Raw genomic sequence first — 109,638 nt, 5'->3', positions numbered from 1 at the left:
AGATATCGGAGCGCCGGGCCGCGAGTGAAGGGCTTGAAGTGATCCTTGCGCGGATCGATGGCGGAAGTGTTGCCCGGATGGGCGGGGGGAGGTGAAAAAAACAGGACGGGCCCGCCTGGCCTGACCTCGTCCGCGGGGGGCTGCGGAAGGGGTCGGCCGGGCGGGCCCGGGAAGCGATCCCCGCCCTTGGGCGGGGGGCCTGCGCCTGGTTCAGGCCGCGAGCGGCTTGCCGAACTTCTCGACGGCCAGCGTCATGCGGGCGGTCAGCGGGGCATAGGCGGTCTCGGCGAGGCGGAAGGTCGCCTCCTGGAGCTTCGCCGTCTCGCTCATCGTCCGCTCGAAGGAGGCCTTCGCGAAGGCGGCCTGGATGTCGGCGGCCTCCTTCAGGCTCTTCACCGCCGCCAGCGCCTTCGCGCTCTCGAGCGCGTGGTCCATCAGCGCCTGGGACACGGCGAAATACTGCTTGCCGAGGTCCTGCATGCCGACCGTCAGGGTCTGCGCCGCCTTGGTCACCGCCTCGAGGTTGCCGCGGCCGAACTCAGCGGCCTCCTCGGACGCCTTGAAGAAGCCCTCGGCCGTCTTCGTCGCCTGCTCCATGCCCTTCTCCATCGCCACGCGCGCCTGGGTGGCGCCGTCCTCCACGAACTTCTTCGCCTGCGCGGCACCCGCCGCGCCCTGCGTCGCACCCTGCATCAGGCTCGCCGCCGCATTCTCGACCAGCGCGATGCCCTTGGCCTTCTGCTCACCCGCCATGGTAGTCTCCTCACCTGAATCACGGCCCCGCCCGGCCTCATCCACCCGACGGTCCAGCGAGGCCTGAGATCCGGCCCCAAGGATTTTGCTGCACCGCAGCACAAGCCCCAATTAGGCCGACCGCGGTGACGACGCAAGCATTTTTTGCGGTGCAGCATCCGGTGATCGGAACCCGCGCGCCGGGCGGGAAGCCCTGGTTTCCGGCGGCTGAGGCGCATCGCAAGCAAGGCGGTTAACATCTTGCAGTTACAGGATGTTCTGCATTCGCCCCGATGGACAAGCGCCCATTGCCTTCCGTAGGTTGCATGCCGTGGACGGCGCACGGGGGGTGCGCTGCCCCGGGGGGTTTTCGAGTGATGTTCCTTCGGCTCGCCTCGCGCGCCGGGCTCGCGGCGCTCGCAGCGCTCGCGCTCGCCGCCACGCCTGCCCGCGCGCAGATCGGCAGCGACCGCTATTCCGCCATCCTGCTGGACCACCGCACCGGCAGCGTCCTCGTCTCCGCCAGCCCGGACGAGACGCGCCACCCCGCCTCGCTCACCAAGATGATGACGCTCTACATGGTGTTCGAGGCGCTGCGCGACGGCCGGCTGACGCTTGCCTCGGCCGTGCCGATGTCTGAGGAGGCGGCCTCCCGCCCGCCGTCGAAGCTCGGCGTGCCGCCGGGCTTCTCCATCTCGGTCGAGCAGGCGATCCTCGCGCTCGTCACCCGCTCCGCCAATGACGTCGCCGCCGCGGTGGGCGAGCGGATCGGCGGGTCCGAGGCGCGCTTCGCCCAGATGATGACGATGCGCGCCCGCGCGCTCGGCATGACGCGGACCACCTTCCGCAACGCCTCCGGCCTGCCCGACCCGGACCAGGTGACGACGGCGCGGGACATGGCGACCCTCGGCCGCCGCCTGATGCAGGACTTCCCGGACCGCTACCACTATTTCGGCGTGACCAACGCCGTGGTGCGCGGGTCCAACCTGCGGAACCACAACGGCATGCTCCGCACCTATGACGGCGTGGACGGCATCAAGACCGGCTACATCCGCGACAGCGGCTTCAACATCGTCACCAGCGCCAGCCGCGGCGGGCAACGCCTGGTGGGCGCGGTCTTCGGCGGGTCCTCCTGGGCGGAGCGCGACGCGCACATGGCCTCCCTGCTCGACCAGGGCTTCCAGACGCTCGGCGTCGCCGTCGCATCGGGCGACCGCCCGGGCCTCGGCCTGGTGCGCAGCGCCGAGGCGGCGCCGGTCCGCACCGTCCGGGCGGAGGCGCCGGTCCGCGCCGCGCGGGCCGAAGCGCCCACGCGCACCACCCGCGCCGGCACCACCACCCGCAGCACCACCACCCGCTCCGTCGCCAGCAACCGCAGCGCGGCCGCGCCGGTGCGGCCGGTGTCCACCACCGCGGCGCGGGGCATGGCGCCGCGCCAGGCGGCGGCCCGGACCCGCGCCGCCGCCGCGCCGCCCACCATGGCGGCACGGCCCGCCGTCCGGACGCCGAGCGCGCTGCCCAACCCGCTGGTGCCACCGACCGCCCCGCAGCGCTTCCGCACCGCCGAGATCCGCTGACAAGCCGCCCAAGATAACGTCTTCGTCTGAATATTTGGTTATTGCCTCCGCGTCCGATCTGTCGCAAAAATAGCGATAGATCGGCGCAAAACCCCTTCCGCGCACAGCCAACCCCGTCGCGGCGCGCATCCCACATCCGGGATCGCCGCATCTGGAGGCGCCCATGCGCGGCACCCTTCCCCCCCTCGGCCCCGCGATGCGGCATCCCGGATGGGCCGGCGCGCCCCTGCCCGAGGATCACCGCCGCGACATCCCGGTCCCCGACGGATGCGAGGCGGACCCGCCGCCGGAACAGGCGCCCTTCCCCCCAATCGGCTTCGGCCCTGCGACGGTGGACGGGACTGGCCATCACGCCGGGAGCTGGCCCATGCCCCCGCCCGTCGCGGCATGGCCGGCCCCCGCAGCCGGCGCCATGCCCTCCCCCGGCCTTCCTGCCGCGCCGCCCATCACCCCATGGCCCGCGGCCGGCACGGGCGAGGCACCGCCCCATCCGACGCGCGACCTCGATGCTGGCGGCACCGGCGCGATGGAGCCGTATGCCCGCCTGCCGGAGGGCGGGCCCCTGCCGCCCGGCACCATGCCGGCCGATAGCGGGCGGGCGGGCGCCGCGCCGCCGCCGGCGCAGTCCTGGCCCGGTTTCGGCGATGCGGAGCGGCCCGACCTCGGCGCCTTCCTGCCCGCCACGTGCGGTGCCGTGGCGGGCACGACGGGGAGCGACCTGCGGGCGGATGCGGGCAGTCCCGTCGGACTGCTCCAGGCCGGCGACGCCCATTCGCCTGTGGGGCAGGACGGCCCCGCCGGGCTGCCCGCCCGGGGCGGCCCTGCCCCGGAGCCGGAGGGGTCTCGTCCGGAGGCGCCCCCCGGCTTCGCGTCCGAGGCGGCCGGCGGCGCCATTCCCTGGCCATGGGGCGGGGGCGGGCGGGTGGACCTGCCGCCCGAGGCACTGGGCGGCTTCCCCTTCGCGCGGCCTGCCACCGGCGGGGCGCACGGGTCCCCCGGGCAAATCCGCGACCATGCCGGGGATGGCCCCTGGCAGGAGGCGGCCGGCAATCAGGCGCCGGTGATCCAGGGCGGCGCGGCCCGAGCCATCGCCGTCCCGGAGAATGCCGCCGGCCCGTTCCACCTGCCGCATGCGACGGAGCCCGAGGGCGCGCCGCTGGCCTGGCGCATCGCGGGCGGGCCCGACGCCGCGCGCTTCGCGATCGACGCCGCGACCGGCGCCCTGTCCTTCCGCACCGCGCCGGACCACGAGGCCCCGCGCGATGCCGGGCGCGACAATGTCTATGACCTGCTGGTCGAGGCCGCCGACCCCGGCGGCGCCGCGGCGCTGCAGGCCATCGCGGTGACCGTGCTCGACCAGGCGGTGGAAGGGGTGCGGGACCTATCCGATCCGGGCGGCTGGGACCTGCTGTTCCGCATGTAGGTCGCGGCGCGGGGCAGTGCCGGGCCAGCCCGTGTTCACATCGGGGACAGGGATGGCGGCGAGGGTACAGGTCCCGCCGGAATGGGCCCCGCGCCGTGCCCGGCCGCCCCGCCGCCTTCCCGAAGGTCGAACGCCATGCCGCCCGCCCCGCTGCCCCCGAACGAGGCCGAGCGCCTCGCCGCGCTTCGTTCCTACGACATCCTCGACACCGTCTGCGAGGACACCTTCGACGACATCGCCCGGCTCGCCGCGCAGCTGACGGACTGCCCCATCGCCGTGGTGTCGCTGGTGGATGCCGAACGGCAGTGGTTCAAGGCGCATGTCGGGCTCGACGCGCGGGAGACGCCGCGCGACATGGCCTTCTGCGCGCACGCCATCCTCGACCCCGGCCAGCCTCTCGCGGTGACGGACGCGACGCGCGACCCGCGCTTCGCGGACAACCCGCTGGTGACCGGCGCGCCGGACATCCGCGCCTATCTCGGCGTGCCGCTGGTGAATGCGGAAGGCCAGGCGCTCGGCACGCTCTGCGTCATCGACACCGCGCCGCACGACTTCGACATGTGCAAGACCGGCGTGGTCCGCAGCCTGGCGCGCACGGTGGTCACCACGCTGGAACTGCGCCGCGCGATGATCCAGGTCCGCAGCATGGCGCTGACCGATGCGCTGACGGGGCTGCCCAACCGCCCCGCCTTCCGCGAGGCGCTGTCGCGCGCCATCGCCCGCCACCGGCGCGACCAGCAGCCCTTCTCGCTGCTCTACATGGACCTCGACGGCTTCAAGCGCGTGAACGACGTGCGCGGCCATGCCGAGGGCGACCGCGTGCTGGCCGGCGTGGCGGAGGTGCTGCGCGCCAGCCTCCGGCAGGAGGACGTGCCCGCGCGCATCGGCGGCGACGAATTCGCCGCCGTGCTGGTGGGCGGCGACGGGCGGGAGATCCCCGGCGCGGCGGAACGCGTGCGCCGCGCCGTGCGGGAACGCATGGACGCGCATGGCTGGCCGGTCAGCGCGTCGATCGGGGCCGTGCTGTTCCGCTCCCCCCCTGACGACGAGGAGGAGGCGATCGCCGCGGCGGACGAGCTGATGTACGGCGCCAAGGCCGCCGGCCGCGACCGTGTGGCGCACGGCGTCTTCCACCGACCGCGCCCCCGGCTCGCCGCCGAATAGCGGGGCGGGCGGCATTGGCTGCCGCAAGCGGCCCACGGGGTGGGCCGAGCGGCCGAATGGCCGCCGCGCCAAGTGGCGCGAAGCACAGCGGCCGGAGGCCGCGCCCGGCGCCTGAGGGCACGAAAAAACCTACGGCCGGTCATCGAACATGACCGGTCGCGTCAGGCCATCCCGCCGCGCGCCGCCACCGGCCAGAGGCATTCCACCCGGCCCTTGCGCACGCCGACATACCAGTCGTGGCGGTCCACCGTCGGGTCGCAATGGCCGGGGACCAGCCGGACCTTCTCGCCGAGCCGGGGCAGCGCGGCCGGGTCCTCCGCCGCCAGTGTCCCGTGCTCGTCCGATGCGCCGGTGTAGCGCACGCCGGCGAGGCCATGGACCAGGGGCAGGCCGGAATCGACCGCCACCGCCTTGTGCCCCGCATCCAGCACCGCGCCGCCCGGGCGCGGCGCGCTCATCACCTGCGACAGCACGAACAGCGCGTGGCGGAAGGGCGGCGGTTCGCCGTTGCGGGCGTAGTCGGCATCCATGAAGGCGTAGCTGCCGGCCTGGATCTCGTTCCAGATGCCGGTCGCGGCTTCGAGCTGGAAGGTGCCGGTGCCGGCGCCGCCGACGATGGCGCAGGCCAGGCCGCGCTGGCGAAGCTGTTCCACCGTGCGGCGCGTGCCTTCTGCCGCGAAGGCGATGGCGGCGTGCCGCTCCTCCAGGTTGCGCCGGTGCTGCGCGCTGCCGTGGTAGGATTGCAGCCCGCCGAAGATGAGATGCGGGCTCGCCGCGATGCGCTCGGCCAGCGCCACCGCGGGGGGGCCGGGATCGACGCCGCATCGCCCGGCACCGCAGTCGATCTCGACCAGCACGGTCATGCGGATGCCGGCATCCTCGGCCGCGGCCTCGATGGCGCGCACCCCGGCCTCGTCATCGGCGCAGACCGCCACCTTCGCGATGCGCGACAGCGCCGCCAGCCGGGCCAGCTTGCGGGGCGCGATCACCTCGTTGCTGACCAGGATGTCGGGCACCCCGCCCCAGGCCAGCGCCTCGGCTTCCGCCACCTTCTGCACGCATTGGCCGACCGCGCCGCGGCGCATCTGCGCCAGGGCCACGACGGGCGACTTGTGGGTCTTGGCATGGGCGCGCAGCCGGGTGCCGGTGGGCGCCAGCAGCGCCGCCATGGTGTCGAGGTTGTGTTCGAAGGCGTCGAGGTCGAGCACCAGCGCGGGGGTGTCGACCTCCTCCTCGCGCATGCCGGGCTCGGCGGGCGGGTGCTGCAGCATGGCGTGGTCCGGTTCCGGGCGATGGGGGGCCAGCTTCGCCCCGTTGCGGCGGGCCCGCAACCGTGCCCGGGCCGCCGCCCCGCCCGCGCCGGGCGTCTTGCCGCTGCGGCGCGGAACGCGCAGGCTGCGGCGCCCATGGACTTCTCCCCGACCGACACGCAGGCATCCCTGCTCGATGCCATCGGGCGTCTCTGCGCCCGCTTCGACGATGCCTACTGGCTCGCGCATGACCGCGACCACCGCTTCCCGCATGACTTCCACCAGGCGATGGCGGCGGAAGGCTGGCTTGGCATCTGCATGCCGGAGGAGGTGGGCGGCGCGGGGCTCGGCGTCGCCGAGGCGGCGGTGATGATGCAGGCCGTCGCGCAGTCCGGCGCGGGCATGTCGGGCGCATCCGCCATCCACATGAACATCTTCGGCCCGATGCCGGTGGTGGTGTTCGGCACGCGCGACCAGCAGCGCCGCATGCTGCCGCCGCTGATCAGCGGGGCGGAACGCGCCTGCTTCGCGGTGACGGAGCCGAACACCGGGCTCGACACCACGAAGCTGCGGACCTTCGCCGAACGCCGCGGCGACCGCTACGTGGTGAACGGCCAGAAGGTGTGGATCAGCACCGCCCAGGTGGCCGACCGCGTGCTGCTGCTTGCCCGCACCACGCCGATCGAGCAGGTGCGGAAGAAGACCGAGGGGCTGTCCCTGTTCTACACCGCGCTCGACCGCCGCCGCGTCGAGGTGCGGGAGATCCCGAAGATGGGCCGCCACGCGGTGGATTCGAACCAGCTTTTCATCGATGGGCTGGAGGTGCCGCTGGAGGATCGCATCGGCGAGGAGGGGCGCGGCTTCGACTGCATCCTGCACGGGATGAACCCCGAACGCGTGCTGGTGGCGGCGGAAGCGGTGGGGATCGGCCATGCCGCCATCGCGCGCGCCGCGTCCTATGCGAAGGAACGGATCGTCTTCGGGCGCGAGATCGGGCGCAACCAGGGCATCCAGCACCCGCTGGCCGCCTGCTGGATGCGGCTGGAGGCGGCGCGGCTGATGACCATGCAGGCCGCCTGGCGCTACGACCGCGGGATGGATTGCGGCGCCGAGGCGAACGCCGCCAAGTGGCTGGCCGGCGAGGCCGGGTTCGAGGCCGCGCAGACGGCGGTGATGACGCTCGGCGGCTACGGCTACGCGCAGGAGTACCATGTCGAGCGCCTGCTGCGGGAAAGCCTGATCCCCCGCATCGCGCCGGTCAGCCCGCACCTCATCCTGAACCACATCGCCGAGCGCGTGCTTGGTCTTCCCCGGAGCTACTGATGGGCCTCCTCGACGACCTGCAAGGCGCGGCACGCCGGCACGAGACGCCCTGCGGCGAGGGCAGCATGGTCTGGCACGCCTGGAACGAGGGCGCGGGCCCGCCGGTGGTGCTGCTGCATGGCGGCAACGGGTCCTGGCGGCACTGGGTCCGCAACATCCCGCACCTCGCGCGGGGCCGGCACGTCCTGGCGGCGGACCTGCCCGGCCTCGGCGAAAGCTTCCTGCCGCCGGGCGTGGACGAGCCGCATGGCGTCGCGGCGCTGACGGCGGCGGGGCTGCGGCGGCTGGTGCCGGACACCTCGGGCGTCGACCTGGTCGGCTTCTCCTTCGGCGCAATGGTGGGCGGGGTGGTGGCGGCGGAGCTCGGCGCCGCGCTGCGCAGCTTCACTGCGCTCGGCGGCGGCGCGCTCGGCGTGCCGCGGATGCCGACGGTGCTGGAGAAGATCCGCAACAAGGAAGGCGAGGAGCGCGTGGCGGCGCACCGGCGCAACCTGCTGTCGCTGATGATCCACGACCCGGCCAGGGTCGACGACCTCGCGCTCGAGACGCAGGAATGGCACACGGTGCGCGCGCGCTACCGCAGCCGCGGCTATGCGCACACGCCCCTGCTGAAGGACGCGCTGGCGCGCACGGTCTGCCGGCTGGGCGCGGCCTGGGGCGAGTTCGACCAGGTGGGCTACCCGCATCTGGACCAGCGCATCGCGGCGGTGCGCGAGGTGCGGCCCGATGCGCGCACCGAGATCATCCCCGGCGCCGGCCACTGGGTCGCCTACGAGGCGCCGGAGGCGGTGAACGCCCTGCTCGATCGCTGGATGGCCGGCGGGTGACCGGGCCGCCCCACCACCGCCGCCATGCGCGACACATCCGCACGTCACGCATGAAACCCTCCCCGACATCGCGGTGAAACCCGGCGGGCCTATTGCCCCGCCCCGAGGCGGCCGGGGCGCATCCCCGGCCGGCAAACCGGAGAGAGGAGACGCCCATGCCCTTCGACGCCCCCCGCCTGCCCCGCAAGACGCGGGAGATGCGGAATCATCACTTCGACAGCACGATCTGGAACGAATTCGCCTTCCGCGACGACGACATCATCATCTCCACCTATGCGAAGTCGGGCACGACCTGGGTGCAGCAGATCGTGGGGCAGCTGCTCTCCGGCGGCGATCCGGCCTTCCCGGTCGCCGATGTCTCCCCCTGGCTCGACCTGCGCGTCCCGCCGAAGGAGGTGAAGCTGCCGATGGTGGAGGCCCAGGCGCATCGCCGCTTCCTCAAGACCCACCTGCCGGTCGATGCGCTGGTCTATTCGCCGCGCGCGAAATACATCTACATCGGCCGCGACGGGCGCGACGTGGCCTGGAGCCTGCACAACCACCACGCCAACGCCAACGCCCTGTGGTATCAGGCGCTGAACGAGACGCCGGGCCTGGTCGGCCCGCCCATCGGCCCCGCCGATCCCGACATCCGTCGCTACTTCCTGGACTGGCTGGACCGCGACGGCCATCCCTTCTGGTCCTTCTGGGAGAATGTCGCGAGCTGGTGGGAGATCCGCCACCTGCCCAACTGCATGTTCCTGCACTTCGCGGAGCTGAAGGCCGACATGCCGGCCGCGATCCGCCGCATCGCCGCCTTCCTCGGCATCGAGGTCCATCCCGGCGCCTGGTCCGCCATCCTCGAGCATTGCTCCTTCGACTGGATGAAGGCGCATGGGGAACGCGCGGTGCCGCTCGGCGGGGCGGTGTGGGAAGGCGGCGCCCGGACCTTCGTCCACAAGGGCACCAATGGCCGCTGGCGCGACGTGCTGACGGCGGAGGATTGCCGCCGCTACGAGGCGACCGCCCGCGCGCGGCTCGGCGAGGACTGCGCGCGCTGGCTCGCGACGGGCGATGCGGCGGCGCTGGCGCGGGCGGAGAGATACGCGGCGTAGCGCGGAAGGCCGCGCCGCTCAGCCGCCCATGCGTTCGGCATGGCGCCCGCGCCAGCCCTCGCCCCGCACGAAGGCGAGCAGGCTGTCGCGGTCGGCGGGCTGGCGGGTCACGGCACGGATGACCCGCCAGGCCAGCGCATGCATGCAGGAGGTGACCGGCGCCTGCCCGACGAAGGGCTGCCCGAGGATGGGGCCGAGCGTCGGCATCCCGGTGCCGAGCATGGCGACCGCCTCGCACCGCCCCTCCGGCAGCGCGGCCAGGGCGGCGGCGGCGGCGGCGGCCGACATGGCGTAGATCGGGTGGAAGGACCCGTCCGCCATGGCGCCGCGCGACAGCGCCGCGACCTCGAAGCCCCGTTCCCGCCAGTAGCGCAGCGCGGCCTCCGTCAGGTCGTCGGGATAGGGGGAGACGAGGCCGATGCGCGTGGCGCCGAGCGCATGGAAGGCGTCCCGCACCGCGGTGGCCGCGGTGACCACGGGGATGCCGAGCCGGTCCTCCATCCCCGCCACCAGCGCATCCTCCTCCGCCACGCCGGCGAAGTAGCTCGCGCCCGTGCAGGCGAAGGCCAGCGCGCCGACCGGCGCGTTGGCGAATTGCCGCGCCGCCGCCGGCAGGTCCCGCAGGTAGTCCAGCAGGCGGGCGACGATGGTCGGCCCGTCGCTGGTCAGCCGCGCCGCGACCATCCCGATCCCCGGCGGAAGCAGGATGCCGAATTCCGGCTCCACCGTCGTGTTGGCCTGCGGCGTCAGCACGCCGACCAGGCCGCGCCGCGCATATTCGACGCCCATCCCATCCTCCGTCCCGGAGCCGGCATGATGCTATAGGTGGGGCAACCGTCCAGCACCCGGGAAGACGCCGATGCCCACCCGCCGACAGATGCTGCCGCTGCTCTCCGCCGCCGCGGGCCTCCCCTGCCTCCCCGCCCGCGCGCAGGCCTGGCCGGCGCGGCCGGTCCGCGTGGTGGTCCCCTTCCCGCCCGGCGGCACGACGGATTTCATCGCGCGCCTGGTCGGCCAGCGCCTCGGCGCCGTGCTCGGCCAGCCCTTCGTGATCGAGAACCGCGCCGGGGCGGGCGGCACCACCGGGTCCGACCTGGTGGCGAAAAGCCCGCCCGACGGGCATGTCCTCGTGGTCTCCAACGTCGCGAGCCACGGCGTCGGGCCCGCCGTCTACCGCGCCATGCCCTATGACAGCGTGCGGGACTTCACCCATGTGGCGCTGATGGCGGAGATCCCGTCCGTGCTGGCGGTGAACGTCGCGAGCCCGGTGCGCACGCTCGCGGATTTCATCGCGGCGGCGAAGGCGCGGCCGGGCGCGGTCACCGTCGCCTCGCCCGGCAACGGCACGTCGAGCCACGCCAAGCAGGAGATCCTGAAGCGGTCGGCCGGGATCGACACGGTGCATGTCCCCTATCGCGGCAGCGGGCCGATGATGAACGACGTCGCCGCGGGCGCGGTGGACGCCATGATCACGACGCTGGTGGAGGCCGGGCGGGGCGAGCGGTTCCGGCTGCTCGCCGTCACCGCCGCGCGGCGGGTTGAGGGCTGGCCGGAGGTGCCGACCTTCGCCGAGCTCGGCCACCCCGACCTCGTCGCCTCCACCTGGTTCGGCCTGTCCGGCCCCGCGGGCCTGCCACCGGCGGTGGCGGAGCGGCTGAACGCCGAGGTGCTGGCCGCGCTGGCGCATCCCGAGATCGCGCCGCGCCTGGTGGAGACGGGCGCGACGCCGCGGCGGATGGGCGCGGCGGAGTATTCGGCCTTCGTCGCGGCGGAGGTGCGGCGCTGGGCGGCGGTGGTGCAGGCCGCCGGCATCCGGGCGGAGTGAGCGCGGCAGCGCCCCGGGGGACTTGACCGGCAGCCGCCGCCGGCCTTTCTCCGCCGCCATGGCCGAGGACGAGCAGGACCCCCCCGCCCCCCGCCGCAAGGCGGCGACGCTGGCCGCCCAGGCCGAGCGCGAGGCGCGGCTGGCCGCGGCGCTGCGCGCCAACCTGCGCCGCCGCAAGGCCCAGGCCCGCGCGCGGGAGGACGCGGCCAAGGTCGGGCCGGAGGCCGAGCCCGAGGGCTGATGGACGCCCCCGCCCGCATGGGCTAACCCGCCCCCGGAAATCCGAGGTCCCCTACCCCATGCCCATCATGCCCGACAGCTGGATCCGCCGCATGGCGACGGAACACGGCATGATCGAGCCCTTCGTCGAGAGTCAGCGGCGGGAGGGCGTGATCTCCTACGGCCTGTCCTCCTACGGCTACGACGCGCGCTTGGCGGACGAGTTCAAGATCTTCACCAACGTGGACAATGCGGTGGTGGACCCGAAGGTGTTCAGCGACCAGGGCTTCGTCACCCGCAAGGGCGAGACCTGCATCATCCCGCCCAATTCCTTCCTGCTGTGCCACACGGTCGAGTATTTCCGCATCCCGCGCGACGTCCTGGTGATCTGCCTCGGCAAGTCCACCTATGCCCGCTGCGGGCTGATCGTGAACGTCACGCCGCTGGAGCCGGAATGGGAAGGCCAGGTGACGATCGAGATCAGCAACACCACCCCCCTGCCCGCGCGCATCTACGCCAACGAGGGCATCTGCCAGTTCCTGTTCCTCCAGGGCGCGGGCGCGCCGGAGGTCAGCTACGCCGACCGCAAGGGCAAGTACATGGGCCAGCGCGGCGTCGCGCTGCCGAAGCTGTAGGACGGTGGCGATGGACCGCATCCGCATCCGCGGCGGCAGGCCGCTGCATGGCGACATCCCGATCGGCGGCGCCAAGAACGCGACGCTGCCGCTGATGGCCGCCGGCCTGCTCTCCGACGGGCCGCTCACGCTGGAGAACGCGCCCGACCTCGCCGACATCGCCACGATGCGGAACCTGCTGGCGCAGCACGGGCTGGCGGTGGAGCACGACAGGGCGGCGCGCCGCATCACGCTGTCCGGCGCGGCCGGCAACCTCGAAGCGCCCTACGACCTGGTGCGCAAGATGCGCGCGAGCGTGCTGGTGATGGGCCCCCTCGTCGCCCGCTTCGGCGAGGCCCGCGTCAGCCTGCCCGGCGGCTGCGCCATCGGCACGCGGCCGGTGGACCTGCACATCAAGGGGCTGGAGCAGATGGGCGCCGTCTTCGACCTCGAAGGCGGCTACATGCATGCGAAGGCGCCGCAGGGCCTGCGGGGTGCGCGCATCATCTTCCCGCAGGTCAGCGTCGGCGCGACCGAGAACCTGCTGATGGCCGCCACCCTGGCCGATGGCGTGACGGAACTGGTGAATGCCGCGCGGGAGCCGGAGATCGGCGACCTTGCGATGTGCCTGATGCGCATGGGTGCGCGGATCGAGGGCATCGGCACCGACCGGCTGGTGGTGGAAGGCGTGAAGCGCCTCGGCGCCGCCACGCATCCGGTGATCCCCGACCGGATCGAGGCCGGGACCTATGCCTGCGCGGCCGCCATCACCGGCGGGTCGGTGATGCTGGAAGGCGCGCGGATGGTCGATCTCGGCGCCGTGGTGCGGGTGCTGCGGGAAGCCGGGGTCGATGTCGCGGAGGAACATGGCGGCCTGCGCGTGACGCGGCTGAACGGGCTGCGCGGCGCCGACGTGATGACCGAGCCCTTCCCCGGCTTCGCCACCGACATGCAGGCGCAGTTCATGGCGCTGATGTGCGTGGCCGAGGGCGCCAGCATGATCACGGAGACGATCTTCGAGAACCGCTTCATGCATGTGCCCGAGCTGACGCGCATGGGCGCGCGCATCAAGTACCACGGGCAGAGCGCGATCGTCCGCGGCGTGCCGCAGCTGTCGGGCGCGCCGGTGATGGCGACCGACCTCCGCGCCAGCGTCTCGCTCGTGCTCGCCGGGCTCGCGGCGAAGGGGGAGACGATCGTCAACCGCGTGTACCACCTCGACCGCGGCTACGAATCCATCGAACGCAAGCTCGGCGCGGTAGGCGCCGAGGTGGAGCGGATCTAGCGCCCGCCCTGGCCACGCCGCGGCCCGCCTTCAGGGGCAGGGTGCGGCATCCGCCGGCAGGCGTTCCAGCACGCCGTCGGCCAGCAGCTGCGCGGCGGTCGCATCGGTCATCACCTGCGTCGCACCTCCCGGTTCGCCGAACCAGGGCAGGGCGGCGCCGATGCGGACCGGCAGCGGCGCCAGCACGCGATAGGCGGCATAGGGCAGGTCGCGGCAGACCGAAGGCAGGGCCCGCGCCCGGAAGGCCGCGCCCTTCGGGCTGAAGAAGCGCCCGCCCTCCCCGCCGAAGCGGTCGAGCAGCACGCCCGGCGGCAGCACCAGGAAGGCCGCCGGCGCGTCGAAGCCGTGGCCGGGCGGCCAGCGATAGCCCCCCGCCTCCACCCATTCCCGGCCGAGGTCGGGCCGCGCGCCCGCCGGCGGGGCGGCCGGCGCTGCGCAGGCCGCAAGCCCCAGCCCGAACAGCAGAACCAGCCGCCGCACGGCGCTATCCGCGGAACATGCCAGCCCCGTCCACGTCCACCACGGTGCCGTTGATGTAGGCGCCGCGCGGCGAGGCGAGGAACACCGCGAGGTCGGCGATCTCGCTCGCCTCGATCGGGCGGCCATAGGGCAGGCCGGTCAGCGTCTCCGCCCACCGCTCCTCGTCGCCAAGCTTCGCCTTCGCGGTGATCCGCGCCTGGCTGACCATCCGGTCCGTCTTGGTGGCGGCGGGGTTGATGCCCACCACCCGCGCCCCGCTTTCCTGCGCAGCGGCGCCGAGGGCGGCGGTGAAGGCGATCAGCGCCGCGTTGCCGGTGCCGCCGCAGATGTAGCCCGGCCGCGGCGCGCGGCCCGCCATGCCGATGATGTTGACGATGACGCCCGCGCGCCGTGCCTCCATCGCCGGCAGGAACAGCTGGCAGAGATGGATGTAGCCGAACACCTTCAGGTCCCAGGCCTGCTGCCAGCGCGCGATCGGGATGTCCTGGATGCGGCCGGCGGGGATGGCGCCGGCATTGTTCACCAGGATGTCCACCTCGCCGGCCGCGGCGTGCAGCCTCTCCCGCTCCTCGGGCCTGGAGAGGTCGGCGGGGACGGCCTCGACCCGCACCTGGTGCGCGCCGCGCAGCTGGTCCACCGCCCCGGCCAGCGCCCCGGCATCGCGGGAGGCGAGCACCAGGTCGCAGCCCTCGGCCGCGAAGGCGTGGGCGCAGGCGAGGCCGATGCCCTTCGATCCGCCGGTGACCAGCACGCGCCGGCCGTGCAGCTTCATGTCCATGATGGCGTGTTCCCCCCGGGGTTGGGTTCCGGTCATGCCCCCACCCCACCCTTCCCCGCAAGCGGGGGAGGGTCGGGCGGGGCGTCAGGCGGGGGCGGTCAGATCTCCAGCTCGATCAGGAACGGCCCGTCCTGCGCGAAGCTCTGGCGCATCAGGTCGGCGCAGCCTTCGAGGGTGGCGGTCTTCGCCGCCTCCACCCCCATGCCGTTGGCCAGCTTCACCCAGTCGAGGTCGGGATTGCCGAGGTCGAGCATGTCCATCGCCGTGCGGCCAGGATTGGCGCCGACGCCGCGGTACTCGCCCAGCAGGATCGCGTATTGCCGGTTCGACAGCACGACGGTCGTGACCGGCAGCTTCTCCCGCGCCTGGGTCCACAGGCCCTGGAGCGTGTACATCCCGGACCCGTCGGCCTGCAGGTTCACCACCCGCCGCCCGCCCGCCCCCACCGCGGCGCCGGTCGCGAGCGGGATGCCGCAGCCGATCGCGCCGCCGGTGATCTGCAGCCAGTCATGCGGGGGCGCCGCATGCGTTTCCTTGAAGAAGCCGCGGCCGAAGCTGACGGATTCGTCCGCCACCACCGCATGGTCCGGCATCAGCGCGGCGAGGGTGCGGGCCAGCCCTTCCGGCGTCGGCGCCCCGCGCGCGATCTCCGGCCGCGGGCCGGGATCGGGGATGGCGGCCTCCGGCGCGCCGAGTTCGGCGGCGAGCGCCGCCAGCGCCTGCACCGGGTCGGCCTCGTAGCGCGTCAGCGGCAGGATGTCCGCATCCTCCCGGTGGTGGCGCGACGGCTTGCCGGGATAGGCGAAGAAGCCGACCGGCGCCTTGGCGTTCACCAGGATGATGGTGGTGTAGGGCTTCAGCGCCTCCACCGCGAGGTCGACCGGATAGGGCACGCGTTCGAGCGCGAGCCGCCCGCGGCCGCGTTCCACCCGGCCGTTCGACATCTCGGCCATCACCTTCGCGCCCGTCGCCTGCGCGATGCGCCAGGCCAGCGCCTGCGGCTCCGCCCGCAGCGCGAGGCCGCCGAGCAGGATCAGCACATCCGACCTCTCCCGCAGCGCGCGTGCGGCGTTGCGGATGGCCAGCGGGTCCGCCTCGGGCGCGGGGGGCACGGGCAGCGCCGGGGCGGGGCCGTCCGGCGCCTCGTCCCAGCAGGTGTCGGACGGCAGGATCAACGTCGCGATCCCGCCGGGCGAGGTCCGCGCCGCCTGCACCGCGACAGCGGCGTCCCGCGCCACGTCCGCCGCCCGCGCACTGGTGCGCACCCAGGCGGAGACACCGTGCGCCCAGCCTTCCGTGTCCGCGGTCAGCTGCGCGTCGAGCGGGCGGTGATAGGTCGCCTGGTCGCCCACGCAGTTCACCATCCCGCTGCGCGCCCGGCGGGCATTGTGCAGGTTGGCCAGCCCGTTCGCGAGGCCCGGGCCGCAATGCAGCAGCGTGGCGGCCGGCTTGCCCGACATGCGGAAATAGCCGTCGGCCATCCCGGTGACGACGTTCTCCTGCAGGCCGAGCACGCAGCGCATCCCGGGGATGCGGTCCAGCGCGGCGACGAAATGCATCTCGCTGGTTCCGGGATTGGCGAAGCAGACCTCCACCCCCGCCCCGAGAAGCGTGTGCACCAGACTTTCCGCACCGTTCACGCCGCAGTCTCCCTCCGCATCAGGACGCCCAAACTGCGCGGCGGCGCGCCGGCCCGCAAGCCGCCCCCACATTCGGAAGGGGCGGGCCGGCGCAGGGCGGGATGCCAAAATGGCGACGCGGCATCTTTACTGCGTCGTCACCCTGCCGCAATCCTGACGCCAATCGGGGGCATGGGGGCTGCCGGGACCCGCATGGCGGGGCGGTGGGGAGACGAGGCATGCCGAGGCTGGCGGTCGCATTCTTCTGCTCGGGCTTCGGCGCGCTGCTGTGCCAGGTCGTCTGGCAGCGGATGCTCGGGATCTTCGCGGGGTCGGACACCGTTTCGGCCGCGCTGGTCGTGGGCGCCTTCCTGGCCGGGCTCGGGCTCGGCTCCATCATCGGGGCGAAGGTCGCGGACCGGCTGTCGCCCTACCAGGCGCTGATCGGCTTCGCCCTGGCCGAGGCCGGGGTCGCGGCCTTCGCGCTGCTGTCCAAGGCGTTCCTCTACGACGTGCTGGCGACCGACCTTGCCGGGGTGGTGGACGACCCCTTCGTCATCTTCGCGCTCTGCTTCGCGGGGCTGGTGCTGCCGACCACGCTGATGGGCGCGTCCCTGCCGCTGCTGGCGCGCGCGGTGGCCACCAGCCTCGACACCGTGGCGGAGCGGATCGGCACGCTCTACGGGCTGAACACGCTCGGCGCCGGGCTCGGCGCGCTGCTCGGCGGGTGGCTGCTGGTCGGCAATCTCGGCTATGTCGGCGCGCTGGTGCTGGCGGCGGGGCTCGACCTGGTGGCGGCGCTGCTGGCGCTGACGCTGCTGCCCGGGCTGCGCTCGGCGCCGGTGGCGGCGGCCGTCGGCGCGCAGGTCACCACGATGCGCCAGGGCGAGCCCTTCGGCAGCCTGCGGATGTGGTGCCTGCTGGTCTTCCTGTCGGGCTACGTCATCGTCGCGCTGGAGATCGTGTGGGTGCGGCTGATGGGGGTGGTCGGGCAGTACCACGCCTACCTGTTCCCCACCGTGCTCGGCACCTTCCTGCTGGCGGACGGGCTCGGCATGGCGGTGGCCGCGCGGATGGTCCGGAGGCTGGAGGACCCGCGCCCCGCCTTCTTCGTCACCCAGGCGGCGGGCTTCGTGCTGGCGGCGGTGCTGATCCTCGCGCTCTACTGGGCGCTGCCGCTCTGGCCCCTGAACACGCTGGTCTCGGTCGATTCCTGGCGGCTCTGGCATGGCGGTCTGGCGACGAGCGTGATCCTCTCGGTCATCGTCGTCGGCCCGCCCTCCTTCCTGATCGGCATGACCTTCCCCTTCGTGCAGCGCGCGGTGCAGCAGGACCTGGCGAGCGTCGGCGCGCGGGTCGGCTGGGTGCAGCTGGCCAACATCCTCGGCAATGCCGCGGGGTCGATCGGCACGGGGCTGGTCACCTTCCACCTGTTCGGCACGGCGGGCACGCTGCAGTTCCTGGCGGTGCTGTCGCTGCTGCTGATGCTGGGCTGGCTGTGGAGGGAAGGCCGCGGCCGCCGGCCGGAACTCGGCCTCGCCGCCGCCTGCGCGGCGCTGCTGCTGGTGCTTCCTTCCAATGCGCGCTTCTGGTCGCGCATCCATGCCGAGCAGCCGAACCACGGCACCGCCTGGGCCGAGGACCGGTCCGGCATCGCCTTCTACCGCTACGAGGCGTCGGGCACGGCGGAGCCGAGCGGCCCCTTCTTCATCCAGGGCTTCTCGCAGGGGCGGATCCCCTTCTTCGGGATGCACATGTTCCTCGGCGCCGTGGGCCCGCTGGTGCACCCCGACCCGAAGCGCGTCCTGCTGATCGGCATCGGCTCGGGCGGGACGCCCTGGGCGGCGGGCGTCGTGCCCGCCACCGAGCGCATCCGCGCGATCGAGCTGATCGGCCCGGTGCTGACGGCCCTTCGCGACCTGGCAGGGCGCTTCCCCGACGGCCCGGTCGCGGCGATGCTGCGCGACCCGCGCTGGCAGATGGAATACGGCGACGCGCGCCGCGCCCTGTCACGCGGGACGGAGCAGTACGACATCATCCAGGCGGATGCGATCATGCCGGAGACGTCGCATTCCGGCCTGCTCTACTCGGAGGAGTTCCTGCAGCAGGTGCGCCGTCGCCTCGCGCCCGGCGGCATTTACGTGCAGTGGGGCCCGTCGCAGCGGGTGGTGGAGACCTTCTCCGCCGTCTTCCCGCATGTCGTGATGCTGATGCCGGCCTCCGTGCTGATCGGCTCCGACCGGCCGATCCCCTATGACCCGGCGGAGCTCGCCCGGCGCTTCGCGGACCCGGCGGTGGCCGCCCACCTGGCGCGCGGCAGCCGCGAGGTGCGGGATTTCCGTCCCTTCTTCGAACGCCCCGCGCTGGTGTGGGACCCGGCGACGCCGCGCGCCGCGCCGTCGATCACCGATGTCTTCCCGCGCGACGAGTTCTACATGAACAACCCCGTGCTCGGCACGCAGCCGCTCCGCACGCCGGCCGATGTGGTGGCGCGCGCCGGGCAGCGGTAGCGGCGCGCGCAGGGCAGGCCCCGGTCCCGCGCGCGTTCGCAGGCAGGGGCCGCCTGCGCTACCCTGCGCGGCATGCGAGGGGATCGGGGCGCGAGATGAAGAAGGTGCTGCTGCTGGGCTTCCTGTGCGGGGCGCTGGCCGTGTTCGTGTTCCACCAGGGGACGCTCTACGTCCTGCATCACCAGTTCCCGCTCATCAAGGCGCTGACGGGCGCGGCGGACGCCTTCCGGCCGGCGACGTCGGGGTTCAGCTTCCGCTCCGTCCCGCCGCTCGGCGTGCCGCAGGTGCTGAGCCTCGCCTTCTGGGGTGGGGTCTGGGGCATCGTGCTCGCGGCGCTGATCCGCTACGCCCACATGCCGGACCTGCTGACCGGCTTCCTGCTGGGCGCGGTCGCCTGCACCATCTTCGGCTTCACCGTGGTCGCCCAGCTTCGCGGCGCGCCGATGTGGGGCGGCGGCAACTCCATCATCTGGTGGCGGGCGATGCTGCTGAACGGCGCCTGGGGCTGGGGCGCGGCCTTCCTGATGCGGCCCTTCGGCGTGGGCGGCCGCGGCGACTGAACCGGCGTTGCCCTGACCGTCATCAAGCCAATGCCGGTTCGGGGCGGCCGCGGCGGGCGGCCACCCTATCGCGGCAGGCGGGCGAACAGCGCCGCGAGGTCGGCCTGGCGTCGGCAGCCGGTCTTGCGGCGGATGGCGGCCAGGTGGCTGCGCGCCGTCTCGTGCGAGATGCCGCGCGCCGCCGCGTGGTCCTGCACGGTGCGCCCCGCCGCGATGGCGGCGGCCAGCGCCGCCTGGGCGGGCGTGAGGCCGTAGAGCCGCGCGAGCAGCGCGGCATTCGGCGAAGCCCGGCGCGTCCCGTCGGTGACCAGCAGCATGACGCCGCGGAAGCCGCTTGGCGCATCGGGCAGGTCGGTGCGCATGACCGGCACGGCGCGGATCATCCAGGGCGCGCCGCCCGAGGGGCGCGGCGCCGCGAGGCTGCCGGCGAAGGGCAGCAGCCCCACCTGGCCGTCGAGCGCCGCGAGCGCCGCGGTGACCGCGCGGCCCACCGCATGGCGGGTCTTCGGATCGGGGGTGTCGAGCCCGCCTTCGGGGGCGAGCGAGAGGCCGTCGCGCGCCGCGACCATCCGCCGCAGGGCGATGTTGGCGAAGGCAAGCCGCCGGCCGGCATCGAGCAGCGCGACGCCCTCGGGCAGCGCGTCGAGCCCCGCCCGAAGCGCCGGGCCCGCCGCGTCGCGCGCCTGGGCCAGCATCGCCTCGGCCGAGAAGACGCGGCGCAGATGCGGGAACAGCGCCTCCGCCAGGGCGAGGTCGGCTTCCTCGAAGGGCTGCTGGTCAGCGCGGCGGTGGAAGTAGAGCCCGCCGGACAGCGCCTCCTCCTTCTGCAGCACGACACCGAGGGCGTGGAAGGCCGCGCCGTTCGGGCGCCCCCATTCGGTCCAGATCCGGCTGCGCGCCAGCGTCTCGGGGGGCACATGGCGGGCCATGTCATGCACGCCGACGGGCAGGTCGGCCGCGGCGCGGGCCCAGGGGTCGTGCTTCACCCAGAAGCGGGCGTAGTCCTGCATGGCCTCCGCGTCGACGCCGCCCTGCGCTGCCGAGAGGCTGCCGGCGGGGCGGCCGTTCCGGAACCGGATCTGGTGAATCGCATGGCTGCTCGCCCCGATGCGGTCGGCGAGGCCCTGCACCGCGGCCAGCAGGCCACGGCCGTCGAGCAGGGTCTCGTAGAGCGACAGGGCAAGGCTGCTCGCGACCGTGTTCAGCATGCGCGCCGCTTCCCGAAGGGGCCGGACTGGGGGATCGGTTTGGAACTCGCCGGGGGAATTCAGTACATCGTCATATCAATCTGGCGACGATGTGCAACCATCCTATACACCCGTGCCGGGGAAAAGAACAGGCGTTCTCACCCTGGAGGTGGAATCCGCAGCCAGGTGTTGCACCGGAGCGCGCCGGCTTTCAGGCGGGATCGCGCCGGGCCGGCTTGCGGGCCGCCACGCCGCTCCCCACCCTGCTGCGCATGCAGAATCCCGCCCTCCGCGTCCAGCCCGACCCGTCCGATCCGCGCCTGACGCGCCGCGTGACCGGCATCGACCACACCGGCGCACGGATCGAGACCGCGGTGACGGTCGAGCGGCCGCTGACGCTCTACCTCAACGGCCAGGAGATCGTCACGATGATGACGATCCTCGACCGGCCCGAGGACCTGGCCATCGGCTACCTGCTGAACCAGGGGATGCTGCGGCGCGACGACCGCGTGACCGCCATCGACTACGACGACGACCTGCAGGTGGCGGTGGTGCGGACCGAGCGCGGCACGGATTTCGAGCAGAAGCTGAAGAAGAAGACCCTGACCTCGGGCTGCGCGCAGGGCACCGCCTTCGGCGACCTGATGGAGGACTTCGCGGGCGTGCGGCTGCCGGAAGCCGCGCGGCTGCGCACCTCGGACCTCTATCGCCTGCTCCACCGCATCAACACGCTGCCGAGCCTCTATCTCGAGGCGGGGGCGATCCATGGCTGCGCGCTCTGCCGCGGCGACGAGCCGGTGGTCTACATGGAGGATGTCGGCCGCCACAACGCGGTGGACAAGATCGCGGGCTGGATGTTCCGCAACGGCGAGGCGCCGGAGGACAAGCTGTTCTACACCACCGGCCGCCTCACCTCGGAAATGGTCATCAAGACGGTGCGGATGGGCATCCCCATCCTCGTCAGCCGTTCCGGCTTCACCGCCTGGGGGGTGGAGCTGGCGCGGGAGGCGAACCTGACCCTCATCGGCCGCTGCAAGGGCAAGCGCTTCGTCGCGCTGGCGGGGGAGCAGCGCATCGTGTTCGACGCCGACCTCGCCTATGTGGCGGAGGAGAGCGCGAAGCACTGGCGCAAGAACAGCGCCGAGGCGATGGCGGGGTCCGACGATGCGTGATGACACGCTGGGCGTCGTCCTGGCCGGCGGACTCGCGCGGCGGATGGGCGGCGGCGACAAGCCGCTCCGGATGCTCGGCGGGCGGCCGCTGCTGGACCACCTTCTCGGGCGGCTCTCGCCGCAGGTGGCGGCGGTGATCATCAACGCAAACGGAGACCCGGGACGCTTCGCAGCCTATGGGCTGGCGGTGGTGGCGGATGGGCTGCCGGACCATCCCGGGCCGCTGGCCGGCATCCTCGCCGCGCTGGACTGGGCGGCGGCGCGGCGGCCGGACCTGCCCTGGGTGGTCTCGGCCCCCGGCGATTCCCCCTTCGTCCCGGGGGACCTGGTTGCGCGGCTGCATGCGGCGCGCGCGGCGGCGGGCGCAGCGCTGGCCTGCGCGGCTTCCGGCGGGTGGACGCATCCGCCGGTCGGGCTGTGGCCGGTGGCGCTGCGCGACGACCTGCGCGCCGCGCTGGCCGGTGGCGAGCGCAAGATCGACCGCTGGACGGCACGCCATGGCTGCGCCACGGCGGAATGGCCCGCAACGCCCGTGGACCCCTTCTTCAACGCCAACGCCCCCGAGGACCTGGCGGCGGCGGAGCATCTGCTTGCGCAGGGCGACGCCGCCCCCTTGCAACGCGGCCCGGCTGCAACGATACAGGAATGAGGATCGGCTTTTCCGGGGAGACGCCGCCATGAAGTCCATTCTCGTCGGCGCGGTCGCCGCCATCGTCATCGCCTTCGGCGCCTATGCCGTGCTGGACCTGAACTTCCAGCAGAGCGCCGAGCAGCGCTTCACGACCGAAGGCGTGCGCCTGTAGCGCCGCCGGCGCTCAGAACACCGCACGGAAGGGCAGCACCGTCACGCTGTCGCCCGGGGCCACCTGCGTCACCTCCTCCGGCAGTTCGGCGAAGGCGTCGGACTGGGTCAGGGACGTGAGCAGCCCCGCCCCTTCCCGTGGATACTTGCGCGCCACGGGGAGCGCCGCGCCGGGCAGCAGGCTGACGCGGACATATTCGCGCCGTCCGGCCTTCTTCCGATAGGCGAAGTCCGCTTCCGCCCGGAAGCGCGGCAGGGTTTCGGCTGCCGCGCCGGCCAGGCGCAGGATCAGCGGCCGCGCCAGGTGCAGGAAGGTGACCACCGCCGCCACGGGGTTGCCGGGCAGCCCCACCACCGGCGTCCCGGCGATGAGGCCCATCGCCGCGGGCCGACCTGGCTTGATGGCCAGGCGCCAGAACACCAAGCGCCCACCGCCCTCGATGGCGGCCTTCACATGGTCCGCCTCCCCGGTCGAGACGCCGCCCGAGGTCAGCAGCAGGTCATGCGTCGCCGCCGCCCCGGCCAGCGCCGCCGCGGTCGCCACCGCGTCGTCCGGCAGGATGCCGAGGTCGTCCACCGCGACGGGCAGCGAGGCGAGCAGCGCCATCAGCGTGAAGCGGTTCGAGTCGTAGGTCTTCGCGGGGCCGAGCGCGGCGCCGGGCTCGGCCAGTTCGTCGCCGGTGGAGAAGACGCCGACGCGCAGCAGGGGGCGCACCGGCAGCGCCGCCATGCCGAGCGCGGCGGCCAGGCCGAGATCGGGCGCCGTCAGGCGCCGCCCCTCCTCCAGCGCGACCTCGCCCAGCGCCACATCCTCGCCCGCGGGCCGGCAATTGGCCCCGCGCGCAAGCCCGGCGGCGAGCAGCACCGCGCCGCCCTCCTCCCGCGCATCCTCCTGCATCATCACCGTGTCGGCGCCGGGCGGCATCGGCGCGCCGGTGAAGATGCGGACCGCCGTGCCGGGGGCCACCGGTGCGGCGCGTTGCCCCGCCTGCAGCCGCGCCGCCACGGGCAACCGCGTCTCCCCCGCCGCCGCAAGGTCTTCATGGCGGAAGGCGTAGCCGTCGACCGCGGAGTTGAAGAAGGGCGGCAGCGCGACCGGCGCGCGCAGGTCCTCCGCCAGCACGCGGCCGAGGGCGGCGCGCAGGGGCACCCCTTCGCTTCCCGGCAGGGCGGGGATGCGGGTCGCGATCAGCGCCTGCGCCTCCTCCACCGAGAGGAGCTTGCCGCCGAAGGCGAAGCAGTCGTCGCTCAACTGGGCCATGGCTGCCCCGATGCCACGTCAGCCGCGCGCGAGGAAGCCTTCGATCGGCGCCGCATGCGCCAGCACCAGGTCTGCGATCGCCCCGATCCCGTCCAGATGCGCCCGCGGCAGGCGGCCGGATGGCGGGGCGACATCCGACGCGATGGCGGCGATGGCGGGGTCGTCCGGGTGCAGCCAGGGCTTGCCGTTGGCGGCGCGGTGGACCTCCAGCTTCGGGTGGCCGTCGCGCTTGAAGCCTTCCACGATCACCAGGTCGACCGGGGAGAGCTGGCGCAGCAGTTCCGCCAATGGCGGCTCCGGCGCGTCGCGCAATTCGGTCATCAGCGCCCAACGCTTCGCCGAGGCGACCAGCACCTGCCGCGCGCCGGCGCTGCGGTGCTCGTAGCTGTCCTTGCCGGGACGGTCGATGTCGAAGGCGTGATGCGCGTGCTTGAGCGTCGAGACGGAGACGCCGCGCCCGGCGAGTTCCGGGATCAGGCGCGTCATCAGCGTGGTCTTGCCGGCGCCGCTCCAGCCGGCCAGTCCGATCAGGCGCAAGGGCGGGGTTCCCGAAAAAGGAAAGCCCTCCCCCGAGGGCGGGGGAGGGCGAGGCAGCGATCGAGGGTCGCGCGGGTCAGTCCGCGCCGGCGACCTTCGCGCCGGGCGGGGCGACGGTCTGGCGGGCCTTCGACATCTCCTCCTCGACCCAGAGGCTGTGGTGTTCCTTGGCCCAGTTCAGGTCCACCTGGCCGGAGCCCATCGCATCGAACGCGCCCTCCATCCCGACGGAGCCGATGTAGATGTGGCCGATCATCGCCGCGATCATCAGCACCGACACGACGCCGTGGACGATGTGCGCCAGCTGCTGCCCGGCGATGTCGGTGGCCCAGAAGGGGAAGATCAGGACATAGCCGGAGACGGCGACCAGCGTGCCGCCGATGACGGTGATCCAGAACACCATCTTCTGGCCGCCGTTGAAGCGGCCCGCCGCCGGATGCCCCTTGCCCAGCAGCCCGCCGCCGCTGGCGAACCAGGCGATGTCCACCTTGTTCGGGATGTTGTCCTTCACCCAGATCAGCAGCAGCAGCACGATGCCGAGCGTGAAGGGGAAGGCCAGGTAGTTGTGCGAGATCTTCCCCCAGGCCGCCAGCGTCGCGAAGGCTTCCGGCCCGATCAGCGGCAGCAGCAGGTAGCGGCCGAAGGTCAGGTTCAGGCCGGTGAGCGCGAGCACGATGAAGGTCGTCGCCGTCATCCAGTGGGCCGCGCGCTCGAACAGGTTGAAGCGCTGGATGGTCCGGCCGGACCGCCCGCCATCGATGCCGATGCGGCCCTTGCTGAAGTAGAAGACCGCGATGATGGCGACCATGCCGAGCACGGCGATGCCGCCGACCCAGGTCAGGGTGCGGTTGTGGAAGTCGCGCCAGTCGCGCCCGGCGGGCTGGATCAGGCTGGCCGCCTGCGTGTCCGGGATGGTGCCGCGTCCGGCGATGCGGCCGCCGGTCAGCGCCTTCTGCAGTTCGAGTTCGTCGGCCGTGGCGTTGGGCGCGACCGGGTTGGTCGGCGTGCCGACCACCGGGCCGCCCACCGGCTGCGCGACGGCGGCCGGCGTGGCGAGGCCGAGTGTGACGGCCAGCGCCAGCGCGGCGAGGATGCGTGCGATCATCTGTGTTCCCCCAGGAAGACCGGGGGTGCGTCGCCGCACCCCCTGCCCCGTATCCTCAGACGCTGAGCGTTTCCTTGTAGGCGGTGCGCCAGCCCCAGGCGCCGGCGCCATAGCCGCGGCGCTGGACGCGTTCGCGGTAGATGCTGGCGATCATGTCGCCGTCACCGGCGAGCAGCGCCTTGGTCGAGCACATCTCGGCGCAGATCGGGAGCTTGCCTTCCGCCAGGCGGTTCGCGCCGTACTGCACGTATTCCACGCTGGCATTGTCCGCCTGCGGGCCGCCCGCGCAGTAGGTGCACTTGTCCATCTTGCCGCGGCTGCCGAAGTTGCCGACGCGCGGATACTGCGGCGCGCCGAAGGGGCAGGCGTAGAAGCAATAGCCGCAGCCGATGCAGGTGTCCTTGTCGTGCAGCACGATCGCATCCGCGGTCGTGTAGAAGCACGAGGTCGGGCACACCGCCGCGCAGGGCGCGTCGGTGCAGTGCATGCAGGCCATCGAGATCGAGCGTTCGCCGGGCTTGCCGTCATTGATGGTGACGACGCGGCGCCGGTTGATGCCCCAGGGCACCTCGTGCTCGTTCTTGCAGGCGGTGACGCAGGCGTTGCACTCGATGCAACGGTCGCTGTCGCAGAGGAACTTCATGCGGGCCATGGTTCGTGCTCCCCCTCAAGCCGCACGGATCTGGCAGAGCGTGACCTTCGTTTCCTGCATGAAGGTCACCGGGTCGTAGCCGTAGGTGGTCAGGACGTTCACCGATTCGCCGAGCACGATCGGGTCCGCGCCGCGCGGGTAGCGCGCGCGCCGGTCCTCGCCCTGGAACCAGCCGCCGAAATGGAAGGGCATGAAGGCGACGCCGCGCCCCACGCGTTCCGTCACCAGCGCCTTCACCCGCGCGCGGGCATTGTTCTCGGGCCCTGAGACCCACACCCACTGGCCGTCGCGGATGTTGCGTTCGGCCGCGTCGCGCGGGTTGATCTCGACGAACATGTCCTGCTGCAGCTCGGCGAGCCACTTGTTCGACCGCGTCTCCTCGCCGCCGCCCTCGTATTCGACCAGGCGGCCGGAGGTCAGCACGATCGGGAAGTCCCGCGCCACCTCGCGCGAGCGGTTCTGCACGGACTGGCCGAGATGCGGCAGGCGGAAGCCGCGGCGGTCCGGCAGGGTCGGATACTGCGCGAGCAGGTCGGTGCGCGGCGTGTAGATCGGCTCGCGGTGGACGGGCACCGGGTCGGGCAGGTTCCACGCCACCGCGCGGGCCTTGCCGTTCCCGAAGGGCGAGCAGCCGTGTTCCAGCGCAACCCGGATGATGCCGGCCGACATATCCGTCATCCAGGACACCCGGTCCTCGCCGCCGAGGCCGGTGCCGACTTCCGCGATGGAGGCCTTCTCCGCCGCCGTCAGCTCGTCGTACCAGCCAAGCCGCTTCAGCACCGCCACGGTGAATTCCGGATAGCCGTCCTGGATGTCGGAGCCCTTGGACCAGGACCCCTCCGCCAGCAGCGTCGTGCCGTTGCGCTCCACGCCGAAGCGCGGGCGGAAGCTGCCGCCGCCCTCCTTCACGTGCAGGTTCGTGTTGTAGAGGATGTGGCTGCCGGGGTGGCGCATCTCCGGCGTGCCCCAGCAGGGCCAGGGCAGGCCGTAGTAGTCGCCGCGGATCTCGGCCGGCGCGTCGGCGCGGGCGCGCAGCGTCACCAGGTCGAACTTGTCCTGGTGCTGCTGGTGCAGCTTCAGCCGTTCCGGGCTGATACCGGAATAGCCGCTGCCCCAGGCGCCGCGGTTGATCTCGCGCAGGATGCTCTCGGCCGTCGGCGCGTTGTCGCGGATCTCGAAGGCCTTGAACATGTCGGCCTGGAAGCGGACCGGCTGCCCCTGCCGCGCCGCCGCCGCGTCGAGCGCGCCGGCGAGGCGGTACATCACCTCGTAGTCCGTGCGGCTCTCGAAGATCGGGTTGACGACCTTCGATCCCCACTGGACCGACCGGTTGGAGGAGGTGCGGCTGCCGTCGCATTCGAACTGCGTGCAGATCGGCAGGAGGTAGGTGTCGTTGCGCCGGCCGGACTGCATCGCGAAGGTGGTGGGGTGCGGGTCGGCGACCACCAGCAGTTCCAGCGCCTCCAGCGCGCGCGCGGCCTCGGGCATGCGGGTCACGGTGTTGCCGCCGTGGCCGAAGACGATCATGCCCTTGGTGTTGTCCTTCTGCTGCACCTGGTCGCGGGGCAGCAGCACCGCGTCCAGGTAGCGGGTGGACGGGATGCCGGGCGTGTTCATCATCTGCGGCGTGTCGAAGCGCGCGCGCATGTCCTCGAAGGACATGCCCCAGACGCGCGACCAGTGGCGCCACGCCGTCTCGTCCAGGCCGTAATAGGCCGGCAGCGTGCCGACATCGAGCCCGAAGTCGGACGCGCCCTGCACGTTGCAATGGCCGCGGAAGATGTTGGCGCCCGTGCCCTCGGCGCCGACATTGCCGGTGGCCAGCAGCAGGATGGAATAGGCGCGGACATTGGCGGTGCCGACCGTCTTCTGCGTCGCGCCCATGCACCAGATCAGCGTCGCGGGCTTCTGGGTGGCGAACATCTGCGCCACCTTCCGCAGCTGGTCACCCGGCACGCCGGTGACGCGCTCGACCTCCTGCGGGGTCCACTTGGCGACCTCGGCGCGGACCTCGTCCATGCCGAAGACCCGCTGGCGGATGAACTCCTTGTCCTCCCAGCCATTCTGGAAGATGTGCCACAGCATGCCCCAGATCACCGGGATGTCGGTGCCCGGGCGGATGCGGACATACTCGTTCGCATGCGCGGCGGTGCGCGTGTAGCGCGGATCGATGACGATGAGGTTGGCCCGGTTCCGCTCCTTGCCCGACAGGACGTGCTGGAGGCTCACCGGATGCGCTTCCGCCGGATTCCCGCCCATGATGATCATGGTCCTGGAATTGCGGATGTCGTTGTAGCTGTTGGTCTGCGCGCCGTAGCCCCAGGTGTTGGCCACGCCCGCCACCGTGGTGGAGTGGCAGATGCGCGCCTGGTGGTCGACCGAGTTGGTGCCCCAGAAGGCCGCGAACTTGCGGAACAGGTAGGCGCCCTCGTTCGAGAACTTGGCGCTGCCCAGCCAGAAGACCGAATCGGCGCCGGACCGGGCGCGGATCTGCACCATCTTCTCCGCGATCTCGCGCAGCGCCACGTCCCAGGTGGTGCGCGTCCACTCGCCGTTGACGAGCTTCATCGGGAACTTCAGGCGGCGGTCGCCATGCACCAGCTCGCGCACCGACGCGCCCTTGGCGCAATGCGTGCCGCGGTTGATCGGCGATTCCCAGGCGGGCTCCTGCCCGACCCAGACGCCGTTCTGCACTTCCGCGACGACGGTGCAGCCGACCGAGCAGTGGGTGCAGATGTTGCGGATGCGCTGCACCGGCTGGGCGTGGTTGATCACCCCCGTCGCGGCGCCGGCCGCCTGCGCGCGGCGGGGCGCGAGCGCGCCGAGCGCGGCAAGGCCCGCCGCGCCGAAGCCGGCATGGCGCAGGAAGGAGCGGCGGTCGAGCCCGCCGGAGGACAGCCCCTGATAGGCGGCGGACAGCCGCTGCCGCGCGGCGCGGCCTTCGGAGCGCTTGATGAGCATCGGCGCTTTCTCCCGGTCGTTATTCGTAGCGGTTGGTGCGGTAGAAGGCCTGCACGCCAGCCGAATTCGGCTGGTAGCGGGCCGCGACGCGCTGCTGCTCGCCCTCCTTCCGGGCGTCGCGCGCGGGCACGCTGTCGGCGCGCTGCGCCAGCGCCGGCGCGGCCGCCGCGGCGGCCGCCGTGCCAAGGCCGAGCGCCTTCAGGAATCCGCGGCGCACCGCCTTCTCCTCCCCAGCTCCGCTCATCGTCCCAGCCTCCTCCATTCGGAATGAGTGTTGTCGTCGCCGCTCAGACCGGCAGGTCCGCAGCGGCAGCTTCCAGTTCCACCGCGAGCCGGCCGAGCCGCCCCACGGCGCGGTAGAATCGCGCCGCCTCCGCACCTTCGAGGTCGGTGCAGAAGCGCGCCGCCCAGGGCCGGATGTGGCGCGCGAAAAAGGGTGCCGCCTCCTCGGGCCCGGCCGCGAAGGCGTTGGCGATCAGGCCGGCGAAGGTCTCGCACAGGAAGGCGATGTGGTCCTCGGGCTCCGGCACGCCCTCGGCGCGTTCGATGCCGAGCCGGGCGAGGTCGCCGCGCAGGTCGGCCAGCGGACGCTCATGCAGGAAGCCCGTGAGGTAGTAGGAGGCGTAGGGCAGCAGCTCGCCCCTCCCGACTCCGATGAACAGGTTGAAATACTCGCGCTCGACCGCCTCGGCCGAGATCTCCGCGGCGCGTGCCAGCTCGGCATAGGCGTCGCCCAGCTCGCCCGCGCCGCCGCGCAGCAGGCGCAGCCGGGCAAGGAGCCCCGCATCCGGTGCGGCACCCAGCAAGCGGCCAAGCAGCGCGAACAATCGCGCACGCTCGGCATCCACCGCGTCCGGAGGAGTCGTTTCCTGCCCTGTCATCCCAACTTCACGAATGCGAAACTTCGCGGCCTCTAGCGGAACCCTTGGCGGCGCGAAAGCCCGCCTCCCATCCCCCTATCCAACCGCAATGGTCGGACATTGGCAAGATGATCCGGCACCAGCAACGAAACTTGCTTGAATCAGGCCGGCAGGGCCGACCCGTGGCGTCGGCGGGGGGTGGAGGGTTCCGGCTGCGGCTCCTCGACCGGCGCCGCCGCTTCGGCCGACGGCTCGGGCGCGGGTGGCGGCTCGGCGGGCGCCGGGGCCTCGGCACTCGCCTCCGCCGCAGCGGCGTCGGGCGCGGGCGCCTCGGCCGCGCGGTGCGGCGCCCCATCCTCGCCAAGGCCGATCGCCTGCGCCAGCAGCTTCGCCGCGTCGCCGCCCAGTTCCGCGGCGAATCCGAAGGGCAGGCCGCCCGGCGTGTTGAAGTCCCACTGGTAGTCGACGCAGCCGATGAAGTCGCGGATCGCCGGATCGACGCTCCACATCCGCCGCAGCGCCGCGGAGCGCAGCGCCGCCGGCACGCCGGGGCGGAGGAAGGGGCCGAGGTCGCTGGCCGCGGTCAGGTCCTCGATCCTTGGAAGGCTGGCGGCGTCGATCTCCGCCACCCCCGGCACCGGGCAGGCGGCCGGGGGCGATCCCGCGGGCGGGGCCTCGGCGGGCAGTTCGACCGGCATCGGCTCCGCGGCGGGCGGCGTTTCGGGCGCCACCGGCGGCTCCGCCGGGGCCGGGGCCGCTGCCTCCTCGATCTCCTCCGCCGCGCCGCGCTTGCGGCGGGACCAGCGGGCGAGGAAGCCCTCGCCGCTCATTCCTCCTCCTCCCGCGGGCGGCGGGCCAGCGCCTCGGGGTCGGCCTGGTCTCGCTTGCGCTTCCAGAATCCGCGTTCCTTGTGGTGGCGCGCGACGAACCCGGCGGTGACGGCGCGCAGCCCCGGCGGCATGGGCAGCGACTCCAGCAGGTCCGCGCCGACATCGGCATGCACATGCGCCTCGCCCGGATCGACCGTCACGGTCTGCAGGCGCCAGCCCGAGGGCGTCTCCGCCGCCGGGCGCAGGATCACCCAGACAAGCGGCGTCGCCGCTTCCAGGTTGTGCTTGTAGTTGGACGTGTCGGTGGGGTGCAGCTCCACCTCGGCCAGGCCCGCGAAGAACAGCGTGCGGCCGGCCTCCTCGCGCAGCACCGTCCAGGGCGGCACCTCGGGCGCGTCCTCCAGCACCTCCACCGCGCGCCAGACATGGTCCGCCCAGCGGCTGACCGCGGGGCGGCGTTCCACCAGCACGCCGACCGGCAGGAACAGCGCGTCGGGGCTGACACCGGGGCGTGCGCCACCGCTCACGCCGCGGCCTCCCGCGCCACCAGCGGCAGGCCCGCGACCAGGTTCTGCGGCTTCATCCGCAGCTTCTGCGCGGCGTCCATGGCGAGCGCCAGGTAGACCGGCTTCCCGGCCACCTTCGGCAGCACCCGGGCCGTGTCGCCGAATTCGAGGATGCCGAGCCAGAGGATGCGCGCCAGCCTCTCCTGCCTCACCTTCTTTCCGTGCCAGAGGTCGTTGGCGATCGCCGTCGCCTCGGCATCCAGGCCGACATGCCAGGTCCAGTTCCGGTCCTCGATCACCGGCACCGGGCGGATGGTCACCGCTTCCCCGATCACATGGCCGATGAAGCGTTCCAGCGCGCGCGCCAGCCCGTGCTGGCCCGGCCGGTCCTCGGCGATGTCGAGGGCGAAGTCGTGCGCGTCCGAGCGGCCGCGGTAGAGATGCCCGTTCTCCTCCGTCAGCACGTCGAGCTCCACCTCCCGCGGCGGCGCCCCGGCCTGCACCAGCAGGTTGCCGAGGGGGCCGAGGTCGGCGGAGGCGGCGCGCATGTCCACCACCTCCTCGTCGGCCAGCAGCGTCGCACCCTGGTGGATGCCGGCGCGCTGCGGGCGGAACAGCAGTTCGGCCGCGCGGAGCGTGAAGGGATCGCCCACCCCCTCCAGCGCCGCGCGCGCCACCAGATGCGTCAGCATCTGGAGGAAGATGGGCGGGATGCCCTGCACCCCTTCGCGGAACAGCGCCAGCCAGGCGGCCTCGAGGCTCGGATGCGCCTGCACGCGGTCGCGGAAGCCGAGGAAGACGCGCAGGTTCTCCCGCGCATCCGCATCCGCCAGGGCCGCGATCTCGGCCGGGGTCACGACGCGCAGCGGGTCGTCCAGCAGCGCGGCGTGCAGCGCGCGTTCCGCCCCGCAGGCCTCCTCGGGCGGCATCAGCTCGGGCCGGGCGCAGAAGGCGCGCCAGAGATCGGCGGTGGCGACGATCCGCCCCTCCTCGTCGCGGTCGCAGAGGTGATGGCCCGAGGCGACCCAGAAATCCCCGGGCGCCAGGCCGGCGGGGGCATGGGCGTGATGGTGGTGATGCGCGTGGTCGCTCACGCCGTCCTCCGCAACGTCATTCCGCGCGCCGCCGGGCGGCGAACTTCGTCAGGTCCGGGTGCTCCACCGGCTCCTCCGCGTCGTCGACCTGCACGATCCCGAAGACCGGCAGGGTGTCGAAGCGGCTGTGCGGCGTGTCGCGCAGGTGCAGCGTGCGGAAGCGTTCGCGCTGCTCCCCCGCCTCCTCGCTGCGGGTGAGGGCCAGCACGGTGCCGGGCGGATGGTCGCAGATGCTCTCGGCGAAGCCGATCTCCTCCTCCGCCGCGGCGCGGGCGGCGGCGTCGTCGGGCGCGCCGTGCCGGCGGCGGATATGCCCGGCCAGCGCATCCAGCGCGGCGGCGCGCTGCGCGCCCGTGGCCTCGGCCACCTCCACCAAGGTGGACCACCCGAAGGAGCCGAGGCCGAGGAAGCCGCCGCGGAAGGCCTGCCGGCGCTTGCCGGCCATGGCGGCGGGGTCCTCGTCCCAGAACTCGAAGCCGCCCGGCACGGCCCATTCGCCCGGCTCCGCCGCGCGGTCGAAGATCAGCGTGTCGGAGGGATCGAGCCGGAGCGTGCGCGGCAGCTTCGTGCTCATGCGCCCTCCGCCGGCCGGAGCGCGTCCCGCAGGGACCAGACATGGCGCGCGCCGTCGCGTTCGACCACCAGGTCGCCCGTTGCGGGGTCGATGCCGCGGCGGCCGTCCGCGGCGCGCTCGTCGCGTTCAAGCCGGGCGAGGAAGCGTTCGGCAAGGCGCTTCACCCCTCCATGGGGGGCCGGGCGCTGCCATTCGGCGATGTTCGCCATCAGGTGCCGGGCCCAGGCGGCGGTGAGTTCCTGGCAGGTGGCGTCGTCCTCCCAGCCTTCCTCGGCCAGCGCCGTCTGGTGCAGGCCGTGGCCGGGGTCCCAGCCGCGCGGGAAGCTGAGCCGCGCCTCCATCGCCACCACCAGCCAGGCCGGCACCTGGCCGTCCTCCGCCCCCGCGGGCCAAGCCATGCGGACGCGGCCGACCTCGGCGCCGTTCACCTTCAGCGTGGCCGGCCAGGCGAAGGTCAGCGGCACCTCCGGCGGGCCGAAGGCGGCCAGCGCGTCGGCCAGCGCCGAGGCGGCGGCGAACAGCGCCGGCCGCGCGGCCGACAGGATCAGTTCCGGCTCCAGCACCACCGCCGCCTCGATCCGCGCGGCGGAGCGGACCCAGACGAGGGTGCCCGCGCCCTTGTCCGGCGCCAGCCGGATGGCGCGCGACAGCGCGTCCCCCCCCTCGCGCATGGCGATGACGGGGGTGAAGACGCTCGGCAGTTCGGGCAGGCCGGCGATGGGCGCCCTGGCGGAGGCGGTGGGCACGGTCGGAACGCTTCTCCCCTCTCCCTCGCAACCGCGGGGCGGCGGGGATATATGCGCGCAGAAGGCCAGGGCCTAGACCCTGTGCCGAGATGGGGACGCCGGGCCGGACATGACCACCACCAGCGGCGCGAGCGGGCGCATCACCTTCGTCTGCTCCTGCGAGGACACGATGCCGATCGACGGCCGGGCGGTCGCGCGCGGCTGCGCCCGGGCCGGCGACGGGGAGATGCGGGGGGCGGAGCAGCTCTGCGGCGCGCAGCTCGACCGCTTCCTCGCGGCGCTGGGGGAGGCTCGGCCGGTGACGGTCGCCTGCACCGCCCAGGCGCCGCTCTTCGCCCAGGAGGCGGAGGAAGCCGGCTTCGCCCGCGACCTGTCCTTCGTGAACATCCGCGAGACGGCGGGCTGGTCGGCCGAGGCGAAGGCGGCCGGGCCGAAGATGGCCGCGCTGATCGCCGCCGCCGCGGTGCCGATGCCCCCCACCGCGCTGGTGCCGCTGCGGAGCGAGGGGGTCGCCCTCGTGCTCGGCCGCGACGAGGCGGCGCTGGCGGCGGCCGAGCGGCTGTCCGCGACGCTCGACGTGACGGTGCTGCTGACCGGGCAGGCGCCGGTCGCGCCGCTGCGCGCGGCGGATTTCCCGGTGGCGCGCGGCCGCGCCGCGGGCGCGACCGGGTGGCTCGGCAATTTCGAGGTGGTGGTGGATGGCTACGCCATGCCCCGCCCCTCCTCCCGCGCGGCCTATGCCTGGGGGCCGGGGCGGGATGGCGCGCGCAGCCGCTGCGACGTGATCCTGGACCTGTCGGGCGGCGCGCCGCTGTTCCCGACGCATGAGGTGCGGCAGGGCTACCTGCGCGCCGACCCGGCCGATGCCGCGGCGGTGGAGCGTGCGGTGGCGCGCGCGGCGGAGATGGTGGGCGAATTCGACAAGCCGCGCTTCGTGACCTTCGATGCCGCGCTCTGCGCCCATTCGCGCAACCGCCGCACCGGCTGCACGCGCTGCCTCGACCTCTGCCCCACCGGCGCGATCACGCCGGGGAAGGACAGCGTCGCCATCTCCGCCGAGATCTGCGCGGGCTGCGGCGCCTGCGCCGCCGTCTGCCCGACGGGCGCCGCCGGCTACGCCCTGCCGCCATCGGGCGCGCTGCTGCAGCGCCTGCGGACGCTGCTGCTGACCTATCGCGAGGCCTGTTCCGATTCGCCGCTGCGCGCGGGGGGCGGGGAAGCGCCGCTGCTGCTGGTGCATGACGCGCATGGCGATGCGCTGATCGATGCGCTGGCCCGCCATGGCGAGGGGCTGCCGGCGCGCGTGCTGCCGCTGCGGGTGAACGAGGTGTCGCAGCTCGACCTCGCCTTCGTCCTGTCGGCCTTCGCCTGGGGCGCGGCGCAGCTGCGGGTGCTGTCCCGGGCGCGGCGCCCGCACGGGATCGATGGGGTGCTGCGGAACCTCGACCTCGGCGGGCAGGTGCTGGCCGGGCTCGGCGTGCCGGACCACGGCGCGCCGCGCGCGGGCACCATCGAGACGGACGACCCCTTCACCCTGGGCGAGGCGCTGGCCGCCCTGCCGCGGCGCGGCCTGCCCTTCCCGCCCGCGACCTTCATCGCCCTGGGCGCCCCGCGCGAGGTGCTGCGCCAGGCCGGCCGCGCGCTGGCCGAAGGCGCACAGCGCCGCGACGCGGTCCTGCCCATGCCCGCCCTCGCCCCCTTCGGCGAGGCGCGGGTGGATGTCGCGGGCTGCACGCTCTGCGTCGCCTGCACGAGCGTCTGCCCGACCGGCGCGCTGAGCGCCAACCCGGAGATGCCGCAGCTCCGCTTCCTGGAGGATGCCTGCGTGCAGTGCGGGCTCTGCGCCGCGACCTGCCCGGAAGGCGTGATCACGCTGGTCCCGCGCCTGAACCTGGCGCCCGAAAGCGCGCGGATCAGGGTGGTGAAGGAGGAGGAGCCCTTCCCCTGCGAGGGCTGTGGCAAGCCCTTCGGCGTGAAGTCGCAGATCGACCGGGTGACGCGGAAGCTGACCGAGGGCGGGCACTGGATGTTCCGCGACCCGAAGCGGCTGGCCGTGCTGCGGATGTGCGAGAATTGCCGCGTCTTCGCCGCCACCGATGGCGGCGTCGACCCCTATGCCGGCCCCGCGCGCCCCGTCACCCGCACCAGCGAGGACTACCTGCGGGAAGCTGAACGCGAGGCGGAGAGCTGACCGGCCCCCGCCTCACCCCGCGTTCCGCGCCAGCCACTCCAGCAGCAGCCGGTTGAAGGCCTCCGGCTTCTCCACATTCGGCAGGTGCCGCGCGCCGGGGATGGCGTGGAAGCGCCCGTCGGGCACCAGTGCCGCGATGCGCCGCCCCTCCTCGGGCGGGACAGCGTGGTCGTCCTCGCCGCAGAGGACCAGCGCGGGCACGGCGAGACCGGGCAGGCGGGCGACGAAGCTGAAGTCGCTGATCGCCTCGGCGCAGCCGGCATAGCCCTCGGCGCTCGTCGCCGCGATGGTGCGCAGGATCTGGTCCCAGCGGGCAGGGTGCGCGGCGCGGTAGGCAGGCGTCAGCCAGCGCTCCATCGTCGCTTCCGCCAGCGGCGCGCAGGACCCCGCCGCGCGCACCGCGCGGATGCGCGGGCCCCAGACCTCGGCCGCGTTGCGGAGCGATTCCGGCAGCGCGTCGCAGATGGTGACGGAACGCAGCATCGCCGGCCGGTCCAGCGCCAGCGCCTGCCCCGCCATGCCGCCGAGCGACAGGCCGACGTAATGCACAGGACCGGTGCCGAGCGCATCCAGCACGAAGCCGACATCCTCGCCCAGCGCGCCCATCGCATAGGGGCCCGGCGGGGCATCGCTGCCGCCATGGCCGCGCAGGTCCACCCGCAGCACCGCATGGCCGGCGGCCAGCAGCGCGGGCACCTGTTCCGCCCACATCGTCATGTCGGCGGCGAGCGAGTGGACGAGGCAGACGACCTGCCGGGCCGGATCGCCCGGCAGGTCGCCCAGCAGGTCGCAATGGATGCGGCGGCCTTCGCGGGTCAGCAGCATGGCGGCGGGCTCAGTCGATCTGCACGTTGATCATGCGTACGATGTCGCGCCAGTTGCGGACCTCGTTCGCGACATAGGCGTTCACCTGCTCCACCGTGCCGCCGATGGGGTCGAAGCCGGCGGCGGCGAGCCGCTGCTGGAAGCCGGGCATCGCCATCACGCGCGCCACGTCGGCATTCACCTTCTGCAGCACCGCGGCTGGCACCGCGGCGGGGAACAGCACCGCCACCCAGGCCAGGTCCACCAGCGGCTCGAACCCCGCTTCCGCCACCGTCGGCACGTCCGGCATGGCGACGTTCCGCCTGTCGCTGGTGACGGCGAGGCCCCGCGCCTGCCCCGCCTGCACCTGCGGCACGGCGGAGGGGAGCGAGGTGGCGACCATGTCGATGGTGCCGGCCAGCAGCGCCAGCATGGCCGGGCCCGCGCCGGTGTAGGGGATGTGCTGCGCATCGACGCCGCCGACGCGCTTGAAGAACAGCTCCGCCGACAGATGCGCGGCGACGCCAACGCCGGCCGTGCCGTAATTGACCGGGCGGCGCCGGCCGAGCTCCACCAGGTCGGCCATGCTCCGCACCGGGCTGTCGGCGCGCACCACGAACAGGTTCGGCGTGCCGGCCACCACCGCGGCCGCCGCGAATTCCTCCGGCCGGTAGCCGGGGTTGCGCGACAGCGTCGGGTTGATGGCGAAGGCGCCGGTGGTGACGAGCGCGGTGTAGCCATCGGGCGCCGCGCGCGCGATCTGCTGCGCGGCGACGTTGCCGCCGGCGCCGCCGCGGTTCTCCACCACCACGGTCTGGCGCCAGATGGGGCCGAGCTGTTCGGCCAGCATCCGGCCGATCTGGTCGGCGAAGCCGCCCGGTGCGAAGGCGACGACGAAGCGCACCGGGCGGTCCGGCCAGGCCGGCTGCGCCGCGGCGCCGTGCAGCGCCGGCGCGGCCAGCGCGGCCCCGAGAAGGATGCGTCGTGTCGTCATGCGTGCCGTTTCCCCTGAAGGTCGCGTGCGCGCCCCCTGCCCGCGGTTTACGCAGCCTGCCCCGCCCCGGCAATAATGCCGCCGAAGGAGCGCCCCCATGCCCGACACCAATCCCCGGATCCTGCTCGCCCGCCGCCCAAGGGGCGCGCCGGTGCCCGACGACTTCCGGCTGGAGGAGGCGCCGCTGCCGGAACCCGCGGAAGGCGAGGTCCTGGTGCGGCACCGCTTCCTTTCGCTCGATCCCTACCAGCGCGGGCGGATGGACGATGCGAAGTCCTATGCGAAGCCGGTGCCGATCGGCGGCGTCATGGAATGCCAGGCGGTGGGTCAGGTGGCGGCCAGCCGCCATGCCGAGTTCCGCGAGGGCGACTGGGTGCTGGGCGGCTTCGGCTGGCAGGGCTTCTCGGCACGGCCGGGCAAGGCGCTGATCCGGCTCGACCCGGCCGAGGCGCCGCCCTCCACCGCGCTGGGCGTGCTCGGCATGCCGGGGCTGACGGCCTGGGTCGGGCTGCGCGACATCGGCGAGCCGAAGGAGGGGGAGACGGTGGTCGTCTCCGCCGCCTCGGGCGCGGTGGGCCAGGTGGCGGGGCAGCTCGCGCGCATCGCGGGGGCGCGCGCGGTCGGCATCGCGGGCGGCGCGGCCAAGTGCGACTTCATCCTGCGCGAGCTTGCCTTCGACGCCGCGGTGGACCATCGCGGGGACCTCGACGCGCAGCTCGACGCCGCCTGCCCGGGCGGCATCGACGTGTACTGGGAGAATGTCGGCGGCGCGGTGCAGGCGGCGGTCTTCCCGCGGCTGAACGATTTCGGGCGGATGGTGATGTGCGGGATGATCGCGCAGTACAACACCGCCCCCGGCGCGGCCGCCGCGGGCGCGCCGCCCGGCCCCAATCTCGGCCCCGTTGTCCGCAAGCGCCTGCGCATCCAGGGCTTCATCGTCGGCGACACCGGCTGGCGCCGCTACCGCGAGTTCCGCGCGGAGATGCTGGGCCATATCGGCGCGGGCCGCCTGCGCTGGAAGGAGGACGTGGTGCGCGGACTGGCCGGCGCGCCGGCGGCCTTCATCGGCCTGCTGGAGGGGCGGAACTTCGGCAAGCTCGTCGTCGCGCTCGACTGAATGCAGGACGCCGCCGACGCCGCGATCGCCCGCGCGCTGGACGGGACGCGGGTGCTGGTCTGCTACGGGCTGCTGGGCGAGGTGATGGCGGGGCTGCGCCCGCTCGGCATGGACTACATGGCGACGCAGATGGCCTGGCTGCGCGGGCTGGGCGTGGCGGCGGAAGTGGTGCGGCTGCCGACCGTGGCGCCGGTCGGCGTCAATGCCGCGCGCATCGCCGCGGCGATCGAGGCCGATGCGACGCCGGTGCTGCTGGTCGGCCATTCGAAGGGCGGGCTGGAGGCGCTGGCGGCGCTGCTGCTTCCCGGCGTCGCGCCGCGCTGCCGCGGCTTCCTGGCCTTGCAATGCCCCTTCCGCGGGTCGCCGCTGGCGGACCTGGTGCTGGGGCTGCGCGGCGCGCGGCTGGCGGCCCACCATGCGGCGCGGCTGCTGCGGCTCGGCACCGGACGGGGGGTGAAGGACCTGACCACGGCCGTGCGGGGCCGCTGGATGGAGGAGAAGGCGGGGGCGGTCGCGGCGCTGGTCGCGCAGGTGCCGGTGACGACGCTGGCCACCGCGATCGGCCCCCGCCCGGCCCCCGCCGACCGCGTCCATGCGCCGCTGGCGCGCTGGATGGAACGCATGGGCGCGGGGCCGAATGACGGGCTGGTGCCGGTTGCCTCCGCGCTGATCGAGGGGGCGCGGTGCCGGGTGGAGGAAGGCGGGCACCGTGCCCTGGTCGCCCCCGGCGCGGGGCGCGACCCGGTGGGGCTGCTGCGGCGGGAGATCGGCATCCTCCTCGCCGCGCGGCCGGCCGGGGGCTGAGGGTGGCTATTCGGCCGCGACCTCCACCATCACCAGTTCCGCATCCTCGGTCGCGGTGATGGCGATCGTCTCCTCCTCCACGATGCCCGCGCCGTCGCGCGCGCCGAGTGCCACGCCGTTCACCGTGACCGCGCCGCGCGCCGGCACAAGATAGGCGGCGCGGCCGGGGGCGAGCGCCTGGGTCAGCGTCTGGCCCTTCGCCAGCGTCGCCGCCATTACCGCGCCGTCGACGTTGAGCGGCAGCGCGCCCTTCCCGTCATCGCCCGGCCGGCCGGAGGCCAGCACCTCGAACCCGGCCTCCCGCGCGGCCTTGGGGAAGGACCTGGCGCCCCAGTTCGGCTTCGCGCCGCGGCGGTCGGGCAGGATCCAGATCTGGAAGATGCGCGTCGTGGCGGGTTCCAGGTTGTACTCGGCATGCACCACGCCGGTGCCGGCGGACATGATCTGCACGTCCCCCGCCTCGGTCCGGCCCTCGTTGCCGAGGTTGTCGCGATGCGTGATCGCGCCCTCGCGGACATAGGTGATGATCTCCATGTCGCGATGCGGATGCGCGTCGAAGCCGGTGCCGGGCGCGATCTCGTCGTCGTTCCAGACGCGCAGGCGGCCCCAGTTCATGCGCTTCGGGTCGTGGTAGTTCGCGAAGGAGAAGTGGTGGCGGGCCTTGAGCCAGCCATGGTCGGCGCCGCCGAGGCTGCCGAAGGGTCGCACATCGATCATTGCTGCATCTCCCGATCCGCGCGGCCGGGGTGCCCGGCCGCGCGTCGGGGTGGCAGATGGGGCGGCCGTGCCGGGTCCGCACCGGGCCCGGATGGATGGGCGCCATTCACCGCCGTGATGGCGCGCCGCCCCCTCACCGGCACATCAGGACCGGGATGTCCGCATTCTCCAGCACATGGCGCGTGACGCCGCCGAGGATGAGCTGGCGCAGCCGCGAATGGCTGTAGGCGCCCTGGCACATCAGGTCCGCGCCGAAGTCCCGCGCGGCGCCCAGCAGCCCGGCGCCCACTTCCCGGGTGGCGGGCTTGAAGGGCACCGCCTCCGCCTCGATCCCGTGCCAGCGCAGATAGGCGCGGATGCCGTCCGCGCCGGGGCCGCGGCGCTGGTAGTCCTCGGAATGGAGGATGCGCACGGCCTGCGCGCGGTGCAGCCAGGGCAGCGCCGCGGCGACGGCCGCCGCGCTTTCCGCGCTGCCGTTCCAGGCGATGCAGACCCGGGTGCCGATCACGGCGGGCGCCACGCGCGGGGCGATCAGCACGGGGCGGCCGCTGTCGAACAGCACGGCGTGCAGCGCGTCAGAGCTGCTGACATCCTCGTCCGCCTCGGGGTGCGGCACCACCGCCATGTCGTAGAGCCGCGACTGCTGCGCGACGATGTCCTCCTCCCGCCCCGCGATCGCCTCGAAGCTGAGCGTGACGCCCGGCGTCTTCAGCGCGGTGTTGGGATCGGAGGCGAGGGTGACGTCGCCATGGGTGGCGGTGAACTGCTCGAACAGCGTGCGCACGCGGCCCGCGCGCTCGCCCGATTCGCGCTCCGTCGCGGCCATCATCTCCTCGATCATCGCGCCCGACAGGCCTTCCCCGGCCAGCGGCGCGACGTCGCGCGCATCGACGCGCACATGCAGGCAGTGCAGATGCGCGTCCCAGATCCGCGCCACCATCAGCGCGGTGGCCATGGCGGCCTCCCCGGCCGCGGTCCCGGTGAGCGGCAGCAGCAGGCGGCGATAAGCCATCGCGCCCTCCCCCTTCCTCGATGAAGCCCCGTTGCCGCGTAACTTTATGCCTCAGGCGGCTCCGGACAAGGCCATGGCCTTGCAGGCGGCATCGAAAGCGTCCCGCGTGGCATCCAGGCGACGCCAGGTGATCTCCCCCGCATCCGCCCGCGCCGCGTTCATCAGCACCGCCTCGTCGGCATCCGACGCATCGCGGGCGGCCGGCGCGCGCAGCCCCGCCTCGCGCCGCGCCGCGACCCGCGCGCGCAGCAGCTCGACCGGCGCCTCCAGCCAGAACCCGTCGAAACGCACGCCGCAGGCGGCCGCCACCCCGGCCGCGGTCGCGCGGTGCGCGGGGTTCAGGAACACCGCGTCGAGCACCACCGAATGCCCGGCGGCCAGCGCGCGGCGGGCGGCGTCGAACATCTCGGCATGGACGGCGATGCTCTCCGCCTCGGCATAGGCGGCGGGGGGCAGGGGCCGTTCGGGCGCGATCCCCGCGCGGCGCTTGCGGATCTCGTCCGTCCGCAGGTGCAGCGCCCCGGGCGCCACGCCGATGAGCGGCGCGAGGCGCCGCGCGAGATGCGTCTTGCCCGTGCCCTGCAGGCCGCCCACCGCCACCAGCCGCGGCGGCACCGCCACCAGGTAGCGCGCGGCGGCGGCGAGGTAGCGCGCCCCCTCCCCGCCCGGCGCCGCGCCGGATCGCCTCGCCGCGACATGCGCGCGCACCATCGCCCGCAGCGCCAGCCAGGCGGGCAGCGGCGCCAGCAGGCCGATGTCGAAGCCACGCGCCAGGACGCGGTTCATCACCCGGTTGGCCGCCGCGCGGTCCAGCCGGACATCGAGGTCCATCAGCAGGAAGGCCAGGTCGTAGCCGACATCGACCGTGGCCAGCGCCTCGTCGAATTCCAGCGCATCGAAGGGGGTGGGCCGCCCCTCCCAAAGGCACAGGTTGCCGAGATGCAGGTCCCCGTGGCAGCGCCGCACCCGCCCCGCGGCCGCGCGCGCCGCCATGGCCGGGGCCAGACGCCCCAGCGCATCGCGAAGGCCGTCGGCCAGCGCCCCGACCGCCGCAGGGTCGAGCCCGGCCGCGAGGCAGCTGCGCCGGTTGCCCTCCAGCACGGCGGCCATCCGCCCCGGCGCATCGACGCCCGAAACCACCGGCGCCGCGTCGTGCAGCGCCAGCACGGCTTCGGCCACCGCATCCAGCATCGCGCCGCCGAGCCCGCCACGGGCCGCCACCGCATCCAGGAAGTCGCCCGCCGGCACCGGCGCCATCCGCAGCACCCAGTCCAGCACGGGCCCCGCCCCGCCGAGCCGCGGCGCGCCGTCCGCTCCGCGCGTCACGGGCAGCACCTCGCGGTAGATGCCGGGGGCAAGCGGGCGGTTCAGCTCCAGCTCCCGCCGGGCGAAGCGTTCCCGCGCGGCGGGGGTGGTGAAGTCGACGAAGCCGAGATCGACCGCCTTCTTCAGCTTGAAGGCGTCGTCGCGGCCGACGAAGACGGCGGAGATGTGGGTCTCCACCGGCTCCGCCCCGGTCAGGCGGCGCAGCAGCGCCGCCGCCTCCGCCTGGCCTGGCGGGATGGTCACGGGTAGAGCTGCTCGACCTCCCAGCCGGCCGCGTCGTCCAGCCGGTGGAAGACGCGCCGTTCATGCAGGCGGAAGGGCATGTCGCGCCACAGCTCGATGCGGGCCGGCAGCAGGCGGAAGCCGGACCAGAAGGGCGGGCGTGGGATCTCGCCGAGGCCGAACCGCAGCGTCTGCTCCGCCACCGCCTTCTCCAGCGCGAAGCGGCCTTCCAGCGGGCGGGACTGGCGGGACGCCCAGGCGCCGATGCGGCTGCCCCGCGCGCGCGACGCGTAGTAGGCATCCGCCTCCGCCTCGCTCACCCGCTCCACCCGCCCCTCGACGCGCACGCTGCGGGCGAGCGTCTTCCAGTGGAAGCACATCGCGGCATGGGGGTTGGCGGCGAGTTCGCCACCCTTGCGGCTTTCGAGGTTGGTGTAGAAGACGAAGCCCCGGGCATCGACGCCCTTCAGCAGCACCATCCGCGCCGAGGGCCGGCCATCGGGCGTGCTGGTGGCGAGGCAGACGGCGTTCGGGTCGTTCGGCTCGGACCGCGCGGCTTCCGCCATCCAGGCCTCGAAGGTCGCGATGGGATCGTCCGAGGCGGCGGTGCGGGTCGGGGCGGCGGCGTCCACGCGGGTGCTCCTGTCGGCCGGAGGGACGGGGCCCGCCCCTTGCCGGGGGAATGGGCATGTGCCACCACCCCCCGACCTCCGCAACCACTCCCGGTCCCCGCATCCATGTCGCAGCCCGAGACGTCCGACCCTGCCGCCGCGCCCCTGCCGAGGGGCACGCTGATGGCCGGCAAGCGCGGCGTGGTGATGGGGGTGGCCAATGACCGCTCCATCGCCTGGGGCATTGCGCAGGCGGTGGCCGCGCAAGGCGCCGAGATGTGCTTCACCTACCAGGGCGAGGCGCTGGAGAAGCGGGTGCGGCCGCTGGCGGAGGGCATCGGGTCCCGCCTGGTGCTGCCCTGCGACGTGGCGGACGATGCCAGCGTGGACGCGGTGTTCGAACGGGTGGGGGCCGAATGGGGCGGGATCGACTTCCTGGTCCACGCCATCGGCTTCGCCGACAAGCAGTTCCTCCGCGGCCGCTACATGGACACGCCGCGCGGCGCCTTCCTGCAGGCGATGGACATCTCGGTCTATTCCTTCGTCTCCGTCGCGCAGCGCGCGGTGCCGCTGATGAAGCCCGGCGGGTCGCTGCTGACGATGAGCTACCTGGGCGCCGAGCGCGTGACGCCGCACTACAACGTGATGGGCGTGGCGAAGGCCGCGCTCGAAGCCTCCGTCCGCTACATGGCCGCCGATCTCGGCCGCGCCGGCATCCGGGTGAACGCGATCAGCGCGGGGCCCATCAAGACGCTGGCGGCGAGCGGCATCGGCGATTTCCGCTACATCCTGAAGTGGAACCAGTACAACGCCCCGCTCGAGCGCAACGTGACGATCGAGGATGTGGGCGGCGCGGGGCTCTACCTGCTGTCCGGCCTGTCCTCGGGCGTGACGGGCGAGGTCCACCACGTCGATTGCGGCTACCACGTCGTCGGCATGAAGAACCCCGACGCCCCCGACATCGCGACGGTCTGATCGGCAGACGCCCCTCCCCCGCCGCGGGGGAGGACCAGGGTGGGGGCCCCGCCAGCGCCGCCACGAGACGCAGCGCCCGGATACCGCCATGTCCCACAACAGCTTCGGCCACCTCTTCCGCGTCACCACCTGGGGCGAATCCCACGGCCCCGCCATCGGCTGCGTGGTGGATGGCTGCCCGCCGCGCATCGCGCTGACGGAAGCCGACATCCAGCCCCATCTCGACCGCCGCCGCCCCGGCCAGTCCAAATTCGTGACCCAGCGGCAGGAGGCGGACCAGGTCCGCATCCTGTCCGGCACCTTCGAGGGCGCGACCACCGGCACCCCCATCGCGCTGCACATCGACAACACCGACCAGCGCAGCAAGGACTACGGCGAGATCAAGGACCGCTTCCGCCCCGGCCATGCCGACCTGACCTACGAACTGAAATACGGCATCCGGGATTACCGCGGCGGCGGCCGTTCCTCGGCGCGGGAGACGGCGATGCGGGTGGCCGCGGGCGCGGTCGCGCGCAAGGTGCTGGAGGGCGTGACCATCCGCGGCGCGCTGGTCTGCATGGGCGGGGACTGGGTGGACGGGGCCGCGCGGGACTGGGCGGAGGTGGACCGCAACCCCTTCTTCTGCCCCGACCCGAAGGCCGCCGCCCGCTGGGAGGACGCGCTGACGGCCGCGCGCAAGTCCGGCTCCTCGCTCGGCGCCATCGTCGAGGTGGTGGCGGAAGGTGTGCCCCCCGGCCTCGGTGCGCCGGTCTACGGCAAGCTCGATGCCGAGATCGCGGCGGCGCTGATGTCCATCAACGCCGTCAAGGGCGTGGAGATCGGCGCCGGCTTCGCGGCGGCGGCGCTGGACGGGGAACGCAACGCGGACGAGATGCGGATGGGCCCGCACGGCGAGGTGCTGTTCGGAAGCAACCAGGCCGGCGGCATCCTCGGCGGCATCTCCACGGGGCAGCCCGTGGTGGCGCGCTTCGCGGTCAAGCCGACCAGCTCCATCCTGACCCCGCGCCGGTCGGTCGACCGCTTCGGGGAGGAGGTGGAGGTGCTGACGAAGGGCCGCCACGACCCCTGCGTCGGCATCCGCGCCGTGCCGGTGGGGGAAGCGATGCTCGCGCTGGTGCTGGCAGACCACCTGCTGCGCCACCGCGCCCAGAACCCGGACGCCCCGGCGCGCGCGCGGCTGCCGCGGAACTGACGTTCAGCGCGGGGCCGCGGCGGCCGGCGCTTCCGGCGGCGCATCCCCGCGCCGGAGCGCGGCCATCACCTGTTCCACCGTCTCCCGCACCGCCACGTCGAAGCCGTAGCGCAGGCCGACCATGACGATGGCGGCCCGCGCGCCGGCGGCGTGGCGTTCGCCGGAATCGCGCACCAGGACGATCCTGTCCGGCACCAGGTAGACCCGCCCGCCGCTCGGGTCGGTCAGCGGCAGCAGGCGCAGGCCGGCGGCGGCCATCCGGCGCGCCACCGTCTCCAGCGCCTCGGCGCTGCGCTGCTGCACGAAGGAGGTGGTGTCGATCACCGTCGCCCCCTCGGCCCGCCCGATCCGCACCACCTGCGCCGTCGCGACATGCACGGCCGCGCGGCCCTCGGTCGGGACGATCTCGACGAAGGCGCCGGGCGCGGGCTGCGCCGGGGCGGGGGCCGGGAGCATGGTGGCGAGGAGGAGGGCGGCGAGGCATCGGCTGGGGCGCACGGGGGCTTCCGTTCCGGCAGGGCACGGCATGAACGCGCGCGGCGCGGCGCGGTCCCCCGCGGGCGGCCCTGACACCGCCTCCGTCACTCCCCATATGGGCAGGGCGGCCCGGGGCGGACGGCGCCATCCATGCCCCGAGGGCTTCCCCCGCGGGCGGTCACGCCGCACAATCGCCCCCTCGGGAGCAATTCATGCCAGACACGCATCTGCCCGCCCGCATGACCGGCAATGGCGAGGTGATCGACACCTCGAAGCCGATCGGGGACGAGGTGAAGACCACCACCTGCTACATGTGCGCCTGCCGCTGCGGCATCAAGGTTCACCTGAAGGACGGCCGCATCCGCTACATCGAGGGCAACCCCGACCACCCGGTGAACCGCGGCGTGCTCTGCGGCAAGGGCAGCGCGGGGATCATGACGCAGTATGCCCCCTCGCGGCTGCGCGCGCCGCTGAAGCGGGTCGGGCCGCGCGGAAGCGGCGAGTTCGAGGAGATCTCCTGGGCCGAGGCGATGGAGACCGCGACAGGCTGGCTCCGCCATGTGCGGGAGACCGACCCGAAGCGCCTAGCCTTCTTCACCGGCCGCGACCAGTCGCAGAGCCTGACGGGGTTCTGGGCGGCGCAGTTCGGCACGCCCAACTTCGCCGCGCATGGCGGCTTCTGCTCGGTCAACATGGCCGCCGCCGGGCTCTACACCATCGGCGGCAGCTTCTGGGAATTCGGCGAGCCGGACTGGGACCGCACGAAATACCTCGTGATGTTCGGCGTGGCCGAGGACCATGACAGCAACCCGATCAAGATCGGGCTCGGCAAGCTGAAGGAACGCGGCGCGAAGTTCGTCAGCGTCAACCCCGTCCGCACCGGCTATTCCGCGATCGCCGACGAATGGGTCGGCATCCGTCCGGGCACGGACGGGCTGCTCATCATGGCGCTGATGCATGAGCTGCTGCGGACGGACCGCGTCGACCTCGGATTCCTGGTCCGCTACACGAACGCGCACTGGCTGGTGGTGCGCAACCCCGGCGGCGCCGATGACGGGCTGTTCGCGCGTGACGCGGAAGGCCGGCCGCTCGCCTGGGACCGGGTCGCGGCCGAGGCGCGGGACGCCGCGACGGCGGAGATGCAGCCGGCCATCGTCGGCGAATTCACCCTTGCCGATGGCCGGACGGCGGTGCCCGCCTTCCAGCTGATGGCCGAACGCTACCTCGGCGCCGAATACGCGCCCGACGCGGTGGCCGAACGCTGCGGCCTGGCGGCGGACCGCATCCGGCGGCTGGCGGACGAGATCGCGGAGGTCGCCTTCAACCAGACCATCACGCTCGACGTGCCCTGGACCGATGCGCTCGGCCGGCGGCACGCGACGATGGTGGGCCGCCCGGTCGCCTTCCATGCGATGCGCGGCATCTCGGCCCATTCCAACGGCTTCCACACCTGCCGCGCGCTGCACCTGCTGCAGATGCTGCTGGGCGCGGTCGATACGCCCGGCTCCTGGCGCTACAAGTCGCCCTTCCCGCGGCCGATCCCGCCGGGGCCGGGGCCGGCCGGGCGGGGCGCGAAGCCGAACACGCCGCTCGCGGGCAACATCCTCGCCTTCCCGCACGGGCCGGAGGACCTGCTCGTCCACGACGACGGCTCGCCCATCCGCATCGACAAGGCGTTCAGCTGGGACGCCCCGCTGGCGCTGCACGGCATGATGCACACGGTGATCGGCAATGCCGGCGCCGGCGACCCGTACGAGATCGACACGCTGTTCATGTTCATGGCCAACATGGCCTGGAACAGCGCGATGAACCCCGGCGAGATCATCCGCATCCTGACCGAGACGAAGGAGGACGGCAGCTACCGCATCCCCCACGTCATCTACGCCGACGCCTTCTTCAGCGAGACGGTGCCCTATGCCGACCTGATCCTGCCCGACACCACCTACCTGGAACGCTGGGACTGCATCAGCCTGCTCGACCGCCCGATCGGCAGCGCGCACGGGCCCGGCGACGCGATCCGCCAGCCGGTCCTGACGCCCGACCGCGACGTGCGCCCCTTCCAGGAAGTGCTGATCGAGCTCGGCGCCCGGCTCGGCCTGCCCGCCTTCGTGAAGGAGGACGGCAGCCCGAAGTTCAAGGACTATCCGGACTACATCACCAACCACCAGCGCATGCCGGGCGTCGGGCCGCTCGCCGGCTTCCGCGGCGAGGACGGGACGAAGAAGGGGGTGGGCGAGCCCAACCCGGACCAGCTGCAGCGCTACATCGAGAATGGCTGTTTCTGGCGCCACCACCTGACGCCGGAACAGGGCTACTTCAAGCAGGCCAACCGCGCCTACCTGGACGAGGCGAAGGCGATGGGGCTGATCGGCAAGGCCGACCAGATCGTCATGCAGGTCTATTCCGAGGTGCTGCAGAAGTTCCGCCTGGCCGCGCAGGGCCACGGGCCGAAGCAGCCGCCCGCGCATCTGCGCGACCGCATCGCGACCTATTGCGACCCGCTGCCCTTCTGGTACGCCCCGCTGGAACAGCAGGGCCACGACACCGCGCCCTTCCCCTTCTCCGCCATCACGCAGCGGGCGATGGAGCACTACCATTCCTGGGGCAGCCAGAACGCCTGGCTGCGCCAGATCCGCAGCGCCAACCGGCTCTACATGAACCGCACGGCGGCGACGCGGCTCGGCCTCGCGCAGGATGACTGGGTGTGGGTCGAAAGCCGCAACGGCCGCGTGAAGGGGCAGCTGACCCTGATGGAGGGCACCAACCCCGACACCGTCTGGACCTGGAACGCGGTGGGCAAGCGCGCCGGCGCCTGGCGGCTGAGCGAGGACAGCCCCGAGGCGGTGCGCGGCTTCCTGCTGAACCACGTCATCAGCGAATGGCTGCCGCAGGGGGCCGCGGCGCACCGCCTGGCCAATGCCGACCCGGTGACGGGCCAGGCGGCCTGGTACGACCTGCGCGTGCAGGTCGTGAAATGCGCGGCGGACGAGATCCCCCGCACCGATCCCTTCAACACCCCGCTGAAGGCGCCCCCCAACATGCCGCCCGTGCCGGACATCCTGCGCGGCCCCGTGCCCGCCACCACCCGCGGGGACAGCCGATGACCGAGTTGCCGCCGCCCTCCGCGAAGAAGCTCGGGCTCGTCATCGACCTCGACACCTGCGTGGGCTGCCATGCCTGCGCGACCAACTGCAAGGAATGGAACGCGGGCGGGCACCTCGCGCCCCTGCCGGACTTCAAGCCCTATTCCGCAGGGGCGGAGGGCGTGTGGTTCAACCGCGTCCATTCCTACGAGGCCGGCGAGGGGGAGGCCGGGCGCACCGTCCATTTCCCGCGCTCCTGCCTGCATTGCGAACAGCCGGCCTGCGTCACCGTCTGCCCGACCGGCGCGTCCTACAAGCGGGCCGAGGACGGCATCGTGCTGGTCAACACCGAGACCTGCATCGGCTGCGGCCTCTGCGCCTGGGCCTGCCCCTATGGCGCGCGGGAGATGGACGAGGACGAGGGGGTGATGAAGAAATGCACCCTCTGCATCGACCGCATCTACAACGAGACCATCCCGGAGCCGCAGCGCCAGCCCGCCTGCGTCATCACCTGCCCCGCCGGCGCGCGGCATTTCGGCGATCTCGGCGACCCGGACAGCAAGGTCTCGCGCCTGGTGGCGGACCGGGGCGGCTTCGGGCTGATGCCGGAACTCGGCTACCAGCCCGTCAACCGCTACCTGCCGCCGCGCATGCGCCCCGCGCCGAACCCGAACCCGCCGGCGGAGGCCGAGCCAACCGCGCTCGACATCAAGAACCCGCTGCTGCGCTGGCTCGACCGCGCGCTGGCGCGGTGAGTGCCATCCCGCCCGCCGCGTGCCGCGCGGCGGCGTCCGCCATCCTGACCTGACAACGGGCTCCATGAACCCCGCACCTTCCATCGTCTTCTTCACCACCGCTTCGGGCGCCGGCTACGGGCTGCTGTTCTGGCTCGGCCTGCTGCGGCCCTTCGGGCTGACGCCGCCCTCCCCCGGCTTCGCGCTGGCGACCCTCGCCCTCGCCCTCCTGCTGGTCACCGCGGGGCTGCTGTCCTCCACCGCCCATCTCGGGCGGCCGGAACGCGCCTGGCGGGCGCTGTCGCAATGGCGTTCCTCCTGGCTGTCGCGGGAAGGGGTGGCTGCGGTCGCGACCTATGTCCCGGCCGTGCTGTTCGGCGTGGCGACCTGGGCGGGGATGCCGGTGCTGGCGGCGGTCGCGGGGCTGCTGGCCGCGGCCGGCGCGGCCGTGACGGTGTGGTGCACGGGCATGATCTACGCCTCGCTCAAGCCCGTGCGGCAGTGGTGCCACCCGCTGGTGCCCTGGGGCTACATGCTGTTCGCCGGCTTCTCCGGCGCGGCGCTGCTGGCGGCTGCGGCGGCCTTCGCCGGCGGCGCCGCCCTGCCCGCGCTGCTCGCGGCCGCCCTCGGCGCCGGGGCGCTGCTGCTGAAGCGGCGCTACTGGTCCTCTATCGACGCGCCGCGCCCGGCCACGGCGCCGAGCATCGAGACGGCCACGGGCCTCGGCCGCATCGGCACCACGCGCCCGCTGGACGCGCCGCACACCGAACAGAACTGGCTGCTGCGGGAGATGGGCTTCCGCGTCGCCCGCAAGCACCGGCTGAAGCTGCGGATGCTGGTGCAGGCGGGCTTCGCCGCGGCCGCGCTGTTGGCGTTGCTGGGCCTGCTGGCCGGGGGCGGCGCGGCGGCGCTGCTGCTGAGCCTCGGCGCCGTCGCGGCGCTGGCGGGGCTGGCGGCGGAACGCTGGCTGATCTTCGCCGAGGCGACCCATACGGTGACGCTTTATTACACCGCCGAAAGTTGAGCGATTTCGTCGGAAATGGCCCCGCGTGGCGCTTGACGTCCCCCCCCATCGCCACGTTAGGGATCGCTCAACACCAAGAACGAGCCGCCGCATGCCCTTCGCCGACCATCGGCCGGATCCGGCCGACCTTGACCGCTTCCGCAGCCTCTGCGGGGCGAAACGCTGGTCGTCGCGGCTGTCCGAAATCGGACAACGGGCAGCGGGCAGTTCGCTGTCCGGGCGGGCGACGCAGCAGCGCCACGCGCTGGAACTGATCCTCGCGCGGCTGTCGGACCCGTCGGCGCTGGCCCGCGCCACCCCCGCCGAACGCCGGATCACCGCCTTCGCGAAGGAAGCGGTGAAGCTGGCCGCCACCCTGCCCGCCCCGTCCCGCGCGCGGCTGCGCGCCCGGATCGAGGCCGGGCTGACCGGCGAGGCGACGCTGGTCCCGCTGTTCCACCTCCTCCGCAGCGCCGCGCTGCACCGCGCCCGCGGATTCGAGGTGGCCTTCACCGGCTTGGCCGAGGAGACGCCCTGGGACCTCGTGATCCGCCGCGACGGCGCCGAGGCCGAGGTCAGCTGCGACACGGTGTCGGCCGAGGAAGGCCGGCAGGTGCATCGCGGGGACTGGTACCAGCTGGTGGACCGCGTGAACCCGGACCTGCAGACCTGGCTGGCCGCGCATCCCGGCCGCTACCTGCTGAAGATGACCCTGCCGGAGGGCATGGCAGATGCCACCCGCGTCGCCGGGCTGCACCGCCGCATCACGGAGATGCTGCAGGCGGAACGCCGGCAGGATTCAAGCGCGGATGCCGTCCTGAAGCTCGACCCCCTGGTGCTGGCCGGGGCGCAGGCGGCCGGACAGGGCCTGCCTGCCCAGCTGCGCGCCCAGTTCGGCGAGGAGGCGCACCTGGCCGTCACCGCCGCGCCGAAGGGCGCGCCGGGCGGCGGTTCGGTCTTCGTCATGGCCGCCCGCGCGGGGCGGGAGAACGCGATCGCCGAAGCCGCGGCCAGGCGCATGGAGCTGGCCGCCGCCGCGCGCCTTTCGGGCCGGCGCCCCGGCATCCTGTCGATCTTCCTCGACGACCTCGACCGCGGCGAATGGCGCAGCCTGCGGGAGAGGATGGAGCTGGAAGGCGCCGCCCGCCGCTGGATGACCGGCCCCGCCGCGCGCCCGGTCGCCGCCGTCGCGTGCAGCAGCCGGATGGAGCTGTTCGGCATGGCCCCGCCCGATGCGGCGGAGGGCGGGGAGCTGCGCTTCCGCAACCCGGGCCACCCCGCGGCGAAGTCGCCCGCCCTCGCGCCCGCCATCGTCTCGACGAATTGAGGGCGGGCGCGTCGCCCCTGGTCACCAGGGGCGCGCCGCGCCCGCCATCCTTCCCTCGCCAGCAACTCGGCAACCGCCTTGCCGGTGCCACGTTGTTGCGGTGCACTCCCCCCCGGTGACCGCCTTAAGACTGGTCGCGCCTGGGTTCCCCGCATGGCAGGAAGCCCCATGACCGAGCGTGAAATCGAGACGAAGCTGGCGGAAGTCGACCGACTGCTGAACGATCCGGAGACACGCATGGACCCGCACCGGGTGTGGTCCCTGCTGGCGGAGCTTGCCTCGGCCTCCGCCCCGCAACCTGCCCCCGTTCCCGCGCGGAGTTGACGCGGGACGGGGAGGTCACGCCGCCGGCACGGCCGCGCCGGTTTCCGCCGCGGCCGCCAGGCCCGCCAGCCGGCCCAGCGCGATCGCCGTCAGCAGGCCATTGCCCGACGCATAGCCCAGCGCGCCCGCGCGCCCGCTGATCCCGATGGCGGCGCCGCCACCGGCGAACAGGCCCGGAATCGGGCTGCCATCGGGGTGCAGCACGCGCGCATCGGCATCCACGCGCAGCCCGCCCTGGGTATGGAACAGCCCGGGCACCACGCGCGCCACGTAGAAAGGTGCCCGCAGCGGCGCCAGGCCGGTGTCGCGCCTGCCGTGCCGGTCGGCCGCCGCGCCCGTGGCAGCCGCGTTGTAGGCGGCCACTTCCTCGGCCACCGCCGCGGCGGGCAGGCCGTACAGCACGGCCGCTTCCTCCACCGTCGCCGCGCGCCGCGCGCCGCCATGCGCCGCAAGCTCGGCGAATTCCTCCTCCTGCGCGGCGATGTCGAAGATCCGCTGGTCGAACAGCGCATAGGCTTCGCCGCCCTGCTCCAGCACCAGCCGCGCATAGCCGGAATAGCCGAGGCTCTCGTCCCCGAAGCGCCGGCCCTGCGGGTCCAGCAGGATTCCGCCCTTCTCGATGGTGGTCCAGGACAGCAGGCTGCCCTGCGGATAGGCCACCGCCGCATAGCCCTGGTAGGCGGCCATGTTGCCGAAGGCGGCGCCGAGTTCCTCGCCCCAGCGGATCGCCTCCCCGGTCGAGCCGAGCGCGCCGAAATACTGCGCGCCCGCGATCTCCGGGCAGAAGCGCCGCACCAGCGCGGGATCGCCCGCGAAGCCGTTCACGGCAAGCAGCGTGTGCCGCGCGCGGATCTCCGCCCCGTCCACCACCGCACCGCGCACCGCGCCGCCTTCCACGATCAGCCGCGTCACGGGATTGCCGAGGGCGAGCGGGATGTCGCGCCGCGCCGCCGCGGCCAGCAGGTCATCCACCAGATCCTGCCCGCGGCGCGAGACGGGCGCGTGCAGGCGCGGCACGCTGTGGCCGATGTGCCGGTATGCGGTGACGAGGGCGAGCCGCGCGCCCACCGTATCCACCAGCCATTCGACGGTGGCGGCCGAAACCTCCGCCAGGCGGCGCAGCAGCGCGGGGTCGTCCGTCTCTCCCGCGATGCGGGTCAGGTCGCGCACCATCCGCTCCGGGTCGTCCTCGATGCCGGCCTCGCGCTGGAAGCGCGACCCCGCCGCGGGCACCGAGCCGGTGGAGAGCGAGGAATTGCCGCCCGGCCGCGCCAGCTTCTCGACGATGGCGGCGGACAGCCCCGCGTCATGCGCCGCGATGGCGCCCGCAAGCCCGCAGGCGCCGGCGCCGATCGCCAGGAAGTCGAGTTCGTCGGTCGAGGTCATCGGGTTATCGTGTTCCGGGATGGATCTGGCCGCGCGGTCGCGCGGATGCGCCCGCGGATCGTGGCAAAGCGGCGCGCACGCGGCAACTCCACGCGGCGCGCAGGAGTGCTTCCGCAAGGCGCGCAAGGGCGCCTAAGCTGCGCGGAACCCGAGGGAGAGGAAGCATGACGTCCCGCCGCACGCTGACCGTCGCCGCCGCGCAGACCGGCCCGGTGCTCGACCCCGACGACATGCGCCCGGGCGTGGAGGCGGCCTGCGCGATGGTGGAGCGTGCGGCGACGCAGGGCGTCGAGGTGATCTGCTTCTCCGAGCTGTTCCTGACGCCGTTCTTCCCGAACCGGCTGGAAGCGCGCTTCGACCACTGGTTCCTCACCCTGCCCGACCCGCGCGTGCAGCCGCTGCTGGATGCCGCGAAGCGCCACCGGATGGCGATGATCTTTCCCTTCGGCGAACGCGACGGGCGGCAGTACTTCAACAGCGCCGCGGTGATCGGGCGTGACGGCCGCATCCTCGGCACCTACCGCAAGACGCATATCCCGGCGATCTTCCCCTCCAACCTCCAGGGCGGCACGGGATCCTACGAGAAGTTCTACTTCACCCCCGGCAGCAGCCTGCCGGTGTTCGAGATCGACGGCGTCAAGGTCGGCGTGCAGATCTGCTACGACCGCAAGTTCCCCGAGGGCTCCCGCGCGCTGGCGATCGGTGGGGCGGAGGTGCTGTTCATGCCGATCTGCGCCGCGACCTACGGCGAGATGAAGCTGCGCGACCACACCTGGGACCTGCCGCTGCGCGCCCGCGCCTATGAGAACGGCACCTTCGTCGTCGCGGTGAACCGCGCGGGGGACGAGGCGGGGCGGCGGCACATCGGGCGCAGCATGATCATCTCCCCCATCGGCGCCGAGATCATGGCCGAGGCGGGGGAGGACGAGCCGGAGCTGCTGGTGGCGACGCTCGACCTCGACGAGGTGGGCGTGGCGCAGAAGAGCCTGCCCTGGTGGCGCGACCGCCGGCCGGAGCTGTACGGGGCGTTGCAGGGGAGCTGAGACCGCCTTGCGTTTCCGTTGGCACGGAAACGCCTTCAGACGCCAGCGGGCCGCATTCGCGCCCTCGTCCGGCGCGAAGTGCGCCGGCCGCCATCGGATCACCAGAGGGGCTCGACGGTATGAGGCGCGCTCCCGGCCCACCTCACCCCCGCGCCAGCCGTCCCGCCACGGCGCGCCCGCCCTTCACCACCAGCGCGATGCGCGCCAGGTCCTGCAGCGATTCGATGTCGGCCAGCGGATCGCCGTCGAACAGCAGCAGGTCCGCGGCCTTCCCCGCCTCCACCGTGCCGATCCGGTCGGCGCGGCGCAGCGCCCGCGCGGCGACCGCGGTGGCCGCGCGCAGCGCCTCCATCGGCGTCATGCCGCAGCGCACCAGCAGCGCGATCTCCCGCGCATTGGCGCCGTGCGGATAGCGGTTGCCGAGATCGGCGCCGGACGCGATCGGAATGCCCGCCGCGCGCGCCCGGCGGAAGCTGTCGAGCCAGAGCGGCTCGTTCACCGCCATCTCCTCCCGCTGCTTCGGCAGCAGGTTCAGCTTGGCGCCGAGTTCCAGCACGCTGAACAGGGTGGACAGCGTCGGCACCAGCACCGTGTCGGACCGCGCGAACAACGCGATCGCCTCGTCGTCCATACGCGTTCCGTGCTCGATCGTGTCGACGCCGGCGCGCAGCGCGAACTTCACGGAATCATAGGACTGCGCGTGGATCGCGACCGTGCGGCCCCAGCGATGCGCCTCCTCCACCGCGACCCGGATCTCCTCCTCGGAGAAGGTGGTCATCCAGGTCCAGGCATAGGGCCCGACCTCGACGCCCGACGCCGCGAGCTTGATGTTGTCCACACCGAGCCGGATCTGGCGCCGCACCTCCGCGCGGATCGCCTCGGCGCCGTTCACCAGCACGCCGAGGCCGTGCGCGCGCGTCCAGTGCGGCGGCACCGTGTCGCCCAGCCCGCCCGTCGCGCAGATGATGGGGCCGGAGGCGACGACGCGCGGGCCCCGGACCTTCCCGGCCTCCACCGCGTCGCGCACGGTCGCCGCGACGTTGCCGATGGTGCCGACGTCGCGGATGGTGGTGTAGCCGGCGTCGAGCACCTTCGCCGCGTTCAGCACGCCGTTGATGGTGGCGGATTCGACCGATTGCCGGTCCACCTCGTCCAGGCTGCGGAAGCCGGAATAGATCAGGTGGGCATGGGCGTCGATCAGGCCGGGCAGCAGCGTCAGCCCGCCGCAGTCCAGCGCCGCGTCGCCGGCCAGGCCCTCGCCCACCGCCAGGATCGCGCCGTCCTTCACCGCCACCTCCGCCACGCGGGGCGGCGCGCCGGTGCCGTCGATCAGCCGCGCATGGCGAAGGATGGTGGTGCGGCCGGCCTCGGCCAGCGCGTCCAGGCTCGTGCGGTCCATCGGCGTCCTTCCCTTCCTGCCCGGCCGCGTCAGGCGGCGCCGAGCGCCCCGAAATCCATCGCCATCCAGGCGGCGATGTCGAACGGCACGCCGATGCGGCCGCGCCCCGCCGGCAGCGCGACCTCGGTGCCGCCCTTGAACATCATCGCGATGCGGGCCTTGTCGCGGAGGATGCCGATATCCTCGGCCGGGTTGCCGTCCACCACCAGCAGGTCGGCCGCGAGCCCGGGGCGGAGCGTGCCGAGCGACTCCGCGCGGCCGATGGCGGCCGCCGCCTCCGCCGTCGCGGCGCCGATCGCCTCGAGCGGCGTAAAGCCGAGTGCCACGAGATACTCCATCTCGATCACGCCGTCCGGCACATGCGGGAAGCGGTGCGCCGCGTCGGTGCCGAGCGCGAGCCGCGCGCCGATGGCGCGTGCTTCCGGGATCATCCGTCGCGCGGCGTCGAAGGCGCGCCAGGCCTGGTCGCGAAATTCCGGGTCGCGCGGCGCGCCGAAGGCGGGGATGCAGCGCACATGCAGCCAGGCGATGGTCGGGCTGAAGCGAACGCCCCTGTCGCGCATCGCCTCCATCGAGGCCTGGTCGGCGAATTCGCCGGAATGGAGCGAGATGGCGCCCGCTTCCAGTGCCGCGCGGATGCCGCCGGTGGAATGCGCATGCGCGTGGACGGGCCGGCGGTATTTCGCCGCCTCCTCCACCGCCGCGCGGATCTCCTCGTAGCCGAGGTCGTCATGCTCCGCGCTCGACCAGCGGGAGCCGGCGACGCCGCTCGCCGCCACCTTGATCCAGTCCACCCCGCCCTTCACCTGGCGGCGGACGGCGCTGCGGACCTGTTCGACGCCCGCCACCTGCATCCCGAGGCTGGTCGGGTTCCGCGTCTCCGCCCAGGGCGGGACGTTGTCGAGCAGCCCGGCCTCGCCGCAGATGATGGCGCCGGCCGAGACGATGCGCGGCCCCTCGATCAGGCCCGCTTCCACCGCGTCGCGGATGGCGGGGCCGATGAAGCCGCGGCAGCCGCCGTCGCCGATGGTGGTGAAGCCGCAATGGAGGATGGCGCGCGCATTGGCGGCGGCGCGGAGCGTGTTCAGCTCCAGCGATTCCGCCAGTTCCTGCGTCCAGACATTCGGCTGGGCGCTGTGGTAGGTGAGGTGGGTATGCGCGTCGATCAGGCCGGGCATCACCGTCCGCCCGTCGAGGTCCACGACGCGATCGCCGGGCGCGGGCCGGACGGCGTCCACCGGCCCGACCGCGGTGATGCGCCCGCCTTCGAAGGCGAGCGCCGCATGGGGCTGCGGCGGGCCGCCCAAGCCGTCGATCAGCAGCGCATCGCGCAGGATCGTGGCCATGGTCAGGCTCCCCCCACACCCTCCCGCCGCGGCTTCCAGGCCAGCAGCCGGTTCTCCAGCCGGCGCAGCCCGGCGAACAGGGCGAAGCCGATCACGCCGATCAGCGCGGCGCCGAAGAACATCCGGTCCACGCGGAACTGCCAGCGCGCTTCCTGGATGCGGAAGCCCATTCCGGCATCCGCCGCGATCAGCTCGGCCGCCACCAGCACGAAGAACGCCATCCCCATGCCGAGCCGGAGCCCGGTGAAGATCTCGGGCAGCGCGGCCGGCAGGCTGATGGAGAAGAAGGCCTGCCGCCGTCCCGCACCGAGCGACAGCGCGGCCCGCATCAGCAGCGGATCGGCGTAGCGCACGCCCTGGTAGGTGTTGACGTAGATGATGAAGAAGGCCGCGAAGGCGATCATCAGCACCTTCGACATCTCCCCGAGGCCGAACCAGATGATGAAGATCGGCAGGAAGGCGAGCGGCGGGATCGGCCGCAGCACCTCCAGGATGGGGTCGATCACGTTCTCGGCCAGCCGCGACGATCCGGACAGGCAGCCGAGCAGCACGCCTAGCACGGCGGCGATGACGAAGCCCTGCACCGCGCGCAGCAGGCTGATCGCGATGTCGGTCGGCACGAAGTCCCGGATCTCCCAGCCGGCGAGGATGATCTCGTCCGGCGTGGGGATCATGGTCGGCGGCACCCAGCGCATGCCCTGGTTGGCGAGCGCGAACCCCCACCAGAGCAGCAGCGCGCCGAGCAGGGCGAGGCTGCGGATCGCGAAGCTGCTCATGGCGATGGCTTCTCCTTCTGCCGTGCCTCAGTTCACCGTCACGCAGGCGGCGCAGACGGCGCGCAGCGGGGCGGGGTCGAAGACGTCGCGATGCGTGACCGGGTTGCGGATCTCGCGCAGCGCATGGAGCTGGGTGGCAACGCGGTCGAATTCCTGCGCCCATTCCGCCGTCATGGTCAGGCGGTTGTCGATCTTGGACATGGTGCCGCGCACGACGTCCACGGGGATGTTGATCTCGCGGCCCACCATCTCCGCAGCCGCGTCGGGGTTGGCGCGCGACCAGTCCGCCGCCTGCTGCAGCGCGCGCAGCACCGCCTGGGTGGTGCGGGGGTTGCGGGTGGTGAAGTCGGTGCGCGCGAAGACGGCGGCATAGACGCCGTCCACACGTCGCTCGCCCTCCATCCCGGGGATGAAGGACCGCGTGGCGGAGAACAGCACGCGCCCGCCGCGCTGCTCGGTGTAGATGGCCCAGGGTTCCCAGCTCAGCACGCCGTCGACGTTGCCGCGCTCATAGGCCAGCACCAGGTCCTGCGGCTGCATGTTGACCAGCGTGATCCTGCTCATGTCGCAGCCATAGGCGGCGCAGGCGCGCTCCAGCAGCGACATGATCAGCGGGATGCGCGTGGTGCCGATGCGCTTGCCTTCCAGGTCGCGGGCGGTGCGGATGTTGGCTTCCGGCCGCACCACCATCTGGAGGATGCCGGAGATGTCGGTCGTCTGCGCCAGCACCCGCACGCCGAGCCCGTTGGCGACCATCGACAGCGGGTTGGTCCAGGCGGCGACCGCGATGGGGATGGTGCCGCCCGCCATGCCGGCCGGGATCTCGGAGCCGGAGGAGACGAAGCGGACCTCCACGTTCAGGCCGTTCTCCCGGAAGAAGCCCTGCCGCGCGGCGATGACGGGCAGCGATCCCTGCTGCACGTCGCGCGTGGTCCAGAGCTGGAGGTTCGCCGTCTCCGGCGCGCCCTGCGCGAGGGCCGCGCCGGGCGCGCCGAAGGCCGCGGCCCCGGCCAGCACCAGGGCCATCGCCGCGCGGCGGGCCCATCCAGTCTGTCTGCTCATCGCCTTCTCCTTCGCGTCCCTCAATGCGCGGCTTCCTGTTCGGACAGGCTCCGCTCGACCTCGTTGTGCAGGGCGGCCGCGACGCGGCGGCGCATGGCGACGAAATCCTCGGTGTTCTCGTCGCGCGGGCGCGGCAGCGACACCTCGATCGTCTCCTTGATGCGGCCGGGCCGCGCGGTCATCACCGCGATGCGGTCGGACAGCAGCACGGCTTCGTCGATGCTGTGGGTGATGAACAGCACCGTGGTGCCGGTGCGCGCCCAGATGCGCAGCAGCTCGTCCTGGAGGAAGCGGCGCGTCTGCGCGTCGAGCGCGGCGAAGGGCTCGTCCATCAGCAGCATCTTCGGCCGGTTGGCCAGCGCGCGGGCGATGGCGACGCGCTGCTTCATCCCGCCCGACAGCTGCTTCGGCCAGGACTTCGCGAAGCGGGTGAGGCCGATCAGCTCCAGCAGTTCCGACACGCGGCGGTCGATCTCGGCCCTGGGCAGCCCGTTGGTGCGCGGGCCGTAGCCGATGTTGCGCTCCACCGTCATCCAGGGGAACAGCGCGTGTTCCTGGAACACCACGCCGCGGTCGGCGCCCGGCGCGCGGATCGGCGCGCCGTCCAGCAGCAGCGTGCCGCGGCTGGGCTGGAGGAAGCCCGCCACGAGGTTGAGGAAGGACGATTTCCCGCAGCCGGACGGACCGACGATGCTGACGAACTCGCCTTCCCGCACCGTCAGGTCGATGTCCTCCAGCGCGACGGTGCCGCCCCGGCCACCGTATTCCAGCCAGAGGCCGCGCGCGGCGAGTTCCGTGGACATCGGCGCCTAGGCCCGGTTCAGCGGGGCCGGACGGGGGCCGGCGACGCAGCCGCGCACCATCCCTTCGCCGCCCGCCAGGGGGTGATCCGCGCGCATCATCGGGCGATCCCAGCTCCCGCCATTGCCGTCGGTGCGCAGGATGCAGAAGCGGCGCGCGGACCACAAGTGGCATCCCAGCGGTGCGCCACCCTTCGTCCGCCATGGCATGCGGCGCGACGCGACGCGGCAGGACGGCCGGCGATGGGTTGTGTCCGCCCTGACGCCCCTCGCGGCCGCCCTGCTTCGGCCGGGCGGCCACGGATGACACGGAAGGCGGGTAGGACCGGAGATGGGAAAGGGTGGTAGCGGCGAGCGGACTTGAACCGCTGACCCCGGCATTATGAGTGCCGTGCTCTAACCAGCTGAGCTACGCCGCCATACCATGCGAGGCGCGGGGATTAAGCCGCGGCACCGGCGCTGTCAACGGCCAGGGCGGGCGGGCGGATGAAGCCGCCCGCCAGGACGCGGTCGCCGTCATAGACCACGCAAGCCTGGCCGGGCGCGGCGATGTTCGGCTCGTCCAGCGCGACATGCGCCAGCCCCGCCGCGGCGTCCCAGGTCAGCGTCGCCGGCCGCGGCGCCTCCCGCCCGCGGAGCTTCACCTGCACGCGGATCGGGGCATCGGGGGCGGGGCGGAGCCAGTTCACCTCGCCCGCCACCACCTCGGCGCGCGGCAGGGCGGCGCGGGGGCCGACGACCACGCGGCGCCGCGCCGCGTCGATCCCCGCGACGAAGCGCCGTTCCCCCGGCCCGCCGAGGCCGAGGCCCCTGCCCTGCCCCACCGTGAAGCGCCCGATGCCGCGATGCGTGCCGACCACGCGGCCCGAAAGGTCCACGATCTCGCCCGGCTCCGCCGTCTCCGGCCGCAGCTTCGCCACCACCTCGTCATAGCCGCCCTGCGGCACGAAGCAGATGTCCTGGCTGTCCGGCTTGCGCGCGACCGCCAGGCCGAGCCGCTCCGCAACCGCCCGCACCGCCGCCTTGTCGGGGAAGCCGCCGAGGGGAAACCGCGCGAGGGCGAGCTGCGCCGGGGTGGTCATCGCCAGGAAATAGGACTGGTCGCGCGCCGGGTCGGCGGCGCGGTGCAGCTCCGGCCCGTCCGGCCCGTCGATGCGCCGTGCGTAGTGCCCGGTCGCCAGCGCCTCGCAGCCGAGGTCGCGGGCCAGTTCCGCCAGGTCCTGGAACTTCACGGTCTGGTTGCAGCGGATACAGGGGATCGGCGTCTCGCCGCGCGCATAGGCGGCGGCGAAGTCCTCGATCACCGCGCTGCGGAAGCGCTGCTCGCGGTCCAGCACGTAATGCGGGATGCCGAGCCGGTCGGCCACGCGGCGGGCATCGTGGATGTCCTGCCCCGCGCAGCAGGCGCCCTTCTTCTGCACCGCCGCACCGTGATCGTAGAGCTGCAGGGTCGCGCCGACGACCTCGTGCCCCTGTTCGGCCAGCAGGCCAGCGACGACGGAGGAATCGACCCCGCCGGACATGGCGACCAGCACCCTCATGCGGCGTCGAGCCCCATCTGCCAGAAGGCCGCCTCCAGCCGTGCCGCCTTGGCGAAGTCCGCCGCGAGCGCGGCGAAACGGGCCGCCCCGCCATGGCTTTCGCCCAGCGCATCGAGCCGCTCCGCCGAAGCGCGGGCCAGCGCCTGGTATTCCGCGCCCGCATACATCGCGATCCAGGGCTCGTACGGGTTGCCGCCGCGCCGGCGCGCCGGGCTCGCCTCGATCAGCAGGGCGATCTCGCCATATCCCACCGTGCAGGGGGCGAGGGCCACCTCCAGGTCCAGGATGTCTCCCGCGATGCCGCGGTCCAGCACCCAGCGGGTGTAGGCGACGGTCTCTGCCGCCTCGGGCTCGGCCAGGACCGCGGCCTCGGCCAGGCCCCACTCGGCGCAGTAGGCGAGATGCATCGTCGTCTCGTGCAGCAGCGCGCCGGTCGCCTCGATCTTGGCGCGGAAGGCCGCGGGGCTCTCGGCCTTGTAGGCGGCGAGCGCGAAGGCGCGGGCGAACTGCACGAGGAACAGGTAGTCCTGCACCAGGTAGCGCCGGAAGCAGGACGGCGGCAGCGTGCCATCCGCAAGGCCCCGCACGAAGGGGTGCCAGGCATAGGCCTGCCAGTCCGCGGCGCAGGCGGCCCGCAGGCGGCGCCAGAGCCCGCCTTCGGCGCCATAGGGGCTGGGGTCGGTCATTGCGTGTCGGTCCTGGCGACGACCCCCGCCCCGTCCCCCTCCCGCCGTGGCGGGAGGAGTGAAGGGGGATCAGCCCTGCGCGTTGCGGGTGGCGGAGGGCAGCTTCACCACCAGCCCGTCCAGCGCATCGGTCATGATGATCTGGCAGCCGAGCCGGCTGGTCTCCTGCAGGTCGAAGGCGAGGTCGAGCATGTCCTCCTCGTCCTCCGTCGCCTCGGCGAGCTTCGGGTACCAGCCGCCATCGACGATGACGTGGCAGGTCGAGCAGGCGAGCGAGCCCTCGCAGGCGCCCTCGATGTCGACGCCGTGCTTGTGCGCGATCTCCAGCACGGAGAGGCCGAGCGGCGCGTCCACTTCCCTGCGCGTGCCATTGCGCTCGATGAAGGTCATCTTCGGCATCTCGGGCCCTACTCCGCCGCGCCGGCGGATGATGCCCCGGCGCTCTCCATGGACGACACGGCCCGGCGCCAGCCGGCGCCCAGCGCCGCGGCGGCCAGGTCCACGTCGGCGGGGGAGGTAAAGCGGCCGATGCCGATGCGCAAGGTGGCGCGTGCCCGCGCCTCCTCCAGCCCGATCGCCCGCAGCACATGGCTCGGCTCGACCTCGGCCGAGGAACAGGCGGACCCGGTGGAGACGCAGACCTCCGGCGCCGCGGCCATGATGGCCTGCGCCGTGACGCCGCCGGGGAAGGCGAGGGAGAGGTTGCCGCCCACCCGGCGGTCCGGCGCGCCGTTCACCTCCACCCCCGGCACCTCCGCCCGCAGCGCGGAGAGGAAGCGGTCGCGCTGGCCGGCGATGCGGCCGGAATCGAGCAGGCCCTCGACCGCGGCGATGCGGCAGGCCTCGCCGAAGCCCACGGCCAGAGGTGCGGCCAGCGTGCCCGACCGCAGCCCCCTCTCCTGCCCGCCGCCCGAGAACAGGGGCGCGAGCCGCGCGCGCGGGCGGCGGCGCAGATAGAGCGCGCCGATGCCCTTCGGCCCATAGACCTTGTGGCCCGACAGCGACAGCAGGTCGGCGCGGATCGCCTCCACGTCGAGCGGGATGCGCCCGGCCGCCTGCGCCGCATCGGTGTGGAACAGCGCGCCGTGGCGCTTCGCCGCCTCGCCGATCGCGGCGAGGTCCTGGATCACGCCGATCTCGTTGTTCACCGCCATGACGGACACCAGCAGCGCCGGCGCCGCGGCCAGCGCGTCCTCGAGCCGCGCGGGGTCGAGCAGGCCGTCGCGCCCCACCGGCAGCAGCACCGGCTCGAACCCCTCCGCCGCCAGGTCGCGCACGCTTTCGAGGACGCATTTGTGCTCGGTCGCCAGCGTCACCACGCGGCGGCGGGTGCTGCCCTGCGCGGTGGCGAAGCGGGCGGCGCCCTTGATGGCGAGGTTGTTGGATTCGGTGGCGCCCGAGGTGAACAGGATCTCGTTCGGCGCGGCGCCGACCAGTTCCGCCACATGGGCGCGCGCCTCCTCCACCGCCGCTTCCGCGGCGCGGCCCATCGCGTGCTCGACGCTGCCGGGATTGGCGAAGTTCTCCTCCCACCAGGGGCGCATGGCGGCGAGCACGCGCGGATCGACCGGCGTGGTCGCGTGGTTGTCGAGGTAGATGGGGCGGTTCGGGCGCGTCATGGCGCGGCCTATGTGGCGTGCCGGACGCGGCTTCGATAGCCCCGGCGCCCCACGCCGCCCGCAACCCCGGCTTGCATCGCCCGGCCCCGCCCCTAAGCTGGGGCGAAACATTCCAACCGGAGCCGCGACGATGCCGAAGCCCGCCCCCGCCCCGCCAGCCGAGGCCACCCCGCCCGGCGCGCCGAAGCCGCTGGACGAGGCGGCGCTGGAGAGCGTGAACGGCGGCAAGCTCGTCTTCGACGACGGCGTGACGACCTTCTGGGATCCCGCCACCGGCCAGGTGACCACCACCCGGCCCTGAAGGTCAGGCGGCGCGGCGCGCCAGCCGCGCCCGCATCGCCGACCACGCGGCGACGAAGCGCCCCGCCGCATCCGCCGGCGCGTTCCACGGCAACGACACGCGGATGGCGCAGCCCGCATGCTCGCCAAGGCCCATCGCCTCCAGCACATGGCTCCGCCCCACCCTGCCCGAGGAACAGGCCGCCCCGGCCGAGACCTGCACCCCGGCGAGGTCAAGCGCGATGACCTGCGTCTCCGCCGGCACGCCGGGCAGCACGAGGCAGGTGGTGTTCGGCAGCCGCGGCGCACCGGCGCCGGCGACCGTGGCGCCCCCCGCGACGCAGGCTGCCTCGATCGCATCGCGCAGCGCGGCGAGCCGCGCCGCCCCGGCCGGATCCGCCTCCGCGGCCGCGGCGCCCATTCCGGCGATGGCGGGCAGCGGCTCCGTCCCGCCGCGCCGGCCGCGTTCCTGCCCGCCGCCGGCCACCATCGGCGGCAGGTCCAGGCCCGGGCGCAGCAGCAGCGCCCCCGCGCCCTTCGGCCCACCCATCTTGTGGCCCGAGAGGGCGAGGCTGTCGGCGCCGAGCGCGGCCAGCGACAGCGGCACCCGCCCCGCCGCCTGCACGCCGTCCACATGCAGCAGCGCGCCGGCGGCGCGGCACAGCGCCGCGGCCTCCGCCAGCGGGTGCAGCACGCCGGTCTCGTTGTTGGCGGCCATGAGGCAGACCAGCGCCGGCGGGCCCGCCGCCAGCGCCGCCGCCAGCGCGCCGGGGTCGAGCGTCCCGTCCGGCAGCACCGGCAGGCGTTCCGCCCCCGGCGCCGCGGCGAGGACGGCCGGATGTTCCGTCGCGCCCGCCAGCACCCGGCGCCCGGCGCCGAGGCCGCGGACGGCCAGCGCATTCGCCTCCGTCCCCCCCGCCGTCAGCACCACCTCGGCCGGGGCCGCGCCGAATCGCCGCGCGATCGCCTCGCGCGCCGTCTCCAGCACCCGCCGCGCCGCCCGGCCCGCCGCATGGACGGAGGAAGGGTTGCCCGGCAGGTCCATCGCCGCCAGCGCAGCCCCGCGTGCCGCCGGGTGCAGCGGCTCGGTCGCGTTGGCGTCGAGGTAGAGCGGCAGCATCACCGCCCAGCCTCCCCCGGCGGGCGGGGCGGCGCGGCGCGGCCGAGGACCTCCCCGCCGATCACGTCGGCCAGGGTGACGCCCCGCAGGAACAGCGCGATCTGCTCGCCAAGCTCGGACCAGAGGTCATGCGTCAGGCATCGCTGCCCGGCGAGGCAGCCCGGCCCACCCTCCTCGCAGCGGGTGGCGTGGATCGGCTCGTCCACCGCCTCCACGATGTCGGAGACCGAGATCTCACGCGGGGCGCGCGCCAGGCGGTAGCCGCCGCCGGGACCGCGGGTCGAGGCGACGAGCCCGGCGCGGCGGAGCGGGCCGAACAACTGTTCGAGATAGGCGAGCGAGAGGTGCTGCGCCTGAGCGATCTCCGCCAGGCTCACCTGGGCGCGGGCCCCGTCGGCGGCATCGGCGCGGGCGGCGAGTTCGACCATCGCCATGACCGCGTAACGCCCGCGTGTGGAGAGCCTCACGCCCCTCCCCCCATGGTTGTGCGGAGGGCTGGCAGGGATGGGCAGGCGCGAAACATTCCCGGAGGATGCTCCGGTTCTCGCATGTCCAGACGCACGAACATACGGGCCATGCCATGAATCCGATATGAAACCAGCGGCCGGAACCCTATATTGCGGCAGCCCAGGGGCTCGGGAGCCCGCCCCGGGGTGTCCCATGGGCGCGGGCCATCCGCACCCACCAGAGCCAAGACCGGAGCCGGATGACCGCGGGAGCGTGTCTCCAGCCTGAAGCTATTGTTCCCGACCTGCCCCGTCAACAATGGGCCTGGTAGGGTGGATCTGGACGTGCCCAGGACGCGCAGGGGGATGGCGCGCGTGGCTTCCCAACCGGCGGCGAGGCGCCCCTCGCCGCCAGGACCGCGACGATCGACCGGGGCTTCGGCCACGGGCGTCGCGGCCGCAACCGAGACTGGATCTGACGAGCGATGCCTGAAGTGATGTTCGCCGGCCCCGACGGCCGGCTCGAAGGCCGCTACCACCATGCCAAGCAGGCGAATGCGCCGGTGGCGCTGATCCTGCACCCGCATCCGCTGCATGGCGGCACGATGAACAACCGCGTCGTGCATGCGCTGTACCAGCGTTTCCAGGCGATGGGCTTCTCCACTCTCCGCTTCAACTTCCGCGGCGTGGGGCGCAGCCAGGGCCGCTACGACGGCGGCATCGGCGAGATCTCGGACGCCGCGGCGGCGCTGGACTTCCTGCAGGCGGTGAACCCCAACTCCTCCTCGCTCTGGGTCGCTGGCTATTCCTTCGGCGCCTATGTCGGCATGCAGCTGCTGATGCGCCGGCCGGAGATGGGCGGCTTCGTCAGCGTCAGCGCGCCGGCCAGCCACTACGACTTCGGCTTCCTCGCCCCCTGCCCCTGCAACGGCCTGATGCTGCACGGCGCCGATGACGAGCTGGTGCCCGAGAGCAGCGTGCGGAAGCTGGTGGAGAAGCTGAACACCCAGAAGGGCATCCGCATCGACTACCGGGTCATGCCGTCGGCGGGCCACATCTTCACCCCCCCGCAGGCCGAACAGGTCGCCGACGCGGCCGAGGACCACGTGATGACCGCGCTGAACCGCACGCGCATGGCGCTCGCGGCGGACTGAACCTGCTTCCGGCCCGCTCCCTTCCCCGCCGCCTGGGGAAGGGGGCGGCCCCCGCCGCCTGCCCCGCGGCGAACCGGGGCCGCGCAGCGCCGTTGCCCCCGCTCCGACACGGAGCCGCGCAATGGCCGCCCTCCCCCCCGACAGCAGCGGCCGCCTGCTGGAGATCCATGCCCGGCTCTGCCGGCATTTCGGCTGCCCGATCGCCTATTTCCACGATCTCGCGCCGCTCGACGAACTCGTCTCCTCCCTGCTGTCGCACCGCACGCGCAACGCCGACAGCGGGCGGGCCTTCCGCGCGCTGCGCGCCCGCTTCGCGGATTGGGAAGCCGTGCGGGACGCCCCGGTGGCGGCGGTGCAGGACGCCATCGCGGCCTGCACCTGGCCCGAAGCCAAGGCGCCGGCCCTGCAACGGACCCTGCGCGCCATCACCGAACGCCGCGGCGCGCTCGACCTCTCCCACCTGGCGGGGATGCCGGTTGACGAGGCGCGGGCCTGGCTCGAGGCGCTGCCCGGCGTCGGCCCGAAGACGGGCGCGGCCGTCCTGTCCTTCTCCACCCTGCGGAGGCGCGCGCTGCCGGTGGACAGCCACCACCACCGCGTCGCTGCCCGGCTCGGCCTCATCCCCGCGCGGCTCGCGGTCGGCCCGGCGCATCGCGTGCTGGAGGCGATGCTGCCCGCGGAGTGGGACGCCCAGGCGGTCTACGACCACCACGAGGTGATGATGCTGCACGGGCAGAAGACCTGCTTCTTCACGAGCCCCGCCTGCGGCCGCTGCGTGCTGCTCGACCTCTGCCCCACCGGGCTGGCCCGCGCCCGCCCGCCGGTCCATGCGCCCGCGCTGCCCGGCCGGGCCGCCTGAGGGGCACGCGGGTGCTTGGCCGGGGCCCGCCGCGCCGCTAGCTTCCCCCGCCACGCCGCGCGAGTCCCCCCTTCCCCATGCACCCCTTCCCGCACCGCCACCTGCTGGCCATCGAGGGCCTGGAGCCGCCCTACATCGCGGACCTCCTCGACCTTGCCGAGAGCTACGCGCTGCTCAACCGTCAGGGGAAGACGCAGCGCGACCTGCTGCGGGGCCGCACCCTCATCAACCTGTTCTTCGAGGACAGCACCCGCACCCGGACCAGCTTCGAGCTGGCGGGCAAGCGGCTCGGCGCCGACATCGTCAACATGTCGGTCTCTACCAGCAGCGTGAACAAGGGGGAGACGCTGCTCGACACCGCTTCCACGCTGAACGCCATGCAGACCGACCTGCTGGTGGTGCGCCACGGCCAGTCCGGCGCGCCGGCGCTGCTGGCGCAGAAGGTGGATGCGGCGGTGATCAATGCCGGCGACGGCACGCATGAACACCCGACCCAGGCGCTGCTGGACGCCCTGACCATCCGCCGCCGCAAGGGCGGGCTGGAGGGGCTGACGGTCGCCATCTGCGGCGACGTGCTGCATTCGCGCGTCGCGCGGTCCAACATCCACCTGCTGCTGGCGATGAATTCGCGGGTGCGCGTGGTCGGCCCGCCGACGCTGATCCCGGCAGAGGCCGCGCGGCTCGGCGTCGAGGTCCATCATTCGATGAAGACCGGCCTGGCCGGGGCCGACGTGGTGATGATGCTGCGCCTCCAGAAGGAAAGGATGACCGGCGGCCTCGTGCCCTCGGCGCGCGAGTTCTTCCGCTTCTACGGGCTGGATGCCGAGAAGCTGGCCTTCGCGAAGCCCGACGCCATCGTCATGCATCCGGGGCCCATGAACCGCGGGGTCGAGATCGACAGCGCGGTGGCGGACGACCCGGTGCGCAGCGTGATCGGCGAACAGGTGGAGATGGGGGTGGCGGTGCGGATGGCGGTGCTGGACGTGCTGGCGCGCGGGCTGAGGCGCAACGCGTGATGCAGACCCTCATCGTCAATGCCCGCCTGCTGGACCCCGCGACCGGGCTCGACGCGCCCGGCGCGCTGCTGGTCCGTGACGGTTCCATCCTGGACCATGGCGCCAATCTCGGCCTGCCGGAGGGCGCGGCGGTGGTGGATGCCGGCGGCGCCTGCCTCGCCCCCGGCCTGGTGGACCTGCGCGCCGCGCTCGGCGAGCCCGGGGCGGAACACCGGGAGACCATCGCCTCCGCCGCGCAGGCGGCCGTCGCGGGGGGGATCACCACGCTTTGCGCCCTGCCCGACACCGACCCGGCCATCGACGACCCGGCGCTGGTCTCCTTCCTGATCCGCAAGGGCGAGGCGACGGGCTGCGTCACCATCCTGCCCTATGGCGCGGCGACGGCGGGCTGCGCTGGGAAGGAGATCTCGGAATACGGGCTGCTGCGGGAAGCGGGCGCGGTCGCCTTCAGCGACGGCAGGCGGGCCATTGGCAATGCCCGCACCATGCGGCTCGCCCTGTCCTACGCCCGTGCCTTCGGCAGCTTCGTCGTGCAGCACCCGGAGGAGCCGACGCTGGCCTCCGGCGGCGCCGCGACGGAAGGCGAGCGCGCGACGCGGATGGGCCTGCCCGGCATCCCGCCCGCCGCCGAGGCGATGATGGTGGAGCGCGACATCGCGCTCGCCCGGCTGACGCGCGGCCATGTCCACTTCGCCCATGTCTCGACCGCCGCGGCGCTGGAGCGGATCCGCGCCGCGAAGGAGGAAGGGCTTGCCGTCACCTGCGACACCGCGCCGCCCTATTTCGACCTGAACGAGACGGCGATCGGCGAGTACCGCACCTATGCCAAGCTCTCCCCCCCGCTGCGGGACGAGGCGGACCGCCTGGCGGTTGTGGCGGCGCTGCGGGACGGCACGATCGACGCCGTCGCCTCGGACCACCAGCCGCGCGACGCCGACGACAAGCGCCTGCCCTTCGCCCAGGCCGAGCCGGGCGGCGCGGGGCTGGCCACGCTGCTGGCGGTGACGCTGGCGCGGGTCCATGGCGGCGACCTCACGCTGATGCAGGCGCTGGACCTGCTGACGTCGCGGCCGGCGCGGCTGCTGGGGCTGGAGGCGGGCGCGCTGCGCAGGGGCGCGCCGGCGGACCTCGTGCTGTTCCACCCCGAACGCGGCTGGCGGGTGGAGGCCGGGCGCCTGCCCGGCAAGGCGCAGAACACGCCCTTCGACGGGCGCGCGCTGGAAGGGCGCGTGACCGGCACCTGGAAGGCAGGGCGGCGGGTGTTCGGATGAGCCTGCTCCTGGCCGCCATCCTCGGCTACCTGCTGGGCTCGGTGCCCTACGGGCTGATCCTGACCCGGGCGGCGGGGCTGGGCGACATCCGGTCCATCGGGTCGGGCAATATCGGCGCGACCAACGTGCTGCGGACCGGCAACAAGGGGCTGGCCGCGGCGACCCTGGCGCTGGACGCGCTGAAGGGCCTCGTCGCGCTGCTCCTCGCCCGCTGGCTGTGGGGGGAGGATGCGGCGCTGGTCGCGGGGGTGGCGGCGATGGCGGGCCATGCCTTCCCGGTCTGGCTCGGCTTCAAGGGCGGCAAGGGCGTGGCCACCGGCGCGGGCGTGATGCTGGCGGCGCAGTGGTGGCTCGGTCTCGTCGCGCTGCTGGTCTGGGCGGGTGTCTTCGCGGTGACGCGCATCTCCTCGGCCAGCGCGCTCGCGGCCTGCGCAGTGGCGCCGGTGGCGGCGCTGCTGGCGGGGGACATGAAGCTTGCGCTCCTCGCCGCCGGCCTCGCGGCGCTGATCGCCTGGCGGCACAAGGCGAACATCGCGCGGCTGCTGGCGGGGACGGAGCCGCGGGTGGGCGGCAGGAAGGGCTGAGCGACGGCTCAACCGTCCTGGCGGATGACGGCGGCGCCGCACCACCGGGGATTGCGGTTTGCCGTTGCCATGCCGTGACGACCCGTGTTCCGTTGCGCGCATGATGCCCCACCCCGCCGCCCCCGTCCCATGACGCCTACCGAGTCGCTGGCCCGCCTGCGCCTGGCACGGGGCGAGGGCATCGGGCCGGCCACCTTCCGCCGCCTGCTCGCCCGCCACGGATCGGGCGTCGCCGCCCTCGCCGCCCTGCCGCGGATCGCCGCGCAATCCGGCCGCCCCCTCCTCGCCGGCCCCGCCGATGCGGCGGAGCGCGAGATGGAGGCGCTGCACCGGATTGGCGCGCAGCTGCTCCACCTCGACGGCCCCGGCTACCCGCCGCTGCTGGCCATGACGGAGGACCCCCCGCCCCTGGTGGCCGTCCTGGGCGACGCCGCGGTGCTGCTGCGCCGGCAGGTCGGCGTGGTCGGCGGGCGCGCCGCCTCGGCCGGCGGACGCCGCATCGCGGAGGAACTGGCGGCGGGGCTGACCACCGGTGGGCTCGCCGTCACCTCCGGCCTCGCGCGCGGGATCGACGCGGCGGCGCATCTCGGCGCGCTCGGCGCGCATGGACGGACGGTGGCGGTGGTGGCCGGCGGGCTCGACCAGCCCTACCCGCCGGAGAATGCGGCGTTGCAGGCCCGGATCGCGGCCGAGGGCGGGGCGGTGGTGGCCGAGGCCCCCCTGGGCACCGCGCCGCTGGCCCGCCACTTCCCCCGCCGCAACCGCATCGTCGCGGGGCTCTGCCTCGGGGTGGTAGTGGTGGAGGCGGCGCAGAAATCTGGCAGCCTCATCACCGCGCGCCTCGCGCTGGAGGCCGGGCGGGAGGTCTATGCGGTGCCCGGCAGCCCGCTCGACCCCCGCGCGCGCGGCGGCAACGACCTGATCCGCCAGGGCGCCCACATCACCGAGACGGCGGAGGACGTGATCGCCCACCTGCCGCCCGCGCCGCGCGGGCTGCCGCTTTTCCAGCCCCGGATCGACCCGCCCGAACCCGCCACGCCGGAGGTCGACGCTGCCACACCCCTCGGCGGAGATGCCCAACTGCTTGAAATGATTGGCACCACACCCGTGGCCGTTGACGATCTTGTCCGCCGCTGCCACCTCTCCGCGCCAGCCGTGCAGGCGATCCTGCTGGACCTGGAGCTTTCCGGGCTGGTGGAACCCCTGCCGGGAAACCGTGTTGCGCGGTCCGCGCGCTGATCGCCCGATGCGATCCGCGCGTTGATTGAGGCCCCCGGCAAGAACCAAGGCGAACCCCACCAAGATGCCCGATGTCGTCGTGGTCGAAAGCCCCGCGAAGGCCAAGACCATCAACAAGTATCTCGGCCGCGACTTCACCGTGCTCGCGTCCTTCGGCCATGTCCGCGACCTGCCCCCCAAGGACGGCTCCGTCCGGCCGGAGGAGGACTTCGCGATGGACTGGGAGGCGGATGAACGCGGGGAGCGCCAGGTCGGCGCCATCGCCAAGGCGCTGAAGGGCGCGCGCCGCCTGTTCCTCGCCACCGACCCCGACCGCGAGGGGGAGGCCATTTCCTGGCACGTCCAGGACATGCTGGCCCGCCGCGGCGCGCTGCGGGGGCTCGAGGTCCACCGCATCACCTTCAACGAGATCACCAAGCGCGCGGTGCAGAGCGCCATGGCCGCGCCGCGGCAGCTCGACGTGCCGCTGATCGACGCCTATCTCGCGCGCCGCGCGCTCGACTACCTGGTGGGCTTCACGCTGTCGCCGGTGCTGTGGCGGAAGCTGCCCGGCAGCCGCAGCGCGGGGCGGGTGCAGTCCGTCGCGCTGCGCCTGATCTGCGAGCGCGAGGCGGAGATCGAGGCCTTCCGCGCCCGCGAATACTGGACCGTCGAGGCCCGCTTCGCGACGCCGGCCGGCGCGCCCTTCACCGCGCGGCTGACGCATCACGAGGGACGGCGCCTCGAACAGTTCGACCTGCCGGACGAGGCGAGCGCGATGCGCGCCCGCGCGGCGGTGGAAGCCGGGCAGTTCTCCGTCGCCTCGGTCGAGAAGCGGCGGAGCCGGCGCAACCCGCCGCCGCCCTTCACCACCTCCACCCTCCAGATGGAGGCGTCGCGCAAGCTCGGCATGGGCGCGCAGGCGGCGATGCGCGTCGCGCAGCAGCTCTACGAGGGCGTCGACATCGGCGGCGAATCGGTCGGCCTCATCACCTACATGCGGACCGACGGCGTGCAGATGGCGCGGGAGGCGATCTTCGCCATCCGCGACCATGTCAAGGACGCCTTCGGCCCGGACTACCTGCCGGGTGCCCCGCGCGAGTATTCCAGCAAGGCGAAGAACGCGCAGGAAGCGCATGAGGCGATCCGGCCCACCGACGTCTCCCGCACGCCGGACCAGGTGGCCCGCTTCCTCGACGACCGGCAGCGCCGGCTCTACGAACTCGTCTGGAAGCGCGCCGTCGCGTCGCAGATGCAGTCGGCGGAGCTGGACCAGACCACGGTGGACATCGTGGAGCCGACCGGCCGCACGCGGCTGCGCGCCAACGGCTCCGTCATCGCCTTCGACGGCTTCCTCCGCCTGTACCGGGAGGATGAGGACGACCGCGCGGCCGATGCCCGCGCCGGCATCGCAGCCCCCTCGGCCGCCGCCGCCGAGGACGAGGACGAGCGGACGCTGCCGCCGATGCGCGAACGCGACCCGCTGCGCACCGGCCCCGTCGCCGCGACGCAGCACTTCACCCAGCCCCCGCCCCGCTTCTCCGAGGCGACGCTGGTGAAGAAGCTGGAGGAGCTCGGCATCGGCCGCCCCTCCACCTACGCGTCGATCCTGCAGGTGCTGCAGGACCGCGACTATGTCCGGCTGGAGAAGCGGCGCTTCATCCCCGAGGATCGCGGGCGGCTGGTGACGGCCTTCCTCGTCTCCTTCTTCGAACGCTACGTGGACACGAACTTCACCGCCGGGCTCGAGGAGAAGCTCGACGACATCTCGGCCGGCCGCGCCGACTGGCGGGCGGTGATGCGGGCCTTCTGGGACGACTTCCACAAGGCCATCTCGGCCACCTCCGACCTGACGATCAGCGACGTGATCGACGCGCTGGACGAGGATCTCGGCCCGCATTTCTTCCCGGCGCGGACGGACGGGGCCGACCCGCGCGCCTGCCCGGCCTGCTCGGGCGGACGGCTCGGGCTGCGGCTCGGCCGGACCGGGGCCTTCATCGGCTGCAACAACTACCCGGAATGCCGCTACACCCGCCCGCTGGTCGCCCCCGGCGCGGAAGCGGAAGGCGCGGCCGGCAGCTTCGAGGGCCAGCGCGACCTCGGCGTCGATCCGGCCAGCGGGCAGCGCGTGGTGCTGAAGCGCGGGCCCTACGGGCTCTACGTCCAGCTCGGCGAGGAGACGGAGGACGCGAAGGGCAAGAAGGTGAAGCCCCGCCGCGCCAGCCTGCCCAAGGGGATGGAGCCGGAGGGGCTGACGCTGGACCGCGCGCTCGGCCTGCTCTCGCTGCCCCGCGTGGTCGGCATCCATCCCGAGACGAAGGAGGAGATCACCGCCGCGATCGGCCGCTTCGGGCCCTATGTGAAGATGGGCAGCACCTTCAAGTCGCTCGACCCGGATGACGACGTGCTGAGCGTCGGCATCAACCGCGCGGTCGCGCTGCTCGCGGATGTGAAGCCGCGTGGGCGTGCGCTCGGCGATCATCCTGCGGGTGGCGCGGTGGAGGTGCGGCGCGGGCGGTTCGGCCCCTTCCTGCTGCATGGCAGCCGCGTCGCCTCCCTGCCGCGCAGCATGGAGTTCGAGGGCGTGACCCTGGAGGAGGCGGTGAAGCTGCTCGCCGAGAAGGGCAAGGACCTGCCGCCACGCGGCCCGAAGGGTGCGAAGGGCAGGAAGGCGGCGCCGAAGAAGGCCGCGGGCGCAGCGGCGGCCGATGGGGAGGCGGCGCCGAAAACGAAGACGAAGGCGAAGGCCCCCGCAAGGAAGGCCGCGGCCCCGAAGCCGAAGGCAGCGGCGAAGCCCGCCGCGGCGAAGAAGCCCGCCGCCGGGAAGGCGCCTGCCCGGGCCGGCGCGAAGAAGGCGACCTGAGGTGAGGCGCGGGCGCGAGGGGCCGGACCCGCGCCCGGCCCTGTCCCGGAACCGGGGACGTCGGTGCAAGTTGGCGGCCTGCCCCTGCCGTTGCGGCGGGGCCGGGCAGGAAGGCGGCGCGGCACATCATGGCCCATAGGCAAGGACCACCCCCGAAGGGCCACGCGGCCCGCAAGCGCCCCGCCGGCCCCGCCGCACCGAAGCCGCCCCGCCGCCGTCCGCGCGGCGCGAAGGGCGGCGAGGCCGACGACGCCCCGCCCCCCCTCCCCACGCGGGAGCAGGTCCGCGCCTTCCTGCGCGACCAGCCCGGCCGCGTCGGCAAGGCCGACATCGCGCGCCATTTCGGCCTGACCACCGACCAGCGTCCCGCGCTGCGGGACCTGCTGCGGGACCTGAAGGAAAGCGGCGACGCCGCCCCGGTCGGCCGCAAGGCGCTTGCCGCCCCCGGGCGCCTGCCGGAGATGACGGTGGTGGAGATGATCGGCTCCGACCGCGACGGCGACGCCATCGCGCGCCCCGTGCAGTGGGACCGCGCGGCCGGCGCGCCGCCGGTGATCTTCATGGTCGCCGAACGCCGCGGCCTGCCCGCGCTCGCGCCCGGGGAACGCGTGCTCGCGCGCCTGCGCCCGGTGGGCGACAACAAATACGAGGGTCGCACCTTCAAGCGCCTGCCGCGGGAAGGCGCGCCGGCCCGCATCCTCGGCGTCTTCGAGGAAGGCCGCATCATCCCGACCGACCGGCGCCAGCGCGCCGAATGGCGCGTGGAGGCGGGCGAGGCCGGCGGCGCGCGGGCGGGCGACATCGTGCTGGCCGAGCCCCTGCCGCAGCACCGCCCGATGGGCGCCCGCCCCGCCCGCATCGTCGAGGTGCTGGGGAGGATGGGGGAGCCGCGCTCGGTCTCGCTGGTCTGCATCCATGCCCATGGCATCCCCGACGTCTTCCCCGCCGAGGCGGTGCTGGAGGCGGAGCGCGCGAAGGGTGTGACGAAACGCGGCCGCGAGGACCTGCGCGACCTCCCGCTCGTCACCATCGACGGCGAGGATGCGCGCGACTTCGACGACGCGGTCTGGGCGGAGGCGGACGGGGATGGCTGGCGCTGCGTCGTCGCCATCGCCGACGTCGCGCATTACGTGAAGCCCGACAGCGCGCTGGACCGCGAGGCCTGGGCGCGCGGCAACAGCGTCTACTTCCCCGACCGCGTCGTGCCGATGCTGCCCGAGGCGCTGTCCAATGGCTGGTGCAGCCTGCGCCCCGCCGAGGACCGCGGCTGCCTGTTCGTCGAGATGCGCTTCGACAAGGCCGGCACCAAGACCGCGCACCGCTTCGGGCGCGGCATCATGCGCAGCTTCGCGCGCCTGACCTACGAAGGCGTGCAGGCCGCCCATGACGAGGGCCGCGAACCGGACGGCGTGCCAGAAGGCCAGGTCGCCGCGCTGTACGGCGCCTTCCGCGCCCTGCTCGCCGCCCGCGAACGCCGTGGCACGCTGGAACTGGACGTGCCGGAACGCCGCGTTCTCCTCGACCCGCACGGAGTGGTGCAGGGCGTGGTGCCGCGCGCGCGGCTCGATTCCCACCGGCTGATCGAGGAGTTCATGGTCGCCGCCAATGTCTGCGCGGCCGAGGAACTGGAGCGGCTGGCGCAGCCCTGCATGTACCGCGTCCATGACCGCCCGTCCGACGAGAAGCTGGAGGGGCTGCGGCAGTTCCTCGAAGGGCTCGGCCTGAAGCTGCCGGCGCGCGACCGGGTCCATCCCCGCGACTTCGGCGGCATCCTCGAGAAGGTGAAGGGCCGGCCGGAGGAGCGCCTGGTGAACGAGGCGGTGCTGCGCGGCCAGTCCCAGGCCGCCTACGCACCCGACAACCTCGGCCATTTCGGCCTGGCGCTGGCGCGCTACGCGCATTTCACCAGCCCCATCCGCCGCTACGCCGACCTGCTGGTGCACCGTGCGCTGATCCGTGGGCTCGGCCTTGGCAAGGGCCCCTCCGCCGGGGCGCTGACGGATATCGAGGCCGCGCGCTTCCCCGACACGGCGGAACACATCACCCAGACCGAACGCCGCGCCGCGGCGGCGGAACGTGACGCGGTGGACCGCTATCTCGCGGCCTACATGGCGGATCGCGTGGGAAGCATGTTCGCCGCGCGGATTTCGGGGGTGACACGCTTCGGGCTCTTCGTCACCGTGGAGGAGAACGGCGCCAGCGGGATCGTTCCGATGGCGTCCTTGCCGGACGACAGATGGCAGTTGGACGAGGCCGGGCACGGGATGTCCGGCCGCAGCACGGGCTTGCGGTTCACCCTCGGCCAGCCGGTCGAGGTGCAGCTGGCGGAAGCCACGCCGCGCACCGGCGGCATGGTCTTCCGGCTGATGCAGGGCGACCCGCGCGGCACCCGGGGCCGCGCCCGCGACTCCACGCGGCCGCCGCGCGATTCGCGTCCGAGGCCGGGCTCCTCGCGGCGACGCTGATCCTGCTGCTGCTGCCGCTGCGCCCCTCGGCGCAGGAGGTGGCGGGCTTCCCGCGCCAGATGATCGAGGGCGTGCTGGCCGAGTCGCACCGCCTGGTGCTGGAACGCCACATCGAGCCCGCGGCGGCGACCGATCTTGCGCTCTGGTCGCTGCGGGGGCTCGCCGTGATCGACCCCCGCCTGGGCGCCGAACTGCGCGACGGGCAGCTGCGGCTGATGCTGGAGGACCGCGTGGTCGGCGCCGCGCCCGCGGCCCCGCTCGGCGCGCGCGGGCCGCCGGCCGCGGCGGCGCTGGCTGCCATGCTGGGCGGCCTCTACGAACAGGCCTGGCGGCTTTCCCCCGCCATCCGGCGGGCCGGGGCGGAGCGCCTGCTGTCCTCGGGGTTCGAGGAGGTGTTCAACCACCTCGACCCCTACAGCCGCTACGTCACTCCCGCCGAGGCCCGCGGCGCGCGGGAGAGGCGCGTCGGCCAGTCCGGCCTCGGCCTGCGCGTGGAACGGCGCGGGGAGAGGCTGGCGATCGCCGCGGTGCTGCCGAACGGGCCGGCGGCGCAGGCGGGCATCCGGGTGGGCGACCTGCTGCTGGCGGTGGACGGGCGGGCGTTGGGCGGGGGCGACCCTGGCCTGGCCGCCACGCTGCTGGAAGGGCCGGAAGGGACGGAGGTGACCCTCACCCTCTCCCGCGGCGGGCGTCGGCGCCAGGCGGTGCTGCTGCGGGAACTGGTGGTGCCGGAGACGGTCTCCTCCGAGATCCGCGAGGGCATCCTCTGGCTCCGCGTCTCGGGCTTCTCCGCCGTCACCGACCGGCGGCTGACGCAGGAACTGGTGGACGCCTTCTCCGGCCTGCCGCTGCGCGGCGTGGTGCTGGACCTGCGCGGCAACCGCGGCGGGCTGCTGGGCCAGGCGGTGGCGGTGGCCGACGCCTTCCTGGCCGAGGGCGAGGTGGCGCGCACCGCCGGCCGCCACCCCGAGGCCGCGCGCCGCTACGAGGCCGGCGGGCGCGACCTGGCGCAGGGCCGGCCCGTGGTGGTGCTGGTCGATGGCCGCACCGCCTCCGCCGCCGAGATCGTGGCGATGGCCCTGGCCGAGCGCGGGCGCGCGGTGGTGGTGGGCAGCGCGACCATGGGCAAGGGCCTGATCCAGCTGGTCGCCCCCCTGCCGAACGAGGGCGAGATCATGATCACCTGGTCGCAGGTGCTGGCGCCGTCGGGCTGGCCGGTCCAGGCGCTCGGCGTGCTGCCGGCGCTCTGCACCAGCCTTGGGCCCGAGGCGCTGGCGCGCGGCCTGGCGCAGCTGGCGGCGGGGGAGCTGCCGATGGCGCGCGCGCTGGCGCGGCAGCGCGCGGCCCGCCCGCCGGTGCTGGCGAGCGAGGTAGCCGCGCTGCGCGGCGCCTGCCCGGCGGCGGAGGGCCGGGCTTCCGACATCGCGGCCGCGCGGGCCTTGCTGGCCAATCCGGAAGCCTATGCCGCGGCGCTGCAGCCGGTTGTGCCTTGACCCGCACGGCGCGGTGACTATTGTGCGCCGCTCCGCCGCGTGCCGCAGGGCACGAGGCCCCTTGTTTCGTCCGCTGGAACCAGACCCATGGCCAAGGCCAACACCGTCCTCATCAAGCTCGTGAGCACCGAAGACACGGGCTACTTCTACGTGACCAAAAAGAACACCCGGAACGCGACGGGCAAGCTCGAGCTGAAGAAGTACGACCCGGTCGCGCGCAAGCACGTCGTCTTCCGCGAGGCGAAGATCAAGTAAGCCGCGCCGGGGGCGACCCTGGCGGGACCTTGGGGGATGCGGGATGTCGCCCGGCCAAGCTGGCCGGGCGATTTTGTTGTGTACGCAGCATGGCGGGGGCGGCGATGAAGCTGTTCGGCTGGGAGATCAGGCGCGTCCCCGCGGAGGCCGCGCCCCCGCCCGAAGCCGCGCCCCCGCCGCAGGTCGAGGCCGCGCCCGCCCCGCCGGCCGCGCCCGATGCCACGTCCTTCCTCTCCCCCGACCTGCTGCGCCGCGAGGCCTGGGCCTGGCCCACGGCGGCGGAGATCCGGCGGCAGTTGCTGGGGCAGGATGCCGGGCGGCTCTGGCTGACCATCCCGCATGGCCACAAGTGGCTGAGCTATTTCGAGGTCTACGAGAAGGTCTTCGCCCCGCTGCGCGGCCGCGCGCCGAGGATCCTGGAGATCGGGGTGGACCGCGGCGGGTCGCTCGACCTCTGGACCCGCTATTTCGGGCCGGGAACCTGGATCGTCGGGGTCGACATCAACCCGGACTGCGCCCGCTTCGCCCGGCCGGACCAGGGGGTGCATGTCCGCATCGGCTCGCAGGCGGACCCCGCCTTCCTCGGCGCAGTGGTGCGGGAACTCGGCCCCTTCGACCTCATCATCGATGACGGCAGCCACGTCACTTCCCACCAGATCGCCAGCTTCAACGCGCTGTTCGACGCCGGGCTGGCGGAGGGCGGGCTCTATTTCGTCGAGGACCTGGAGACCTCCTACTGGGGCCACCGGACCGGGCAGCTCGACACGCCGGTCACCTTCCTCGACTTCGCGAAGGGGATCGTGGACCTGATGCACGACCCCTACCGCCATCTCGACTACCCCGCCTTCCGGATCGAGGTGGCGGAGGGCACCGCGATCGACGCGCCGCGCATCGCCCGCATCGTGGACGAGGTGCGGATCTTCGATTCCGTCGTCGTCTTCACGCGCCGGACCCGGATGCCGCCGGTGGTCGAGTATCTCGAATAGGCGGGGCGGGCCCGTCAGCGCGCGGCCGGGCGCCGCTGCTGGGTGCCGGGCGGCCAGTCCCGCGGCTCGGCGAGCTCGACGCGGTTGCGGCCGTTGTTCTTCGCCCGGTAGAGCGCGGCATCGGCGGCGCTGACCACGTCGTCCGACTGCGCGCCGATCTCGCCCGCCGCGACGCCGACGCTGGCCGTCACGTTCAGCGCCTGTCCGTCGGCGGTCACCGGCACGGCGGCGATGGCGCCGCGCAGGCGTTCGGCGACCAGCTGCGCGTCCTCGGCCTGCGCGCCGGACATGACGACGAGGAATTCCTCCCCGCCGTAGCGCGCGACGACATCGGCGGCCCGCAGGTGGCCGCGCACGCGTTCCGCCACCTCCCGCAGCACCACGTCGCCGGCGGCGTGGCCATAGGTGTCGTTGACCGACTTGAAGCGGTCCACGTCGATCAGCAGCACCGCCGCGCCGGAATTGCGCAGGACGCCTTCCAGGTGGCGGCGGACGTAGCGGCGGTTGCGCAGGCCCGTCAGCGGGTCGGTCACCGCCATCTCGAGGCTGCGGTCGAGATCGGCGCGCAGCCGTTCCTGGTAGCGCTTGCGGCGGATCTGGTTGCGCACGCGGGCCCGCAGCTCGTTCGCGTCCACGGGGCGCAGCACATGGTCGTTGGCGCCGAGGTCGAAGCCCCGCAGCACCAGGCCCTTCTGCCCGGGATCGGCCACCAGCAGCACCGGCAGGTCGCGCGTGGCGGCATGGGCGCGCAGCCGCGACGCGAGCCGCAGCGCATCGCCCGCGTCGAGCGACAGGCTCAGCAGCACGACGTCATGCGCGCCGTCCAGCAGCAGGTCCCATGCCTCGGCCGGGTCGGCGCAACGCTGCACCTCGAGCCCGTCGGCTCCAAGCACGCCGACCAGCGCCTCCGTCTCGGCCGCGTCCTCGTTCACCAGCAGCGCGCGCGCGCCCGCCACGCTCGGCGACGGGCCGGGCGGCGGCTCGAAGCCGAGGTCGCGCGCCGTCTCCGCCCGCAGCCGCCATGCGTCCAGCACCTGCTTCATGCGCAGCAGCGCACGCAGCCGCGCGAACAGGGTGGCGTCGTCCACCGGCTTCGAGAGGAAGTCGTCCGCCCCGGCTTCCAGCCCGCGCACGCGCTCGGCCGGGTCGGTCAGGGCGGTGATCATCACGACCGGGATGTGCGCCGTGCCGGGCTGCGCCTTCAGCCGGCGGCACACCTCGTAGCCGTCCATCCCCGGCATCATCACGTCGAGCAGCACGACGTCGGGCATCCACCGCTGCACCGCCGCCAGCGCCTCCGGCCCCGAGGCGGCGAGCGCGACCTCGTAGTATTCCGCCAGCAGCTTCGCCTCGAGCAGGCGCAGATTGGCCGAGATGTCGTCGACGACGAGGATGCGCGCCGTCATGCGCGGCCCCGCATGGGCGCGTCGCGAAGGGGCCGCGGCGTCGCGAATTCTTCATCGCGCCGTCGCGGCGGCGTGCCGGCGCCGGGGCGCGGCGCCCGGTAGCCCTGCGCCGGTTTCACGACGACGCCGTAGAGGAGAAGGGCATGTCGGACATCGCCACCGGGACACGAAGCGGCCGGGCGGGCCTGCGCAACGCGGGGCTGTTCTTCCGCCGCTGGCTGGCCAACCCGCTGCAGATGGGATCGGTCGTCCCGTCCTCCCCGGCGTTGTGCCGGCGCATCGCCGCGCTGGTGCGCCGTGCGGAGGACGAGGTGGTGGTCGAACTCGGCGCGGGCACCGGGGTGATCAGCCGCGCAGTGCTGGAAGCCGGGGTGCCGGCCCATCGCCTGGTGGTGGTGGAGATCGTGCCCGACATGGCGGACCATCTGCGCGGTGCGCTGCCGGGCGTCAACGTCATCCGCGGCGACGCCTTCGAATTGCCCGACGCCCTGCCCCGGGCGCTGCACGGCAGGGTGGGCACCGTGATCTGCGGCATCCCGCTCGTGCTGTTGCCGCTGGCGCGGCAGCGGCGCTTCGTCGACGCGGTCGAGACGGTGGCGCCGGGCAGGGGGTTCCTGCTCTACACCTACTGCGTCACCTCGCCCCTGCCCCGCCGCAGGCTGGGCCTTGCGGCGCGGCGGGAAGCCTGGACGCCCCTGAACCTTCCCCCGGCCAGCGTCTGGCACTACCGGCCCCAGCGGTGATGCGGCACCACGGACATGCATCTGCTGCGCTGCGGCCTCCTCAGGGGTCGTCGGCGCATTCGCCGGCGACATCGTTGCCCCGACAATGCCCGAGGCCGCGCTTCCGGCATAGACCGTGCCGCCGATCGCGGCCATCGCGGATCCCGATGGCCGCGGCCGCCGGCTCAACCCGTGGTCAGGATCGCCTCGGACCCATCCGCGCGGGACAGGCGCGCCACCAGCCGCGCATGGGGGCTGCGGCGCAGGCGCACCGCCTCCTCCAGCCCGCGCTGGGCCAGCGCGCCGCGCACCGCGTCCACATCCGGGTGCTCGGCCTCCAGCGCCCGCAGGCGCAGGCCCGAATCGGCCAGGCGCGGCGCCGCGCCCTTGCCGTCGTCCCACTGGATCAGCGCCGGGATCAGGTTCGACATGTCCTGCCGCTGCGGCGGCATCGCCATCCGCCAGGACAGGTCGCCGCGCTTCCAGGGCCGCACCTCCCCCGCCTGCCCGGCGCCGAGCCGCGCGGCGACAGCATCCAGCACCGGGGTGCGCGCGACCCAGGCGATCAGCCGCGGCTCGGCCTCCAGCATCATGCGGGTGCCGGGATCGTCGAGGTCGAAGGGCCGGGGATGCGGCGGCTGCGGCTGGCCGGGATCGGGCGCGATCACTTCCAGGTAGCAGTCGGGCCCGAGGCCGAGCAGCATGTTGTGGGTGCCGATGCCCTCATGCGTGCCGCCCGGCACGGGGCGGGCGCCGAGATGCGCCTCGACGAAGGCCGCCCCCTCCTCGAGGGTGCGGGCGCCGATCACCAGGTGGTCGATCTCTGCCATCTCAGCGGACCTTGAACTGCGTGGCGCCGAACATGTTCTCGCGCTCCTGGTCGGTCATGGGGCCGCGGCGCTGGCGCTCCGACAACACCTCGACGCCGCGCCGCACGGCGGGGCGCGCGGCGATCGCATCATGCCACCGCTGGACCGCGGGGTAGTGCGCCAGATCAATCCCGCGCCGCTCCGGCAGGCGGATCCAGGGGAAGGTGGCGATGTCGGCGATCGAATACTCGTCGCCGGCCAGGTACTCGGACCCGGACAGCCGCTTCTCCAGCACGCGGTGCAGGCGCTGCACCTCCTTCGCGTAGCGGTCCATCGCGTAGGGGATCCGCTCCGGCGCGTAGCTGTGGAAATGGCCGTACTGGCCGAACATCGGCCCGACGCCGCCCATCTGGAACATCAGCCATTGCAGGCAGGCGTAGCGCGCCGCCGGGTCCGCCGGGACCAGCCGCCCCGCCTTCTCGGCCAGGTAGACCAGGATCGCGCCGGATTCGAACAGGGAGAGAGGCTTGCCGCCCGGCCCGTCGGGATCGACGATGGCGGGGATGCGGTGGTTCGGCGTGATCGCCAGGAAGTCGTCCCGGAACTGCTCGCCCGCGCCGATATTCACGGGGACCACCGTGTAGGGAAGGTCCAGCTCCTCCAGCGCGATGTGCACCTTGTGGCCGTTCGGCGTGGGCCAGGTCCAGACCTCGATGGTCACGGCGATCTCCCGTCGGTTCCGCCGCCGAGCATGGACGCGCCCGCCGGGAGCGTCCAGCCATGCCCCCGGCCGGGGGACGCCCGCCCCATGCCCGGCCCGCGACGTCCCGATCTGCGGCCCGCACGGCGGGCCGGGCGCCCGAACGGGCGCCGCCGCAAGTGCGGCGAAGCCGAGCGCCGGAGGCGCGCTGGCGCCTGAAGCATGACGTGCGTCAGCACGTCATGAGCCCAGTGTCAGGCGTTCCCGGCGAGATACTCCATCGCCACCTGGACGCCGCCCGCACGGTGCGGGATGCCCGCCGCGCGCAGCCCCATCTCCACCCCGCCCAGCGCGCCGACCAGCTGCAATTCCCCGATGTCGCCCAGATGGCCGATGCGGAAGACGCGGTCGTTCAGCTGGCCGAGCCCGTTGCCGAGCGACATGTTGAACTTGTCGAGGATGGTGGCGCGCAGCGCGTTGGCGCTGTGGCCTTCCGGAAGCCGCACGGCGGTCAGGACGGAGGAGTAGTGGCGCGGGTCCTCGCACTGCACCTCGAACCCCCAGTGGCGCACGGCGCGGCGGGTCGCTTCCGCCATGCGGTCGTGGCGGGCGAAGACGTTGTCCAGCCCCTCCTCCAGCAGCATGTCGAGCGCGGTGTCGAGCGCGTAGAGCATGTTGGTCGCCGGCGTGTAGGGGAAGTAGCCGGTGGCGTTCGCCGCCAGCATCGGCTTCCAGTCCCAGAAGCTGCGCGGCAGCTTCGCCGTCTCGCTCGCCCGGATCGCCTTCTCGCTGACCGCGTTGAAGGACAGGCCCGGCGGCAGCATCAGTCCCTTCTGGCTGCCGGAGACGGTGACGTCCACGCCCCAATCGTCATGCCGGTAGTCCATCGAGCCGAGCGAGGAGATGGTGTCCACCAGCAGCAGCGCGGGATGGCCCGCGGCGTCCATCGCCTTCCGCACCTCGTCGATGCGGGAGGTCGCGCCGGTGCTCGTCTCGTTGTGGACCACGCAGACGGCCTTGATGGCGTGGCCCTTGTCCTCGCGCAGCCTGCGCTCGATGGCGGGCACGTCGGCGCCGCGGCGCCAGTCGGTCCTCACGAAGTCGGCGACGATGCCGAGCCGCCCGGCCATCTCGTTCCACAGATGTGCGAACCACCCCGTCTCGCACATCAGCACGCGGTCGCCGGGCGACAGCGTGTTGACCAGCGCGGCTTCCCAGGCCCCGGTGCCGGATGCGGGATAGATCACCACATGCCCTTCCGTCCTGAAGACCTGCCGGACCTTGGCCAGCACCTGCTTCCCCATTTCGCCGAAGGCGGGGCCGCGATGGTCCATGGTGGGGTTGTCCATGGCGCGCAGCACGCGGTCGGGCACGTTGGAGGGGCCGGGGATGTGCAGGAAATGCCGGCGTGAATCGGGCTTGGACTGGAAATAGGCCATGGGGGCGGTCCCTCTGCGTCGGCGGTGTCCTACCCCGCAGCCATGCCGGTTGCCAATGAGTAAGCCTTGTCGGATTGATGAGCATTATAGATCGGACTTGCAGCCGCCGCCGCGCTAGACCAGCGGCGTGACGAGGATGCCTTTCGCATGAACGCCATCACGGGCCGCGCCGCGATCGCCGACAGCCGCCTGGCGGACCGCCTGCGGCGCGAGACGGAGGGCGAGGTCCTGTTCTCCCCCGGCGACCGCGGGCGCTACGCGACCGATGCCAGCATCTACCAGGTGGAACCGGTGGGCGTGCTGCTGCCGCGCAGCACCGCGGACGTGGCCGCCGCCATGGCGATCTGCCGCGAGGAAGGCGTGCCCGTGCTCGCCCGCGGCGGCGGCACCAGCCAATGCGGGCAGACGGTGAACCGCGCGCTGGTGATCGACTGCACGAAGCACCTGCGCCGCGTGCTGTCGGTGGAAGGCGACACGGCGCGGGTCGAGCCGGGCATCACGCTCGGCGCGCTCAACGATGCGCTGAAGCCCATGGGGCGGTTCTACCCGGTCGATCCCTCCACCTGGGCGCGCTGCACCATCGGCGGCATGGCGGGCAACAACTCCTGCGGGTCGAAGTCCATCCGCTACGGGCTGATGGCGGACAACGTCCTCGCCATCGACGCCATCCTCGCCGACGGGTCGCGCCACCGGTTCGGGGAGGGCACGCCGGAGGGCGACCTCGTCGCGCGGCTCCATGCGCTGGGCGAGCGCGAGGCGGCGGAGGTCGCGGCGCGCTTCCCCGCGCAGCTTCGCCGCGTCGGCGGCTACAACCTCGATGCGCTGACGCCGGAAGGCCGGGCGCAAGGGCGGGGCAACCTGGCGCGGCTGCTGGTGGGCAGCGAGGGGACGCTCGCCTTCTCCGCCGCGCTCGACCTGAAGCTTTGGCCGATCAAGCCGCGCAAGGTGCTGGGCATCTGCCAGTTCCCCACCTTCCGCCGCGCGATGGAGGCGTCGCGCCACCTCGTCGCGCTCGACCCGGAGGCGGTGGAGCTGGTCGACCGGACGATGATCGACCTAGGCCGGTCGATCCCGATCTACCGCGGCACCATCGACCGCATCGTGCTGGGCGAGCCCGACAGCCTGCTGATCGTGGAGTTCCACGGCGACGCCGACGCGCCGCTGCTGGCGCAGCTCGACCGGCTGGAGGAGATGATGGGCGACCTCGGCCTGCCCGGACAGGTCGTGCGCGTCACCGACGCCGCCTTCCAGGCGCAGGTCGCGGAGGTGCGGGAGGCCGGGCTCAACATCATGATGAGCATGAAGGGGGACGGGAAGCCGGTCTCCTTCATCGAGGACTGCGCGGTCGGGCTCGACGACCTCGCGGACTACACCGAACGCCTGAACGACGTGTTCGCGCGGCATGGCACGAAGGGGACGTGGTACGCCCATGCCTCCGTCGGCTGCCTGCATGTGCGGCCCGTGCTCAACATGAAGTCGGGCGAGGATGTCGCGAAGATGCGCGCCATCGCCGAGGAATGCTTCGCCCTGGTGCGCGAATACAAGGGCAGCCATTCCGGCGAGCATGGCGACGGCATCGTGCGCAGCGAGTTCAACGAGCCGATGTTCGGCCCCCGCATCGCGCGCGCCTTCGAGGCGGTGAAGGCGGCCTTCGACCCGCCGCTGCCCGCCCTGCCCTTCGGCCTGCTGAACCCGAACCGTGTGGTGCATCCGCCGCGCATGGACGACCGCAGCCTGTTCCGCTACGGCCCGGACTACGCCGCCGACCCGGCCGTGGCGCCGGCGCTCGACTGGTCCGCATGGCCGGGGCCGCAGGCCGGGCTGCTCGGCGCGGTCGAGATGTGCAACAACAACGGCACCTGCCGGAAATTCGATGCCGGCACCATGTGCCCCTCCTTCCGCGCCACGCGGGAGGAGAAGCACCTGACGCGCGGCCGCGCCAACACGCTGCGCCTCGCGCTCACCGGCCAGATCCCGGGCGGCCTCGCCTCCGACGAGGTGGCGGATGCGCTCTCGCTTTGCGTCGCCTGCAAGGGCTGCAAGCGGGAATGCCCGACCGGCGTGGACATGGCGAAGATGAAGATCGAGGCCGCGCACGCTCGCAACGCCGCGCGCGGCATCGCCTGGAAGGACCGCATCCTGGCCACCATGCCGCGCTGGGCGCCCTGGGCGGCGATGCTCGCGCCGCTGTCGAATGCGCGCGACGCCATCCCCGGCCTGCCCTGGCTGGGGGAAAGGCTGTTCGGCTTTGCCGCCGCGCGCCGCCTGCCGCGCTTCCGCCGCGACGCCTTCCACGACTGGGAATGCCGGGCGCCCGATGGCCGCGCGGGCGAGGTCATCCTGCTGCCCGACCTGTTCAACCGGTATTTCGAGCCCCACAACATCCGCGCCGCGCTGCGCGTGCTGCGCGCCGCCGGCGCCGACCCCGCGGTGGCGCGCCCGCCGCGCGGCACGCGGCCGCTGGATGACGGGCGCACCTGGCTGGCCGCCGGGCTGGTCGACGGGGCGCGGGAGGAGGCGCGGCGCACGCTGGAGGTGCTGTCGCGATGGGACAGCCCGGTGCTCGGGCTCGAACCCTCCTGCCTCATGACGCTGCGGGACGAGTTCCTCTCCCTCCTGCCCGGGGAGCCGGCGCGCAGGCTCGCCGACCGCGCGAAGCTGGTCGCCGAATGGCTGGCGGAGACGAAGCCGAGGTTGCGGCTGAAGCCCATCCTGGCGGAGGCGCATGTCCATGGCCATTGCCACCAGAAGGCCTTCGGCGCCTTCGCGCCGACGGTCGCGATGCTGTCCGCCGTGCCAGGGCTGAAGGTGGTGCCCATCACCTCCTCCTGCTGCGGCATGGCGGGCGCCTTCGGCTACGACGCGGCGAAGCTGCCGCATTCGGTCGCGATGGCGGAGTTGTCGCTGCTGCCGCATCTGCGGAAGGCGCCGGAGGGGGCGATCGTCGTGGCGGACGGCACCTCCTGCCGCCACCAGATCCAGGACCTCACGCGGCGCGAGGCCTTCCATTCCATCTGCCTCCTCGACAGGGCGCTGGCATGACGCGGGACATCGACCGGCTGCTGGCCTTCTGGTTCGCCGACGGGCCCGGCACCTGGCGCAAGGCCTGGTTCGAGAAGGATGCCGCCTTCGACGCCGCCTGCCGCGACGCCTTCGGCCCCCTCGTCCGCCCCGCGCGGGACGGCGCGCTGGATGGCTGGGCCGGCACGCCGGCGGGGGCGCTGGCCCTGCTGCTGCTGCTGGACCAGGCCCCGCGCAACCTGTTCCGCGGCACCGCGGAAGCCTTCGCCGCCGATGCCCATGCGCGCGCCGTGGCGCGCGGCGCGGTGCTGCGGGACCGCTTCGACCTGGCGCTGACGCCGGTGCAGCGCGTCTTCCTCTACCTTCCCTTCGAGCATGGGGAGGAGATGGCGGACCAGGACCTGTCCGTCGCCCTGTTCGAGGGGCTGCGCGACGTGCCGGCCATGGCGGCCCCGAACGGCGCCATCGACTATGCCTGGCGGCACCGCGCGGTGATCGCGCGCTTCGGTCGCTTCCCGCACCGCAACGCCGCGCTGGGCCGCGCCTCCTCGGCCGAGGAACAGGCCTGGCTGGCCGCGGGCGGCGGCTTCTAGGCTCCGCGCGGGCCTATCGCGGCACGATCGCGTGAGGCATCCTGCGCAGGCAACGGGCCGGGCGGGGGCGGGCATGCGGACAGGGCGGGCGGCATTGCTGGCGGCGGGCGCACTGACCGCGGCGTCCGGCATGGCGCAGGCGCAGGCGCCGGCGGGGTTCTACGTGGCCGCCGGCATCGGCGCCAACCTGCCGGCCAACGCCACGGTCCAGCCGCGCGGCCCCATCCAGCCAGGCCTGTCGGGCGGCAACGGGGAAGCGCGCTTCTCCGTCCTGCCGATGGGCACGCTCGCGCTCGGCTACGGTTTCGGCAACGGCATCCGGGTGGAGCTGGAAGGCAGCGTGCGGGCCAGCAGCGTGGAAGGCTCGCGCGGCTTCGCGGCGCTGCAGCCGGTCACCCAGGCGCAGGGGCAGTTCTGGAACATCGGCGCCATGGCGAACGCCTATGTCGACCTGAACACCGGCGCGGGGTCCTGGATCCAGCCCTATCTCGGCATCGGGCTCGGCTATGTCCACAGCGAGCTGCGGGACTTCCGCATCGCCGGCAACGGCCAGCGGCTCGCGGTCGATGCCAGCGACGGCAACTTCGCCTACCAGGCCATCGCCGGCGCGTCCTTCCCGATCGCGGCTCTGCCGGGCCTGTCGGCCACGGCGGAATACCGCTTCATGGGCACGATCGGGCCGGAATACGGCGCGCGGCTGATCAACCTCGCGACCGGCGCGCCCACCGCCGGGCGGGTGGAGATGAACCCGACGAACCACGCCATCATGGTCGGCCTACGCTACCAGCCCGGGGTGCGGCCGGAGCCGCCGCCGATGCCCACGCTGGCGATGCCGCCGATGCTGGCGCCCCCGCCGGTTGCCGCCGCGCCCGCGCCCGCGGCGACGCGGACCTTCATCGTCTATTTCGACATCCGCAGCGCCAGCCTGACGGCGCGGGCGCGCGAGCTGGTGGCGGAAGCGGCGCAGGCCGCGCGCAGCGGCCGCGCGGCGCGGATCGAGGTGACCGGCCATGCCGACCGGTCCGGCACGCCGGCGGTGAACATGCGCCTGTCGCTGCGGCGGGCCCAGGCGGTCGCGCAGGAACTCCAGCGCCGCGGCGTGGCGCGCGGCGACATCACCATCCGCGGCGCCGGCGAGGCCGAGCCCGCGGTGCCCACCGCCGACGGCGCGCGGGAGCCGCAGAACCGCCGCGTGGAGATCGTGGTCAGGTAGCGGGCCACGCCAGCCTGCGCGCAAGCGCGACCGCAAGCGCGCAGGCGGCGGAGAGCACCACCAGCTCCCCCCCATCCTCGACGGTGCCAAGCACCCGGTCGAAGGCCCGTCGCTGGCCGCCCAGCGCCGCGTGCAGCAGGTCCAGCGCCACGCCGAAGCCGGCAAGCAGCGCCAGCAGCACCACGAAGCCCGCCCCTGCCCGCCGGTGCGGGGCGGCGCTGCGGCGGAACCCCGCCGCCAGCAGCAGCAGCGCCAGCCCGCCCAGCACCGCGAAGAAGCCGAGTTCGCCGAAGGCCTGCGGGGCCGCCTGGAACAGGCCCGCCGCCGGCATCAGCGCCGGCGCCAGCAGGCTGCCCGCGCGCTCGTGCAGCATCAGCGCATTGTCGGCAAGCGCGGCCGCGAAGACGAAGGCCAGCGCGCCATAGACCGGCGCCCCGCTGCGCCGCGCGCAGAGCCCGAGGGCGACGACGCAGGCCGCGGTCTTCAGGGCCTCGTAGCTCTCGGCATGGCCGCCCTCCGCCTCGATGCTGAAGGCGCGGCCGGCGAAGGGCCCCTGCCCCCGCCACTCCGCCGCGACATGAGCGACATGCAGCCCGAGGAAGACGAGGTCGAGCGCGAGCAGCCCGCCCAGGGTCCAGGCCATCGCGCGCGAGGCCAGCACCGGCCCGAGCGCCCCGCCCGGCCCCTGCCACCCGGTAACTGCCGCCATGCGCCGCCGATCCTTCGCCGAACGGCCACGGCAACGTCACGCGGCGGGGGCTGATCGCCGTCGTTCCGCCACCGCCCGATCACGGGCCAGCGATGGCATCCGCGACGGCAGGGGCGAGGGCGCGGAACTCCGCGGCGCGGGGGCTGCGCGGCCGCCAGGCCAGCGCCAGGTTCCGCCCCGGCGTCGCCGCGCCCTCCAGCGGGCGGATCTCCACCGGCGCATCGGCGGCGACGCCGGCATCGACGGCAAGCCTGGGCAGCAGCGTCACGCCCAGCCCCCCCGCGACCATCTGGACCAGCGTGTGCAGGCTGGTGGCGGCGAAGCCCTCCGCCCCCGCCGGCGCCATGCCGCGGGGCAGGCCGCAGGACGCCTCGGCATGGGCGCGCAGGCAGTGCCCATCCTCCAGCAGCAGCAGGCGCTCCGCGGCCAGGGCAGCCACCGGCACGGCGTCCCGCGCAGCCAGGTGATGGCCGCGCGGCAGGGCGGCGACGAAGGGGTCCTCCGCCACCGCCGCGGTCTCGATCTGGCCGGCGCAGGGCAGCGCCAGCAGCAGCAGGTCGAGCCGCCCGGCTTCCAGCCCGGCCACCAGGCGCTCCGTCAGGTCCTCCCGCAGCCAGAGCCGCAGCCGCGGGAAGGCGCGGCGCAGCGCCGGCATCAGCCGCGGCAGCAGGAAGGGGCCGATGGTCGGGATGACGCCGAGCCGCAGCGGGCCCGACAGCGGGTCCCGCGCCGCATCGGCCGTCTGCGCCACCGCTTCCAGCGCCGCGAGCGCGACGCGCGCACGGGCCACGATCTCGAGCCCGAGGGGGGTGAAGACCGGGCGCTTGGTGGCGTGGCCGCGTTCCAGCAGGCGCGCGGCAAGCTGCCGCTCGAGCGCGATCAGCCCGGCCGAAAGGGTGGACTGCGTCACCGCGCAGGCTTCGGCGGCGCGGCCGAAATGCCCGTGCTCGGACAGCGCGACGAGGTAGCGGAGCTGCTGGGGGCTCGGGAGGATCATCGACGTCTTCGATCAGGACCGGCGTGGCGCAGCGTTAGCACCGGGCCTGGGTCCGCGCGACGGGGCGCGCCGGGGAAGCACCTTCGATTTCTTCGATGAAGGCGACGAAAACTATTCATTGGATACGGACGCCGTCGCCGCTCATATTGCACCGCAGCAAGGCCCTGCCCCGTGCTCTGCCCCGGCTTCGCGGCCCTGCATCCCCGCCCTGCATCAGGAGACGACCTCATGCTCACCGTCGGTGACACCTTCCCGGCCTTCAAGCTCACCGCCGTGAAGGCTGGCCCCGAGGGCCTTGGCGGCCCCGGCAAGTCCTTCACCGAGATCACCGAGACGACGGATGCGGGCAAGTGGAAGGTCGTGTTCTTCTGGCCGAAGGACTTCACCTTCATCTGCCCGACCGAGATCGCGGCCTTCGCCAAGCTGGCCGGCGAATTCGCGGACCGCGACACCGTGGTCTACGGCGTCTCGACCGACAGCGAGTTCGTGCACCTGAACTGGCGCGTCTACAACGAGGACATCCGCAACCTCGAGATCCCGATGCTGGCCGACGTGAAGCGCGAGCTGTCGACCGCGCTCGGAATCCTCGACCGGAACGAGGGCGTGCCGCTGCGCGCGACCTTCATCGTGGACCCGGACGGCACGATCCAGTGGGCGGCTGTGAACGGCCTCAATGTCGGGCGCAACCCGCAGGAAGTGCTGCGCGTGCTCGACGCGCTCCAGACGGACGAGCTCTGCCCCTGCAACTGGGAGAAGGGCAAGGACGTGCTGAAGCCGCAGGACCTGTTCAACAAGGCGGCCTGATCCCGCCCCGCCGCCCCGCGCCCGGGGCGGCGACCCGCTTCCAACGGCCCCCGCCCCCTCCGCGCCGCCGGCGCGGAGGGGTGCGGCGGCACCCGCATTGAGGTCCCCCCGATGTCGCTCGAATCGCTCCGCGCCACCCTCCCCGACCATGCCAAGGACCTGAAGCTGAACCTCGGCAGCCTGGCGACCGAGCCGGCGCTGACGCAGCAGCAGCGCGCCGGCACCTTCGTCGCCTCCGCCATCGCCAGCCGCAACGCGGCCCTCACCCGCGCGGTCGTCGCCGAGTTCGGCCCGCAGCTGGGCGCCGAGGCCCTGGCTGCCGCCAAGGCCGCGGCCGCGATCATGGGCATGAACAACGTCTACTACCGCTTCACCCACCTGGTCGGCGGCGACTACCCCTCCATGCCCGCCAAGCTGCGCATGAACGTCATGGCCCGCCCCGGCGTCGAGAAGGCCGATTTCGAGCTGTGGTCGCTGGCCGTCTCCGCCATCAACGGCTGCGGGATGTGCATGGAGAGCCACGAGAAGGTCGTGCTCCATGGCGGGCTCGGCAAGGAACAGGTGCAGGCCGCGGTCCGCATCGCCGCCGTGGTGCATGCGGTGGCCTGCGTCCTCGACGCCGAGGAGGCGCTGGCCTCCGGCGTGACGGCCGCGGCGGCCTGACCGTCCCCCTCGGGCGCGCCGCCGGCGGCGCGCCCGTGCCGGAGCAGCCTCCCCGCGGGGCGGGCCGACACACTCCGGCAAGCATTCCCGCGTAGCGTGCGGGCATGTCGCACCCCGTCCCCCGCCAGATCGGCGAGCGAGAGCGTTTCGTCGCCTTCGCCTTCGCTGCCGCCGACCTGCTGGTCGAGCTGGACCAGGCAGGACGCGTGAGCTTCGCCGCCGGCGCCTTCCGCGCCCGGCTCGGCCGCGCGCCGGAGGAGATGGTGGGCGCCGACCCCTCGCAGATCCTCGCGCCCGAGGACCGGGCCGCCTTCGCCGCCGCCCTGGCGCTGCTGCCGCATCGCGGGCGCCTGCCGCCGACCTCCTTCCGCCTGGCCGATGCCGCCCGCACCCCCTTCGCGGTGTCCGGCCTGCACCTGCCCCAGCCGGGCGATGCCGCGCGCATCTGCCTCGCCCTCTCTCCCATCCCCGCCCCGCCGGAGATCCGCCTGGCCGACGGCGCGGCCCTGATCCGCGAGGCCGCGGCCCGGCTCCATGCCGCGGGCGACGGCCCGACCACCATCGGCCTTCTCGAACTGCCGGCCGCCGCGGACGAGGCGGTGGCCCGCCGCATCGACGGCGAGATCTCCCGCACCGTGCCGGGCGGCACCATGGCGGCGCAGATGGCGCCGGGCCGCTACGGGCTGATGACCGGGCCGGGCGGCGCGCTGCCCGACCTCGGCGAACTGGCGCGGCGGCTGGAGGCGGTGCTGGAACAGGAAGGCCAGCCCGCCCGGGTCCAGACCAGCGAGGTGGCGGTGGACGGCACCGGGCTCACCCCCGCCCAGGCCGCCCGCGCGCTGCGCCACGGCCTGTCCGCCTTCGCCCGCCACGGGGCGGAGGGGCTGCGGGAAGCCGGCTTCGGGGACGGGCTCCGCGGCGTCGTCGCGCAGGTGACGGACCGCGCCGCCCTGCTGCGCCGCGCCGTGGCCGAACGGCGCTTCCGCCTGGACTACCAGCCGATCGTCGACCTCGCGACGCGCGAGGTCCACCACCGGGAAGCCCTGCTGCGGCTCGACGAACGCTTCCTCGGCTCGCGCGAGGGGCCGCAGGACTTCGTGGCGCTGGCGGAGACGATCGGCCTGACGGAGGAACTCGACCTCGCGGTCGCGACGCTTGCCATCGCCGGCACCCTGGCAGCGCCGCCGGGGGAGCGGATCGCCTTCAACATCTCCGGCCTGTCGGCCCATTCCCCGGAATTCCGCCGCCGCCTGCTGGCGATGATCGACCGCGACCGCGGCGCAGCGTCGCGCGTGATGGTGGAACTCACCGAAAGCGCGGAGATCGAGGACGAAGGGGAGGCGGTGGAGACCCTGGCGCAGCTGCGCGCGCGCGGCGTGCCGGTCTGCATCGACGATTTCGGCGCCGGCGCCGCCGCCTTCCGCTACCTGAAGGTCCTGCCGACGGACTACGTGAAGGTGGACGGCGCCTTCGTCGTCGCGGCGGTGAGGAGCGAGCGCGACCGCAGCTTCGTCGCCGCCATGGTGGACCTGTCGCTGGCGGTGGATGCGAAGGTGGTGGCCGAGCGGATCGAGACGGAGGAGGCGGCGGGGGTGATGCGGAGCCTCGGCGTGCATTACGGCCAGGGCTGGCTGTTCGGGAAGCCCGGCCCGCTGCCGAAACTCGCCCCGAAGCCGCTGCCGCGCCGCGCCGAGCCGAAGGAGCAATGGGGCTGAACGTTCGACCAGGGCCGCATGCGGGCCGCTGACCCGGCCCTGGACACGGCCGGGGCCACTCCGCTCTAGACTGGCCGCGATGCGCGCGCGCCCCTCTCTCCCCGGCCTGCTGGCCCTGCTGCTGGCCCTGGCGGCCCCGCGGATGGCGGCGGCCGAGATCGCGCCCGGGACGCTGCGCCTGCCGGTGGCGGCCGGCTGCGTCTCCTCGGGCTTCGGGCCGCGGCCGGCCCCGGGCCCAAAGGGCAGCGAGGTGCATCACGGCATCGACCTGCCGGCGCCGGCCGGCGCCTGGGTGCATGCCGCGGCCGCTGGCGAGGTGGTGGCGATCCGCCGCACACGCGCCGGCGCGGGGCTGGAGGTGGAGCTGCGCCATGCGGGCGGGCTGGTGACGCGCTACGCCCATCTCGGCACCGTGGCGCCGGTGCTGGCCACAGGGCGGCGGCGCGTTGCGCAGGGCGACAGGCTCGGGCGGATCGGCCGCACCGGCATCACCTACGGGACGCACCTGCACCTCGAGGTGCTGCGGGACGGCCGCCGCCTGGACCCGGCGCCGCTGTTCGGGCTGCCGCCCTGCGCGGCGCAGGGCGACGGCGGCAATGGCCGCGCGGCCGCCTATCCGCCGTAGCCCGCCTGGCGCGGCAGCCACAGCGCGATGTCGGGGAAGGCGATCAGCAGCGCGGTGCCGAAGGCCAGCATCAGCATGTAGGGGACGATGCTGCGGTTCACCTCGGCCAGCGGCGCGCCGGTGATGGCCTTGATGACCACCAGGTTCAGCGCGACGGGGGGGCTGATCAGCGCCATCTCCAGGCTCAGCGTCAGCAGGATGCCGTACCACACCTTGTCGATGCCGAGCTGGCCGAGCAGCGGCAGGATGGCCGGCATGGTCAGCAGGATGATGGAGAAGCTCTCCAGCACCAGCCCCAGCACGAACAGCAGCACCATCATCGCGACCAGGAAGCCGGTGCGCCCCAGGCCGAGATCGGCCACCAGCTGCGTCAGCTCCTGCGGGATCCGCAGCTTCGTCAGCATGTAGCCGTAGATCGCCGCGCCCGCGATGATCATCAGCAGCATCGCCGAGGTGCGGGTCGCCTCCTGCACGCCGTCCAGCATGTCGCGCCAGGTGAGGGTGCGGTAGATCAGCGCGGCGATGACCAGCGCGTAGATCGTGCCCGTGCCCGCCGCCTCCGTCGCGGTGAAGACGCCCAGATAGATGCCCCCCAGCACGAAGATCGGCAGGCTGAGCGACCAGCCAGCGCGTGCCAGCGCGTGATGCGCGGCCTCGGGCGGCGGCTCGTCGGCCGGAACGCGCGCCTTGCCTTCGGTGACGAAGCAGTAGCCGGCGAACATCAGCGCCATCAGCAGCCCCGGCACGAGGCCCGCGAGGAACAGCGCGGCGACCGACGTCTCGGTGACATAGGCGTAGAGCACCATCGGCGCCGAGGGCGGGATGAGGATGCCGAGCGTGCCGCCACCCGCCACCACGCCGAAGGCGCCCTTCCTGCTCATCCCGTATCGCAGCATCTGCGGGATGGCGATCTTGCCGATGGTCAGCGCGGTGGCGACCGAGCTGCCGCTGATGGCGGCGAAGACCGTGCAGGCCGCGACGGTCGCGATGCCGACCCCGCCGCGGACCCGCCGCAGCAGGGCGAAGGCGGCGTTGTAGAGATCGTCCACCACGCGGCCGCGCACCATGATGTGCGCCATCAGCATGAACAGCGGGATGGCGATCAGCAGGTAGCCGTCGAGCTTGCCGATCACCATCTCGCCCAGCGCCGGCACGCCCCCCTCGACGTGCAGCAGCACGCCGAGCGGCAGCAGGAACAGCGCCGCGAACATCGGGATGCCGAGGTAGAGCAGCGCGATCAGCGCCGCGAGGAGCAGGAGGAAGGTCAAGGCGCGCTCACTCCGCCCGCGCCAGCGGGTCGCGCGGCATCTCCTCCTCCGCCGAGGGGAGGAAGGCCGGATCTCGGCCGAGGGCGAGCAGCAGCGCCTGGCAGAGCGCGACGAGAAACATCAGCCCCGCGCCGAGCGGCAGCAGCGCCTGGATCCACCATTCCGGCACGCCGGGGATGTCGGTCATCATGCCGACCATCAGGCTGAACTCGATCGCCTCCCACCCCGCCTGGACCAGCACGGCGGAGACGGCGGCGACGGACAGCGCGCCGAGAAGCTGCGCCGCCCGCGCCATCCGCGGGCCGAGCCGGCCCACCGCGATGTCGACGCCGATATGTTCGAACCGGCGCTGCGCCTCGGGCGCGGCCAGCATCACCAGCGCGACGACCAGCCAGCCCGCCACCTTGTCCACCCAGGGCTGCGGCTGGTTCAGGACGTAGCGCATGGCCACCGCGTAGCCGACCAGGAACAGGCAGGTCACGGTCGCGACCGAGCCGAGCGCGACCGCCACGCGCGACAGCAGGGCGATGGCGCGTTCGAGGCCCCGCATCGCTCAGCGGCACCGCGCGGGGCGGGTGGGCATCGGCCGGCGCCGCCTCAGGCCGCCGGGATGCCGCGCAGCAGTTCCATCACGCGGCTGCCGCCATCGGGCGCCATGCGCAGGAAAGCCTCCACCACCGGCGGCTGCATCGCGGCGCGCCAGGTGGCGGTCTCGGCCTCGGTCTGCTCGTGGATGGTCATGCCGCGCGCGCGCAGCTCGCCCACCGCCGCGGCGGCCGTCTCCTCCGTCACCGTCATCTGGTCCTGCTCCGCCTTGCGGGCCGCGGCCTCGATGAAGCCGCGATGCGCGGCCGACAGGCCGCCCCACCAGCGGGGGTTCACGTAGACATGGCTGATGACGCTGAAATAAGGCGCGACGGTGCCGAAGCGCTGGATCTCGTAGAAGCGGCGGGACACCGCGGCCGACAGGTCCGTCAGCCCGGCATCGAGCACGCCCGACTGCAGCGCCTGCGGCACTTCCGGCCCGGGCATCGAGGAGGGCGCGGCGCCGACCGCGGTCAGCGCATGGTCGGTCAGCGCGTTCAGCCCGCGGATCTTGAGGCCGCGGAAATCCTCGAGGTTGACGATCGGGCGGCGGTTCGAGGTGAAGATGCTCTGCCGCGTGGTGTAGAGCCACATCAGGTTGCGCACCGCGCGGCGTTCGAGCAGGCCTTCGAGGAAGTGCGCGGCGTCGCTGCCGGGGAAGCGGCGGATGCGGGCGATGTCGGTGAACAGGTAGGGGATGGTCACCGCGTTCATCTCGGGCAGGGTGGTGCCCCACTGGAAGTTCACCGCGGCCGCGGCCTCGAAGGCGCCGCGCGCCACGCCGGGGAAATTCTCGGCCGCGCGGGCGAGTTGTTCGGCGGGGAAGACCTGGACCTGCACCTGCCCGCCGCTGCGCGCGGCCACGTCCTCGGCGAAGGACTGCATGACGCGGGCGTTGTGGTGCGAGGGCGGGAACTGGTGCGAAAGGCGCATCGTCACCGCGGCCTGGGCGCCTGCGGCCCGCGGGATCGCGGGCGCGGCCAGCAGCGCGGAGGCGGCGAGCAGGTGGCGGCGGTGCATGGGGGACCTCCCGTCTTCCCGGTGTCTTGGGCTTGGGCGGACCTTTGCGGGACCGGCGCGGCCCGGTCAACCGTCGCGGCGGAAGACGGCCTCGATATGTGCGGCCTCCAGCAGGCCCGCGCGGTCGAGCGGCTGGAGCGAGGCGTCGGGCAGGATGCGGGCGGCGCGGAAGCCGAGCGCCGCGAGCCAGTCCGCGAAGCCTGCCACGTCGGCATAGGCCTGCATCATGTGCGGCGCCCATTCCATCACGATGGACATGGCGGGGGACCGCGCCAGCAGCCAGGCGGCGCCGCGCAGCACCAGCGGCTCCGACCCCTCGGCGTCCATGCGGATCATCGCGGCAGGGCCGAAGCCGGCGCCCAGCGCCTCGTCCAGCGGGATGGCGGGAACGGTGGCGCGGCGGGAATAGCAAGGGCGGTCCTGCGGCACCGCGAGGTGCGCGCTGCCGCAATGCGACGGGTGGATGGCGAACTCCACCTCGCCCCGATGCGCCAGCGCGGCCACGGGATGCAGGGTGACCCGCCCGGCGAGGCCGTTCACCTGGATGGTGGCGTCCAGCAGGGGCGTGATGGCGGGATTGGCCTCGAAGGCATGGACATGGCCGGCGGGGCCCACGGCATCGGCCATCGCCAGCGTGTGGTAGCCCATGTTGGCCCCCACCTCGACCACCGCGTCCCCGGGCCGGAGCAGGCGGCGGATCACGGCTTCCGTCTCCCGCTCCCACTCGCCGGTCAGCGCGATGTGGGGGGTGATCCCGATATCGGCCGCGTCGAGGAAGATCTTGCGCCCGTCATGCGTGAGCGCGAGCAGCCGCTCGCCGAGGGGGACGACCCGCGTCGGCGCCGCGGAAAGCTGCCGCACCGCGTCCTCCAGCGCCGCGATCCGCGCTTCGAGCGGGGTGCCGGGGGCCGCGCCGAGCGCACCGATGCGGTCGCGCAGGGTGGCGATCGGCGCCTCGAACAGGCCGGCGAGGCCGCCGCGGCGCAGGGCGATGTCGTCGGACGGCACGGAGGGCGATCCCATGGCTGAACCACCGCATGTTCGACCCTGGCGGAGGGCGCGTCCAGCCCGCTCACGAAAATGAGAGGGTCTGCCGGGATGCCGCCGGGCGGCATGTGGAGCGACAGGGAATGGGATCCGGAAAGTCTTCTGGATCAGGCGCTTGCGGAGGCGCGTGCGGCCGATGGTGGGCGCGACAGGGATTGAACCTGTGACCCCCACCGTGTCAAGGTGGTGCTCTCCCGCTGAGCTACGCGCCCATCGGCCGGGCGCACCCTCTAGCGCCGAAGTCGGGCGGAAACAAGTCCCCGCCCGCATATCGACCGGCGGCGCGGGAACGGAGGGCTCCGGCCGGGGTTGGCCAGGCCGTGGCGCCATTCCGTCCACGGGCGGGGTGACAAGCGGCGCAACGCTGTGGCTTGATCGGGCTCCTGATGGACCTTCCCTCCCCCGCGCCGAATGCAGGACCGGACTTCCCGGATGCGCCGCCGCCCTTCCGGGTGATCCGGCCCGACCGGCACAGCGTGCCATTGGTCTTCGCCTCGCCGCATAGCGGCGCGCATTACGCGCAGCCCTTCCTGCAATCGGCGCGACTCGACCCCGTCGCGCTCCGCCGCAGCGAGGACAGCTTCGTGGACGAGTTGTTCGCCGCCGCCCCTGCGCATGGCGCGCCGCTGCTGGCCGCGACCTTCCCGCGCGTCTTCTGCGACGCCAACCGCGAACCCTGGGAACTCGACCCCGGCATGTTCGAGGGGCCGCTGCCGTCCTGGGTGAACAGCGCCAGCCCGCGGGTCGGCGCCGGGCTCGGCACCATCGCCCGCGTGGTGGCGAGCGGGGAGCCGGTCTACCGCCGCAAGCTCCCCTTCTCCGAGGCGGAGGACCGGGTGCGGCGTTACTGGCAGCCCTACCACGCCGCGCTGGCCGGGCTGATCGCGGAGACGCGCGCCCGCTTCGGCTGCTGCCTCCTGCTCGACTGCCATTCCATGCCCGCGCATCCCGCGCACGGCACGCCACAGGCCGATTTCGTGCTGGGCGATGCGCATGGCACCGCCTGTGCCCCCCGCGCGACGCGCCTGGTGGAGGAGACGCTGTCCGGCATGGGCTACCGCGTGCGGCGGAACGACCCCTATGCGGGCGGCTACGTCACCCGCCACTACGGCATCCCGCGCGACGGCGTGCACGCGCTGCAGATCGAGATCGCGCGCAGCCTCTACATGGACGAGGCGCGGGTTGAACGGGCGCCGGGGATGGTGCCGCTGATGCGCGACCTGGGGCGGCTGATGACCACGCTCGCGGCCGCGGACTGGTCATTTCTCCGATAGGCGGGGCCGGGTCCGGCGCTTGTTGCATGGCGCGCGGGCGCGAATGCGGGCAGACCGGAAGGCGGGGCCGCGGCCCGCCGGGAAGGGGCCGGCCGGGGCAGCGGCGTCCGGCGCCGGGCTGATGCGTCAGCACCATTGACCAAAAAAAAGGGCGGTGCCTTGCGGCACCGCCGAGTTTAGGGAGGAAACGTCCAAGAAAGACAGACAACGCGGGAGTTCCGTGTTGCTGCGATGCACAATCTATGGACCGGACCCTGGAGGCGCAAGCCTCTTTTTGCACTGCAACACAGACATGCGACGCCGGCAGACCTCGGGGGGAGGAAGGCCGGCGCGACAAGGATGGAGCACCCCCCCGATGCCCCTGCGCCTGCTGTCCTTCCTCCTGCTGCTCCTTGGCGCCAGCGGCGCGGCTTCCGCCCAGAGACTGCCCGACCCCGGCCTCGCCTGCCGCCAGGCGATACGGCAGGTGGAGCGCGAGGCGGCGCTGCCGCCCGGGCTGCTGATGGCGATCGCGCTGGTGGAATCCGGCCGCGCCGACGCGCGCGGCGAGGTGACGCCCTGGGCCTGGGCCGTGCGGGCCAATGGCCGCGGCGCCTATTTCGCCGAGCGGGAGGACGCCATCCGGGAGGTCCTGCTGCTGCGCATGGCCGGGACGACGCTGATCGATGCCGGCTGCATGCAGGTGAACCTGCACCACCACCCCGATGCCTTCGCCAGCCCCGCCCACGCGCTCGATCCGCTGGCCAATGTCCGCTACGCCGCGCGCTTCCTGGTCCGGCTGCATGACGAGTTCGGCGATTGGCCCGCCGCCGTCGCCGCCTATCATTCCCGCAACGCGCCGCGGGGCGAGGCCTACCGCGCGCGCGTGCTCGCCGCCTGGCCGGGTGGCGAGGAGGCGGCGCAACTGGCGCTCGCACCGATCCCCCTGCCCCCGCCGGAGCCCCCGCCCTTCGTCTACGAGGTGGCCGAGGCGCGGGACTGATCCCGGCCGGTCAGGATTCGGCGAATTCCGCGCGGATCGCCGCCGTGTGCTCGCCAAGCGCGGGGACCCGGCCCGGCGGCCGGGCACCGTCGGAGAAGCGGGCGGCGGGCGCGGCCATGGCGACCGGGCCGTTCGGCGTCTCCACCTCGATCCGGCGCAGTGCGGGGTGCGCCGCCAGCTCCGCCACGCCGTTCACCAGCCCGAAGGCGGTGCCGGCCGCGAGCAGCCGCGCGCTCGCCTCCTCCCGCGTCAGCCGGGCGAAGGCGGCGCCGACATGCGCGTCCACCGCGGCGCGGTTGGCGACCCGTTCGGTGTTGCTGCGCCAGCCCTCCCGCGCCGCCAGGCCCGGCTCGGCCAGGAAGCCCGTGCAGAAGGCGGCCCATTCGCGTTCGTTCTGGATGGAGATGAGCACCAGCGCGCCATCCGCGGTGGCGAAGGCGCCATAGGGGCAGATGGAGGGATGGGCGAGGCCCACGCGCTGCGGCGCCCTTCCCGTGCCCTCGAAGAACAGCAGGGGCACGTTCATCCAGTCCGCCATCCCGTCGAAAAGGCTGACCGCGATACCCTTGCCGCGCCCGGTGATGCCGCGCTCGATCAGCGCCTCCAGCACCGCCGCATGGGCGTTCATGCCGCAGGCGATGTCGACGACGGAAACGCCGACGCGGCCCGGCCCTGCCGGATGGCCGGTGACGGTGGCAAGCCCCGATTCGGCCTGCACCAGCAGGTCATAGGCCTTCATCGCCGCGTAGGGCCCTTCCTCCCCGTAGCCGGAGATGTCCACGGTGATGAGGCGCGGGTGCCTCGCGCGCAACTCCGCGCTGCCGAAGCCGGCGCGGGCCATGGCGCCGGGGGCGAGGTTCTGGATGAAGACGTCCGCCCTCGCCAGCAGCCGCCCGAGCAGCGCGTGGTCCTCGGGCCGCTTGATGTCGAGGGTCAGGCTTTCCTTCCCCCGGTTCAGCCAGACGAAGTAGCTGGACTGGCCGGCCGCCGCGCGGTCGTAGCCGCGGGCGAAGTCGCCGTCCGCGCGTTCGATCTTGATGACGCGCGCGCCGGCATCGGCCAGCCGCAGCGAACAGGTCGGCGCGGCGACCGCCTGTTCCATCGCGACGACAAGGAGGCCTTCCAGCGGGCGCGACATGCTCAGTAGCTCCGCGGCATGCCCAGCACATGTTCCCCGATATAGCCCAGCACCAGGTTCGTGCTGATCGGCGCCACCTGGTACAGCCGCGCCTCACGGAACTTGCGCTCGATGTCGTATTCCTCGGCGAAGCCGAAGCCGCCATGGGTCTGCACGCAGGCCTCGGCCGCCGCCCAGGCGGCGTCGGCGGCGAGCATCTTGCCCATGTTCGCCTCCTCGCCGCAGGGCTCGCCGCGCTCGAACTTCGCCAGGCCCTGGTGGACGATGGCCTCTGCCGCGCGCATCTGTGCATAGGCCCTGGCGATCGGGAACTGCACGCCCTGGTTCGCGCCGATCGGCTTGCCGAACAGCACGCGGGACTTGCTGTATTCCACCGATTTCCGCGTGAACCACTTGGCGTCGCCGACGCTCTCCGACGCGATCAGCAGGCGTTCGGCGTTCATCCCGTCGAGGATGTAGCGGAAGCCCTTGCCCTCGACGCCGACGAGGTTTTCGGCCGGCACCTCCATGTTGTCGAAGAAGACCTCGCAGGAATTGTGGTTCATCATCGTGCGGATCGGACGGATGGTGAGGCCGTTGCCCAGCGCCGCGCGCATGTCCACGATGAAGGTCGACAGCCCTTCGGTCTTCTTCGCCACCCCGTCGCGCGGCGTGGTGCGGGCGAGCAGCAGCATCAGGTCCGAATGCTCGGCGCGGCTGGTCCAGATCTTCTGGCCGTTGACGATGTAGCGGTCCCCCTCGCGCCGGGCGAAGGTGCGGAGCGCGGTGGTGTCGGTGCCGCTGGTCGGCTCCGTCACGCCGAAGGCCTGCAGCCGCAGCGCGCCGGACGCGATGGCGGGCAGGTACCGCGCCTTCTGATCGGCCGACCCGTGCTTCAGGATCGTGCCCATGATGTACATCTGCGCGTGGCAGGCGGCGCCGTTGCAGCCCTCGGCATGGATGGTCTCGAGGATGGCGGCCGCGGCGGACAGCGGCAGGCCGGCGCCGCCGAACTCCTCCGGGATCAGCGCGCCGAGGTAGCCGGCCTCGGTCAGCGCGGTGACGAATTCGGTCGGGTAGCCGCGGCGTGCGTCGAGCTCGCGCCAGTACTCACCGGGGAAGCGGGCGCAGAGCTTGCGCACCTCCTCCCGGATCTCGGCATGCGGGTCGGCGGCGGGGCTGTGCATGTCCATCGGGCGCTCGGCGGGTTGTCGGGCGGCAAATTGGGCCTGGCGGCACCGGGCCGGAACTAGAATCGCGGCCGACCACCTATGCCGGCGATGCATCGGGCGAGAGGAGCTGCCCGTCCCACACCCCGCCCCGCACCATGGCCGACACCTCCTCCCGCAGCACGGCTGCGAAGCGGCGGACGGCATTGGAAGGCTGGCGGCCGAGCGGTTCCGCCACGACGAGCTTGCGCGAGAGATGGGGATCGATGATCGGCGCCGCGCAGAGCCGGCCTGCCGCCACCTCCTCATGCACGGCGGCGCGCGGCAGGATGGTGGCGCCGAGGCCCCGCAGCACCAGGCCCTTCAGCACCGGCAGGTCGTCCGCCTCCACCGCGACATCGAGCGCGATGGCGCGGCGCCCCGCCTCCGCTTCCACCAGCAGGCGCAGCCCGTGCTGCGGCCCGGGCAGGATGAGGCGGCGGCGCGCCACCTCCTCGAACCGGACGGCGTGGTGGGCGGGCAGCGCGGCTTCCGCCGGGGTGACGAAGCAGAGCGTCTCGACCAGCAGGGGCGAGGCGCGGACGCCCGCCGCACGGGCCCCGGCATAGACCACGGCGATGTCCACCTCCCCACCCTGCAGCCATTCCAGCAGGTAGCCGCTGAAGGCCTGCACGACGCGCAGCGTCACCTCGGGATGCGCGGTCAGGAACCGCTCCACCAGGCGGGTGGCGACCACGGCGCCGACCGTGGGCGGCAGGCCGAAGACCACACGCCCCCGCACGGCGCCGGCTTCCTGCATCAGGCCGGCCCGCGTCTCCTCCACCTCGCGCAGGATGGCGGCTGCGCGGCTGCGCAGCATCTCGCCCGCCGGGGTCAGGACCATGCCGCGGCCGTGGCGGGTGAACAGCGGGACCTTCAGCTCCCCTTCCAGCAGGCGGACCTGGCGGCTGAGCGCGGGCTGGGCGATGCGGAGCCGGTCCGCCGCCTTGCTCAGGCTGCCGAGTTCGGCAACCTGGAGGAAGGTGTTGAGCTGGCGCAGGTCCATGGACCCAGACAATCACGGCATAGCTCAATGAGCAACCTTCTAGCCCTGCGATAGCGTCCCCTGGGGCATGATGCCGCCGGGCGCCGCGCGGTGGCGCAGGGAGGGTTCGCATGGTGGCGGAAGCTGCGGGGGCGCCGGCCCCGGACTGGCGGCGGGACGTGTTCGACGTGCTGAAGGCAGCCGGCGTGAAGCACATCGCCTATGTGCCCGATGCCGGCCATTCCACCGCCATCCGCCTGGCCGAGGCGGACCCGGACATCCATTCGGTCGTGCTGACGACGGAGGAGGAGGGGATCGGCTACCTGGTGGGCGCCTGGCTCGGCGGGGAACGCGGGGCGCTGCTGATGCAGTCCTCCGGCGTCGGCAACTGCATCAACACGCTCGGCCTCGTCGCCTGCGCGCGCTTCCCCTTCCTGGCGGTGGTGACGATGCGCGGCGACTGGGCGGAATTCAACCAGCACCAGAACCCGATGGGCCAGGCGACGGAAGCGGCGCTGCGGCTGATGGGCACGATGGTCTGGCGCGCCGACGAACCGAAGGACGTCGCGCCCCTGCTGCGCGGCGCCGCCACCATGGCGTTCGAGGGCGACGGCGCCTGCGCCGTGCTGCTGGGCCAGCGCCTGATCGGCGAGAAGGAGTGGGTGAAGTGAGCGCGGGCGGAACCCTGGACCGGCGCGCCGTCGTCGCCGACCTGCTGAAGGACCGTGGCGACCTGCTGGTGGTCAGCGGCCTCGGCTCGCCGAGCTACGACGTGATGGCGGCGGGCGACCACGACCTGAACTACTACCTCTGGGCCGCGATGGGCAGCGCGATGACGGTGGGCCTCGGCCTCGCCACCGCGCAGCCGGGGCGGCCGGTGCTGGTCCTGACCGGCGACGGCGAGGCGCTGATGGGCTTCGGCGCGCTGGCCACGGTCGCGCTGCGGCGGCCGCCGAACCTGTCCATCGTCATCCTCGACAACGGCCATTTCGGCGAGACCGGGATGCAGGCGAGCCATGCGGGCCAGGGCATCGAGTTCACCAGGGTGGCCGAGGCCTGCGGCTTCCCGGTGGTGGACCTGGTGACGGAACGCCAGGGGGTGGAGCCGCTGCGCCGGCGCATCCACGCGAAGGCGGGGCTGAACCTGGCGGTGGCGAAGATCGCCGCGGTGAACCTGCCCCGCGCCCTGCCGCCGCGCGACGGCGTCTTCGTCAAGAACCGCTTCCGGATGGCGCTGGGCTTCCGGCCGGCCTGAGTGCCTGCCCGGATTGGTCAGCGCAGGATCGGGACCAGGCTGGCGACCAGCAGCAGCGCCATGGCGATGTTGAAGGCGCGCAGCCGGCCCGGTTCGCGCAGCAGGCGCCCGGCGCCGACGCCGATCCCCGCCCAGACCAGCAGGCAGGGGATCTGCACGACGAAGAAGGCGGCGGAGATCGCCAGCACCTGCGGCAGCAGCGGCGCGGCCTCGGTGGTGAAGGTGGGGATCGCCGCGGCCACCAGCATCCAGGCCTTCGGGTTCACCCACTGGAAGCCCGCCGCGCCGAGGAAGCCGAGCGGCGGGCGCGCATCGGCCGCGCGTGGCGCGGCGCTGGCGATCTTCCAGGCCAGCCAGACCAGCCAGGCCGCGCCCGCCCAGCGCAGCACCCCATGCAGCGCCGGGCTTGCCGCCAGCGGCGCGGCCAGGCCGAAGCCGGTCAGCAGCACCATCCCCGCGAAGCCGAAGGTGATGCCCAGCATGTGCGGCACCACCGCGCGCAACCCGTGCCCCGCCGCCGCGGCCGCCACCATCAGCACGTTCGGCCCCGGCGTCACCGACCCGGCGATGGCGAAGCCCAGCAGGGGAAGCCAGTTCTCCATCCCCGGATCACGTCAGCAATACTGACCTTTGTCAATCCCGCCGCGGCGCCTCGATGCTCATCCGCGCCGCCAGCCCCCGCAGGCGCAGCCCGTCATGGCTGACCTCGAGCACCATGCTGGCCACGCGCCCATCCTCGCGCCGGGCGCGGAAGCGGCAGGCGCCGCCGCGGGTCGGGTCGAGCGCGGCGCCGCAATCGAAGCCCAGCCGTTCCAGGCGTGCGAAGACCGGGCCGACATCGCTGCCGGGCGGGAAGGCGGCGAGCAACTCGCGTTCCAGCGTCGCCGGGCCCTGGCGCGGGCCGAGCCTGGTGAACCGCTCCATCTCCGGCCGGGTGGCCCAGCCGCCGCTGCAGGCATGGGCCAGCAGCGTCAGGCCCCCCAGCAGCAGCGCCGCGGCAACCACGGCCTTGAGCGCGGTGCGCTGCCGCCCGTCCTGCGGCAGCGCCGCGCGCGCGCGCCACGGCAGGCGCCCCGCCAGCCGCGCGAGGGGGCGGATCACCCCCGGTGGCGGGTCACCAGCCGCCCCGGCCGTTCCCCCGTCGCGCCCTTGCCGGCGACGAAGGTGGGCACGCCATTGGCCCAGACCTCCTCGATCCCGATCGAGGGCTGCTTCGGGTCCTCGAAGGTGGCGGCGTCGATGACCGTGGCGGGGTCGAACAGCACCAGGTCGGCATAGGCGCCTTCGCGCAGCACGCCACGGTCCACGATGCCGTACGCCTCGGCGCAGCGGCCGGTCATCTTGTGGACCGCGACCTCCATGCTGAACAGGCCGAGCCCGCGCGCATAGTGGCCGAGCACGCGCGGAAAGGTGCCCCAGAGCCGCGGATGTGGATGCGCGTCATGCGGGATGCCGTCGCTGCCGATCATGGACATGGGATGCGCCATGATGCGCCGGACGTCGTCCTCGTCCATCTGGAAGCTGATCTGGCCCGCGGGCAGCAGGCGTTCGGCGGCCATGCGGATGTCGGTGTTCCAGCCGCGCGCGATCTCGGACAGGTAGCGACCGGCCATCTCGGGGTGCGGGATCGACCAAGTGATCATCACCGGCACGTCGTCGCGCAGGCGGTCCGGCATCAGCACGGTCGATCCGGCGGGATAGGGATAGACGTCGTAGGCGACCTGCTGCGTGCGCGCATAGGCGTCGAGCAGCGGCAGCGTCTGGATGCTGCGGCCGTAGTTCTCCGGCAGGGAGCATTTGTGGTGGCTGATCTGCACCTGCACGCCGGCGCGCCGGCCAATCTCCATCGTCTCCTCGATGGAGGCGAGGACGCGGTTCGCCTCGTCGCGCATATGGGTGGAATAGAGGCCGTCGAAGGGCTTCAGCGCCTCGGTGATAGCCACCACCTCATCCGTGGTGGCATGCATGTTGGGGGGGTAGTACAGCCCGGTGGAGAAGCCGGAGGCGCCTTCCGCCATCGCCTGCTTCACCCGCTGGTGCATGTGGTGGATCTCGCTGTCCTTCGCCGGGCGGTAGACGTCGCCGTCCATCGCCTCGACCCGCAACGTCTGGTTGCCGACCAGGGCGTAGGTGTTCACCTCCGACCCGCGGCTGTTGATGGCGTGCGCGTAGTCGCCGAAATCGCCGAAGCGCCACCAGCCATCGGCCCCCACCAGGTCGAGCGGCGGCGGCGGGGCCTTGCGGAAGCGGGCGGGGGCGAGCGAGACGCCGCAGCAGCCGCAGACCACAGTGGTGACACCCTGGCTGGTCTTGCAGAGCGTGCCCTCGGCCCCCATCAGCACGGCGCGGTCGTCATGGGTGTGGGCGTCGATGAAGCCGGGGGCGAGCGCCTTGCCGGTGGCGATCACCTCCCGGTCGGCGCTGGCGGCGCCGAGGTCGCCGACCGCCACGATGCGGTCGCCCTTCACGCCCAGGTCGCCGGTGCGGCGCGGGGCGCCGGTGCCGTCGAACAGCGTGGCGTCGCGGATGATGAGGTCGCAGCGCAGGGCCATGGGGCGATCCGTTCCGGCGGTCATGCAGGGCGCCGATCATGGCAAGGCCGCGCCGAAGGCGGAAGGGAGCGCGGGCGCGGTTCGGGCGTTCCGGCCGGGCAGCAGGAGGTCCCGCCCATGCCCGACACCCCTTCCCCGCCCGCCGGCGCGTCCGCCCGGATGAACAGCGCCGACCCGGCCAGCGCCAACACCGCGGAGAAGGTGCAGCGCGGCGGCCTGACCCGCAACCCGAAGGCGAAGGTGCCCTCCGACCTCTACCCCGACCCGCCGGGCGTGACGGACGAGACGAAGGGCGGGCCGGACGACTGAAGCCTGATCCGCGCCGGTGCGACGCTAGGACGCGCCGAGCGCCGGCAGGATGCCTTCCACCAGCAGGGCGTGGCGGGTGAAGACCTGGCCCGGCACGCGCGGCACGTCGGGGTTGGAGGTCATCACCACCGTCAGGCCGGGCCCGGGCAGGAGGTAGACCATCTGCCCGCCATAGCCCCAGGCGAAGACCACGGGCTGGCCCCGCGCCTCCGCGATCCACCAGCCCATGCCATAGGCCTGGCCGCTGAAGGAACTCCGCCCCTGCGGCACCCAGGCGGTGCGCAGGAAGGCGGCCGGGATCAGCTGCCGGCCGTGATGCACGCCGCCGTTGCGGCAGCACTCGCCGAAGGCCAGCAGCGCGCGGGGCGACAGCGCCATCTCGTTCCCGCCGAAATGCAGGCCCTGCGGGTCGCGCGTCCAATCCGGCACGGCGTGGCCGAGCGGGCCGAACAGCCAGTCCTGCGCCAGGTCGC

Annotated in this window: 106 protein-coding genes and 2 tRNA genes (1 of these 108 only partly in view); 51 read left to right on the top strand and 57 right to left on the bottom strand. The window is 73.3% G+C overall.

Annotated elements, in window-relative coordinates; all coding sequences use genetic code 11:
- Window positions 1–210 precede the first annotated feature (210 nt).
- A complete protein-coding gene (locus ACK8OX_RS01315; protein WP_430662104.1) occupies window positions 211–753 on the bottom strand; it encodes a phasin family protein in 543 nt (180 codons plus the stop codon).
- Window positions 754–1,109: 356 nt separating this feature from the next.
- On the opposite strand from ACK8OX_RS01315, the gene ACK8OX_RS01310 reads away from it, so the two are divergent.
- The 3 genes from ACK8OX_RS01310 to ACK8OX_RS01300 all read left to right on the top strand — a co-directional run bounded on the left by ACK8OX_RS01310 (window position 1,110) and on the right by ACK8OX_RS01300 (window position 4,896).
- Window positions 1,110–2,309, top strand: a complete 1,200-nt coding sequence (locus ACK8OX_RS01310; RefSeq protein WP_430662103.1) for a D-alanyl-D-alanine carboxypeptidase family protein — start codon at window positions 1,110–1,112, stop codon at window positions 2,307–2,309.
- Window positions 2,310–2,676: 367 nt separating this feature from the next.
- A complete protein-coding gene (locus tag ACK8OX_RS01305; RefSeq protein WP_430662102.1) occupies window positions 2,677–3,732 on the top strand; it encodes a hypothetical protein in 1,056 nt (351 codons plus the stop codon).
- Window positions 3,733–3,867: 135 nt separating this feature from the next.
- Window positions 3,868–4,896: a sensor domain-containing diguanylate cyclase gene (locus tag ACK8OX_RS01300; protein ID WP_430662101.1), complete on the top strand. Its 1,029-nt coding sequence runs from the start codon at window positions 3,868–3,870 to the stop codon at window positions 4,894–4,896.
- A 161-nt stretch (window positions 4,897–5,057) separates the two neighbouring features.
- Here the strand turns inward: ACK8OX_RS01300 and ACK8OX_RS01295 are convergent, their stop codons facing one another.
- Entirely contained in the window at window positions 5,058–6,167 is a 1,110-nt protein-coding gene (locus ACK8OX_RS01295; RefSeq protein ID WP_430662100.1) for a DSD1 family PLP-dependent enzyme, read from the bottom strand.
- 135 nt (window positions 6,168–6,302) lie between these two features.
- Between ACK8OX_RS01295 and ACK8OX_RS01290 the strand changes: the two genes are divergently transcribed.
- The 3 genes from ACK8OX_RS01290 (at window position 6,303) to ACK8OX_RS01280 (ending at window position 9,390) form a co-directional block, all read left to right on the top strand.
- On the top strand, window positions 6,303–7,469 hold the full coding sequence (locus tag ACK8OX_RS01290; RefSeq protein WP_430662099.1) for an acyl-CoA dehydrogenase family protein: 1,167 nt from the start codon (window positions 6,303–6,305) through the stop codon (window positions 7,467–7,469).
- Complete coding sequence (locus ACK8OX_RS01285) at window positions 7,469–8,296, top strand: alpha/beta fold hydrolase (protein ID WP_430662098.1); 828 nt, start codon at window positions 7,469–7,471, stop codon at window positions 8,294–8,296. Before ACK8OX_RS01290 ends, ACK8OX_RS01285 begins: the two co-directional genes overlap by 1 nt.
- Before the next feature lie 155 nt (window positions 8,297–8,451).
- Entirely contained in the window at window positions 8,452–9,390 is a 939-nt protein-coding gene (locus ACK8OX_RS01280) for a sulfotransferase domain-containing protein (RefSeq protein WP_430662097.1), read from the top strand.
- 18 nt (window positions 9,391–9,408) lie between these two features.
- Here ACK8OX_RS01280 and ACK8OX_RS01275 read toward each other — a convergent pair whose 3' ends face one another.
- Window positions 9,409–10,179 (bottom strand): maleate cis-trans isomerase family protein, encoded by a 771-nt coding sequence (locus ACK8OX_RS01275; protein WP_430662096.1) that lies wholly within the window; start codon window positions 10,177–10,179, stop codon window positions 9,409–9,411.
- Between the two features lie 70 nt (window positions 10,180–10,249).
- On the opposite strand from ACK8OX_RS01275, the gene ACK8OX_RS01270 reads away from it, so the two are divergent.
- Genes ACK8OX_RS01270 through murA form a run of 4 tightly spaced genes read left to right on the top strand, consistent with a single transcriptional unit; the run spans window position 10,250 to window position 13,333 of the window.
- The gene (locus tag ACK8OX_RS01270) at window positions 10,250–11,215 is read left to right on the top strand and encodes a Bug family tripartite tricarboxylate transporter substrate binding protein (RefSeq protein ID WP_430662095.1); all 966 of its coding nucleotides are present in this window, start codon (window positions 10,250–10,252) and stop codon (window positions 11,213–11,215) included.
- Between the two features lie 58 nt (window positions 11,216–11,273).
- Complete coding sequence (locus tag ACK8OX_RS01265; RefSeq protein WP_430662094.1) at window positions 11,274–11,456, top strand: hypothetical protein; 183 nt, start codon at window positions 11,274–11,276, stop codon at window positions 11,454–11,456.
- A gap of 58 nt (window positions 11,457–11,514) precedes the next feature.
- Window positions 11,515–12,069, top strand: a complete 555-nt coding sequence (gene dcd / locus ACK8OX_RS01260) for a dCTP deaminase (protein WP_430662093.1) — start codon at window positions 11,515–11,517, stop codon at window positions 12,067–12,069.
- Window positions 12,070–12,079: 10 nt separating this feature from the next.
- A complete protein-coding gene (gene murA, locus ACK8OX_RS01255; protein ID WP_430662092.1) occupies window positions 12,080–13,333 on the top strand; it encodes a UDP-N-acetylglucosamine 1-carboxyvinyltransferase in 1,254 nt (417 codons plus the stop codon).
- Window positions 13,334–13,363: 30 nt separating this feature from the next.
- Here the strand turns inward: murA and ACK8OX_RS01250 are convergent, their stop codons facing one another.
- The 3 genes from ACK8OX_RS01250 to ACK8OX_RS01240 form a co-directional block, all read right to left on the bottom strand.
- Window positions 13,364–13,813, bottom strand: a complete 450-nt coding sequence (locus ACK8OX_RS01250) for a TNT domain-containing protein (protein ID WP_430662091.1) — start codon at window positions 13,811–13,813, stop codon at window positions 13,364–13,366.
- A gap of 4 nt (window positions 13,814–13,817) precedes the next feature.
- On the bottom strand, window positions 13,818–14,591 hold the full coding sequence (locus ACK8OX_RS01245) for a short-chain dehydrogenase/reductase (protein ID WP_430662090.1): 774 nt from the start codon (window positions 14,589–14,591) through the stop codon (window positions 13,818–13,820).
- Between the two features lie 98 nt (window positions 14,592–14,689).
- The gene (locus tag ACK8OX_RS01240; protein WP_430662089.1) at window positions 14,690–16,231 is read right to left on the bottom strand and encodes an acetolactate synthase large subunit; all 1,542 of its coding nucleotides are present in this window, start codon (window positions 16,229–16,231) and stop codon (window positions 14,690–14,692) included.
- 218 nt (window positions 16,232–16,449) lie between these two features.
- Between ACK8OX_RS01240 and ACK8OX_RS01235 the strand changes: the two genes are divergently transcribed.
- Window positions 16,450–18,720 (top strand): fused MFS/spermidine synthase, encoded by a 2,271-nt coding sequence (locus ACK8OX_RS01235; protein WP_430662088.1) that lies wholly within the window; start codon window positions 16,450–16,452, stop codon window positions 18,718–18,720.
- 95 nt (window positions 18,721–18,815) lie between these two features.
- Window positions 18,816–19,280, top strand: a complete 465-nt coding sequence (locus ACK8OX_RS01230; protein ID WP_430662087.1) for a hypothetical protein — start codon at window positions 18,816–18,818, stop codon at window positions 19,278–19,280.
- A 65-nt stretch (window positions 19,281–19,345) separates the two neighbouring features.
- Here ACK8OX_RS01230 and ACK8OX_RS01225 read toward each other — a convergent pair whose 3' ends face one another.
- The gene (locus tag ACK8OX_RS01225; protein ID WP_430662086.1) at window positions 19,346–20,488 is read right to left on the bottom strand and encodes a helix-turn-helix transcriptional regulator; all 1,143 of its coding nucleotides are present in this window, start codon (window positions 20,486–20,488) and stop codon (window positions 19,346–19,348) included.
- A 251-nt stretch (window positions 20,489–20,739) separates the two neighbouring features.
- Between ACK8OX_RS01225 and fdhD the strand changes: the two genes are divergently transcribed.
- The 3 genes from fdhD to ACK8OX_RS01210 are packed head-to-tail and all read left to right on the top strand — an operon-like array spanning window position 20,740 to window position 22,442.
- On the top strand, window positions 20,740–21,639 hold the full coding sequence (gene fdhD / locus ACK8OX_RS01220) for a formate dehydrogenase accessory sulfurtransferase FdhD (protein WP_430662085.1): 900 nt from the start codon (window positions 20,740–20,742) through the stop codon (window positions 21,637–21,639).
- Window positions 21,632–22,288, top strand: coding sequence for a molybdenum cofactor guanylyltransferase MobA (gene mobA, locus ACK8OX_RS01215; RefSeq protein WP_430662084.1), 657 nt, complete (start codon window positions 21,632–21,634; stop codon window positions 22,286–22,288). The genes fdhD and mobA overlap by 8 nt, the downstream gene beginning before the upstream one ends.
- Before the next feature lie 28 nt (window positions 22,289–22,316).
- Window positions 22,317–22,442 (top strand): hypothetical protein, encoded by a 126-nt coding sequence (locus ACK8OX_RS01210; protein ID WP_430662083.1) that lies wholly within the window; start codon window positions 22,317–22,319, stop codon window positions 22,440–22,442.
- A gap of 12 nt (window positions 22,443–22,454) precedes the next feature.
- Here the strand turns inward: ACK8OX_RS01210 and ACK8OX_RS01205 are convergent, their stop codons facing one another.
- The 12 genes from ACK8OX_RS01205 to ACK8OX_RS01150 all read right to left on the bottom strand — a co-directional run bounded on the left by ACK8OX_RS01205 (window position 22,455) and on the right by ACK8OX_RS01150 (window position 33,567).
- Complete coding sequence (locus tag ACK8OX_RS01205; protein WP_430662082.1) at window positions 22,455–23,702, bottom strand: molybdopterin molybdotransferase MoeA; 1,248 nt, start codon at window positions 23,700–23,702, stop codon at window positions 22,455–22,457.
- Window positions 23,703–23,720: 18 nt separating this feature from the next.
- A complete protein-coding gene (gene mobB / locus ACK8OX_RS01200; protein WP_430662081.1) occupies window positions 23,721–24,239 on the bottom strand; it encodes a molybdopterin-guanine dinucleotide biosynthesis protein B in 519 nt (172 codons plus the stop codon).
- Window positions 24,240–24,315: 76 nt separating this feature from the next.
- Window positions 24,316–25,344 carry a formate dehydrogenase subunit gamma gene (locus tag ACK8OX_RS01195; RefSeq protein WP_430662080.1) on the bottom strand — a complete coding sequence of 343 codons (1,029 nt, stop codon included), beginning with the start codon at window positions 25,342–25,344 and terminating at the stop codon, window positions 24,316–24,318.
- Window positions 25,345–25,399: 55 nt separating this feature from the next.
- The gene (gene fdh3B, locus ACK8OX_RS01190) at window positions 25,400–25,996 is read right to left on the bottom strand and encodes a formate dehydrogenase FDH3 subunit beta (RefSeq protein ID WP_430662079.1); all 597 of its coding nucleotides are present in this window, start codon (window positions 25,994–25,996) and stop codon (window positions 25,400–25,402) included.
- Window positions 25,997–26,011: 15 nt separating this feature from the next.
- Window positions 26,012–28,957, bottom strand: a complete 2,946-nt coding sequence (locus ACK8OX_RS01185) for a formate dehydrogenase subunit alpha (RefSeq protein ID WP_430662078.1) — start codon at window positions 28,955–28,957, stop codon at window positions 26,012–26,014.
- 19 nt (window positions 28,958–28,976) lie between these two features.
- Window positions 28,977–29,201, bottom strand: a complete 225-nt coding sequence (locus ACK8OX_RS01180; RefSeq protein WP_430662077.1) for a twin-arginine translocation signal domain-containing protein — start codon at window positions 29,199–29,201, stop codon at window positions 28,977–28,979.
- A gap of 43 nt (window positions 29,202–29,244) precedes the next feature.
- Window positions 29,245–29,838, bottom strand: coding sequence for a TorD/DmsD family molecular chaperone (locus tag ACK8OX_RS01175; RefSeq protein ID WP_430662076.1), 594 nt, complete (start codon window positions 29,836–29,838; stop codon window positions 29,245–29,247).
- 140 nt (window positions 29,839–29,978) lie between these two features.
- A complete protein-coding gene (locus ACK8OX_RS01170) occupies window positions 29,979–30,647 on the bottom strand; it encodes a DUF3306 domain-containing protein (RefSeq protein WP_430662075.1) in 669 nt (222 codons plus the stop codon).
- A complete protein-coding gene (locus ACK8OX_RS01165; RefSeq protein WP_430662074.1) occupies window positions 30,644–31,174 on the bottom strand; it encodes a DUF3305 domain-containing protein in 531 nt (176 codons plus the stop codon). The genes ACK8OX_RS01170 and ACK8OX_RS01165 overlap by 4 nt, the downstream gene beginning before the upstream one ends.
- Complete coding sequence (locus ACK8OX_RS01160) at window positions 31,171–32,247, bottom strand: DUF6352 family protein (protein WP_430662073.1); 1,077 nt, start codon at window positions 32,245–32,247, stop codon at window positions 31,171–31,173. The genes ACK8OX_RS01165 and ACK8OX_RS01160 overlap by 4 nt, the downstream gene beginning before the upstream one ends.
- Window positions 32,248–32,263: 16 nt before the next feature.
- The gene (locus ACK8OX_RS01155; RefSeq protein WP_430662072.1) at window positions 32,264–32,821 is read right to left on the bottom strand and encodes a DUF6505 family protein; all 558 of its coding nucleotides are present in this window, start codon (window positions 32,819–32,821) and stop codon (window positions 32,264–32,266) included.
- Window positions 32,818–33,567, bottom strand: coding sequence for a biotin/lipoate--protein ligase family protein (locus ACK8OX_RS01150; protein ID WP_430662071.1), 750 nt, complete (start codon window positions 33,565–33,567; stop codon window positions 32,818–32,820). Before ACK8OX_RS01150 ends, ACK8OX_RS01155 begins: the two co-directional genes overlap by 4 nt.
- 109 nt (window positions 33,568–33,676) lie before the next feature.
- Here ACK8OX_RS01150 and ACK8OX_RS01145 point away from each other — a divergent pair, with 109 nt between their 5' ends.
- Window positions 33,677–35,758, top strand: a complete 2,082-nt coding sequence (locus ACK8OX_RS01145; protein WP_430662070.1) for a 4Fe-4S dicluster domain-containing protein — start codon at window positions 33,677–33,679, stop codon at window positions 35,756–35,758.
- A gap of 12 nt (window positions 35,759–35,770) precedes the next feature.
- Here ACK8OX_RS01145 and ACK8OX_RS01140 read toward each other — a convergent pair whose 3' ends face one another.
- On the bottom strand, window positions 35,771–36,583 hold the full coding sequence (locus ACK8OX_RS01140; RefSeq protein WP_430662069.1) for an alpha/beta fold hydrolase: 813 nt from the start codon (window positions 36,581–36,583) through the stop codon (window positions 35,771–35,773).
- Between the two features lie 10 nt (window positions 36,584–36,593).
- Window positions 36,594–37,556: a tripartite tricarboxylate transporter substrate-binding protein gene (locus ACK8OX_RS01135; protein ID WP_430662068.1), complete on the bottom strand. Its 963-nt coding sequence runs from the start codon at window positions 37,554–37,556 to the stop codon at window positions 36,594–36,596.
- A 97-nt stretch (window positions 37,557–37,653) separates the two neighbouring features.
- On the opposite strand from ACK8OX_RS01135, the gene ACK8OX_RS01130 reads away from it, so the two are divergent.
- Window positions 37,654–38,673: an NADP-dependent oxidoreductase gene (locus ACK8OX_RS01130; protein ID WP_430662067.1), complete on the top strand. Its 1,020-nt coding sequence runs from the start codon at window positions 37,654–37,656 to the stop codon at window positions 38,671–38,673.
- Entirely contained in the window at window positions 38,674–39,477 is an 804-nt protein-coding gene (locus ACK8OX_RS01125; RefSeq protein WP_430662066.1) for a hypothetical protein, read from the top strand.
- A 6-nt stretch (window positions 39,478–39,483) separates the two neighbouring features.
- On the opposite strand, the gene ACK8OX_RS01120 is transcribed toward ACK8OX_RS01125, so the two are convergent.
- The 4 genes from ACK8OX_RS01120 to pdxH form a co-directional block, all read right to left on the bottom strand.
- A complete protein-coding gene (locus tag ACK8OX_RS01120; protein WP_430662065.1) occupies window positions 39,484–40,194 on the bottom strand; it encodes a pirin family protein in 711 nt (236 codons plus the stop codon).
- Between the two features lie 133 nt (window positions 40,195–40,327).
- Window positions 40,328–41,206 (bottom strand): universal stress protein, encoded by an 879-nt coding sequence (locus ACK8OX_RS01115; RefSeq protein ID WP_430662064.1) that lies wholly within the window; start codon window positions 41,204–41,206, stop codon window positions 40,328–40,330.
- Between the two features lie 51 nt (window positions 41,207–41,257).
- The gene (locus ACK8OX_RS01110; RefSeq protein WP_430662063.1) at window positions 41,258–42,775 is read right to left on the bottom strand and encodes an AAA family ATPase; all 1,518 of its coding nucleotides are present in this window, start codon (window positions 42,773–42,775) and stop codon (window positions 41,258–41,260) included.
- Window positions 42,772–43,320 (bottom strand): pyridoxamine 5'-phosphate oxidase, encoded by a 549-nt coding sequence (gene pdxH, locus ACK8OX_RS01105; RefSeq protein WP_430662190.1) that lies wholly within the window; start codon window positions 43,318–43,320, stop codon window positions 42,772–42,774. The genes ACK8OX_RS01110 and pdxH overlap by 4 nt, the downstream gene beginning before the upstream one ends.
- A gap of 171 nt (window positions 43,321–43,491) precedes the next feature.
- Between pdxH and fabI the strand changes: the two genes are divergently transcribed.
- Entirely contained in the window at window positions 43,492–44,340 is an 849-nt protein-coding gene (gene fabI / locus ACK8OX_RS01100) for an enoyl-ACP reductase FabI (protein WP_430662062.1), read from the top strand.
- A gap of 88 nt (window positions 44,341–44,428) precedes the next feature.
- Window positions 44,429–45,532: a chorismate synthase gene (gene aroC, locus ACK8OX_RS01095; protein ID WP_430662061.1), complete on the top strand. Its 1,104-nt coding sequence runs from the start codon at window positions 44,429–44,431 to the stop codon at window positions 45,530–45,532.
- 3 nt (window positions 45,533–45,535) lie between these two features.
- Here aroC and ACK8OX_RS01090 read toward each other — a convergent pair whose 3' ends face one another.
- Window positions 45,536–46,030, bottom strand: coding sequence for a hypothetical protein (locus ACK8OX_RS01090; RefSeq protein ID WP_430662060.1), 495 nt, complete (start codon window positions 46,028–46,030; stop codon window positions 45,536–45,538).
- A 191-nt stretch (window positions 46,031–46,221) separates the two neighbouring features.
- Here ACK8OX_RS01090 and ACK8OX_RS01085 point away from each other — a divergent pair, with 191 nt between their 5' ends.
- The 5 genes from ACK8OX_RS01085 (at window position 46,222) to ACK8OX_RS01065 (ending at window position 52,480) form a co-directional block, all read left to right on the top strand.
- Window positions 46,222–49,113, top strand: coding sequence for a molybdopterin-dependent oxidoreductase (locus tag ACK8OX_RS01085; RefSeq protein WP_430662059.1), 2,892 nt, complete (start codon window positions 46,222–46,224; stop codon window positions 49,111–49,113).
- Window positions 49,110–49,847 carry a 4Fe-4S dicluster domain-containing protein gene (locus tag ACK8OX_RS01080; RefSeq protein ID WP_430662058.1) on the top strand — a complete coding sequence of 246 codons (738 nt, stop codon included), beginning with the start codon at window positions 49,110–49,112 and terminating at the stop codon, window positions 49,845–49,847. The genes ACK8OX_RS01085 and ACK8OX_RS01080 overlap by 4 nt, the downstream gene beginning before the upstream one ends.
- A 64-nt stretch (window positions 49,848–49,911) precedes the next feature.
- Window positions 49,912–50,850 carry a dimethyl sulfoxide reductase anchor subunit family protein gene (locus tag ACK8OX_RS01075; RefSeq protein ID WP_430662057.1) on the top strand — a complete coding sequence of 313 codons (939 nt, stop codon included), beginning with the start codon at window positions 49,912–49,914 and terminating at the stop codon, window positions 50,848–50,850.
- Between the two features lie 91 nt (window positions 50,851–50,941).
- Window positions 50,942–52,156: a hypothetical protein gene (locus ACK8OX_RS01070; protein ID WP_430662056.1), complete on the top strand. Its 1,215-nt coding sequence runs from the start codon at window positions 50,942–50,944 to the stop codon at window positions 52,154–52,156.
- Window positions 52,157–52,324: 168 nt separating this feature from the next.
- The gene (locus ACK8OX_RS01065; RefSeq protein ID WP_430662055.1) at window positions 52,325–52,480 is read left to right on the top strand and encodes a peptide chain release factor 1; all 156 of its coding nucleotides are present in this window, start codon (window positions 52,325–52,327) and stop codon (window positions 52,478–52,480) included.
- Between the two features lie 15 nt (window positions 52,481–52,495).
- Here ACK8OX_RS01065 and ACK8OX_RS01060 read toward each other — a convergent pair whose 3' ends face one another.
- Complete coding sequence (locus ACK8OX_RS01060) at window positions 52,496–53,866, bottom strand: FAD-dependent oxidoreductase (RefSeq protein ID WP_430662054.1); 1,371 nt, start codon at window positions 53,864–53,866, stop codon at window positions 52,496–52,498.
- Between the two features lie 164 nt (window positions 53,867–54,030).
- On the opposite strand from ACK8OX_RS01060, the gene ACK8OX_RS01055 reads away from it, so the two are divergent.
- Window positions 54,031–54,909 carry a carbon-nitrogen hydrolase family protein gene (locus ACK8OX_RS01055; RefSeq protein WP_430662053.1) on the top strand — a complete coding sequence of 293 codons (879 nt, stop codon included), beginning with the start codon at window positions 54,031–54,033 and terminating at the stop codon, window positions 54,907–54,909.
- A gap of 142 nt (window positions 54,910–55,051) precedes the next feature.
- Here the strand turns inward: ACK8OX_RS01055 and ACK8OX_RS01050 are convergent, their stop codons facing one another.
- The 10 genes from ACK8OX_RS01050 to ACK8OX_RS01005 form a co-directional block, all read right to left on the bottom strand.
- Window positions 55,052–56,308 carry an amidohydrolase family protein gene (locus ACK8OX_RS01050; protein ID WP_430662052.1) on the bottom strand — a complete coding sequence of 419 codons (1,257 nt, stop codon included), beginning with the start codon at window positions 56,306–56,308 and terminating at the stop codon, window positions 55,052–55,054.
- Window positions 56,309–56,337: 29 nt separating this feature from the next.
- Window positions 56,338–57,654, bottom strand: coding sequence for an amidohydrolase family protein (locus ACK8OX_RS01045; RefSeq protein ID WP_430662051.1), 1,317 nt, complete (start codon window positions 57,652–57,654; stop codon window positions 56,338–56,340).
- A 2-nt stretch (window positions 57,655–57,656) separates the two neighbouring features.
- Window positions 57,657–58,430, bottom strand: a complete 774-nt coding sequence (locus tag ACK8OX_RS01040; protein WP_430662050.1) for an ABC transporter permease — start codon at window positions 58,428–58,430, stop codon at window positions 57,657–57,659.
- Window positions 58,431–58,457: 27 nt separating this feature from the next.
- On the bottom strand, window positions 58,458–59,492 hold the full coding sequence (locus ACK8OX_RS01035; RefSeq protein ID WP_430662049.1) for an ABC transporter substrate-binding protein: 1,035 nt from the start codon (window positions 59,490–59,492) through the stop codon (window positions 58,458–58,460).
- Between the two features lie 20 nt (window positions 59,493–59,512).
- Entirely contained in the window at window positions 59,513–60,295 is a 783-nt protein-coding gene (locus tag ACK8OX_RS01030; protein ID WP_430662048.1) for an ABC transporter ATP-binding protein, read from the bottom strand.
- 339 nt (window positions 60,296–60,634) lie between these two features.
- Window positions 60,635–60,711: transfer RNA gene (locus ACK8OX_RS01025), tRNA-Met, on the bottom strand.
- A gap of 21 nt (window positions 60,712–60,732) precedes the next feature.
- Window positions 60,733–61,833: a tRNA 2-thiouridine(34) synthase MnmA gene (mnmA, locus tag ACK8OX_RS01020; RefSeq protein WP_430662047.1), complete on the bottom strand. Its 1,101-nt coding sequence runs from the start codon at window positions 61,831–61,833 to the stop codon at window positions 60,733–60,735.
- On the bottom strand, window positions 61,830–62,519 hold the full coding sequence (locus ACK8OX_RS01015; protein ID WP_430662046.1) for a TenA family protein: 690 nt from the start codon (window positions 62,517–62,519) through the stop codon (window positions 61,830–61,832). The genes mnmA and ACK8OX_RS01015 overlap by 4 nt, the downstream gene beginning before the upstream one ends.
- A 69-nt stretch (window positions 62,520–62,588) precedes the next feature.
- The gene (locus ACK8OX_RS01010) at window positions 62,589–62,918 is read right to left on the bottom strand and encodes a ferredoxin family 2Fe-2S iron-sulfur cluster binding protein (RefSeq protein ID WP_430662045.1); all 330 of its coding nucleotides are present in this window, start codon (window positions 62,916–62,918) and stop codon (window positions 62,589–62,591) included.
- Between the two features lie 8 nt (window positions 62,919–62,926).
- Window positions 62,927–64,138, bottom strand: a complete 1,212-nt coding sequence (locus tag ACK8OX_RS01005; RefSeq protein ID WP_430662044.1) for a cysteine desulfurase family protein — start codon at window positions 64,136–64,138, stop codon at window positions 62,927–62,929.
- A 130-nt stretch (window positions 64,139–64,268) separates the two neighbouring features.
- Here ACK8OX_RS01005 and ACK8OX_RS01000 point away from each other — a divergent pair, with 130 nt between their 5' ends.
- A complete protein-coding gene (locus ACK8OX_RS01000; protein ID WP_430662043.1) occupies window positions 64,269–64,439 on the top strand; it encodes a hypothetical protein in 171 nt (56 codons plus the stop codon).
- A gap of 3 nt (window positions 64,440–64,442) precedes the next feature.
- Here ACK8OX_RS01000 and ACK8OX_RS00995 read toward each other — a convergent pair whose 3' ends face one another.
- Entirely contained in the window at window positions 64,443–65,537 is a 1,095-nt protein-coding gene (locus tag ACK8OX_RS00995) for a cysteine desulfurase family protein (protein WP_430662042.1), read from the bottom strand.
- Window positions 65,537–66,004: an Rrf2 family transcriptional regulator gene (locus tag ACK8OX_RS00990; protein WP_430662041.1), complete on the bottom strand. Its 468-nt coding sequence runs from the start codon at window positions 66,002–66,004 to the stop codon at window positions 65,537–65,539. Before ACK8OX_RS00990 ends, ACK8OX_RS00995 begins: the two co-directional genes overlap by 1 nt.
- Before the next feature lie 464 nt (window positions 66,005–66,468).
- Between ACK8OX_RS00990 and ACK8OX_RS00985 the strand changes: the two genes are divergently transcribed.
- From ACK8OX_RS00985 to ACK8OX_RS00935, 11 genes are all read left to right on the top strand, one after another.
- Complete coding sequence (locus ACK8OX_RS00985; protein ID WP_430662040.1) at window positions 66,469–67,137, top strand: alpha/beta hydrolase; 669 nt, start codon at window positions 66,469–66,471, stop codon at window positions 67,135–67,137.
- 121 nt (window positions 67,138–67,258) lie between these two features.
- Window positions 67,259–67,996: an endonuclease III domain-containing protein gene (locus ACK8OX_RS00980; RefSeq protein WP_430662039.1), complete on the top strand. Its 738-nt coding sequence runs from the start codon at window positions 67,259–67,261 to the stop codon at window positions 67,994–67,996.
- 77 nt (window positions 67,997–68,073) lie between these two features.
- Window positions 68,074–69,012: an aspartate carbamoyltransferase catalytic subunit gene (locus tag ACK8OX_RS00975; protein ID WP_430662038.1), complete on the top strand. Its 939-nt coding sequence runs from the start codon at window positions 68,074–68,076 to the stop codon at window positions 69,010–69,012.
- A complete protein-coding gene (locus ACK8OX_RS00970; RefSeq protein ID WP_430662189.1) occupies window positions 69,012–70,283 on the top strand; it encodes a dihydroorotase in 1,272 nt (423 codons plus the stop codon). The genes ACK8OX_RS00975 and ACK8OX_RS00970 overlap by 1 nt, the downstream gene beginning before the upstream one ends.
- Window positions 70,280–70,867 (top strand): glycerol-3-phosphate 1-O-acyltransferase PlsY, encoded by a 588-nt coding sequence (gene plsY, locus ACK8OX_RS00965; RefSeq protein WP_430662037.1) that lies wholly within the window; start codon window positions 70,280–70,282, stop codon window positions 70,865–70,867. The genes ACK8OX_RS00970 and plsY overlap by 4 nt, the downstream gene beginning before the upstream one ends.
- A 129-nt stretch (window positions 70,868–70,996) precedes the next feature.
- Entirely contained in the window at window positions 70,997–72,106 is a 1,110-nt protein-coding gene (dprA, locus tag ACK8OX_RS00960; RefSeq protein ID WP_430662036.1) for a DNA-processing protein DprA, read from the top strand.
- 64 nt (window positions 72,107–72,170) lie between these two features.
- Window positions 72,171–74,948: a type I DNA topoisomerase gene (topA, locus tag ACK8OX_RS00955; protein WP_430662035.1), complete on the top strand. Its 2,778-nt coding sequence runs from the start codon at window positions 72,171–72,173 to the stop codon at window positions 74,946–74,948.
- Window positions 74,949–75,076: 128 nt separating this feature from the next.
- Window positions 75,077–77,413: a ribonuclease R gene (gene rnr, locus ACK8OX_RS00950; protein WP_430662034.1), complete on the top strand. Its 2,337-nt coding sequence runs from the start codon at window positions 75,077–75,079 to the stop codon at window positions 77,411–77,413.
- A 38-nt stretch (window positions 77,414–77,451) separates the two neighbouring features.
- Complete coding sequence (locus ACK8OX_RS00945; protein WP_430662033.1) at window positions 77,452–78,906, top strand: S41 family peptidase; 1,455 nt, start codon at window positions 77,452–77,454, stop codon at window positions 78,904–78,906.
- Between the two features lie 87 nt (window positions 78,907–78,993).
- The gene (gene rpmG, locus ACK8OX_RS00940) at window positions 78,994–79,161 is read left to right on the top strand and encodes a 50S ribosomal protein L33 (protein ID WP_430662032.1); all 168 of its coding nucleotides are present in this window, start codon (window positions 78,994–78,996) and stop codon (window positions 79,159–79,161) included.
- An 89-nt stretch (window positions 79,162–79,250) separates the two neighbouring features.
- On the top strand, window positions 79,251–80,147 hold the full coding sequence (locus ACK8OX_RS00935) for a hypothetical protein (protein ID WP_430662031.1): 897 nt from the start codon (window positions 79,251–79,253) through the stop codon (window positions 80,145–80,147).
- A 14-nt stretch (window positions 80,148–80,161) separates the two neighbouring features.
- On the opposite strand, the gene ACK8OX_RS00930 is transcribed toward ACK8OX_RS00935, so the two are convergent.
- Entirely contained in the window at window positions 80,162–81,553 is a 1,392-nt protein-coding gene (locus ACK8OX_RS00930; RefSeq protein WP_430662030.1) for a PleD family two-component system response regulator, read from the bottom strand.
- Window positions 81,554–81,696: 143 nt separating this feature from the next.
- On the opposite strand from ACK8OX_RS00930, the gene ACK8OX_RS00925 reads away from it, so the two are divergent.
- The gene (locus ACK8OX_RS00925) at window positions 81,697–82,296 is read left to right on the top strand and encodes a class I SAM-dependent methyltransferase (RefSeq protein WP_430662029.1); all 600 of its coding nucleotides are present in this window, start codon (window positions 81,697–81,699) and stop codon (window positions 82,294–82,296) included.
- 164 nt (window positions 82,297–82,460) lie between these two features.
- On the opposite strand, the gene ACK8OX_RS00920 is transcribed toward ACK8OX_RS00925, so the two are convergent.
- The 3 genes from ACK8OX_RS00920 to ACK8OX_RS00910 all read right to left on the bottom strand — a co-directional run bounded on the left by ACK8OX_RS00920 (window position 82,461) and on the right by ACK8OX_RS00910 (window position 85,223).
- Window positions 82,461–83,105: a VOC family protein gene (locus ACK8OX_RS00920; RefSeq protein ID WP_430662028.1), complete on the bottom strand. Its 645-nt coding sequence runs from the start codon at window positions 83,103–83,105 to the stop codon at window positions 82,461–82,463.
- Between the two features lies 1 nt (window position 83,106).
- The gene (locus ACK8OX_RS00915) at window positions 83,107–83,805 is read right to left on the bottom strand and encodes a glutathione binding-like protein (RefSeq protein WP_430662027.1); all 699 of its coding nucleotides are present in this window, start codon (window positions 83,803–83,805) and stop codon (window positions 83,107–83,109) included.
- Window positions 83,806–84,038: 233 nt separating this feature from the next.
- Complete coding sequence (locus ACK8OX_RS00910; RefSeq protein WP_430662026.1) at window positions 84,039–85,223, bottom strand: pyridoxal-phosphate-dependent aminotransferase family protein; 1,185 nt, start codon at window positions 85,221–85,223, stop codon at window positions 84,039–84,041.
- Window positions 85,224–85,370: 147 nt separating this feature from the next.
- On the opposite strand from ACK8OX_RS00910, the gene ACK8OX_RS00905 reads away from it, so the two are divergent.
- From ACK8OX_RS00905 to ACK8OX_RS00895, 3 genes are all read left to right on the top strand, one after another.
- Entirely contained in the window at window positions 85,371–88,265 is a 2,895-nt protein-coding gene (locus tag ACK8OX_RS00905) for an FAD-binding and (Fe-S)-binding domain-containing protein (protein ID WP_430662025.1), read from the top strand.
- Window positions 88,262–88,837: a DUF924 family protein gene (locus ACK8OX_RS00900; RefSeq protein ID WP_430662024.1), complete on the top strand. Its 576-nt coding sequence runs from the start codon at window positions 88,262–88,264 to the stop codon at window positions 88,835–88,837. The genes ACK8OX_RS00905 and ACK8OX_RS00900 overlap by 4 nt, the downstream gene beginning before the upstream one ends.
- A gap of 73 nt (window positions 88,838–88,910) precedes the next feature.
- The gene (locus ACK8OX_RS00895; RefSeq protein WP_430662023.1) at window positions 88,911–90,050 is read left to right on the top strand and encodes an OmpA family protein; all 1,140 of its coding nucleotides are present in this window, start codon (window positions 88,911–88,913) and stop codon (window positions 90,048–90,050) included.
- On the opposite strand, the gene ACK8OX_RS00890 is transcribed toward ACK8OX_RS00895, so the two are convergent.
- Together ACK8OX_RS00890 and ACK8OX_RS00885 are read right to left on the bottom strand one after the other, a co-directional pair.
- Entirely contained in the window at window positions 90,043–90,759 is a 717-nt protein-coding gene (locus ACK8OX_RS00890; RefSeq protein ID WP_430662022.1) for a hypothetical protein, read from the bottom strand. The two genes, ACK8OX_RS00895 and ACK8OX_RS00890, sit on opposite strands and share 8 nt — an antisense overlap.
- Before the next feature lie 79 nt (window positions 90,760–90,838).
- Window positions 90,839–91,756, bottom strand: a complete 918-nt coding sequence (locus ACK8OX_RS00885; protein WP_430662021.1) for a hydrogen peroxide-inducible genes activator — start codon at window positions 91,754–91,756, stop codon at window positions 90,839–90,841.
- A 228-nt stretch (window positions 91,757–91,984) separates the two neighbouring features.
- Between ACK8OX_RS00885 and ACK8OX_RS00880 the strand changes: the two genes are divergently transcribed.
- The 4 genes from ACK8OX_RS00880 to ACK8OX_RS00865 all read left to right on the top strand — a co-directional run bounded on the left by ACK8OX_RS00880 (window position 91,985) and on the right by ACK8OX_RS00865 (window position 95,563).
- Window positions 91,985–92,560, top strand: coding sequence for a peroxiredoxin (locus tag ACK8OX_RS00880; RefSeq protein WP_430662020.1), 576 nt, complete (start codon window positions 91,985–91,987; stop codon window positions 92,558–92,560).
- Between the two features lie 111 nt (window positions 92,561–92,671).
- On the top strand, window positions 92,672–93,223 hold the full coding sequence (locus ACK8OX_RS00875) for a carboxymuconolactone decarboxylase family protein (RefSeq protein ID WP_430662019.1): 552 nt from the start codon (window positions 92,672–92,674) through the stop codon (window positions 93,221–93,223).
- 104 nt (window positions 93,224–93,327) lie between these two features.
- Window positions 93,328–94,938: an EAL domain-containing protein gene (locus tag ACK8OX_RS00870; protein WP_430662018.1), complete on the top strand. Its 1,611-nt coding sequence runs from the start codon at window positions 93,328–93,330 to the stop codon at window positions 94,936–94,938.
- Between the two features lie 79 nt (window positions 94,939–95,017).
- Complete coding sequence (locus ACK8OX_RS00865; protein ID WP_430662017.1) at window positions 95,018–95,563, top strand: M23 family metallopeptidase; 546 nt, start codon at window positions 95,018–95,020, stop codon at window positions 95,561–95,563.
- Here ACK8OX_RS00865 and ACK8OX_RS00860 read toward each other — a convergent pair.
- The 5 genes from ACK8OX_RS00860 to ACK8OX_RS00840 all read right to left on the bottom strand — a co-directional run bounded on the left by ACK8OX_RS00860 (window position 95,551) and on the right by ACK8OX_RS00840 (window position 99,695).
- A complete protein-coding gene (locus ACK8OX_RS00860; RefSeq protein ID WP_430662016.1) occupies window positions 95,551–96,831 on the bottom strand; it encodes a TRAP transporter large permease in 1,281 nt (426 codons plus the stop codon). The genes ACK8OX_RS00865 and ACK8OX_RS00860 overlap by 13 nt on opposite strands.
- A 7-nt stretch (window positions 96,832–96,838) precedes the next feature.
- Window positions 96,839–97,381, bottom strand: coding sequence for a TRAP transporter small permease (locus tag ACK8OX_RS00855; protein WP_430662015.1), 543 nt, complete (start codon window positions 97,379–97,381; stop codon window positions 96,839–96,841).
- Window positions 97,382–97,428: 47 nt separating this feature from the next.
- Entirely contained in the window at window positions 97,429–98,436 is a 1,008-nt protein-coding gene (dctP, locus tag ACK8OX_RS00850; protein WP_430662014.1) for a TRAP transporter substrate-binding protein DctP, read from the bottom strand.
- Between the two features lie 66 nt (window positions 98,437–98,502).
- Window positions 98,503–99,444 (bottom strand): FkbM family methyltransferase, encoded by a 942-nt coding sequence (locus tag ACK8OX_RS00845; protein ID WP_430662013.1) that lies wholly within the window; start codon window positions 99,442–99,444, stop codon window positions 98,503–98,505.
- Window positions 99,445–99,620: 176 nt separating this feature from the next.
- A tRNA-Val gene (locus ACK8OX_RS00840) sits at window positions 99,621–99,695 on the bottom strand.
- A 174-nt stretch (window positions 99,696–99,869) separates the two neighbouring features.
- Here ACK8OX_RS00840 and ACK8OX_RS00835 point away from each other — a divergent pair.
- A complete protein-coding gene (locus tag ACK8OX_RS00835; RefSeq protein WP_430662188.1) occupies window positions 99,870–100,757 on the top strand; it encodes an N-formylglutamate amidohydrolase in 888 nt (295 codons plus the stop codon).
- A gap of 355 nt (window positions 100,758–101,112) precedes the next feature.
- The gene (locus ACK8OX_RS00830) at window positions 101,113–101,739 is read left to right on the top strand and encodes a lytic transglycosylase domain-containing protein (RefSeq protein ID WP_430662012.1); all 627 of its coding nucleotides are present in this window, start codon (window positions 101,113–101,115) and stop codon (window positions 101,737–101,739) included.
- Between the two features lie 10 nt (window positions 101,740–101,749).
- On the opposite strand, the gene ACK8OX_RS00825 is transcribed toward ACK8OX_RS00830, so the two are convergent.
- From ACK8OX_RS00825 to ACK8OX_RS00815, 3 genes are all read right to left on the bottom strand, one after another.
- Entirely contained in the window at window positions 101,750–102,877 is a 1,128-nt protein-coding gene (locus ACK8OX_RS00825) for a CaiB/BaiF CoA transferase family protein (RefSeq protein WP_430662011.1), read from the bottom strand.
- Between the two features lie 2 nt (window positions 102,878–102,879).
- Window positions 102,880–104,049, bottom strand: a complete 1,170-nt coding sequence (locus ACK8OX_RS00820; protein ID WP_430662010.1) for an acyl-CoA dehydrogenase family protein — start codon at window positions 104,047–104,049, stop codon at window positions 102,880–102,882.
- 76 nt (window positions 104,050–104,125) lie between these two features.
- Window positions 104,126–105,070, bottom strand: a complete 945-nt coding sequence (locus ACK8OX_RS00815; RefSeq protein ID WP_430662009.1) for a LysR family transcriptional regulator — start codon at window positions 105,068–105,070, stop codon at window positions 104,126–104,128.
- 110 nt (window positions 105,071–105,180) lie between these two features.
- On the opposite strand from ACK8OX_RS00815, the gene ACK8OX_RS00810 reads away from it, so the two are divergent.
- Together ACK8OX_RS00810 and ACK8OX_RS00805 are read left to right on the top strand one after the other, a co-directional pair.
- Window positions 105,181–105,720 carry a phosphonopyruvate decarboxylase gene (locus ACK8OX_RS00810; protein ID WP_430662008.1) on the top strand — a complete coding sequence of 180 codons (540 nt, stop codon included), beginning with the start codon at window positions 105,181–105,183 and terminating at the stop codon, window positions 105,718–105,720.
- A complete protein-coding gene (locus ACK8OX_RS00805; protein ID WP_430662007.1) occupies window positions 105,717–106,304 on the top strand; it encodes a thiamine pyrophosphate-dependent enzyme in 588 nt (195 codons plus the stop codon). Before ACK8OX_RS00810 ends, ACK8OX_RS00805 begins: the two co-directional genes overlap by 4 nt.
- A gap of 17 nt (window positions 106,305–106,321) precedes the next feature.
- Here ACK8OX_RS00805 and ACK8OX_RS00800 read toward each other — a convergent pair whose 3' ends face one another.
- Genes ACK8OX_RS00800 through ACK8OX_RS00790 form a run of 3 tightly spaced genes read right to left on the bottom strand, consistent with a single transcriptional unit; the run spans window position 106,322 to window position 108,856 of the window.
- Window positions 106,322–106,906 (bottom strand): LysE family translocator, encoded by a 585-nt coding sequence (locus ACK8OX_RS00800; protein WP_430662006.1) that lies wholly within the window; start codon window positions 106,904–106,906, stop codon window positions 106,322–106,324.
- A 31-nt stretch (window positions 106,907–106,937) separates the two neighbouring features.
- Complete coding sequence (locus ACK8OX_RS00795; protein ID WP_430662005.1) at window positions 106,938–107,405, bottom strand: hypothetical protein; 468 nt, start codon at window positions 107,403–107,405, stop codon at window positions 106,938–106,940.
- Window positions 107,402–108,856 carry an N-acyl-D-amino-acid deacylase family protein gene (locus ACK8OX_RS00790; protein ID WP_430662004.1) on the bottom strand — a complete coding sequence of 485 codons (1,455 nt, stop codon included), beginning with the start codon at window positions 108,854–108,856 and terminating at the stop codon, window positions 107,402–107,404. Before ACK8OX_RS00790 ends, ACK8OX_RS00795 begins: the two co-directional genes overlap by 4 nt.
- A 117-nt stretch (window positions 108,857–108,973) precedes the next feature.
- Here ACK8OX_RS00790 and ACK8OX_RS00785 point away from each other — a divergent pair, with 117 nt between their 5' ends.
- The gene (locus tag ACK8OX_RS00785; RefSeq protein ID WP_430662003.1) at window positions 108,974–109,165 is read left to right on the top strand and encodes a hypothetical protein; all 192 of its coding nucleotides are present in this window, start codon (window positions 108,974–108,976) and stop codon (window positions 109,163–109,165) included.
- A 24-nt stretch (window positions 109,166–109,189) separates the two neighbouring features.
- On the opposite strand, the gene ACK8OX_RS00780 is transcribed toward ACK8OX_RS00785, so the two are convergent.
- On the bottom strand, window positions 109,190–109,638 hold the 3' portion of the coding sequence (locus ACK8OX_RS00780; RefSeq protein ID WP_430662002.1) for a serine hydrolase domain-containing protein. 547 nt of this gene lie beyond the right edge of the window; 449 of the gene's 996 nt are visible here — the last part of the coding sequence; its start codon lies off the right edge, out of view; it ends in the stop codon at window positions 109,190–109,192.

The organism is Falsiroseomonas sp. CW058 (assembly GCF_050563535.1).
Lineage (GTDB): Bacteria > Pseudomonadota > Alphaproteobacteria > Acetobacterales > Acetobacteraceae > Falsiroseomonas.
The sequence above is the reverse complement of the archived record's forward strand: the minus strand, read 5'-3'. Positions and strand labels throughout refer to the sequence as shown.

Excerpts from the sequence above, each read along its gene's own strand:
- ACK8OX_RS01010 (WP_430662045.1), bottom strand. The coding sequence starts at position 62,918 with ATGCCGAAGATGACCTTCATCGAGCGCAATGGCACGCGCAGGGAAGTG.
- ACK8OX_RS01145 (WP_430662070.1), top strand. The coding sequence starts at position 33,677 with ATGACCACCACCAGCGGCGCGAGCGGGCGCATCACCTTCGTCTGCTCC.
- ACK8OX_RS00875 (WP_430662019.1), top strand. The coding sequence starts at position 92,672 with ATGTCGCTCGAATCGCTCCGCGCCACCCTCCCCGACCATGCCAAGGAC.
- ACK8OX_RS01305 (WP_430662102.1), top strand. The coding sequence starts at position 2,677 with ATGCCCCCGCCCGTCGCGGCATGGCCGGCCCCCGCAGCCGGCGCCATG.
- ACK8OX_RS01265 (WP_430662094.1), top strand. The coding sequence starts at position 11,274 with ATGGCCGAGGACGAGCAGGACCCCCCCGCCCCCCGCCGCAAGGCGGCG.
- ACK8OX_RS00865 (WP_430662017.1), top strand. The coding sequence starts at position 95,018 with ATGCGCGCGCGCCCCTCTCTCCCCGGCCTGCTGGCCCTGCTGCTGGCC.
- rnr (WP_430662034.1), top strand. The coding sequence starts at position 75,077 with ATGGCCCATAGGCAAGGACCACCCCCGAAGGGCCACGCGGCCCGCAAG.
- ACK8OX_RS00935 (WP_430662031.1), top strand. The coding sequence starts at position 79,251 with ATGGCGGGGGCGGCGATGAAGCTGTTCGGCTGGGAGATCAGGCGCGTC.
- ACK8OX_RS01290 (WP_430662099.1), top strand. The coding sequence starts at position 6,303 with ATGGACTTCTCCCCGACCGACACGCAGGCATCCCTGCTCGATGCCATC.
- ACK8OX_RS01310 (WP_430662103.1), top strand. The coding sequence starts at position 1,110 with ATGTTCCTTCGGCTCGCCTCGCGCGCCGGGCTCGCGGCGCTCGCAGCG.
- ACK8OX_RS01285 (WP_430662098.1), top strand. The coding sequence starts at position 7,469 with ATGGGCCTCCTCGACGACCTGCAAGGCGCGGCACGCCGGCACGAGACG.
- ACK8OX_RS01275 (WP_430662096.1), bottom strand. The coding sequence starts at position 10,179 with ATGGGCGTCGAATATGCGCGGCGCGGCCTGGTCGGCGTGCTGACGCCG.
- ACK8OX_RS00835 (WP_430662188.1), top strand. The coding sequence starts at position 99,870 with ATGGACCTTCCCTCCCCCGCGCCGAATGCAGGACCGGACTTCCCGGAT.
- ACK8OX_RS00930 (WP_430662030.1), bottom strand. The coding sequence starts at position 81,553 with ATGACGGCGCGCATCCTCGTCGTCGACGACATCTCGGCCAATCTGCGC.
- ACK8OX_RS01210 (WP_430662083.1), top strand. The coding sequence starts at position 22,317 with ATGAAGTCCATTCTCGTCGGCGCGGTCGCCGCCATCGTCATCGCCTTC.
- ACK8OX_RS01175 (WP_430662076.1), bottom strand. The coding sequence starts at position 29,838 with ATGACAGGGCAGGAAACGACTCCTCCGGACGCGGTGGATGCCGAGCGT.
- ACK8OX_RS01270 (WP_430662095.1), top strand. The coding sequence starts at position 10,250 with ATGCCCACCCGCCGACAGATGCTGCCGCTGCTCTCCGCCGCCGCGGGC.
- ACK8OX_RS01300 (WP_430662101.1), top strand. The coding sequence starts at position 3,868 with ATGCCGCCCGCCCCGCTGCCCCCGAACGAGGCCGAGCGCCTCGCCGCG.
- ACK8OX_RS00790 (WP_430662004.1), bottom strand. The coding sequence starts at position 108,856 with ATGGCCCTGCGCTGCGACCTCATCATCCGCGACGCCACGCTGTTCGAC.
- ACK8OX_RS01000 (WP_430662043.1), top strand. The coding sequence starts at position 64,269 with ATGCCGAAGCCCGCCCCCGCCCCGCCAGCCGAGGCCACCCCGCCCGGC.
- ACK8OX_RS00885 (WP_430662021.1), bottom strand. The coding sequence starts at position 91,756 with ATGATCCTCCCGAGCCCCCAGCAGCTCCGCTACCTCGTCGCGCTGTCC.
- ACK8OX_RS01040 (WP_430662050.1), bottom strand. The coding sequence starts at position 58,430 with ATGAGCAGCTTCGCGATCCGCAGCCTCGCCCTGCTCGGCGCGCTGCTG.
- ACK8OX_RS01295 (WP_430662100.1), bottom strand. The coding sequence starts at position 6,167 with ATGCTGCAGCACCCGCCCGCCGAGCCCGGCATGCGCGAGGAGGAGGTC.
- ACK8OX_RS01135 (WP_430662068.1), bottom strand. The coding sequence starts at position 37,556 with ATGACGACACGACGCATCCTTCTCGGGGCCGCGCTGGCCGCGCCGGCG.
- pdxH (WP_430662190.1), bottom strand. The coding sequence starts at position 43,320 with ATGGCGGAAGCCGCGCGGTCCGAGCCGAACGACCCGAACGCCGTCTGC.
- ACK8OX_RS00830 (WP_430662012.1), top strand. The coding sequence starts at position 101,113 with ATGCCCCTGCGCCTGCTGTCCTTCCTCCTGCTGCTCCTTGGCGCCAGC.
- ACK8OX_RS00985 (WP_430662040.1), top strand. The coding sequence starts at position 66,469 with ATGCCTGAAGTGATGTTCGCCGGCCCCGACGGCCGGCTCGAAGGCCGC.
- mnmA (WP_430662047.1), bottom strand. The coding sequence starts at position 61,833 with ATGAGGGTGCTGGTCGCCATGTCCGGCGGGGTCGATTCCTCCGTCGTC.
- ACK8OX_RS01120 (WP_430662065.1), bottom strand. The coding sequence starts at position 40,194 with ATGATCGATGTGCGACCCTTCGGCAGCCTCGGCGGCGCCGACCATGGC.
- mobA (WP_430662084.1), top strand. The coding sequence starts at position 21,632 with ATGCGTGATGACACGCTGGGCGTCGTCCTGGCCGGCGGACTCGCGCGG.
- topA (WP_430662035.1), top strand. The coding sequence starts at position 72,171 with ATGCCCGATGTCGTCGTGGTCGAAAGCCCCGCGAAGGCCAAGACCATC.
- ACK8OX_RS00970 (WP_430662189.1), top strand. The coding sequence starts at position 69,012 with ATGCAGACCCTCATCGTCAATGCCCGCCTGCTGGACCCCGCGACCGGG.
- ACK8OX_RS00920 (WP_430662028.1), bottom strand. The coding sequence starts at position 83,105 with ATGGCAGAGATCGACCACCTGGTGATCGGCGCCCGCACCCTCGAGGAG.
- ACK8OX_RS01205 (WP_430662082.1), bottom strand. The coding sequence starts at position 23,702 with ATGGCCCAGTTGAGCGACGACTGCTTCGCCTTCGGCGGCAAGCTCCTC.
- ACK8OX_RS01070 (WP_430662056.1), top strand. The coding sequence starts at position 50,942 with ATGCCCTTCGCCGACCATCGGCCGGATCCGGCCGACCTTGACCGCTTC.
- ACK8OX_RS01155 (WP_430662072.1), bottom strand. The coding sequence starts at position 32,821 with ATGAGCACGAAGCTGCCGCGCACGCTCCGGCTCGATCCCTCCGACACG.
- plsY (WP_430662037.1), top strand. The coding sequence starts at position 70,280 with ATGAGCCTGCTCCTGGCCGCCATCCTCGGCTACCTGCTGGGCTCGGTG.
- ACK8OX_RS01130 (WP_430662067.1), top strand. The coding sequence starts at position 37,654 with ATGCCCGACACCAATCCCCGGATCCTGCTCGCCCGCCGCCCAAGGGGC.
- ACK8OX_RS00925 (WP_430662029.1), top strand. The coding sequence starts at position 81,697 with ATGTCGGACATCGCCACCGGGACACGAAGCGGCCGGGCGGGCCTGCGC.
- ACK8OX_RS00855 (WP_430662015.1), bottom strand. The coding sequence starts at position 97,381 with ATGCGGGGCCTCGAACGCGCCATCGCCCTGCTGTCGCGCGTGGCGGTC.
- ACK8OX_RS00880 (WP_430662020.1), top strand. The coding sequence starts at position 91,985 with ATGCTCACCGTCGGTGACACCTTCCCGGCCTTCAAGCTCACCGCCGTG.
- ACK8OX_RS01235 (WP_430662088.1), top strand. The coding sequence starts at position 16,450 with ATGCCGAGGCTGGCGGTCGCATTCTTCTGCTCGGGCTTCGGCGCGCTG.
- ACK8OX_RS01115 (WP_430662064.1), bottom strand. The coding sequence starts at position 41,206 with ATGGCTTATCGCCGCCTGCTGCTGCCGCTCACCGGGACCGCGGCCGGG.
- ACK8OX_RS01170 (WP_430662075.1), bottom strand. The coding sequence starts at position 30,647 with ATGAGCGGCGAGGGCTTCCTCGCCCGCTGGTCCCGCCGCAAGCGCGGC.
- rpmG (WP_430662032.1), top strand. The coding sequence starts at position 78,994 with ATGGCCAAGGCCAACACCGTCCTCATCAAGCTCGTGAGCACCGAAGAC.
- ACK8OX_RS01185 (WP_430662078.1), bottom strand. The coding sequence starts at position 28,957 with ATGCTCATCAAGCGCTCCGAAGGCCGCGCCGCGCGGCAGCGGCTGTCC.
- ACK8OX_RS01060 (WP_430662054.1), bottom strand. The coding sequence starts at position 53,866 with ATGACCTCGACCGACGAACTCGACTTCCTGGCGATCGGCGCCGGCGCC.
- ACK8OX_RS00810 (WP_430662008.1), top strand. The coding sequence starts at position 105,181 with ATGGTGGCGGAAGCTGCGGGGGCGCCGGCCCCGGACTGGCGGCGGGAC.
- ACK8OX_RS01005 (WP_430662044.1), bottom strand. The coding sequence starts at position 64,138 with ATGACGCGCCCGAACCGCCCCATCTACCTCGACAACCACGCGACCACG.
- dctP (WP_430662014.1), bottom strand. The coding sequence starts at position 98,436 with ATGCACCGCCGCCACCTGCTCGCCGCCTCCGCGCTGCTGGCCGCGCCC.
- ACK8OX_RS00910 (WP_430662026.1), bottom strand. The coding sequence starts at position 85,223 with ATGGCCTATTTCCAGTCCAAGCCCGATTCACGCCGGCATTTCCTGCAC.
- murA (WP_430662092.1), top strand. The coding sequence starts at position 12,080 with ATGGACCGCATCCGCATCCGCGGCGGCAGGCCGCTGCATGGCGACATC.
- ACK8OX_RS01195 (WP_430662080.1), bottom strand. The coding sequence starts at position 25,344 with ATGATCGCACGCATCCTCGCCGCGCTGGCGCTGGCCGTCACACTCGGC.
- aroC (WP_430662061.1), top strand. The coding sequence starts at position 44,429 with ATGTCCCACAACAGCTTCGGCCACCTCTTCCGCGTCACCACCTGGGGC.
- ACK8OX_RS01030 (WP_430662048.1), bottom strand. The coding sequence starts at position 60,295 with ATGTCCACGGAACTCGCCGCGCGCGGCCTCTGGCTGGAATACGGTGGC.
- fdh3B (WP_430662079.1), bottom strand. The coding sequence starts at position 25,996 with ATGGCCCGCATGAAGTTCCTCTGCGACAGCGACCGTTGCATCGAGTGC.
- ACK8OX_RS00900 (WP_430662024.1), top strand. The coding sequence starts at position 88,262 with ATGACGCGGGACATCGACCGGCTGCTGGCCTTCTGGTTCGCCGACGGG.
- ACK8OX_RS01140 (WP_430662069.1), bottom strand. The coding sequence starts at position 36,583 with ATGCTGCTGACCCGCGAAGGCCGCCGCATCCATTGCGACCTGCTGGGC.
- ACK8OX_RS00870 (WP_430662018.1), top strand. The coding sequence starts at position 93,328 with ATGTCGCACCCCGTCCCCCGCCAGATCGGCGAGCGAGAGCGTTTCGTC.
- ACK8OX_RS00995 (WP_430662042.1), bottom strand. The coding sequence starts at position 65,537 with ATGCTGCCGCTCTACCTCGACGCCAACGCGACCGAGCCGCTGCACCCG.
- ACK8OX_RS00825 (WP_430662011.1), bottom strand. The coding sequence starts at position 102,877 with ATGTCGCGCCCGCTGGAAGGCCTCCTTGTCGTCGCGATGGAACAGGCG.
- ACK8OX_RS01125 (WP_430662066.1), top strand. The coding sequence starts at position 38,674 with ATGCAGGACGCCGCCGACGCCGCGATCGCCCGCGCGCTGGACGGGACG.
- ACK8OX_RS01245 (WP_430662090.1), bottom strand. The coding sequence starts at position 14,591 with ATGGACATGAAGCTGCACGGCCGGCGCGTGCTGGTCACCGGCGGATCG.
- ACK8OX_RS01045 (WP_430662051.1), bottom strand. The coding sequence starts at position 57,654 with ATGGCCACGATCCTGCGCGATGCGCTGCTGATCGACGGCTTGGGCGGC.
- dprA (WP_430662036.1), top strand. The coding sequence starts at position 70,997 with ATGACGCCTACCGAGTCGCTGGCCCGCCTGCGCCTGGCACGGGGCGAG.
- ACK8OX_RS01035 (WP_430662049.1), bottom strand. The coding sequence starts at position 59,492 with ATGAGCAGACAGACTGGATGGGCCCGCCGCGCGGCGATGGCCCTGGTG.
- fdhD (WP_430662085.1), top strand. The coding sequence starts at position 20,740 with ATGCAGAATCCCGCCCTCCGCGTCCAGCCCGACCCGTCCGATCCGCGC.
- ACK8OX_RS01050 (WP_430662052.1), bottom strand. The coding sequence starts at position 56,308 with ATGGACCGCACGAGCCTGGACGCGCTGGCCGAGGCCGGCCGCACCACC.
- ACK8OX_RS01230 (WP_430662087.1), top strand. The coding sequence starts at position 18,816 with ATGAAGAAGGTGCTGCTGCTGGGCTTCCTGTGCGGGGCGCTGGCCGTG.
- ACK8OX_RS01180 (WP_430662077.1), bottom strand. The coding sequence starts at position 29,201 with ATGAGCGGAGCTGGGGAGGAGAAGGCGGTGCGCCGCGGATTCCTGAAG.
- ACK8OX_RS01085 (WP_430662059.1), top strand. The coding sequence starts at position 46,222 with ATGCCAGACACGCATCTGCCCGCCCGCATGACCGGCAATGGCGAGGTG.
- ACK8OX_RS00980 (WP_430662039.1), top strand. The coding sequence starts at position 67,259 with ATGGCCGCCCTCCCCCCCGACAGCAGCGGCCGCCTGCTGGAGATCCAT.
- ACK8OX_RS01280 (WP_430662097.1), top strand. The coding sequence starts at position 8,452 with ATGCCCTTCGACGCCCCCCGCCTGCCCCGCAAGACGCGGGAGATGCGG.
- ACK8OX_RS01315 (WP_430662104.1), bottom strand. The coding sequence starts at position 753 with ATGGCGGGTGAGCAGAAGGCCAAGGGCATCGCGCTGGTCGAGAATGCG.
- ACK8OX_RS01065 (WP_430662055.1), top strand. The coding sequence starts at position 52,325 with ATGACCGAGCGTGAAATCGAGACGAAGCTGGCGGAAGTCGACCGACTG.
- ACK8OX_RS01080 (WP_430662058.1), top strand. The coding sequence starts at position 49,110 with ATGACCGAGTTGCCGCCGCCCTCCGCGAAGAAGCTCGGGCTCGTCATC.
- ACK8OX_RS00975 (WP_430662038.1), top strand. The coding sequence starts at position 68,074 with ATGCACCCCTTCCCGCACCGCCACCTGCTGGCCATCGAGGGCCTGGAG.
- ACK8OX_RS01015 (WP_430662046.1), bottom strand. The coding sequence starts at position 62,519 with ATGACCGACCCCAGCCCCTATGGCGCCGAAGGCGGGCTCTGGCGCCGC.
- ACK8OX_RS01225 (WP_430662086.1), bottom strand. The coding sequence starts at position 20,488 with ATGCTGAACACGGTCGCGAGCAGCCTTGCCCTGTCGCTCTACGAGACC.
- ACK8OX_RS00895 (WP_430662023.1), top strand. The coding sequence starts at position 88,911 with ATGCGGACAGGGCGGGCGGCATTGCTGGCGGCGGGCGCACTGACCGCG.
- ACK8OX_RS00890 (WP_430662022.1), bottom strand. The coding sequence starts at position 90,759 with ATGGCGGCAGTTACCGGGTGGCAGGGGCCGGGCGGGGCGCTCGGGCCG.
- ACK8OX_RS00785 (WP_430662003.1), top strand. The coding sequence starts at position 108,974 with ATGCCCGACACCCCTTCCCCGCCCGCCGGCGCGTCCGCCCGGATGAAC.
- ACK8OX_RS01075 (WP_430662057.1), top strand. The coding sequence starts at position 49,912 with ATGAACCCCGCACCTTCCATCGTCTTCTTCACCACCGCTTCGGGCGCC.
- ACK8OX_RS00800 (WP_430662006.1), bottom strand. The coding sequence starts at position 106,906 with ATGGAGAACTGGCTTCCCCTGCTGGGCTTCGCCATCGCCGGGTCGGTG.
- ACK8OX_RS00820 (WP_430662010.1), bottom strand. The coding sequence starts at position 104,049 with ATGGACATGCACAGCCCCGCCGCCGACCCGCATGCCGAGATCCGGGAG.
- ACK8OX_RS01055 (WP_430662053.1), top strand. The coding sequence starts at position 54,031 with ATGACGTCCCGCCGCACGCTGACCGTCGCCGCCGCGCAGACCGGCCCG.
- dcd (WP_430662093.1), top strand. The coding sequence starts at position 11,515 with ATGCCCATCATGCCCGACAGCTGGATCCGCCGCATGGCGACGGAACAC.
- ACK8OX_RS00905 (WP_430662025.1), top strand. The coding sequence starts at position 85,371 with ATGAACGCCATCACGGGCCGCGCCGCGATCGCCGACAGCCGCCTGGCG.
- fabI (WP_430662062.1), top strand. The coding sequence starts at position 43,492 with ATGTCGCAGCCCGAGACGTCCGACCCTGCCGCCGCGCCCCTGCCGAGG.
- ACK8OX_RS00815 (WP_430662009.1), bottom strand. The coding sequence starts at position 105,070 with ATGGACCTGCGCCAGCTCAACACCTTCCTCCAGGTTGCCGAACTCGGC.